Annotated in this window: 114 protein-coding genes, 2 tRNA genes and 3 pseudogenes (2 of these 119 cut by a window edge); 67 read left to right on the top strand and 52 right to left on the bottom strand. The window is 38.0% G+C overall.

All coding sequences use genetic code 11. From position 1 onward, the window contains the following. Together AC3CAU_RS01945 and AC3CAU_RS01940 are read right to left on the bottom strand one after the other, a co-directional pair. Nucleotides 1–328: the 5' end (the start) of an FMN-binding glutamate synthase family protein gene (locus AC3CAU_RS01945; RefSeq protein ID WP_131216167.1), read on the bottom strand. Its footprint begins 1,343 nt before the window's first position; the window shows 328 of its 1,671 coding nt (coding positions 1–328); its start codon is at nt 326–328; the stop codon falls past the left edge of the window. Nucleotides 329–886: 558 nt separating this feature from the next. Continuing rightward, a complete protein-coding gene (locus tag AC3CAU_RS01940) occupies nt 887–1,894 on the bottom strand; it encodes a helix-turn-helix transcriptional regulator (RefSeq protein WP_131216166.1) in 1,008 nt (335 codons plus the stop codon). 370 nt (nt 1,895–2,264) lie between these two features. On the opposite strand from AC3CAU_RS01940, the pseudogene AC3CAU_RS01935 reads away from it, so the two are divergent. From AC3CAU_RS01935 to AC3CAU_RS01920, 4 genes and pseudogenes are all read left to right on the top strand, one after another. Then, a pseudogene (locus AC3CAU_RS01935) lies at nt 2,265–3,698 on the top strand (circularly permuted type 2 ATP-grasp protein); the annotation flags it as partial. Between the two features lie 24 nt (nt 3,699–3,722). Next, a complete protein-coding gene (locus tag AC3CAU_RS01930; protein WP_447053211.1) occupies nt 3,723–4,325 on the top strand; it encodes an alpha-E domain-containing protein in 603 nt (200 codons plus the stop codon). Beyond that, nucleotides 4,322–5,101 (top strand): transglutaminase family protein, encoded by a 780-nt coding sequence (locus AC3CAU_RS01925; protein ID WP_447053210.1) that lies wholly within the window; start codon nt 4,322–4,324, stop codon nt 5,099–5,101. The genes AC3CAU_RS01930 and AC3CAU_RS01925 overlap by 4 nt, the downstream gene beginning before the upstream one ends. A 26-nt stretch (nt 5,102–5,127) precedes the next feature. Continuing rightward, nucleotides 5,128–5,868 (top strand): proteasome-type protease, encoded by a 741-nt coding sequence (locus tag AC3CAU_RS01920; RefSeq protein WP_447053209.1) that lies wholly within the window; start codon nt 5,128–5,130, stop codon nt 5,866–5,868. Nucleotides 5,869–5,921: 53 nt separating this feature from the next. Here AC3CAU_RS01920 and alr read toward each other — a convergent pair whose 3' ends face one another. The 13 genes from alr to ppsA all read right to left on the bottom strand — a co-directional run bounded on the left by alr (nt 5,922) and on the right by ppsA (nt 22,828). After that, the gene (gene alr, locus AC3CAU_RS01915) at nt 5,922–6,989 is read right to left on the bottom strand and encodes an alanine racemase (RefSeq protein WP_447053208.1); all 1,068 of its coding nucleotides are present in this window, start codon (nt 6,987–6,989) and stop codon (nt 5,922–5,924) included. 397 nt (nt 6,990–7,386) lie between these two features. Further along, nucleotides 7,387–8,832: a replicative DNA helicase gene (gene dnaB, locus AC3CAU_RS01910; RefSeq protein ID WP_131216160.1), complete on the bottom strand. Its 1,446-nt coding sequence runs from the start codon at nt 8,830–8,832 to the stop codon at nt 7,387–7,389. 251 nt (nt 8,833–9,083) lie between these two features. Then, nucleotides 9,084–9,530 (bottom strand): 50S ribosomal protein L9, encoded by a 447-nt coding sequence (gene rplI, locus AC3CAU_RS01905; protein ID WP_131216159.1) that lies wholly within the window; start codon nt 9,528–9,530, stop codon nt 9,084–9,086. 9 nt (nt 9,531–9,539) lie between these two features. Beyond that, a complete protein-coding gene (gene rpsR / locus AC3CAU_RS01900) occupies nt 9,540–9,767 on the bottom strand; it encodes a 30S ribosomal protein S18 (protein ID WP_004676982.1) in 228 nt (75 codons plus the stop codon). Between the two features lie 11 nt (nt 9,768–9,778). Further along, a complete protein-coding gene (gene rpsF / locus AC3CAU_RS01895; protein WP_053578020.1) occupies nt 9,779–10,165 on the bottom strand; it encodes a 30S ribosomal protein S6 in 387 nt (128 codons plus the stop codon). A gap of 274 nt (nt 10,166–10,439) precedes the next feature. After that, nucleotides 10,440–11,318: a heme o synthase gene (gene cyoE, locus AC3CAU_RS01890; RefSeq protein WP_131216158.1), complete on the bottom strand. Its 879-nt coding sequence runs from the start codon at nt 11,316–11,318 to the stop codon at nt 10,440–10,442. 10 nt (nt 11,319–11,328) lie between these two features. Beyond that, complete coding sequence (locus AC3CAU_RS01885; RefSeq protein ID WP_171459146.1) at nt 11,329–11,658, bottom strand: cytochrome o ubiquinol oxidase subunit IV; 330 nt, start codon at nt 11,656–11,658, stop codon at nt 11,329–11,331. Beyond that, nucleotides 11,655–12,275 carry a cytochrome o ubiquinol oxidase subunit III gene (gene cyoC / locus AC3CAU_RS01880; protein ID WP_424619651.1) on the bottom strand — a complete coding sequence of 207 codons (621 nt, stop codon included), beginning with the start codon at nt 12,273–12,275 and terminating at the stop codon, nt 11,655–11,657. Before cyoC ends, AC3CAU_RS01885 begins: the two co-directional genes overlap by 4 nt. A gap of 4 nt (nt 12,276–12,279) precedes the next feature. Next, entirely contained in the window at nt 12,280–14,268 is a 1,989-nt protein-coding gene (gene cyoB / locus AC3CAU_RS01875) for a cytochrome o ubiquinol oxidase subunit I (protein ID WP_131216155.1), read from the bottom strand. Between the two features lie 3 nt (nt 14,269–14,271). Further along, nucleotides 14,272–15,345 carry a ubiquinol oxidase subunit II gene (cyoA, locus tag AC3CAU_RS01870; RefSeq protein ID WP_131216154.1) on the bottom strand — a complete coding sequence of 358 codons (1,074 nt, stop codon included), beginning with the start codon at nt 15,343–15,345 and terminating at the stop codon, nt 14,272–14,274. A 317-nt stretch (nt 15,346–15,662) separates the two neighbouring features. Next, on the bottom strand, nt 15,663–16,433 hold the full coding sequence (locus AC3CAU_RS01865) for an RDD family protein (RefSeq protein WP_131216153.1): 771 nt from the start codon (nt 16,431–16,433) through the stop codon (nt 15,663–15,665). A gap of 2,635 nt (nt 16,434–19,068) precedes the next feature. Then, the gene (locus tag AC3CAU_RS01860; RefSeq protein ID WP_447054318.1) at nt 19,069–19,359 is read right to left on the bottom strand and encodes a transposase; all 291 of its coding nucleotides are present in this window, start codon (nt 19,357–19,359) and stop codon (nt 19,069–19,071) included. A gap of 1,090 nt (nt 19,360–20,449) precedes the next feature. Continuing rightward, nucleotides 20,450–22,828 (bottom strand): phosphoenolpyruvate synthase, encoded by a 2,379-nt coding sequence (ppsA, locus tag AC3CAU_RS01855; protein ID WP_447053207.1) that lies wholly within the window; start codon nt 22,826–22,828, stop codon nt 20,450–20,452. 154 nt (nt 22,829–22,982) lie between these two features. Between ppsA and ppsR the strand changes: the two genes are divergently transcribed. Further along, the gene (ppsR, locus tag AC3CAU_RS01850; RefSeq protein WP_131216149.1) at nt 22,983–23,819 is read left to right on the top strand and encodes a posphoenolpyruvate synthetase regulatory kinase/phosphorylase PpsR; all 837 of its coding nucleotides are present in this window, start codon (nt 22,983–22,985) and stop codon (nt 23,817–23,819) included. 67 nt (nt 23,820–23,886) lie between these two features. Then, the gene (locus tag AC3CAU_RS01845) at nt 23,887–24,657 is read left to right on the top strand and encodes a hypothetical protein (protein ID WP_447053206.1); all 771 of its coding nucleotides are present in this window, start codon (nt 23,887–23,889) and stop codon (nt 24,655–24,657) included. Nucleotides 24,658–24,707: 50 nt separating this feature from the next. Here the strand turns inward: AC3CAU_RS01845 and AC3CAU_RS01840 are convergent, their stop codons facing one another. The 6 genes from AC3CAU_RS01840 to AC3CAU_RS01815 all read right to left on the bottom strand — a co-directional run bounded on the left by AC3CAU_RS01840 (nt 24,708) and on the right by AC3CAU_RS01815 (nt 29,189). After that, on the bottom strand, nt 24,708–25,262 hold the full coding sequence (locus tag AC3CAU_RS01840) for an NAD(P)/FAD-dependent oxidoreductase (protein ID WP_447053205.1): 555 nt from the start codon (nt 25,260–25,262) through the stop codon (nt 24,708–24,710). Between the two features lie 364 nt (nt 25,263–25,626). Further along, complete coding sequence (yiaA, locus tag AC3CAU_RS01835) at nt 25,627–26,103, bottom strand: inner membrane protein YiaA (RefSeq protein ID WP_447053204.1); 477 nt, start codon at nt 26,101–26,103, stop codon at nt 25,627–25,629. Nucleotides 26,104–26,274: 171 nt separating this feature from the next. Beyond that, complete coding sequence (locus tag AC3CAU_RS01830) at nt 26,275–27,276, bottom strand: LLM class flavin-dependent oxidoreductase (RefSeq protein ID WP_447053203.1); 1,002 nt, start codon at nt 27,274–27,276, stop codon at nt 26,275–26,277. A gap of 160 nt (nt 27,277–27,436) precedes the next feature. Further along, nucleotides 27,437–27,937: a hypothetical protein gene (locus AC3CAU_RS01825; RefSeq protein WP_447053202.1), complete on the bottom strand. Its 501-nt coding sequence runs from the start codon at nt 27,935–27,937 to the stop codon at nt 27,437–27,439. 189 nt (nt 27,938–28,126) lie between these two features. Beyond that, nucleotides 28,127–28,564: a hypothetical protein gene (locus AC3CAU_RS01820; RefSeq protein WP_447053201.1), complete on the bottom strand. Its 438-nt coding sequence runs from the start codon at nt 28,562–28,564 to the stop codon at nt 28,127–28,129. A 193-nt stretch (nt 28,565–28,757) separates the two neighbouring features. Further along, on the bottom strand, nt 28,758–29,189 hold the full coding sequence (locus tag AC3CAU_RS01815) for a hypothetical protein (protein WP_131216142.1): 432 nt from the start codon (nt 29,187–29,189) through the stop codon (nt 28,758–28,760). A gap of 366 nt (nt 29,190–29,555) precedes the next feature. Here AC3CAU_RS01815 and prfA point away from each other — a divergent pair, with 366 nt between their 5' ends. Together prfA and prmC are read left to right on the top strand one after the other, a co-directional pair. Continuing rightward, the gene (gene prfA, locus AC3CAU_RS01810; protein WP_131216141.1) at nt 29,556–30,644 is read left to right on the top strand and encodes a peptide chain release factor 1; all 1,089 of its coding nucleotides are present in this window, start codon (nt 29,556–29,558) and stop codon (nt 30,642–30,644) included. Beyond that, nucleotides 30,645–31,463, top strand: coding sequence for a peptide chain release factor N(5)-glutamine methyltransferase (gene prmC / locus AC3CAU_RS01805; protein ID WP_447053200.1), 819 nt, complete (start codon nt 30,645–30,647; stop codon nt 31,461–31,463). A 54-nt stretch (nt 31,464–31,517) separates the two neighbouring features. Here prmC and AC3CAU_RS01800 read toward each other — a convergent pair whose 3' ends face one another. From AC3CAU_RS01800 to AC3CAU_RS01785, 4 genes and pseudogenes are all read right to left on the bottom strand, one after another. After that, nucleotides 31,518–32,348, bottom strand: a complete 831-nt coding sequence (locus AC3CAU_RS01800; protein WP_447053199.1) for an ABC transporter permease — start codon at nt 32,346–32,348, stop codon at nt 31,518–31,520. Nucleotides 32,349–32,350: 2 nt separating this feature from the next. Beyond that, nucleotides 32,351–33,319: pseudogene (locus AC3CAU_RS01795) on the bottom strand (aliphatic sulfonate ABC transporter substrate-binding protein). A 638-nt stretch (nt 33,320–33,957) separates the two neighbouring features. After that, nucleotides 33,958–34,311: a hypothetical protein gene (locus AC3CAU_RS01790; RefSeq protein WP_447053198.1), complete on the bottom strand. Its 354-nt coding sequence runs from the start codon at nt 34,309–34,311 to the stop codon at nt 33,958–33,960. Nucleotides 34,312–34,518: 207 nt separating this feature from the next. Continuing rightward, nucleotides 34,519–35,538, bottom strand: a complete 1,020-nt coding sequence (locus AC3CAU_RS01785) for an AraC family transcriptional regulator (RefSeq protein WP_447053197.1) — start codon at nt 35,536–35,538, stop codon at nt 34,519–34,521. 156 nt (nt 35,539–35,694) lie between these two features. Between AC3CAU_RS01785 and AC3CAU_RS01780 the strand changes: the two genes are divergently transcribed. The 7 genes from AC3CAU_RS01780 to AC3CAU_RS01750 all read left to right on the top strand — a co-directional run bounded on the left by AC3CAU_RS01780 (nt 35,695) and on the right by AC3CAU_RS01750 (nt 43,524). Next, the gene (locus AC3CAU_RS01780; protein ID WP_447053196.1) at nt 35,695–36,465 is read left to right on the top strand and encodes a 3-hydroxyacyl-CoA dehydrogenase; all 771 of its coding nucleotides are present in this window, start codon (nt 35,695–35,697) and stop codon (nt 36,463–36,465) included. A 415-nt stretch (nt 36,466–36,880) separates the two neighbouring features. Further along, nucleotides 36,881–38,017, top strand: coding sequence for an acyl-CoA dehydrogenase family protein (locus tag AC3CAU_RS01775; RefSeq protein WP_447053195.1), 1,137 nt, complete (start codon nt 36,881–36,883; stop codon nt 38,015–38,017). A 239-nt stretch (nt 38,018–38,256) separates the two neighbouring features. Beyond that, a complete protein-coding gene (locus tag AC3CAU_RS01770; protein ID WP_424621134.1) occupies nt 38,257–39,903 on the top strand; it encodes an AMP-binding protein in 1,647 nt (548 codons plus the stop codon). A gap of 622 nt (nt 39,904–40,525) precedes the next feature. Beyond that, nucleotides 40,526–41,254 carry a HesA/MoeB/ThiF family protein gene (locus AC3CAU_RS01765; protein WP_447054317.1) on the top strand — a complete coding sequence of 243 codons (729 nt, stop codon included), beginning with the start codon at nt 40,526–40,528 and terminating at the stop codon, nt 41,252–41,254. 58 nt (nt 41,255–41,312) lie between these two features. Further along, nucleotides 41,313–42,611: an ABC1 kinase family protein gene (locus AC3CAU_RS01760; protein WP_447053194.1), complete on the top strand. Its 1,299-nt coding sequence runs from the start codon at nt 41,313–41,315 to the stop codon at nt 42,609–42,611. A gap of 138 nt (nt 42,612–42,749) precedes the next feature. Next, nucleotides 42,750–43,130: a dihydroneopterin aldolase gene (gene folB / locus AC3CAU_RS01755; RefSeq protein WP_447053193.1), complete on the top strand. Its 381-nt coding sequence runs from the start codon at nt 42,750–42,752 to the stop codon at nt 43,128–43,130. Next, nucleotides 43,087–43,524: a 2-amino-4-hydroxy-6-hydroxymethyldihydropteridine diphosphokinase gene (locus tag AC3CAU_RS01750; protein WP_131216131.1), complete on the top strand. Its 438-nt coding sequence runs from the start codon at nt 43,087–43,089 to the stop codon at nt 43,522–43,524. Before folB ends, AC3CAU_RS01750 begins: the two co-directional genes overlap by 44 nt. A gap of 316 nt (nt 43,525–43,840) precedes the next feature. On the opposite strand, the gene AC3CAU_RS01745 is transcribed toward AC3CAU_RS01750, so the two are convergent. Further along, nucleotides 43,841–44,278 carry a DUF6392 family protein gene (locus tag AC3CAU_RS01745; RefSeq protein ID WP_131216130.1) on the bottom strand — a complete coding sequence of 146 codons (438 nt, stop codon included), beginning with the start codon at nt 44,276–44,278 and terminating at the stop codon, nt 43,841–43,843. A 753-nt stretch (nt 44,279–45,031) separates the two neighbouring features. On the opposite strand from AC3CAU_RS01745, the gene AC3CAU_RS01740 reads away from it, so the two are divergent. Continuing rightward, a complete protein-coding gene (locus tag AC3CAU_RS01740) occupies nt 45,032–45,685 on the top strand; it encodes a DedA family protein (RefSeq protein ID WP_447053192.1) in 654 nt (217 codons plus the stop codon). Nucleotides 45,686–45,771: 86 nt separating this feature from the next. On the opposite strand, the gene coq7 is transcribed toward AC3CAU_RS01740, so the two are convergent. Further along, nucleotides 45,772–46,407, bottom strand: coding sequence for a 2-polyprenyl-3-methyl-6-methoxy-1,4-benzoquinone monooxygenase (gene coq7, locus AC3CAU_RS01735; protein WP_171539219.1), 636 nt, complete (start codon nt 46,405–46,407; stop codon nt 45,772–45,774). Between the two features lie 4 nt (nt 46,408–46,411). After that, the gene (locus tag AC3CAU_RS01730; protein WP_447053191.1) at nt 46,412–47,734 is read right to left on the bottom strand and encodes an MFS transporter; all 1,323 of its coding nucleotides are present in this window, start codon (nt 47,732–47,734) and stop codon (nt 46,412–46,414) included. Nucleotides 47,735–47,912: 178 nt separating this feature from the next. Here AC3CAU_RS01730 and AC3CAU_RS01725 point away from each other — a divergent pair, with 178 nt between their 5' ends. From AC3CAU_RS01725 to AC3CAU_RS01715, 3 genes are all read left to right on the top strand, one after another. After that, nucleotides 47,913–50,639 (top strand): autotransporter assembly complex protein TamA, encoded by a 2,727-nt coding sequence (locus tag AC3CAU_RS01725; protein ID WP_447053190.1) that lies wholly within the window; start codon nt 47,913–47,915, stop codon nt 50,637–50,639. A 22-nt stretch (nt 50,640–50,661) separates the two neighbouring features. Continuing rightward, nucleotides 50,662–55,176 (top strand): translocation/assembly module TamB domain-containing protein, encoded by a 4,515-nt coding sequence (locus AC3CAU_RS01720; protein ID WP_447053189.1) that lies wholly within the window; start codon nt 50,662–50,664, stop codon nt 55,174–55,176. 152 nt (nt 55,177–55,328) lie between these two features. Further along, on the top strand, nt 55,329–56,537 hold the full coding sequence (locus AC3CAU_RS01715) for a tyrosine-type recombinase/integrase (RefSeq protein ID WP_447053188.1): 1,209 nt from the start codon (nt 55,329–55,331) through the stop codon (nt 56,535–56,537). Here the strand turns inward: AC3CAU_RS01715 and AC3CAU_RS01710 are convergent. The 7 genes from AC3CAU_RS01710 to AC3CAU_RS01680 all read right to left on the bottom strand — a co-directional run bounded on the left by AC3CAU_RS01710 (nt 56,534) and on the right by AC3CAU_RS01680 (nt 60,577). Next, nucleotides 56,534–56,800, bottom strand: coding sequence for a helix-turn-helix domain-containing protein (locus tag AC3CAU_RS01710; protein ID WP_447053187.1), 267 nt, complete (start codon nt 56,798–56,800; stop codon nt 56,534–56,536). The two genes, AC3CAU_RS01715 and AC3CAU_RS01710, sit on opposite strands and share 4 nt — an antisense overlap. After that, nucleotides 56,800–57,087 carry a hypothetical protein gene (locus AC3CAU_RS01705; protein WP_447053186.1) on the bottom strand — a complete coding sequence of 96 codons (288 nt, stop codon included), beginning with the start codon at nt 57,085–57,087 and terminating at the stop codon, nt 56,800–56,802. Before AC3CAU_RS01705 ends, AC3CAU_RS01710 begins: the two co-directional genes overlap by 1 nt. Next, entirely contained in the window at nt 57,084–57,323 is a 240-nt protein-coding gene (locus AC3CAU_RS01700; RefSeq protein WP_447053185.1) for a hypothetical protein, read from the bottom strand. The genes AC3CAU_RS01705 and AC3CAU_RS01700 overlap by 4 nt, the downstream gene beginning before the upstream one ends. 269 nt (nt 57,324–57,592) lie before the next feature. Continuing rightward, nucleotides 57,593–58,909 carry a hypothetical protein gene (locus tag AC3CAU_RS01695; RefSeq protein ID WP_447053184.1) on the bottom strand — a complete coding sequence of 439 codons (1,317 nt, stop codon included), beginning with the start codon at nt 58,907–58,909 and terminating at the stop codon, nt 57,593–57,595. Continuing rightward, a complete protein-coding gene (locus tag AC3CAU_RS01690; protein ID WP_447053183.1) occupies nt 58,906–59,979 on the bottom strand; it encodes an ATP-binding protein in 1,074 nt (357 codons plus the stop codon). Before AC3CAU_RS01690 ends, AC3CAU_RS01695 begins: the two co-directional genes overlap by 4 nt. Before the next feature lie 11 nt (nt 59,980–59,990). Then, nucleotides 59,991–60,299 carry a hypothetical protein gene (locus AC3CAU_RS01685; protein ID WP_447053182.1) on the bottom strand — a complete coding sequence of 103 codons (309 nt, stop codon included), beginning with the start codon at nt 60,297–60,299 and terminating at the stop codon, nt 59,991–59,993. After that, entirely contained in the window at nt 60,299–60,577 is a 279-nt protein-coding gene (locus AC3CAU_RS01680; protein WP_447053181.1) for a hypothetical protein, read from the bottom strand. The genes AC3CAU_RS01685 and AC3CAU_RS01680 overlap by 1 nt, the downstream gene beginning before the upstream one ends. Before the next feature lie 275 nt (nt 60,578–60,852). Between AC3CAU_RS01680 and AC3CAU_RS01675 the strand changes: the two genes are divergently transcribed. Then, on the top strand, nt 60,853–62,532 hold the full coding sequence (locus tag AC3CAU_RS01675) for an SNIPE associated domain-containing protein (protein WP_488368410.1): 1,680 nt from the start codon (nt 60,853–60,855) through the stop codon (nt 62,530–62,532). 259 nt (nt 62,533–62,791) lie between these two features. Here the strand turns inward: AC3CAU_RS01675 and AC3CAU_RS01670 are convergent, their stop codons facing one another. From AC3CAU_RS01670 to AC3CAU_RS01650, 5 genes are all read right to left on the bottom strand, one after another. Next, nucleotides 62,792–63,139, bottom strand: a complete 348-nt coding sequence (locus AC3CAU_RS01670) for a hypothetical protein (RefSeq protein WP_447053178.1) — start codon at nt 63,137–63,139, stop codon at nt 62,792–62,794. 533 nt (nt 63,140–63,672) lie between these two features. Then, complete coding sequence (locus AC3CAU_RS01665; RefSeq protein WP_447053177.1) at nt 63,673–64,035, bottom strand: hypothetical protein; 363 nt, start codon at nt 64,033–64,035, stop codon at nt 63,673–63,675. Between the two features lie 93 nt (nt 64,036–64,128). Beyond that, a complete protein-coding gene (locus AC3CAU_RS01660; protein WP_447053176.1) occupies nt 64,129–65,067 on the bottom strand; it encodes a hypothetical protein in 939 nt (312 codons plus the stop codon). Nucleotides 65,068–65,133: 66 nt separating this feature from the next. After that, on the bottom strand, nt 65,134–65,436 hold the full coding sequence (locus AC3CAU_RS01655) for a hypothetical protein (protein ID WP_447053175.1): 303 nt from the start codon (nt 65,434–65,436) through the stop codon (nt 65,134–65,136). Between the two features lie 32 nt (nt 65,437–65,468). Continuing rightward, on the bottom strand, nt 65,469–66,221 hold the full coding sequence (locus AC3CAU_RS01650; protein WP_447053174.1) for a S24 family peptidase: 753 nt from the start codon (nt 66,219–66,221) through the stop codon (nt 65,469–65,471). Nucleotides 66,222–66,321: 100 nt separating this feature from the next. Between AC3CAU_RS01650 and AC3CAU_RS01645 the strand changes: the two genes are divergently transcribed. From AC3CAU_RS01645 to AC3CAU_RS01605, 9 genes are read left to right on the top strand one after another with little or no spacing between them, the layout of a single operon-like run. Further along, a complete protein-coding gene (locus tag AC3CAU_RS01645) occupies nt 66,322–66,558 on the top strand; it encodes a YdaS family helix-turn-helix protein (protein WP_447053173.1) in 237 nt (78 codons plus the stop codon). 57 nt (nt 66,559–66,615) lie between these two features. Then, complete coding sequence (locus AC3CAU_RS01640) at nt 66,616–67,107, top strand: phage regulatory CII family protein (protein WP_447053172.1); 492 nt, start codon at nt 66,616–66,618, stop codon at nt 67,105–67,107. A 49-nt stretch (nt 67,108–67,156) separates the two neighbouring features. Continuing rightward, entirely contained in the window at nt 67,157–67,411 is a 255-nt protein-coding gene (locus AC3CAU_RS01635) for a hypothetical protein (RefSeq protein WP_447053171.1), read from the top strand. Next, a complete protein-coding gene (locus AC3CAU_RS01630) occupies nt 67,408–67,704 on the top strand; it encodes a hypothetical protein (RefSeq protein WP_447053170.1) in 297 nt (98 codons plus the stop codon). The genes AC3CAU_RS01635 and AC3CAU_RS01630 overlap by 4 nt, the downstream gene beginning before the upstream one ends. 2 nt (nt 67,705–67,706) lie before the next feature. Beyond that, nucleotides 67,707–68,648 carry a helix-turn-helix domain-containing protein gene (locus AC3CAU_RS01625; protein ID WP_447053169.1) on the top strand — a complete coding sequence of 314 codons (942 nt, stop codon included), beginning with the start codon at nt 67,707–67,709 and terminating at the stop codon, nt 68,646–68,648. Then, nucleotides 68,645–68,905: a hypothetical protein gene (locus AC3CAU_RS01620; protein WP_447053168.1), complete on the top strand. Its 261-nt coding sequence runs from the start codon at nt 68,645–68,647 to the stop codon at nt 68,903–68,905. The genes AC3CAU_RS01625 and AC3CAU_RS01620 overlap by 4 nt, the downstream gene beginning before the upstream one ends. Beyond that, a complete protein-coding gene (locus AC3CAU_RS01615) occupies nt 68,902–69,309 on the top strand; it encodes a DUF559 domain-containing protein (protein WP_447053167.1) in 408 nt (135 codons plus the stop codon). Before AC3CAU_RS01620 ends, AC3CAU_RS01615 begins: the two co-directional genes overlap by 4 nt. 2 nt (nt 69,310–69,311) lie before the next feature. Further along, nucleotides 69,312–69,815, top strand: coding sequence for a hypothetical protein (locus AC3CAU_RS01610; protein ID WP_447053166.1), 504 nt, complete (start codon nt 69,312–69,314; stop codon nt 69,813–69,815). Nucleotides 69,816–69,851: 36 nt separating this feature from the next. Then, a complete protein-coding gene (locus AC3CAU_RS01605; RefSeq protein ID WP_447053165.1) occupies nt 69,852–71,288 on the top strand; it encodes a hypothetical protein in 1,437 nt (478 codons plus the stop codon). A 67-nt stretch (nt 71,289–71,355) separates the two neighbouring features. Here AC3CAU_RS01605 and xseB read toward each other — a convergent pair whose 3' ends face one another. Next, nucleotides 71,356–71,550: an exodeoxyribonuclease VII small subunit gene (gene xseB / locus AC3CAU_RS01600; RefSeq protein WP_009586282.1), complete on the bottom strand. Its 195-nt coding sequence runs from the start codon at nt 71,548–71,550 to the stop codon at nt 71,356–71,358. Next, nucleotides 71,543–72,805: an exodeoxyribonuclease VII large subunit gene (gene xseA, locus AC3CAU_RS01595; RefSeq protein WP_447053164.1), complete on the bottom strand. Its 1,263-nt coding sequence runs from the start codon at nt 72,803–72,805 to the stop codon at nt 71,543–71,545. The genes xseB and xseA overlap by 8 nt, the downstream gene beginning before the upstream one ends. A 1,025-nt stretch (nt 72,806–73,830) precedes the next feature. On the opposite strand from xseA, the gene AC3CAU_RS01590 reads away from it, so the two are divergent. From AC3CAU_RS01590 to AC3CAU_RS01570, 5 genes are all read left to right on the top strand, one after another. Next, a complete protein-coding gene (locus AC3CAU_RS01590) occupies nt 73,831–74,106 on the top strand; it encodes a hypothetical protein (RefSeq protein WP_447053163.1) in 276 nt (91 codons plus the stop codon). A 146-nt stretch (nt 74,107–74,252) separates the two neighbouring features. Next, on the top strand, nt 74,253–74,537 hold the full coding sequence (locus AC3CAU_RS01585; protein WP_131217170.1) for a hypothetical protein: 285 nt from the start codon (nt 74,253–74,255) through the stop codon (nt 74,535–74,537). A 110-nt stretch (nt 74,538–74,647) separates the two neighbouring features. Further along, nucleotides 74,648–74,724 (top strand) — tRNA-Met (locus AC3CAU_RS01580). 232 nt (nt 74,725–74,956) lie between these two features. Beyond that, entirely contained in the window at nt 74,957–75,196 is a 240-nt protein-coding gene (locus tag AC3CAU_RS01575; protein ID WP_447053162.1) for a hypothetical protein, read from the top strand. Nucleotides 75,197–76,668: 1,472 nt separating this feature from the next. Next, a complete protein-coding gene (locus AC3CAU_RS01570) occupies nt 76,669–76,971 on the top strand; it encodes an I78 family peptidase inhibitor (RefSeq protein WP_131217168.1) in 303 nt (100 codons plus the stop codon). A gap of 120 nt (nt 76,972–77,091) precedes the next feature. On the opposite strand, the gene AC3CAU_RS01565 is transcribed toward AC3CAU_RS01570, so the two are convergent. Beyond that, nucleotides 77,092–77,274, bottom strand: a complete 183-nt coding sequence (locus tag AC3CAU_RS01565; protein WP_131217166.1) for a hypothetical protein — start codon at nt 77,272–77,274, stop codon at nt 77,092–77,094. Nucleotides 77,275–77,516: 242 nt separating this feature from the next. Between AC3CAU_RS01565 and AC3CAU_RS01560 the strand changes: the two genes are divergently transcribed. The 7 genes and pseudogenes from AC3CAU_RS01560 to AC3CAU_RS01530 all read left to right on the top strand — a co-directional run bounded on the left by AC3CAU_RS01560 (nt 77,517) and on the right by AC3CAU_RS01530 (nt 81,413). Continuing rightward, a complete protein-coding gene (locus AC3CAU_RS01560) occupies nt 77,517–77,954 on the top strand; it encodes a hypothetical protein (RefSeq protein WP_447053161.1) in 438 nt (145 codons plus the stop codon). After that, nucleotides 77,914–78,555: a putative metallopeptidase gene (locus AC3CAU_RS01555; RefSeq protein WP_447053160.1), complete on the top strand. Its 642-nt coding sequence runs from the start codon at nt 77,914–77,916 to the stop codon at nt 78,553–78,555. The genes AC3CAU_RS01560 and AC3CAU_RS01555 overlap by 41 nt, the downstream gene beginning before the upstream one ends. 59 nt (nt 78,556–78,614) lie before the next feature. Then, the gene (locus tag AC3CAU_RS01550) at nt 78,615–79,079 is read left to right on the top strand and encodes a DUF2280 domain-containing protein (protein ID WP_131217160.1); all 465 of its coding nucleotides are present in this window, start codon (nt 78,615–78,617) and stop codon (nt 79,077–79,079) included. Further along, nucleotides 79,069–79,431, top strand: a pseudogene (locus AC3CAU_RS01545) (phage terminase large subunit); the annotation flags it as partial. The gene AC3CAU_RS01550 and the pseudogene AC3CAU_RS01545, both read left to right, overlap by 11 nt. Nucleotides 79,432–79,478: 47 nt before the next feature. Continuing rightward, on the top strand, nt 79,479–79,652 hold the full coding sequence (locus tag AC3CAU_RS01540) for a hypothetical protein (protein ID WP_447053159.1): 174 nt from the start codon (nt 79,479–79,481) through the stop codon (nt 79,650–79,652). Further along, nucleotides 79,652–80,410: a phage tail tube protein gene (locus AC3CAU_RS01535; RefSeq protein WP_131217135.1), complete on the top strand. Its 759-nt coding sequence runs from the start codon at nt 79,652–79,654 to the stop codon at nt 80,408–80,410. The genes AC3CAU_RS01540 and AC3CAU_RS01535 overlap by 1 nt, the downstream gene beginning before the upstream one ends. 664 nt (nt 80,411–81,074) lie before the next feature. Then, nucleotides 81,075–81,413, top strand: a complete 339-nt coding sequence (locus AC3CAU_RS01530; RefSeq protein WP_447053158.1) for a hypothetical protein — start codon at nt 81,075–81,077, stop codon at nt 81,411–81,413. 43 nt (nt 81,414–81,456) lie between these two features. Here the strand turns inward: AC3CAU_RS01530 and AC3CAU_RS01525 are convergent, their stop codons facing one another. After that, entirely contained in the window at nt 81,457–81,618 is a 162-nt protein-coding gene (locus AC3CAU_RS01525; RefSeq protein ID WP_165494045.1) for a hypothetical protein, read from the bottom strand. 293 nt (nt 81,619–81,911) lie between these two features. On the opposite strand from AC3CAU_RS01525, the gene AC3CAU_RS01520 reads away from it, so the two are divergent. The 15 genes from AC3CAU_RS01520 (at nt 81,912) to AC3CAU_RS01450 (ending at nt 96,795) form a co-directional block, all read left to right on the top strand. Then, nucleotides 81,912–81,992: a YHYH domain-containing protein gene (locus AC3CAU_RS01520; protein ID WP_350417026.1), complete on the top strand. Its 81-nt coding sequence runs from the start codon at nt 81,912–81,914 to the stop codon at nt 81,990–81,992. A gap of 57 nt (nt 81,993–82,049) precedes the next feature. Continuing rightward, the gene (locus tag AC3CAU_RS01515) at nt 82,050–82,613 is read left to right on the top strand and encodes a hypothetical protein (protein WP_447053157.1); all 564 of its coding nucleotides are present in this window, start codon (nt 82,050–82,052) and stop codon (nt 82,611–82,613) included. A gap of 158 nt (nt 82,614–82,771) precedes the next feature. Further along, nucleotides 82,772–86,140: a tape measure protein gene (locus tag AC3CAU_RS01510; protein WP_447053156.1), complete on the top strand. Its 3,369-nt coding sequence runs from the start codon at nt 82,772–82,774 to the stop codon at nt 86,138–86,140. Beyond that, on the top strand, nt 86,137–86,556 hold the full coding sequence (locus tag AC3CAU_RS01505) for a hypothetical protein (protein ID WP_447053155.1): 420 nt from the start codon (nt 86,137–86,139) through the stop codon (nt 86,554–86,556). Before AC3CAU_RS01510 ends, AC3CAU_RS01505 begins: the two co-directional genes overlap by 4 nt. Beyond that, on the top strand, nt 86,546–88,513 hold the full coding sequence (locus AC3CAU_RS01500) for a hypothetical protein (protein ID WP_447053154.1): 1,968 nt from the start codon (nt 86,546–86,548) through the stop codon (nt 88,511–88,513). The genes AC3CAU_RS01505 and AC3CAU_RS01500 overlap by 11 nt, the downstream gene beginning before the upstream one ends. A 10-nt stretch (nt 88,514–88,523) precedes the next feature. Next, nucleotides 88,524–90,137: a hypothetical protein gene (locus tag AC3CAU_RS01495; RefSeq protein ID WP_447053153.1), complete on the top strand. Its 1,614-nt coding sequence runs from the start codon at nt 88,524–88,526 to the stop codon at nt 90,135–90,137. A gap of 53 nt (nt 90,138–90,190) precedes the next feature. After that, nucleotides 90,191–91,450, top strand: coding sequence for a hypothetical protein (locus AC3CAU_RS01490; protein ID WP_447053152.1), 1,260 nt, complete (start codon nt 90,191–90,193; stop codon nt 91,448–91,450). Then, entirely contained in the window at nt 91,450–91,740 is a 291-nt protein-coding gene (locus tag AC3CAU_RS01485) for a hypothetical protein (protein WP_447053151.1), read from the top strand. The genes AC3CAU_RS01490 and AC3CAU_RS01485 overlap by 1 nt, the downstream gene beginning before the upstream one ends. Next, the gene (locus tag AC3CAU_RS01480; protein WP_447053150.1) at nt 91,737–92,138 is read left to right on the top strand and encodes a hypothetical protein; all 402 of its coding nucleotides are present in this window, start codon (nt 91,737–91,739) and stop codon (nt 92,136–92,138) included. The genes AC3CAU_RS01485 and AC3CAU_RS01480 overlap by 4 nt, the downstream gene beginning before the upstream one ends. 11 nt (nt 92,139–92,149) lie before the next feature. After that, on the top strand, nt 92,150–92,989 hold the full coding sequence (locus AC3CAU_RS01475; protein WP_447053149.1) for a LamG-like jellyroll fold domain-containing protein: 840 nt from the start codon (nt 92,150–92,152) through the stop codon (nt 92,987–92,989). Nucleotides 92,990–92,997: 8 nt separating this feature from the next. Further along, complete coding sequence (locus AC3CAU_RS01470) at nt 92,998–94,980, top strand: hypothetical protein (protein WP_447053148.1); 1,983 nt, start codon at nt 92,998–93,000, stop codon at nt 94,978–94,980. Beyond that, nucleotides 94,973–95,206, top strand: a complete 234-nt coding sequence (locus AC3CAU_RS01465) for a hypothetical protein (RefSeq protein ID WP_447053147.1) — start codon at nt 94,973–94,975, stop codon at nt 95,204–95,206. The genes AC3CAU_RS01470 and AC3CAU_RS01465 overlap by 8 nt, the downstream gene beginning before the upstream one ends. A 59-nt stretch (nt 95,207–95,265) precedes the next feature. Beyond that, nucleotides 95,266–95,838, top strand: coding sequence for a coiled-coil domain-containing protein (locus AC3CAU_RS01460; protein WP_447053146.1), 573 nt, complete (start codon nt 95,266–95,268; stop codon nt 95,836–95,838). After that, nucleotides 95,822–96,079 carry a DUF7940 domain-containing protein gene (locus AC3CAU_RS01455; protein WP_447053145.1) on the top strand — a complete coding sequence of 86 codons (258 nt, stop codon included), beginning with the start codon at nt 95,822–95,824 and terminating at the stop codon, nt 96,077–96,079. Before AC3CAU_RS01460 ends, AC3CAU_RS01455 begins: the two co-directional genes overlap by 17 nt. Further along, a complete protein-coding gene (locus tag AC3CAU_RS01450) occupies nt 96,076–96,795 on the top strand; it encodes an N-acetylmuramidase family protein (RefSeq protein ID WP_447053144.1) in 720 nt (239 codons plus the stop codon). The genes AC3CAU_RS01455 and AC3CAU_RS01450 overlap by 4 nt, the downstream gene beginning before the upstream one ends. 43 nt (nt 96,796–96,838) lie before the next feature. On the opposite strand, the gene AC3CAU_RS01445 is transcribed toward AC3CAU_RS01450, so the two are convergent. The 4 genes from AC3CAU_RS01445 to AC3CAU_RS01430 form a co-directional block, all read right to left on the bottom strand. Continuing rightward, the gene (locus tag AC3CAU_RS01445) at nt 96,839–97,540 is read right to left on the bottom strand and encodes a hypothetical protein (RefSeq protein ID WP_250697821.1); all 702 of its coding nucleotides are present in this window, start codon (nt 97,538–97,540) and stop codon (nt 96,839–96,841) included. 335 nt (nt 97,541–97,875) lie between these two features. Continuing rightward, complete coding sequence (locus AC3CAU_RS01440) at nt 97,876–99,174, bottom strand: Y-family DNA polymerase (protein ID WP_447053143.1); 1,299 nt, start codon at nt 99,172–99,174, stop codon at nt 97,876–97,878. Continuing rightward, entirely contained in the window at nt 99,171–99,728 is a 558-nt protein-coding gene (locus AC3CAU_RS01435) for a LexA family protein (protein ID WP_447053142.1), read from the bottom strand. The genes AC3CAU_RS01440 and AC3CAU_RS01435 overlap by 4 nt, the downstream gene beginning before the upstream one ends. Before the next feature lie 965 nt (nt 99,729–100,693). Next, nucleotides 100,694–100,903 (bottom strand): cold-shock protein, encoded by a 210-nt coding sequence (locus AC3CAU_RS01430; RefSeq protein WP_053577989.1) that lies wholly within the window; start codon nt 100,901–100,903, stop codon nt 100,694–100,696. A gap of 567 nt (nt 100,904–101,470) precedes the next feature. On the opposite strand from AC3CAU_RS01430, the gene AC3CAU_RS01425 reads away from it, so the two are divergent. The 9 genes from AC3CAU_RS01425 (at nt 101,471) to AC3CAU_RS01385 (ending at nt 110,760) form a co-directional block, all read left to right on the top strand. Beyond that, nucleotides 101,471–101,547: transfer RNA gene (locus AC3CAU_RS01425), tRNA-Met, on the top strand. 156 nt (nt 101,548–101,703) lie between these two features. Continuing rightward, entirely contained in the window at nt 101,704–102,063 is a 360-nt protein-coding gene (locus AC3CAU_RS01420) for a hypothetical protein (protein WP_131216123.1), read from the top strand. Nucleotides 102,064–102,219: 156 nt separating this feature from the next. After that, nucleotides 102,220–102,489 (top strand): hypothetical protein, encoded by a 270-nt coding sequence (locus AC3CAU_RS01415; protein WP_447053141.1) that lies wholly within the window; start codon nt 102,220–102,222, stop codon nt 102,487–102,489. 296 nt (nt 102,490–102,785) lie between these two features. Beyond that, the gene (locus AC3CAU_RS01410) at nt 102,786–105,425 is read left to right on the top strand and encodes a bifunctional aconitate hydratase 2/2-methylisocitrate dehydratase (protein ID WP_447053140.1); all 2,640 of its coding nucleotides are present in this window, start codon (nt 102,786–102,788) and stop codon (nt 105,423–105,425) included. A gap of 147 nt (nt 105,426–105,572) precedes the next feature. Continuing rightward, nucleotides 105,573–106,883 carry a hypothetical protein gene (locus tag AC3CAU_RS01405; protein ID WP_447053139.1) on the top strand — a complete coding sequence of 437 codons (1,311 nt, stop codon included), beginning with the start codon at nt 105,573–105,575 and terminating at the stop codon, nt 106,881–106,883. A gap of 34 nt (nt 106,884–106,917) precedes the next feature. Then, nucleotides 106,918–107,139 (top strand): hypothetical protein, encoded by a 222-nt coding sequence (locus AC3CAU_RS01400; protein ID WP_447053138.1) that lies wholly within the window; start codon nt 106,918–106,920, stop codon nt 107,137–107,139. A 1,305-nt stretch (nt 107,140–108,444) separates the two neighbouring features. Next, nucleotides 108,445–108,681, top strand: coding sequence for a hypothetical protein (locus AC3CAU_RS01395; protein ID WP_447053137.1), 237 nt, complete (start codon nt 108,445–108,447; stop codon nt 108,679–108,681). A gap of 1,173 nt (nt 108,682–109,854) precedes the next feature. Then, nucleotides 109,855–110,082 (top strand): hypothetical protein, encoded by a 228-nt coding sequence (locus AC3CAU_RS01390; protein ID WP_447053136.1) that lies wholly within the window; start codon nt 109,855–109,857, stop codon nt 110,080–110,082. A 381-nt stretch (nt 110,083–110,463) separates the two neighbouring features. Beyond that, nucleotides 110,464–110,760, top strand: coding sequence for a hypothetical protein (locus AC3CAU_RS01385; protein WP_447053135.1), 297 nt, complete (start codon nt 110,464–110,466; stop codon nt 110,758–110,760). 988 nt (nt 110,761–111,748) lie between these two features. Here AC3CAU_RS01385 and AC3CAU_RS01380 read toward each other — a convergent pair. Then, nucleotides 111,749–112,579 (bottom strand): GGDEF domain-containing protein, encoded by an 831-nt coding sequence (locus AC3CAU_RS01380; RefSeq protein WP_447053134.1) that lies wholly within the window; start codon nt 112,577–112,579, stop codon nt 111,749–111,751. 90 nt (nt 112,580–112,669) lie between these two features. Next, entirely contained in the window at nt 112,670–112,939 is a 270-nt protein-coding gene (locus AC3CAU_RS01375) for a hypothetical protein (RefSeq protein ID WP_447053133.1), read from the bottom strand. 340 nt (nt 112,940–113,279) lie between these two features. Between AC3CAU_RS01375 and AC3CAU_RS01370 the strand changes: the two genes are divergently transcribed. Beyond that, nucleotides 113,280–113,435, top strand: a complete 156-nt coding sequence (locus tag AC3CAU_RS01370; RefSeq protein ID WP_447053132.1) for a hypothetical protein — start codon at nt 113,280–113,282, stop codon at nt 113,433–113,435. A gap of 308 nt (nt 113,436–113,743) precedes the next feature. Here AC3CAU_RS01370 and AC3CAU_RS01365 read toward each other — a convergent pair whose 3' ends face one another. Then, a complete protein-coding gene (locus AC3CAU_RS01365) occupies nt 113,744–114,604 on the bottom strand; it encodes an alpha/beta hydrolase family protein (protein WP_131218472.1) in 861 nt (286 codons plus the stop codon). Nucleotides 114,605–114,720: 116 nt separating this feature from the next. Here AC3CAU_RS01365 and AC3CAU_RS01360 point away from each other — a divergent pair, with 116 nt between their 5' ends. Then, a complete protein-coding gene (locus AC3CAU_RS01360; protein WP_131218470.1) occupies nt 114,721–115,185 on the top strand; it encodes a hypothetical protein in 465 nt (154 codons plus the stop codon). A 77-nt stretch (nt 115,186–115,262) separates the two neighbouring features. Here the strand turns inward: AC3CAU_RS01360 and AC3CAU_RS01355 are convergent, their stop codons facing one another. Continuing rightward, nucleotides 115,263–115,343: the 3' portion of a hypothetical protein gene (locus AC3CAU_RS01355; protein WP_131218468.1), read on the bottom strand. It continues 162 nt past the right edge of the window; 81 of the gene's 243 nt are visible here — the last part of the coding sequence; its start codon lies beyond the right edge, outside the window — the gene reads right to left on this strand; it ends in the stop codon at nt 115,263–115,265.

The raw sequence follows: 115,343 nt of genomic DNA, 5'->3' as shown, positions 1-115,343 counted from the left end.
CCTGATCGGCTTCAATAAAATACTGGCGAATTTCGGGACGGAAATCTTCAAAAATAAAACGGAAATGCCCCATGATCGGATAGTTTTTTAGGATTGAATGCTTGTTTTGCAGGACATCATATAAGCCGACCAAACTGAGTATGCCTGAAATCAGCCATAAGGAATTCAGCAAGGTGTCCGAAATAAAGTAATAAATATAATGTGGAGCGTAAACGATCCGGAACCAGCTAATGGTGAGAGCAATGAAAATAAAAGTGAACCAGACTGAGTACCGTGAGAAAAAAGTATTTAAAAGCTTATGTCTAACAATCTGAACGGGACCTGGCATTCTAGTTTTTCCAAATTATTATGAATCAATTGAATTTGCCTATTTTGCGGACATGCTGCAAGTTCTGATTTGTAAAACTCAAATTATTGCTAGTTATAGCGAACAGTATATCGAAGTAATCATTATTGATTGTTTTACTAAATCAGTATTGAAATTCAAATCAGACACTTATTATGAACAATTAAGTTAAGTGATGTTTGAGTGTATTGGATAGGAATTGAGCGTAATTAAAATCCAGAATAAATGCTTAATAAAAAATCTGCTTAAAGCTTCTGATCTTATGATTTCTCAATACTTATATTATGCAGTACATTGATTTTACGTTAGCAACAGAGGTAATTCATATGACGATGAAATCAATCCGATATAATAGTGGAGATCTAGCGTGCTAAAGCTCAATGTTCTTCACTCCAGCAATCAAATCAACAGCCATCAAGCTTTGTGGTGGGGTGAGAAAATAAAGCCTGATGTTCTGGAAACCCACAATACGATAATAAAAAATAGATCCAAATAGAAAAATTCTCCAGTCCCAATTATTGGGACTTTTTTTATTTTTAGTTATTTTATCTCATCAGTGATTTGACGAACTGCATTTGAAACCTCAATTGGCTCGATTTGCTGAATCTTATTGCCAAAACCTCTTAGCCACCAGACCAGTTGAGAGGTAAAAGGTACGCTTGCAGTAATTTGAGCTAAACCATGGTCCAGTTTTCGGATGGTCTGATCTTTACTGAGCTGACTTTCATCAAAATAATGTGCATCTTCTTCAGTCATGATCAGTTTCAAGGCAATATTTTCAGTCGGCTTGTTATAGTCGACTCTAAAGCCTAGAGCGCCAGAATCAATATAAGCATCAATATCAAAGTTAACCGGATGCATTGCACGTGAATTTAAAACAATGGCTGATTTAAAACGGTGCAGGGCAAAAGTCTGAATATCAGTTTTATCATGCCGGGTACAGATTAAATAAATAATCGCACCTTTTTGAACCAAAGCTAAGGGATTCAAAGTATAGGTTTTTTCTTCACTTAAGTGGCTACGTCCCTGATAAACACATTCCAGTTGTTTGTCTTGCAGCAACCCTTCATAAATTGCTTGTTGCGCCATTTTATCGACTACAGGTGGAATTAAGGGTTGAGTGGCGGGAACAATACGAACCCGGTTAATCCATTGTCGCACATTATTTTGGGTGGACAAGCTACGGCGTGCCAAGTCAAACCAAGGATTCATTTCTTCAATCAGACTAGGAGGTAACAAGTGTTTTAAATGTTCTTCTACCATCATAAAGGTCACCGCCTGAGAACTGGTCATATGCGGTAAGCTTTGAATGGGTGCATCTGAACGCCAACGCCAGCCTTGAGGGACAGTTTTGCTGCTTTCAATAGGAAAGCGCAGCGAGATCTGATTTAAGTCACGCTGAATAGTACGCAAGCTGATATCAATACCTTCACGTTGCAGAATTTCTTGTAATTCTCGGGTACCCATCCACTTTCCAGTAGAAAGACGAGATAAAATTTGCCATTGTCGGTATAGGCTGTTGGACGTTTCTTTTTCTTGTGAAGACATAACTAACATTAAAAATCGAGTAGATTGTTTATAGCTGCATTAAATCAGGAAAACAATAAAAAAACTGAATATTTTTCTCAAATTTTTCTATCTCTCTCTATCAATAATTTGAAACATGTTAAGTCTAAAAATGCCATTGATTGTAGATAATTTTAGTGGGTAAATAGAAAAGACGATAAAAGGATTTTTTATTGGCATATATTTTGCTTCGCACTATTTAAGAATAGATAACAATTATGAGGGTAATATGTTTAAAGAAAATGATCGAATACCTCCAGTTTCTACGATTGAACATTTCCCCAATACTTTAGGCACAGATACCCCTATGCCAATTGCAATAAAAGTTAACAACCACTCTAAAATTAATGGGTTATTTCAACAGTTTAAATCACATTTTTTTAATGAATTAGTAGATGACCAAACCATATCAGAAGAAACGCGCAACAAGATTGAACAGTGGTTATCACAACATACGATTGATGAATTAAAGGCATTAAATCAGGCAGCGAAAGATCACTTTTTGTATGAGGGGATTACTTTTACAGTCTATGGTGAGTCGGAAGGGATTGAGCGCACCATTCCGTATGATCTCATTCCACGAGTGATTGAGAAAAAGCATTGGAATAAAGTCGCGCTGGGCTGTGCACAACGAGTACGCGCGCTCAATTTGTTTTTACACGATATTTACCATCAGCAAGATATTTTAAAAGCCGATATTGTGCCTGAACTGCAAGTGCTGACGCATGAAGCCTATCAGCCACACATGTATGCGCATGAATTAAAAGGTAAAATTTATAGTCAAATTAGCGGAATTGATATTGTCCGTGACCGTCATGGCGAATTTTATGTACTGGAAGATAACCTAAGGACGCCCTCAGGTGTGTCTTATATGCTGGAAAGCCGCAAACTTAGTCAGAAACTGATGCCTGATTTATGCCAGCAAAACAACATTCTAGGCATTGAACAATACCCGCAATTACTTAAAGAAATCTTGGCTGAAAATGCCTGTGTCGATAAGCCCTTTATTGTCGTATTAACGCCGGGACGCTATAACAGCGCATATTATGAGCATTCTTTTCTGGCCAGGGAAATGGATGTGCCTTTAGTGACATCACGTGATCTTTTTGTAGAAAACGATAAGGTTTATGTGAAAACTATCCGTGGAAGACAGCAAGTTGATGTAATTTATCGTCGAGTGGATGATGCCTATTTAGATCCATTATGTTTTATGCCTGATAGTAGTTTAGGAGTGGCGGGCTTAATGTCAGCCTATTTATGTCACAATGTTGTGATTGCAAATGCACCCGGTACTGGGGTGGCGGATGATAAATCAATCTATCCTTATGTTGATAAAATGATTCATTTTTACCTGGGTGAACAAGCAATTTTAAAAAATGTCCCGACTTTCCAGTGTCGTGAAACACAAGACCTGGATTATGTACTCACTAATTTGGAGCAGTTGGTGGTGAAAGAAGCCCAAGGGTCGGGTGGATATGGCATGTTGATTGGTCCCCAAGCATCAAAAGTTGAAATTAAATCTTTTAGAGAAAAAATTATTGCTGCGCCGAACTTGTATATTGCGCAGCCAACTCTGGATTTATCGGTTTGTCCCACCCTGACCGATTTTGGAGTAGCTGAACGTCATATCGATTTGCGTCCTTTTGTTCTCAGTTCACCTTATCGGACAGAGATTGTTCCCGGTGGTTTGACACGTGTCGCTATGCAGGCAGGATCTTTAGTAGTGAATTCTTCACAAGGTGGTGGAGTTAAAGACACATGGGTCGTCGATAATCTTCATTCTTAAACATCTAACCATGGGAAAGAAGTCATGATTTTATTAAATAGTAATGCTCAACATATTTTTTGGTTAGGTCGCTACTTAACGCGTATTCAATATTTGTGTAGTCAATTTCCATTTCATAATAACCAAGGCGCATTGCAATATGCACATGCATTTTGCTTGCCGGCGTTTGATGCAGACTCACTAAATTCATTATTGCTCGAAACAGAACAACCTGCATCTTTTGCTCAGCAATTTCAACATGCCAAAGATAATGTACAAGATTTACGAGGGATATTTTCTGCAAAAGCTTATGCAGAACTCAACCAGCTAATCAAAAATGCGATTGAAAATGCGGCTTATATTTGTGATGTGGCTGGAGAATGTCAGGATATTTTAGAAGCTGAATCTGAAGAGATCTTCCTGTTTTTTACTTTGGGGCAGAATATAGAACAGTTAGATCGACAACTTCGGCTTAAGCAGGATCGCAGCAAAACTTTGGAGAATATTGATAAAACGGTAGAGCTGTTAAATCAGATTGGTTGGAAAGGAGTGGACAGGGCATGGCAGCAGCTTAAGTTAAATCCAGACAGTATGAATTTTTACCACTTCAGTGACCATATCCAAAACCTATTTGAGGTGGATGTATGAAGCTGATGATTAATCACCAAACCCATTATCAATATACTGAGTTAGCGTGTAACAGCATTCAATATATCAAGATGACTCCGACCACGAATTTGCATCAGCAAGTGCATGCCTGGAATGTGAGTATACCCGGCGAGAAACAAGTTAAAACAGATGCTTTTAATAATATCTGGATTACCAGTTCACAGCGCCAACCTTATAGCCAGATGACTATTATGGCGCAAGGTATTGTAGAGATGGATCCAAATACCCAATTTGGAATTGAAAGCTCAATTAATCCCAAATTGTTTTTACAGCCTACGCCTAGCACCTTATGCAATACAGAAATGAAAAATTTTGCAAAATATTATGTTCCTCAGCTAAATCGAGCAAATTTAATTATTTTATCTGAAGCCATACTCAATTATATTCCTTATGTACCTGATCAGACCTCTGTGCAAACCTCTGCTATTGAAGCCTTTCAATATCGACAGGGCGTGTGTCAAGACCATAGCCATGTGTTTATTGCGATGTGTAAATATTTAGGCTTGCCTGCACGCTATGTCTCAGGTTATCTATTTGTACCAAATACTTCTCACCTCGCAAGTCATGCTTGGGCAGAAGTATTTTTTGAAAATTCGTGGTATTGTTTTGATATCAGCAACCAGTTATTTACACCTAATTCACATATTTATGTGGCAATCGGTCGAGATTATTGGGATGTTGCGCCAGTAAGAGGCATAAGAGAGCGCGGTGGTACTGAGTCGATGAACTCTATAGTTCAAGTGCTCGCTTGCTGAAATTTTAAAAGTCATAAGGAGCTCTCATGACTTATTGTTGTGCGCTACGTTTAAAAGAGGGTTTGGTCTTTGTTAGCGATACTCGTACTAATGCGGGCGTAGACCATATCTCTGTATTTCGTAAACTCTATACCTTTGGTGTGGAGGGTGAGCGATTTATCACCATACAAACTTCTGGAAATTTAGCGACAACTCAAGCTGTTATTGGGCATTTGAATAATCACTTGGAACTTGGCCAAGAACCCAACTTATATAGTGTCAATACTATGTTTGAAATGGCGGAGCTGGTGGGTCAAATATTAAGAAAAGTCATTGCAGATGTTACGCAAGAGACGCATGCTCACGAACAGAGTAATTATTATTGTAGTCTGCTGTTAGGTGGCCAAATTAAAGGTGCAGCAATGGAGCTTTATAATATTTATCCGCAAGGTAATTTTATTTGCGCGACAGAAGATACACCTTATTTTCAAATTGGGGAAAGTAAATACGGCAAACCGATACTAGATCGGGCCTTAAGTTATGAAATGCCCTTAGACGAGGCGGTACGCTGTAGTTTGATTTCATTTGATTCTACTTTACGTTCCAACGTTTCAGTGGGAATGCCGTTAGACACAATCGTTTATCATAAAGATTCCTTACACGTTCCTAATGGCAAACGCATTTATGAAGAAGATCCATATTTTAGGCAGCTGAGTAAACAGTGGTCAGACACTTTACGCCGTGGCTTACAGAAACTGCCTATTCCTACAGATGATTATCTAGATTAAACAGAGCTAAAAAACCCAAGTACAAACTTGGGTTTTTTATACGGCATAAAAGTTTACTTTCTTATTGGACGGGCACTTAGACGACACAAAAGTTCATAACCAATCGTACCATTGGCTTCAGCCACATCATCGACTAAGCGGTTTTTACCCCATAGTTCAACTTCGGTACCAATTTTTGCGTTTAAGCCTGTGATATCAATGGCGATCATATCCATGGCAACACGACCAATCACACATGTGTGTTGACCATTTATCGCAACATAGTTTTGTTTAACGAAAGCACGCGGATAGCCATCACCATAACCAATTGAAACGATGGCTAAATCCATTTCTTTTTCAGCCTTAAAGGTTGAGCCATAGCCTACAGATTCACCTGCCTGAATATGGTTTAAAGCAATGATTTCAGCAGTAAAGGTCATTACCGGTTTCAGATCTAAATCCTGTGCTGATCTATCTGCAAATGGAGATGCACCATAAAGCATAATCCCGGGACGTACAAAATCAAAATTCAGTTCAGGCCATTTATAAATGGCTGCTGAGTTACAGCAAGAAGCCATTACTGGCGCGCAAGCTTCTTTAACCTGAAGAAATTGATTTTTTTGTTGTTCATTTAACGGGTGATTTTCTGCATCAGCATTGGCAAAGTGCATCGCTAAAACACAAGTAAAACCTTCCGCTTTAAGAGCATTAATGACTTCAATAATCTCTGGTGCTTTAAAACCTAGACGGTTCATACCACTATTGAGTTTGACCCAAACTTTTAAGTTTTTGCCAATATAAACATTTTTATATGTTCGCAACCAGTCGAGTTGTTGTTGCTGATGCACGACGCATTCAATGTTATTTTCAACCACAACCCGCATTTCATCTTCAGAGAAAATACCCTCGATGATGGTAATTGGTTGTTGATAGCCGAGTTCACGAATTTCAAGTGCTTCTTCGAGGCAGGCGACACCAAAGGCATCCGTTCCACTTAAGGCTGCTAAACAGTCTTTGACTCCATGTCCGTAAGCATTGGCTTTAACCATACTTACAATTTGAGCAGTTGGTGCAAGTTGTTTAACACGGTTTAAATTATATTGCAGCGCTTCTCTGTCAATATAAACTGTTGCTTGGCGCACCCTGGTTACTCCTTGGGGTTACAATGAAACATTACAGCAATTTTAGAACAATCACTTATAAGCTGCGATCAATATTGTGGATATGCTTGTGATCTCACTCAAAAGGGAGGGAGGAACTTAAGCAGAATAGAGTGCCATATTGTATTCCTATGGCTGAAAATAAACACTAATTTAAAATATATTTCAATTAAATTTTAGATAGCATGACTTGATTCTATTATTAAAATATCAACAGTAGCTGATCATACTTTTTTTATCTCTTTTTATATTCAAAGTTGATTAAGTTGTAGAAAGATATGCGAAGCTAAAATCAGCTTTCACTTAAAAGAATTGAAGTGCAGACGTGGACAAAAATAAGCAGCTAAAAAAACGAGGTCATTACCTCGTTTTTTATTACTTATTCTTCATCATTATATTGAGCATAAAACTCTGGTGAAAGGTTACTAAATCGGGTGTATTGGCCTTCAAAAGCCAGACGCACCGTACCAATAGGGCCGTTACGCTGTTTACCAATAATAATTTCGGCAGTGCCGGCTTCTTTGGATTCTTTGTTATAAACCTCATCACGGTAAATAAACATGATTAAATCGGCATCCTGCTCGATCGCACCGGATTCACGAAGGTCAGACATTACTGGACGTTTGTTTGGTCGGTTTTCCAGTGAGCGGTTAAGCTGTGAAAGGGCAATCACCGGACACATCATTTCTTTTGCCAAAGCTTTTAAGCTTCGTGAAATTTCCGAAATTTCACCGACACGGTTGTCGCCCATACCGGGTACTTTCATTAACTGCAAGTAATCGACCATGATACAGCCAATTTTACCGCCATGCATTTTGGCAATACGACGCGCGCGCGCGCGTAATTCTGTTGGGGGAAGGGCTGATGAATCATCAATATACAGATTTTTTTCTTGAAGCTGTAAAATCGTACCGGTCACTTTAGACCATTCATCACCATCCAGTTTGCCTGAGCGTAAATGGCCTTGGTGAACTTTACCGTAAGCCGAGATTAAACGCATCGCAATTGAGTCTGCCGGCATCTCCATGGAGAACACAAGAGCAGGTAGATCGCAGTTAAATAGTACACTTTCCACCAAGTTCATGGCAAAGGTGGTTTTACCCATAGATGGACGCGCAGCGACAATAATCAAGTCACCCGATTGCATACCCGAGGTTTTGTTATCCAGCTCCATAAAGCCTGAAGTTAAACCGGTAATACTGCCTTCCATTTGAGACAATTCATTTAACTTGTCAAAAACATCGGCAACTACAGCGTTGATTGGTTTTGGACCTTGAGCTTTGGCATTATTATTATGTTGTTCAGCAATGGAAAAAATATTGGTTTCGGCAAGATCTAAAATTTCACTGACACTACGACCTTTGGTATCATAAGCATTCTGTAAAATTTCAGAGCTGACTTTAATCATGCTGCGTAAAGTTGAAAATTCTTTAATTTTATTGGCATAGGTTTCCAGGTTATAAAAACTAGAAGGCGAGTCTGCCATGAGTTGCATTAAATATTCTTCACCACCAACAGCATCCAATAAATTCTGTTTGATGAGCCAATCGTTGACTAAGACTGCGTCGTAAGGTGAGTTTTCTTGGGTTAATTTTTCAATGGCGCGAAAAATATACTTATGCCGTGTCGCATAAAAATCATTTTCACTGAGTACATCACCCACTTGTTCGAAAGACTCAGCCACGGTCATGAGTGCTGCGAGTACAGCTTGCTCGATCGCCAAGTTATGGGGGGGAGTGCGAAACTCTTTTAATTGGCCTGACTCATTCCCTTTATTATCTACTTTAGATGAGTTAAGCATAGCATTGGCATTCGCCTGTGACATATAAAACCCTGATTTTAAATGCGATAAAGAAGTAGTTTGAAAATTGAGACGAATAGTGAATTTTCAACGATTTTCGTCTAGACAGATGATACCTGTTCTTAAAAAAAATGCGAATCGAAAATTTCATTGAGCTAAAAATAGTAAAAATAATGTGTGTTTACTATTTTCGGTAAATCTGGATAAGCTATTTTGCCTATTTTTACAGATAAAAAAAAGAGCATACAAAAGCATGCTCTTTTTCTTGCAGAAAATTACTCAGATACGATAGTAACGAGAACTTCAGCAGTAACATCATGATGCAATTGAATTGCGATGTTGAATTCACCAGTGTTGCGAAGCGCACCATTTGGTAAACGAACTTCTGCACGGTCAACTTCAAGACCAGCATTAGTCAACGCGTCAGCGATGTCACGAGTACCGATTGAACCGAATAGTTTACCTTCATCACCAGCTTTAGCAGTGATTACGATGTTAACTTCGTTCAATTGATCAGCACGTGCTTGAGCAGCAGCTAAAACATCAGCTTCAGCTTTCTCAAGTTCTGCACGACGAGCTTCAAAAGCAGCAGTATTTGACTCAGTCGCTGCTACTGCTTGACCTTGAGGGATAAGGTAGTTGCGGCCGTAACCAGCTTTAACTGAAACTTTATCGCCTAATTTACCAAGGTTTTTAATGCGTTGTAATAAAATAATATCCACAGCTCAACCTCACTTATGATTGTCAGTGTAAGGGATCAAAGCCAAGTAACGAGCTTGTTTAATAGCAAGCGCTAATTGACGTTGGTAACGAGCTTTAGTACCTGTAATACGGCTAGGAACAATCTTGCCGTTTTCAGTGATGTACTGTTTTAAAGTATCGATATCTTTGTAGTCGATGTACGCAACTTTCTCAGCTGTAAAGCGGCAGAACTTGCGACGACGGTAAAAACGTGCCATTAATGTTCTCCTTATGCTTCAGCAGAGTCTTGAGATTGTTGTGCTTCTTCACGTTGTGCTTTACGCGCACGTTTTTCTTCAGCACTTTTAGCAAGCAATGATTCTTCAGTGATTGCGTTTTCACGACGAATAATAACATTACGAAGGATTGCATCGTTATAACGGAACAATTCTTCTAATTCATTAAGCGTAGTTTGACCACATTCAACATTCATTAAAATGTAGTGAGCTTTATGAATTTTGTTAATTGGGTAAGCCAATTGACGACGGCCCCAATCTTCTAAACGGTGAATTTGACCTTCAGCTTCTTTGATGTGAGTTAGGTAACGTTCTACCATACCCACAACTTGATCGCTTTGGTCTGGATGTACCAAAAGTACGATTTCGTAGTGACGCATTGTCAGCTCCTTACGGTTTGTGCAGCCCCTAACTTTTGAAAAGCTAGAAGCAAGGAGTCACAACCAAAGTTGTGTCGCAAAAAATTGCGAAGCGTGAATTTTAGTGGTTTTAGGGATAAATTACAAGGAAATCTTTTATGATGATTGAATTTGTATACAAGCTTGACAGCAGGAAGGTTTAAATAAATAAAAATGGAAGGGGGTCTTGATTAAGTGTTTTTTAAAGTAATAAAAATTAAGGAATAAAAAAAGATAGAGTAGAACTCTATCTTTTCTAGAAAAACACGATTTTTGTTGGTGGTGCTTGGGAGGTAAAACTAAAACAGATACTAATAATCGTAATTAAAATGACTGAAAATAGGAAAAAGCGTTTTGCCCATAATTGATCATTTTCAGCTTTAAAGCCCAGTACACCAATATAAAACCAATAAATACATAGCCCGTTTAAAATAACGAGATATAACCAGTTTGCATAACCATATACAAATAAGGCATTCATGGCGATGGTAAATAAAACAACATAAATCAATGATTCAATTTTAGTACGTAAAACAGAACGTGCTACAGGGAGAATCGGGATACCTGCATTTTTGTAGTCATCAAAACGATATACTGCAATTGCCCATGAATGAGGCATTTGCCAAAGTGCATAACCAATAAAAATAAGCAGTGCAGCTAAGTCAAATTCATTGCTAACAGCGGTATATCCGATCACTGGTGGGCTTGCACCAGAAATACTTCCAATAACGGTTTGGTGAATTGTTGTGCGTTTTGTCCAGAGGCTATAAAACACCACATAGACCACAAAACCAATCACTGCAAATAAAAAAGCGTACGCATTTACCCAGAACCATAAAATGCTAAAACCAATCACACCCAGTACCAAGGAATACACCAAGGCTCCAGGAACAGAAACCGATTTTTTAACCATCGCACGGTTTTGTGTGCGCTGCATTTTTTGGTCGATGTCTTGGTCAATAACGTTATTGACCACACAACCAGAGGCAACAACCAAAGTTGTACCCAAGAGGGTAATAAGCAATAAAAGGAAATCTACAGAACCTTGAGCGGCTAGAAAATAGCCGCCCAAAGTGGTAACAAAGTTACCGAAGAGAATTCCTGGTTTAGTCAGGAATAAATACTTTTTCAGCATGACAATCAGTTTAGATCATCATGTTGTAGTGAAGGTAGTTCATAATCCATACAGAGCCAACCAATAAAATTGCCACTGTAAGAATTGTATAGATGAATGCAATTACATTCCAGCGCTGCTCTGAAGAAGAGTTCATGTGCAGGAAGTAAACTAACTGTACAAGAATCTGAGCAACAGCTGTGATGGCAATCGTTGCAATAATGAGGCCACGTCCAAAACCGCCTGCCATAACCATACCAAAAGGAATGATCGTAAGCAAAACTGAAAGGATAAAGCCAATTGTATATTGCTTTGTATTGCCGTGCGCTGCGCCAGCAGAGTTATGGTCATGACTCATTATAGAACTCCCATCAAGTAAACTACGCTGAATACACAGATCCAAACGATGTCAAGGAAGTGCCAGAACAAGCTTAGGCAAGCAAGACGACGAGTGTTTGGAAGGGTCAAACCATTTTTCTTGATTTGATACATCAACACAAGCATCCATACCAAACCAGAAGTTACGTGAATACCGTGCGTACCAACTAAGGTAAAGAATGCCGATAAGAACGCACTTGTGGTCGGACCATGGCCTGCGTGTACAAGGTGATTGAACTCATAAAGTTCCATACCAATGAAGGCAGCACCAAATACCCAAGTAATTGCTAACCAAGTTAGAACTTGGCCAACATTTTTCTTGTATGAAGCAAGTACGGCAAAACCGAAGGTCACAGAAGAGATCAAGAGGGCGAAAGTTTCAGTTAAAACGAAACCTAAAGAATCACCAAAAAGCTCTTTAGCACTTGGGGTACCAAGAGGAATGTGACTGCTTAATACAGCGAACGCGATGAAGAGTGTCCCGAATAGGATCAAGTCACTCATCAAGTAAGTCCAGAAACCAAAGACTGTGATGTCAGTATCATCGTGATGATGATGCTCATCGTGTCCATGGTTGTCGTGATGAAGTACTTCAGCCATTGTCTTAGTCCTTCTTCAAGTGTTTTTCAAGAATCGCATAACGTTCGTTTTCAATGCGTTCTACTTCAGCAGCAGGCACATAGTAATCCACTTTCTTAGTGAATGAACTTACGATAAACGAAACGATAGCACCAATGAATCCAACGGCTACTAACCACCAGATATGCCAGATTAAAGCAAAGCCCATTACAGTAATCAGCATTGCAATAATGAAACCAGCCGCACGGTTGGTTGGCATATGAATGTCTTCATACTGGGTTGGTTTAGCATATGCGATGCCATTTTCTTTGTCAGTCCAGAAAGTATCAATACCATTGATCTTAGGAAGATGAGCAAAGTTATAGAACGGAGCTGGTGAAGATGTTGCCCATTCTAAAGTACGGCCATCCCAGATGTCACCAGTGTGATCGATATTGTTGTTGCGTTGTAAGAAGCCAACAATGATTTGCATTAGGAAACATGCAATACCAATAGCAACTAGAACGGCACCAAACAGTGCAATCGACACATACGGATCCCATTCTGGGTTGTCATATGTATTCAAGCGACGAGTCATACCCATGAAACCAAGGATATAAAGTGGCATGAATGCAAAGTAGAAACCGAAGAACCAGAACCAGAACGCTGCTTTGCCCCAAGTTTCATTGAGTTTCCAGCCAAACATTTTTGGCCAGTAGAAAATGATACCTGCGAACATTGCAAATACTACACCACCAATAATTACGTTATGGAAGTGAGCAATCAAGAATAACGAGTTATGTACCAGGAAGTCCGCTGGTGGAACTGCCATTAATACACCTGTTAAACCACCGATACCAAAAGTCACAAGGAAGCCAAGTGTCCAAAGCATTGGGGTTGTAAAGGTAATGCGACCCTTATACATGGTGAATAACCACGAGAAGATTTTCACACCAGTAGGGATGGCAATAATCATGGTCATGATACCGAAGAACGCGTTAACGTTGGCACCAGCACCCATGGTAAAGAAGTGGTGAACCCATACAACGAAAGACAATACTGTGATTGCTACAGTTGCATACACCATTGATTTGTAACCGAACAATGCTTTGCGCGAGAAAGTCGCAACAACTTCTGAGTAAATACCAAATGCTGGTAATACCAAGATATACACTTCTGGGTGACCCCAAGTCCAAATCAAGTTTACATACAGCATTGGGCTACCACCCAAGTCATTTGTAAAGAAGTGGAAACCGAAGTAACGGTCAAGTGAAAGCATTGCAATAGTTGCAGTTAACACAGGGAAAGCTGCAATGATCAATACTGCTGTACATAAAGATGTCCAGGTAAAGATCGGCATATCCATCAGTGTCATGCCAGGTGCACGCATTTTAATGATGGTAACAAAGAAGTTAACACCTGTTAAAAGCGTACCCAAGCCTGAAATTTGAAGTGCCCAGATATAGTAGTCAACACCTACGCCCGGAGAATATTCAATGCCTGATAGTGGAGGATAAGCCATCCAACCTGTTGCAGCGAATTCACCCAGCGCAAGAGAAGCCATCATTAGACCTGCAGCACCGGCAAATAGCCAGAAGCTTAGAGAGTTCAATAATGGGAAGGCAACGTCACGAGCACCGATCTGTAAAGGTACAGAGATGTTCATTAAGCCGACTACTAGACCCATCGCTACGAAGAAGATCATGATTACGCCATGGGCAGTAAAGATCTGGTCATAATGTTCAGGGTGTAAATAACCTTCACCACCACCTCGAGCGAGGAACTGTTGAAGACGCATCATGATCGCATCTGCAAAACCACGAACTAACATGATTACAGATACGAAGATATACATGATACCAATTTTTTTATGGTCTACAGAGGTGAACCATTCAGTCCACAAGTAGTTCCATTTTTTAAAGTAGGTGATACCTGCAACGACTGCAAGGCCACCTAGGATCATCATCGCAACAGTCACCAATACAATTGGATCGTGTGGAATTGAATCCGGACCTAACTTACCTAATAAGCTCATGTCTTATTCCTCTACAGAAGCAGCTGTCGCATGTTCAACATTGGCATGAGCATCAGAAGCAGCAGCTTCATGACCAGCAGTTGCCGAATGGTCAGCACCGTGGTAGTTACTCATGTATTTGTTAATCACTGATTCGAACAATTTAGGCTCTACTGAAGAATAATAAGTCACTGGATGTGGCTTAGTTGGATAAGGCTTCAATGCTTCAGCAGCAGCCTTCTCTTCAGGAGTTTGGGCATTCACAACCATTGCTTCAATTTGGTGCTTAGAACGGTTACCGTCACGTAGAGCTGCAAATTCAGTATGGTCTAAAACAGTTTTTTGAACTGCATTAGGATTTACTGAAGTACCGTTGCCTGCTTTAACAGCAGCAACCCATTCAGCAAACTGAGCATCTGTTACAGAATGAGCACGGAAGTGCATTTGTGAGAAGCCATAACCTGAATAGTTAGAAGAGAAACCGCGGTAGCCTTCAGCTGGGCTGGTTTCATCTGCTAAGAAGTTCAAGTGAGTCTGCATACCCGCCATTGCATAAATCTGACCAGACAATGCAGGGATAAAGAACGAGTTCATTGTGAAGTTCGAAGTTAAACGAAGACTAACCGGAGTTTTCTCTGGGAAGCGAATTTCGTTAACAGTCGCAATGTTTTGTTCTGGGTAAATGAAGATCCATTTGAACTGTTCAGCAATAACTTGGACAGTTAAAGGTGCTTTATCAGATTCGACCGGACGGTATGGGTCATACTTGTGGGAACCCCACCAAGTTAACCACGCTAAAATACCAATAATAATGACAGGTATACCCCATACTACAATTTCAATTGCAGTTGAGTGTGCCCATGTAGGTTTATAGTCTGCATCTTTATTCGATGCGCGATATTTCCATCCAAACCACAATGCCATAACTGCTGATGGAATAACCACCAAAAGCATTAAATAGATCGCAGTCATCATCAAGTCAGATTGACCTTGAGCAACTGGACCTTTTGAGTTTAGAAGTACCATATCACCGCCACACCCAGTCAAGAGTGCAGCCATCGCAGATAAAGACAATACAGCTAAAATTGTTTGTCTCATTTTACAACCTCGGTGAAGAGTCCCATTCCCTAATTTAATATGGGATAGCGATTAAAGTGTCGCATGATTGGAAATATTTTTATTTTCACTTAGAAATTCTAAGTATAAAAAATCCTTCCCAATTATGAGACACCGCTACGTTGTGAGGCATTATGCCTCATATTGTTGAACTAAGCTATATCTAAGGAAGCTTTAAATGACTGTTATAAAAACTGATTTTTTTACTCGGAATTAAACTTTTACTATAATAATTTTATTTTAATATCAATATTCTGGGGGGAACAGGGATATAAAATAATCCCTGTTTGAGTGCATAATTATTGTTTAACCACTTTGGTTTTGGCTAATTTATCATGCAAGGTTTGACGTTTTTCACTCATGGCAAAGACATGATCAATGATCGTGATAAACGGCATAAACAACAGATTTAAAATAATAAAAATGAAACTTCGTAAAGTGAATGCACGCATTAAGCTTACTTTCTCACCACTTTCTACATCTACAATTTTGATTTTGGTCAGTTTTTTACCAATGCTTTGTCCGGATTTCGCCAGCATAAACGCCTGGATTCCAAGCATAATAATGATGTATATCCCCATTGCTTGCCAAGCTTCTGCAGGAATAAGAGTAAATAGTTGTTGTTGTAATTGAACTGCTTGAGTTGAGGTGTCGGCAGATTGCATCTTCTGCTGAATTTCAGACAGCTGATTAATCTGTTCTGGTTTCAGAAAAAAAGAGGGAATGGCAGCTGCGGGTAACCAGAGCAATAAGTCGATAATTTTTGCTAAGATCCGAGTGCTAATAGAAGCAAGCTCAGTATTTGGAGCAGTTTTTTTTTCGACCTGTATTTTATTGAAGCCGGAATTCTGAACAGGGGTTTGCTCAGGAAAAGGTGCAGACCCAATATAACCTTCAGGTTGATATACAAGTTTACCTTGGGTTAATTCACCTAAAGCTTTCCATTCGGTCATGCCTTGGTGCCAAGCCAAATCTGTAAGCAGAACTTGCTGACTAGCGAGCATTTGATTCAACTGCTCTAAGGTGTATGGACCAGCTTGTTGATTATTACGAGCCAAGTAAATTTGCATAAATATTAAATCTCAAAACGTAAATTAGGTTTGTATAGCAAACCCTTAAATTATAGATGAAAAAAGGACTTAAATAGGAGCAATTATTTTTGCGTCTCATTTATGTCATATTTTAAACACCTTTAAAATACACATTTTTAGGCAAGATTTTAAATTTATAAATAATAAATTTAAACGGATTTTCAAACTAAGTACAACAATACTTATGGCAACCTTCTAGAAACGTAATGCATGCATTACTGCCACTATCTGCATAAAACCACAAAAACCGCAGTCAAAATTTTTTGATACTGTACGTGATGCGAAAGCATGGGCTAAAGAAACTGAAGTTGCTCTAATAGATGAAAATCATAAAATCTTTGACCATTGCATCTTAAAAGATGCTTTAGAGGAGTATCGTGACACAGTTTCAGGCAAAAAACGAGGCGCTGAGCGTGAGATTAGTCGTATTAACTCTATTCTAAAACACATGAAGTGCGATATAGCTTTAGCTAAAGCGAATAATAGATTTTTATCAGTTTCATGGTGTGAGGGATGTTTAGAGAATATTTCATCCTCAACAGCAAGATATCATTTTATTTTTGCTAGCAGGTTTTTTTAACTCGTGGCTAGAATCAAAATTGTGGCCCGGGGGGAATTCAGGGACGGATGTGCAGATTCTTAAAAAACCTCTACATCGTGAAAGAATTCTTCAACAACAAATGGATACCTGATTGCTATATTTTTCTAATGAATTAAAAACTATTTTTGATTGCCAATTAAAACTGAAATACGCCAATCGAAAATTGACTATTTAGATTGGAAAAGAATCCATTTAAACAAACAATAATATTTACCATTCCACACCCAATGGGATTGCTGCATTTCTTTAACAGTTTTTAGTAAGTATTTGTATTGAATATTTTTTAACTCAAGCTTCTAAAGAGATGTGGCATTGATCTGCGTATGCGGCTGAAAATTTGAGTAAGATTTAGTAGCTCATCAATCTGCTGATTAAATACATATGCAATTGCCTGTGAGATTTCTTGATGAATTAAGTCACGCCAGTCATTTTCCTGCACGGTTACAGTTTCGACTACTCTCATCAGAATTCATCCCAACCCAAATTGCATAAAGTTAATCCAATGCCTATTTTCACGTCTACCACTAATGTGGTGAAACACTAATTTTTGATTGGTTGGTTTCAAAATTTCTGAAACTTTAAGTCGCGCTTTATCCTATTTAAAAATCAATATCCTCCTAAGCGTTAAAACTCCACAAACACTTTTCGAATATCTTCACTCCAGTCTTCATTTAGTTTTCATTAGTTCAGTAAGCCCGCTTTGCTTACCCGCTTTAATCCAAGGGGGGAGATAAAAAACAATAAAATTAACGTTCATGAGACATCTTCTAATCTTTGCTTTACTGATTTAGGCAGACTAAACACAGCGATAAAGGTCTTACCAAATCCACCTTCTTCAATAAAACTATCGATAGTGTTCAAATTTATGTTTTCTGATAGATCTGGCTTGTTTTTAAAATCTTCTTGGCAAAATTCGCAAATGATCAATTATTCAAAGTGAACATAATTTAAGCCTAGCTTTTACTACACGTCATATTTCTCGCCCATAACTTTGCTTTCATTTCGATTTAACGACGACTACAGCCCGTACTATGTAAAATCCTCATCCCTGAAGTACCCCTACTTAATGAAACGTCATTACTTTAGATACGCCAAAATTATACAGAATAATTCAGTATGAGTCATATATGAGCAATCAAGATAAGGACAAAGTTGTGGTCTTAGTGTGGTTACTCAACTGATGGCTTTAATCCTCCTATTTTTCAAGTTAATTTCTTATACATGATTCGGGATAATTAAGAAGCTTACCCAATGTGAAACTGTATAAAAATGTATTAAAAAGCACTTTTGATTATTCAAATCAATATTGAATATGAAAATTTTATATTGTATATTTTACCAAAAGTTACAATCTTGATATGTTTATATGTACGATTTTATTAAAAGTTTTAATACTACAGGTAGTTATTTAGTAGCTGCTGTGTTTTTATTATTCGTAATATTGACTTACTTTTACGTGATAAACCCTGCGTAATAAGGTTAAATCCCAAAAAAGCTTGCCCCATGGCGAGTTTTTTATGGCTACAAGAAAAGAAAAGTAAAAAATAAATGTAATTTTTGATAAAAATCTATGGTTTAGTCAGCTGAACCATTGAAAACTAATTAGCAAAATATAAATTTTTTTGGATAAATAAAAGTTTGAGTTAATGGCATGCAAGATAGAAAATTGGCAGTACTTATAAGCATGTTTTTTATATGCTGTTTGGGCCTAGTACTATCAGTATATATTCAATCGAAAAGCCAAAAGAGGGAAGAGATGCAGAGAATTATTGCTGAAGTAGAACAGGAGCTAGTCAAGATGGATCGTAATTATATAAAATACTAAATGAAATATATTAATCTAAAAAGACTAGACCTCTTTTATAGATTATTTTTTTGCTCAGTTCCAAGTCCTAGATTCCAGCGATTAAATTAAATCTTAAACCGAGTTTTTTTACTTCGACTTCGATAATATTTCGCAAGAATTTTGAATGTTTTAGACTGCTAAAAGCATGCTGAATATCTATTCCTATTCTACTGATTTCCTTGCTGATAGTATTTTAGTACAGCATTTAATTTACAACTTCTCTTGGTTTTAACTGGCAACAGATGTTTTGAATACACCTTATAAATCCCTTGATAGACTTTATCTGCAAAGATAAAAACCCTGCAAGGAATCTGCTGTAAATTACGTTTAAATCGCTTGAAATTATTTACTGTACCACGGTTAGCACATAAGCTCAGTATTTGCTGAGTCTTGTAGTAAATTATGGCCTGTACTTTAAAGGTATGGGGCTTTTTCTTACCGCTGTAGTTTTTTTCTATTTTTTAGGCCGTTGCATGGGAGTTTTTGTAGCATTGTTGATCACAACATTCCCGTCTATCCCTTTACCGTCAAACAAACTCTTGGGCAAATTAAACAAATTGGACTGAATCAAACAGTCTTCTACAAGATGTAAAATTCTTGAGGCTATTGGTTCTGAAATACCATAACTTGTCGCAATATGGAATAAACTTTGGTATTTCCCCTAATAGTTCAGATAAAGCAGAACTTGATCTTCCAAGCCTAACTAGGCGGTGTGCTTTTGGCAGGGACATGCATTTTTAGTTACTCAACCACTAGATAAGTTAAGCATGAGATGCCGGTGTGTCGCTTGAACTGTGTTTCAGAAAGTTAGTTTGATTCGATATATGCCATAGACAGAATGCATGAATAGGGTAAATCTTTTACTATAGATAATAGTCAAAAAGATACTTTTTTTTAAATTTATGAAAGAGGGTTATTGTAATTTACTCTTTTAGTTAAAAAAATTTTTGTATAAAATATGGTTTATGATTCTATCATTTTAGTTTTTGAGTTCTAGTTTTAACTTCTCATACTTGGTAGGTATTTTTGCGGATGAAATAAAAGAGAATCTAATTTTCTTTTTTTTCAGGTGTATATTCAGCCTTCACGCGATGTAAATCGGTTCCATAGTTGATAATGAGGAAATTAAGGTTTGTCGTGATTTTTTGAAAGAGATAAAGTAATAGTCAATCAAAAAAAATACAATTCATTAAATAATCGTATTTTTTTGTTTTCACCATATTGAAATAATTTGATTATATATTTAGTAAAAACAAACAATAACTGCAAAAAAATCTAAAATTCAGCGTAAATTAAGCCTGTTTAATTTGGGAGAATTAAACAGGTTTTTTGTTGAAAGGTATGTATATTTTCCTTCTGCTTCGAACATGTTGCCACACATAAATCCCATCTACAAAATGGCTCACTATTTTTTTATCGTATCTTCAATGTACAACTAGAGATTGATTTTTATGCTTATTTTTAGATGAACTGCAATATTTTATTTTAAGTTTTTATAATTAATAAAATAAAAAAGACCCAGATTTGGGTCTTTTTTAACAGAGTTTATTAAGCTTTTTGAGCCTTTTCTTCAGCAAGGAAGAACCAGGTGTCTAAAACCGAGTCTGGGTTTAGCGATACTGATTCAATACCTTGTTCCATTAACCATTGTGCAAGATCAGGGTGGTCAGAAGGACCTTGACCACAAATACCCACGTATTTACCTGCTTTACGGCATGCATGAATCGCCATAGAAAGTAGCGCTTTAACTGCTGGATCACGTTCATCAAACAGGTGTGAAACAATACCAGAGTCACGGTCAAGCCCAAGTGTTAACTGAGTCAAGTCGTTAGAACCAATAGAGAAGCCATCGAAGTGTTCAAGGAATTGTTCAGCCAACAATGCATTGGTCGGTAATTCGCACATCATGATCACTTTAAGACCATTTTCACCACGTTTAAGACCATTCAGAGCCAATAACTCGATCACACGTTTCGCTTCAGCAACTGTACGTACGAAAGGAATCATGATTTGAATGTTGGTTAAGCCCATTTCATCACGTGCTTTCTTCAATGCACGGCATTCAAGCTCAAAGCAGTCACGGAAGTTGTCAGAAACGTAACGGCTAGCGCCACGGAAACCAAGCATTGGGTTTTCTTCTTCCGGCTCGTATAACTTACCACCGATCAAGTTCGCATATTCGTTTGACTTGAAGTCAGACATACGAACAATCACTGGTTTGTCAGCGAAAGCAGCAGCAAGTGTTGAAATACCTTCAACCAATTTTTCTACATAGAATTCGATTGGAGAAGAGTAGCCTGCTGTACGTGCCATAACAGCTGCACGAGTTTCGCGTGGAAGACTGTCAATGTTTAATAACGCTTTAGGATGCACACCAATCATGCGGTTGATGATGAATTCTAAACGTGCAAGACCAATACCCTCGTTTGGAATGGTTGCAAAATCGAATGCGCGGTCAGGATTACCCACGTTCATCATGATTTTGAACGGAAGTTTAGGCATTGATTCAATCGAGTTGCGTTGAATTTCGAAATCTAAAGAACCTTCATAGATGAAGCCTGTATCACCTTCTGCGCAAGATACAGTTACTTCCTGACCATCAGTAAGCACTTCAGTTGCATTGCCACAACCTACGATAGCAGGAACACCAAGTTCACGAGCGATAATTGCTGCGTGACAAGTACGACCCCCACGATTGGTAACAATCGCTGCAGCCCGTTTCATTACTGGTTCCCAGTCCGGATCAGTCATGTCAGATACAAGAACGTCACCTGGTTGTACTTTGTCCATTTCTTTAATTGAAGAAACGATACGTACGCGACCCGAACCGATACGTTGGCCAATTGAACGGCCTTCACAAATCACAGTACCTTTTTGTTTAAGCAGGTAGCGTTCCATTGTGCCGACATTTTCACGGCTTTTTACTGTTTCAGGACGTGCTTGAACGATGTAGATTTGACCGTCGTCGCCATCTTTCGCCCATTCAATGTCCATTGGTGAACCGTAATGGTTTTCAATGATCAATGCTTGTTTGGCAAGTTCTTGCAGTTCGTGATCGTTTAGCGCGAATTGTTGACGATCTTGTTTTTCAACATCTACAATAACCACCGATTTACCAGCAGAAGCTTCTTCGCCATAAATCATTTTTTGGTGTTTAGAACCAAGATTACGACGCAAGATAGAATGTTTACCTGCATTTAATAATGGTTTAGACAGGTAAAACTCGTCAGGGTTTACAGCGCCCTGAACAACCATTTCACCCAAACCATAAGATGCAGTAATGAAGACAACATCACGGAAACCAGATTCTGTATCCAGTGTAAACATTACACCGGCAGCACCTGTTTCAGAACGTACCATGCGTTGAATACCTGCAGACAAGGCAACAACTTCGTGTTTAAAGTTTTGATGTACGCGGTATGCAATTGCACGGTCATTATATAAAGATGCAAAAACTTCTTTGATCGCGATCAATACATTATCAATACCGCGAATGTTCAAGAAAGTTTCTTGCTGGCCGGCAAAAGAAGCATCTGGTAAGTCTTCTGCAGTTGCAGATGAACGAACGGCAACCGCGATATCAGGGTTGCCGTTAGACAATTCAGCGAAAGCGTTGCGAACTTCTTTTTCAAGTTCTGCTGTAAGCGGAGTATCGACAATCCATTGGCGAATTTTGGCGCCAGTTACTGCAAGAGCATTTACGTCATCAACATTTAAAGTTGATAGCTCTGCCTGAATTTTAGCGTTTAGGCCACTTTGCTCGAGAAATTCACGATACGCAGCCGCTGTAGTTGCGAAACCACCTGGTACTGACACACCAGCATTAGATAAGTGGCTGATCATTTCACCTAAAGATGAGTTTTTCCCACCTACAAGTTCAACGTCGTGTTTCCCTAATTTTTCTAGACCAATTACGCGCGCTTCCAAAGTTGTTACTCCACTTTTGCAGTATTAATCACTATCTTGGCATGAGATTATAACAAATCGCGAAGCTTTTTGATTTAACTCGGCGACAGTCATGTAAGATCGGTTTACTATAAAGATTTTACAGTACTTAGACAAATATTTAAGGAGAATTTTAATGTCAGAAGGTAAACAAATTAAGCGCAGTGTATTTTTTATTTCCGATGGTACTGCAATTACGGCTGAAACCCTTGGACACTCACTGTTAGCACAGTTTCCTCATGTTAATTTTGACATTCATATTATTCCTTATATTAGCTCTGAAGAAGCGGCAATGAATGTGGTTGCAGAGATTAACCAACGTGCTGATCGTGATGGGCAGCAACCTTTGGTGTTTGATACTCTTGTAGACCCATATGTACGTGACATTATTAATACGGCAAATGCTGTAAATCTTGATGTATTTGAAGGACTTATTGGAAAGTTGTCTGAGGTTTTGGGTACTCCTCCTACAACTTTAGTCGGACAAACCCATGCGGTGACCGATTCAGAGTCATATAAATCTCGTATTGATGCGGTTCATTTTGCCTTGGATAACGATGATGGTGCACGTACACGCCATTATGACAAAGCTGATTTAATCTTGATTGGCGTGTCACGTTCAGGCAAAACCCCAACCTCAATTTATTTGTCATTACAGTTTGGCATTCGTGTAGCAAACTATCCGTTAACTGAAGAAGATCTGGATGACAACCGTTTGCCTGCGGTATTGCGTCCGCATAAAAGTAAACTGTTTGGTTTAATGATTGATGCGGAGCGTCTTGTAGCGATTCGTACTGAACGTAAAGCAAACAGCCGTTATGCAAGTTTCAGTCAATGCCAGATGGAGCTTCGTGCGGTTGAAGGGATTTATATTTCTGAAGGCATTAAATACTTGAATGTTTCGGAAATGTCGATTGAAGAAATTTCAACCCGTGTTTTACAAATGACAGGTCTTAAACGTCGTATTGGTTAAAGTAAAAGTAGAGTTAAATTAATATTTAACTCTACTTTATATAATCGAAAAATAAGAGGATTGTTATATGTATAAAATATTAAATTTAAAAATAATCGCTCTTTTTTTCGCTATGTTGAATCTGGTAAATAGCTCGACTTTTGCAGAATCGGTTGCTCAATTTGAAAGTAATGTCATCAATAAATATTATAAAACCAGTCTGACTGACCGCTATGAAAATGATGGCACTAATCAAGAAGTTGCATTAAAAATAGCCAGCTTTATTGAGAAAAATCCGCAAAGTTTTCTATACCCATTTAAACAATTACTCGATAAAAACCTACTTTCATTAAATTACAGTCCTGATCGAAAGCTCAAGTTTTATACGCTTAATGTTTCTGCAGGTGGCTCAATGCGGGAATTTGAGTCTTATGTGCAGTTCAAGCAGGGCGAAAAAGTCATTACACACGCACTCCATGATGGGGGATTTATTAAAGCGATTCGTCAAACTCAATTGAATAATGTGCCAACTTATCTTATTTCTAGAGTTTATATAGGCAGTGGTTGTGTTGGGCAATATAGTATTCAAGCGAATCAAATTAAAAATGCACATTATAAAAGCGTGCGTGTTTTTAAGACTAAAATCAAAGCGCTGGATCAGATTAATGTCAGCTATGACTGTAATTATTATCCAAAAAATATAGAGCCCTTTGATATGGATCGGTACTATATTCGTGTGTCTCAGGATACTAAAAATATTGATATTCTTATGATTAAGCCATCGGGTGAATTGACGCGAAATTATTTGCGTTATCAAAAAACTAAAAACGGTTATCAATATATCGGTAGGGTAAAATAAATTGGTCGATTAAAAAAGAGGCATATTAGCCTCTTTTTTGTGTTTGAAACTTAATAGGTTGTGATAATCATATCCACCAGATGTTCAATGCCTTCCATACTTTGTATGGCTTGCTCTGTAATTTTAACCACCGGCCAGGTAATTAGGTTACAGTTTTTACGCTGTAATGCTACATAGTAAGTATCTGACTTAAAGAACACTTTGTTTTCACTTGCCGAGTTGGGCATTAATTGACGTTTTAACCAGTTGTTTTTCACTTGTGATTCAAGATAGCGAATAGCCAGTAATGATTTAACCCGGTTATTAAAAAGACGGCGATTTTTAATAATTAAAGGATGCGAAAGCAGTTTATGAATGCCTTTTTCTGTATGGGGCAAAATAAAATGCGGTGCAATTTGAAAGATTTTAACCAATTTTGCATGATTACAGATTTGATCTAAATGCGTCACTGTCATTTGATTTGCACCGACAATAGCAACATTTAAATTGGAAAAATCAAAGTGTTTAAGATCTTCTGATGAAATGATTTTTCCCTTAAACTTTTGAAAAAAATCGGGTGAATTTTGAAAGAAGCCATCCAATGGATTCTTTTTCTTGTTAACCATTTATATATCCTTTCTTATTTTTACTTTGTTGCGGTCGGTCCTGCAATTCATTGGTATATCCAAGTTGGAACTTTTGGTAAAGTTTTTTCTGAAATCTGGTCAGTCATCGCAACTGTATTGCTGATAAGAATATGAATTAATTTTTGCCAACGATTTAAGTGGTTATGTGCCTAAAATTAGATAATTTAATATCAATCCCTGCGATGCTCGCATTTAATTTGTCTCATACTCCTAGAGTACTCATCTTGTCCTAACAATTCTCTTCTGCTTGATCTGCATAATGTTTTAATTGTTATTTCATAAAAAAATAAAAACCTGCAAATAAAGGGCAGGTCTTAATTTTATTCATGGTAGGTAAGAGGGCTTAATTTTTTTCTTCATCATGTTCTATATGCTGAAATTCTGTATTGGTATAATTAGGAATACTTGGCGGTTGGGTATGTGTCCTGAGATAGTCTAGATCGCGAATATTCTTTTGAACCGCAACGGCCCCAAATAAACTCAGTAAAAATGCCATGATATAAAACCCCTTTTCACTTAATGCAAGTGAGGCATTCCATAGACCAATAGCCAGTAATGCAATACAGATAATGATGGAAGCCCAGCAAAGTCCAAAATAAATAGCAGTCACTTGAATGCCTTCGAGTTTGTCACGGACAATTTTTTGCAAAGAGATTGCAGCAAATAAGCCATATAAGATCAGGATTAAATAATAGCCTTTTTCATTTAATAACATGGGCGCGTTAAATAAGCCGATGATATATGCTGCTGCACCCGCGATCAGAGCCACCCAACTTGCAGCAATAAATGCAGAAGTAGGTTTGTTAATATACTGATTCATTCTATTTTCCATTTTTGTATTCAATTGTTTTTATATAGCTATTATGCCTAAGCCAAACAATATCGCAAATATTATTGGGTCGGTAAGAGATAAATAAAATGATGAGTTGACTAGGGATTTGACATAAAAAATAGCACCTATATAGGTGCTATTTAAGAGGGTTGAAAAGTATCAAGAATTTTTGATATCCATTAGTAATTCAAAATTCTGAATGCGTTTATCTGTATCGTAAATATCACAGGTAAAAATGAACTCATCAACATTATATTTTTCTAGAAGTTCTTCTAAACCTGCTTTGACGGTTTCTGGTGAACCTATTTGTCCCATTGCGTAAAAATTATCGACTGACATTTTTTCCGCAGGTGACCAAATTCCTTCCATCGTTTCAACAGGCGCTTTCAGTTTTAAACTTTGCCCACGCATTAAGCCCAGTACACGTTGATACGCGCTAGTTGCCAGATATTCAGCCTCTTCATCGGTTTGAGCGACCACAGTTGGAACACCCATGGAAACATAAGGCTGAGCTAAATATTCAGATGGCTCAAAATTTTCTCTATACAATTTGATTGCTTGATCGAGCATACGTGGCGCGAAATGTGAAGCAAAGGAATAGGGAAGTCCTAATTTAGCGGCCAGTTGCGCACTAAATAAACTTGAACCTAAAAGCCAAACCGGAACATGAGTGTTTTGACCGGGTGTTGCAACAATACGTTGATGCGGTACGGGTTCTCTAAAGTATTGCAGAATTTCCAGTACATCTTGTGGAAACTGATCTTCTGTTTCCTGGCGACCGCGACGTAAAGCACGCATCGTGACCTGATCTGTACCGGGTGCTCGACCAAGACCCAATTCAACACGATTTGGATAAAGGGTGGCTAAAGTACCAAATTGTTCAGCAACGATCAGTGGGGCATGATTGGGCAGCATGATGCCACCAGAACCGACTTTTAAGCTATGTGTATTGGCTAAGATATAACCGAGTAAAACAGCAGTCGCTGAACTGGCAATGCCGTCCATATTATGATGTTCTGCCAACCATAGACGTTTATAACCTAATTGTTCAGCCTTTTGTGCCACTTCCAAAGCATGATGCAGTGAAAATTGAATGCTTTTATCATCACGGACGGGTGCAAGTTCAAGTATCGAAAATTGGATATCTTTTAATGAGCGCATTGGTTTTCTCAAATATGGAAGCTAAGAAAAGCATACGATGACTGATAGAGTTTGTATATCGTTTTTTTTCGATATATTGCTATTCTTAGTATGAATTAAGTAATTGCAGCACTTAAATAAAAAAAAGCACCCGAAGGTGCTTTAAATTGAATCTTTAGAATTAACGACGTTTTTTCCAGCCTACATGACGGCCATTGTCGTGGCGGTCGTTATAACGGTAACTATTGTTACGACGGTCATAACGGTCATTATAGCGACGCTCATCACGATCATAGCGATCATCATAACGGCGATCTTCACTTACTTTTTTACCCAGTAATGCACCACCAGCCGAACCTAAACCAGCACCAATATAACCACCGTTGGTTCCACCCATGTTTTTACCTACGGTATAACCACCTGCACCACCCAAAGCACCGCCAATCATGGCACCAGTACGGTCACGTTTGTTTGCAGCAACACCAGCACCTGCACCGCCACCGATAGCGGAACCAATCATTGCACCAGTGCTACCACCCATCTGTTTACCGACTGCGGCACCTACGACACCACCTAAGGCAGAGGTTAATGCTGTATTCGTTGCATTACCTGCATTGGCTGTAGTCATCGTTAAAGCAGATGAAGCCACTACAGCAGCAAGAATGATTGAATTAAATTTCATGGCAAACTCCTTTTTGAAGCTTTTGTTATCTCTTGAGTTAAATGTAATAAAAGATGTAGAAATGAAAATGGATGAGTTGTTCATCATTTGTATTTTTTTTCTGCTAGATTTATCCATAATTAGTCATTGATTCTCATCATTAAAAAGTAAAAAAGCACCCTAAGGTGCTTTAAACTTTAAATCTGATGCTTAACGGCGATTGTAGCGACGGTTGTTATAGCTGTTGTAACGGCGGTCTGTACGATCATCATAGCGACGGTCTTCACTTACCTTTTTACCCAGTACTGAACCACCAGCAGCGCCTAAGGCCGAACCGATATACCCACCAGTTGAACCCCCCATGCTTTTGCCGACAGTGTAACCACCCACACCACCTAAACCACCACCAATGGCAGCACCGGTACGGTCACGTTTATTTGCTGAAACAGCAGCGCCACCCGCACCACCAATTGCAGAACCAATTATTGCACCAGTATTGCCACCCATTTGTTTACCCACAGCAGTACCTACAACACTACCCAGCGCAGAGGTTAAAGCAACATTGGTAGTATTGCCTGCATAAGTTGCTGTAGTTGCAATAGCAGAAGTTGCAATGACTGTAGCAAATAAAATTGAATTAAATTTCATGGTGAACTCCAGTTGGAATCTTTTGTTATGTCTTGAGTTAAATGTAATAAAAAATGTGGAAAAGAAGATGGATGAGCTGTTAAGGGTTTGTAGTTTTTTTCTGCCAAATTTATCCATAATTAACAAGTTATAAAGATGCAGCAAAAAAAAGCACCCGAAGGTGCTTTTTACTGTTCAGCCGAACGATGATAAATTAACGATGACTGCGACGGTATTTTTTAGAATGTTTTTTGTAAGAACGTTGGTCGGCACGACGATCTTCTGATACTTTTTTACCCAGAACTGAGCCACCGGCTGCGCCCAATGCAGAGCCCACATAACCGCCAGTCGTACCACCCATATTTTTACCTACCGCATAACCGCCTACGCCGCCTAGACCACCACCGATGGCAGCACCGGTACGATTACGTCGATCAGCAGAAACAGCAGCACCACCCGCACCGCCCAGAGCAGAACCGATCATTGCGCCAGTATTACCACCCATTTGCTTACCAAGAGCAGTACCCGCGACACTACCTAAAGCAGAAGTTGCAGCAATACGAGTTGAATTGTCGGCATGGGCATTGACTGCCATCATTGATGATGCAGCTAATGTTGCGCTTAATAATAATGCATTCAGTTTCATAGTGAACTCCATGTCCAAAAAGCGGACGTTCTAATTAAGTTATTTCGATGGGGCAAATGTAACAAAAATCTTTTAGATAAATATGGAGACGAGCAATCAGAGTTGTGGCGTTTAGTGTTTACTTTGTAAAGTTATATTAATAATGTGGAGGAATCTTCCTGAAATATGTATTTATGACTGAAATGTGAATAAAATTAAAAGTAATTTCAATCCTATTTTCAGAAAATCCTTGTGGATAAGCTAGCTTACCTCAACAATATCTATGTCATTTAAACCTTAGAATCGTTACACTAGGCACAATTTTTTTGAGCTGATCTATGTCACATAAGGCATGGAGATAGCCTTTGTATTGAGATATTTTGCAAAATGAAAGAATCGTTACGTTTACGATTAGATCAACTTTCTGACCGTCATGAAGAATTAAACGCATTGCTTGCGGATATAGAAGTCATTTCTGACAACAAACGCTTTCGTCAACTTTCGCGTGAACATAATGACTTAACGGAAATTACCGAAGTTTGGAAAAAGTACACTCAAGCTGAAAAAGACATTGAGACTGCTGAAGCCATGTTGTCCGATCCTGACTTTAAGGAAATGGCGCAGGAAGAAATTCAGGAAAACAAGGCGCTGATTTCCTCCCTCGAAGCAGACTTAAATATCCTGATGATTCCGAAAGATCCGAATGATGCCAACTCGGCCTATTTAGAGATTCGTGCCGGAACCGGGGGGGATGAAGCTGCGATTTTCTCGGGTGACTTATATCGCATGTATAGCAAGTATGCCGAAGCTCAAGGCTGGAAATTAGAAATCCTATCCGAGAATGAAGGCGAGCATGGCGGTTATAAAGAAGTCATTTGCCTGATTAATGGTGAAGGCGTGTATGGTCGCCTGAAATTTGAAAGTGGCGCGCACCGTGTGCAGCGTGTACCTGCAACCGAATCTCAGGGCCGCGTACATACCTCTGCATGTACGGTAGCGATTCTTCCAGAAGTGGACGTTGATACTTCGGTTGAAATCAATTCATCTGAACTGCGAATTGATACTTACCGTGCATCGGGCGCGGGTGGTCAGCACATTAACAAAACTGACTCTGCGGTGCGTATTACCCATATTCCAACCGGTACAGTGGTTGAGTGTCAGGACGAACGTTCACAGCATAAAAACAAAGCCAAAGCCATGGCTTTACTGGTTTCGCGCTTAGAAAATGCCAAACGTGCTGCTGCCGATGCAGCTACTTCTGAAATGCGCCGTGATTTGGTCGGTTCAGGTGACCGCTCAGAGCGTATCCGGACCTATAACTATCCGCAGGGCCGGATGACCGATCACCGCATTAACTTAACTTTATATAAGTTAGATGCGGTGATGGAAGGTGATTTAACAGAATTGCTCGACAGTTTACATCGTGAATATCAGGCAGATCAGCTGGCAATGCTTGCACAACAGAATGGTGGTTAATTGAATATTGCACAGGCTTTGGCCTTACGTGGTGAAGCAGAAAGTTATGAGCGCCAAGAAAATGCTTGGCTACTCGAACACATCACCAAAATTGATTCTTTTGATTTGGTGATGAAGAAAGATCAGCAACTGACTGCTGAGCAAGAGCAAGCGTATATTGATGGTTTGAACCGCATCGAAGATGGCGAACCGTTGGCCTATGTGACTGGTTCACAGCCATTTTGGACGCTAGATTTAAAAGTGACCAAAGATACTTTGGTGCCACGTCCTGATACAGAAGTGCTGGTTGAAACGGTTTTACATTTAGACCTACCTGAAGATGCACGTATCGTAGATATGGGTACAGGTACAGGTGCAATTGCTTTATCTCTTGCCAGTGAACGTCCTGAATGGCAAGTAACTGCAACGGATATTTATGCACCAACTTTAGAAGTTGCGAAATTTAATGCGGATAAACACGATTTGAATCATGTGAAATTTTCATGTGGCAGTTGGTTTAAAGCGCTAGAAAAAAACCAGTTCTTTGATGTGATTGTTTCGAATCCGCCATATATTGACCCTCAGGATAAACACATTAAAGGTCTGGCGGCAGAGCCTCGACGCGCTCTGGTTGCGGGCAATAATGGGCTGGCCGATATTGAATTTATTATTCAAAACGGTAAAAAGTGGTTAACTGCCAATGGCTGGATTGCACTTGAGCATGGTTATGACCAAGCCGGTGTGGTGTACCAACTGTTTAAAAAATATGGTTATAAAGACACTCAAACCATTAAAGATTACGGCGGTAATAATCGGGTAACGATTGGTTGTTCCAAATAACTGAAAAAGTAGTAATAGATTCTAAGATTTAAAAATAAAGCGCTGAAAACCGCTTTATTTTTTGACCACATCGCGCCAACGTAACAGCCAGTTTTCAGCCAGCTTCATTAAACTATCAGTTATTTTTCCTAAAACCGCCAATAATATAATCGCAATAATGACAATGTCAGGTCGAGATGTTTCTCGTCCATCACTGAGTAAATAGCCGATGCCTTGAGTTGCAGCAATCAGTTCGGCGGCAATCATAAACATCCAAGCCAAACTTAAACTGTTGCGCAACCCGGTTAAAATGCCAGGGGAAGCGGCAGGTAAAATAATTTCTTTGATTTGCTGCAAATATTTCAGGCGATAGACTTGCGCCACTTCAATCAGTTTACGGTCTACACCCTGAATTGCGGCAACGGTATTGGTATAGGTCGGGAAAAAAGCACCTATTGCAATTAAGGTGATTTTAGACGTCTCATCAATGCCTAGCCATAAAAGTAAAAGTGGAATCCAAGCCAGACTGGGAATCGATTTAAGCGCTGAAAAAGAAGGTTGCAAAAAATCTTCGGCTTGCTTGTTTAGGCCGACCAGAATGGCAAAGATGAGTGCAAGACTACTACCGATAAAGAATCCTAAAAATACCCGCCAAGTACTGGTCCAGATATGAAGCCATAAATCCCCTGTAGACAGTTCTAGGAAAGAATCCCACAAACTACTAGGTGCTGGGAGCAAGTAAGGCTGGATAAAACCATTTTTGACTAAAATTTCACCCAAAATCAGTGCAAAAACAGGAATGAACAGTCCTTTAAGCTTGTTCATGACTTTAAGCAAACGAGGAGCTGTAGCGCTATCTAATTCAGGTTTAATCGCTGCCTTATGAGCTGTTGTAAGCAAACTCATTGTTACTTCACAACTTTCTGTGCATATCTTGCATCAAACAGTTGATCAATCACCTGATTGACATTGGTACCTGAACGAACCAAATTTTCTTCAGTCAAAATTGTTCCCGATTTCTTTAGTGCATTGATATGTTTTGCAGTGGGAATGTTCTGCTCAAAATTAGTTCGGCTAAGTTGAAGTTTAGTCACGGCAATAGGCAGCTTAGATTCACGCGCCAGCAATTCTGCAAGTTTATCCGGATTGGCTTTGGCCCACTTACGTGCCTGTTCATAAGCTTTAATGACAGCTTCAATGGCTTCCGGATTTTGTTTGGCAAACTGTTCTTTGGTACTCAATACGCTGTAACTATTGAACCCGACATTTCTATAAAGCAGTTTTGCACCAGACTATATTTGTGCAGCTGCCATTAAGGGATCTAAACCTGCCCAGGCATCAACTTGTCCACGCTCAAGCGCCGTTTTGCCATCCGGATCTTGTAAGTGTACTAGTTGAACCTCTTTTTTATTTAAACCGGCAGTTTCAAGTGCCTGTAAGGTGAACAGGAAAGGATCGGTACCTTTGGTTGCTGCAGTTTTTTTACCTTTTAAATCTTTAAGACTTTTAATCGGCGAGTTTTTTGCAACCACTAACGCCGTCCATTCCGGCTGACTTTGAATATATACGGTTTTAATCGGGCTCCCATTGGCACGGCTAAGGGCTGCTGCTAAACCCGTGGTCGATGAAAAATCTAGGCTATCAATATTTAAGTATTCGAGTGAACGGTTACTGCCTTGGCTAAAGACCCATTTAATTTCAGTCTTAGGCAGCGCTTTTTCTAAAAGTTTTTGTTCTTTAACCAACAGGCTAGTAGGAGCGTAGTAAGCATAATCCAGTATAAGGGTGTCGGGCAAAGCCGCGAGACTAGACTGACTCCCAAAACTGAGTGTAACTAGGGTAAATAATATTTTAGTTTTAAGACTGAAAGTGTGCATATAAACCCCATAAAATTGTAGAACTCGGTATAAGGGGAATACTGCCAGTCATAAATAGTAAAAGAGAACAGTAATTTTTATAAAATTATCTTAATTTCTCATATGTTGAATTAAATATTTTAACTGATTGAATTTTCTTAGATAAAAAATTATTTTTTAAAATTTCTGCTTTATATCAAAAAGATACATTGCAATGAATAAAATTTAAATAGGGTTTATTTTAAAGGCTGGAAATACAATGTAATTACCTTGTAATTATATGTAATATACTTTCAATTAAAGGGGGAATGCCGACAATAGCTCCTTTCTAACTGCAAGATTTAAATAGAAGAGCTATTTCAATCAAAGGTTATTTGAACGCAGGTTGGTATATTTCGATATCTTTTATCTTTATATTTAGGATAATCATTGGAACGCTATTGATTGATTGATTGATTGATTGATTGATTGATTGATGCCTTAATGGGTGCTCAAAATACCGTAATTGACCTATTAGAGATTCAGTAAAAAATAGAATTGGTGGCTAACGCCATGTTTTAAGTGAATGAATAAAAATATCGTATATAGGTGTATTAAAGAGCTCAAATTGAGCCAAAAAAAGCGACTTTATTAAGTCGCTTTTTTAATTTACTTTTGATTTATACTGGGAAGTCTTGTAAACAATCAGATATGTCTAATTGATTCAGTGCATCAGTTTCCAGTGCCAAGCAAAGTGCCACAATTTTTGCAGTATCTGCAAGATATCGATCATCTTTTAAAGCGACACCCGTTTGTAAAGCTTGAATACGTTCAGCGCTAATATCCAGTGCCTGTGCTGATTCAATTGCATCTTCACGATTGAAAAAGCTGAGCACAGCCTTCTGAAGTTCTGACTCAGAGGCATTTAAAATACCTTGATTCAAAAGCTTATCAAATTGAAAAGTGGGGGTGTTGAGAGAGTGAGTAAAATTTTGTACCAAGTTTTGTTCTAGTACATCAATCATCTTAAGCATGTCAGAACCTTTAATTTAAGGTGATTTCACGGGGAGGAGTACAGCAGGTCAAGCATAAAATTATGCTTTTAAATTGAATGAAAAATAACCTATTTTGGAACAAAATGCAACCATCTTTCGATGAGCAGCATATTGCTTTTTTAAACTCATGAAATTTTTAATACTATGAATTAATCATTTTTATACTTTGTAAATATAAGCCACTTATTACTCTTTATGTTGACGATAAGTACCGGGACTGACACCCGTCCATTTCTTGAAAGCACGATGAAATGCACTCGGATCATGAAAGTTTAATTCATCGCTAATATCTTGCAGAGATTTATCTGTTTTGGTTAAAAATTCAATAGCAGTATCACGCCGTATATCATTTTTGAGTTGTTGATAACTGATACCTTCACTTTTTAGGCGCCGTTGAATGGTGGCATCCGACATATTTAAACGTTGTGCAATTTCATTCAGCTCCAGCCATTCAGATGGCGGAACATTCATCAAGTGTTTACGGATCTGCGAACTAATGGCATTCGGATTTTTAAAGCGCACCAATAAATTCTGTGGCGTTTGCTGAATAAACCGATACCATGATTGTGTATCTTGTTTGATCGGGATATTTAAATAATTGGCATCGAACTGTATATAATTTTCGTTGCTATTGTATTGGATATCTTTACAAAAACGGACTTTATAGTCTTGATCATCCAACGGAGCATTACATTTAAGTTGAATCTGCTTGAGTAGAATTCTTTGTCCGCTTAACCAACACATCAAACCATGAATCAGCATTAAATAGGTAGCATAACTGAACATTCTTTTGGTCTGCTTTTGCTCGTAAATCACAATATAAGCATAGTTTTCCTGAACGAAAAGCTGACTCATAAAATCATCCAGAACCAGATTTAAAAATTGTAAAATCTGTCGTAATGCTATTTCTAGTGTTTCGGCATGTATAACGGATTTTGATAAAAGCTTAAAACTTCCGCGACGCATAGGGTGACTGTCCATACCAAAAAATTCGTCATTCATGACATCGGCAAGTTCAGTCCAAAGCTGGGCGTAGTGTGACACTGAAACACGGGCTTTGTTGGACTGCATTAACTCAACCGGAATACCGGATTTGACCAAGATGTTTTGGGTATTCAATCCCTGATGCTTTGCCGACAGCAGTGCTTCATGTACCAGACTGATCGAGATCGTACCTTTACTGTAATTTAAGTCTTGTTCCTTCATGTACAGATATCCGTATTCCGTATTTTTGCTGCCTTAACTTGGACTGTCCAAATCCATCAGAGAGGATGCAATATTTGGAAATTGTACTCTAGCTTAACTGCATTTACTCTGCATCTTAAGTCGAGTGTTTATTCAAAGAATTAACAGGAATAGAAAATGAAAATTCAAGGAAAAGTATTTGTAGTGACAGGCGGCGCATCTGGTTTAGGTGCGGCTACAGCCACTTATTTGGTCGGTCAAGGCGCAAAAGTGCTCATGGTTGATATGAATCAAGAGCTTGGTCAAGAAATGCAGCAGCGATTAGGCGAAAACTCAGTATTTATAAAACTGGATGTGACCGATGAACATGCGGTAAAAACATTCTTTGAAAATATTGAACAACAATATGGGCAGTTGAATGGTTTGGTGAATTGTGCGGGTATTGCGCCTTCCGCCAAAGTGCTTGGACGCGATGGCATCCATGATTTGGCCATGTTCCAAAAAGTTTTAAATATTAATGTCAGCGGGACGTTCAACATGATTCGTTTTGCTGCAAATCTGATTGCAAAATATGAATTGAAAGCCGGTGAAGAAGAACGTGGTGTCATTGTAAACACCGCATCAGTTGCCGCATTTGATGGTCAAATTGGGCAATCTGCTTATGCAGCATCGAAAGGTGCCGTGGCTGCCATGACCTTGCCTTTGGCACGTGAATTAGCTCGTGAAGCCATTCGTGTGATGACCATTGCGCCTGGGATTATGGAAACGCCAATGCTTAAAGCCATGCCACAAAATGTTCAGGATGCTTTGGGGCAAATGGTACCGTTTCCACCACGTTTAGCCAAACCGGAAGAGTTTGCACATCTGGTCGGTCATATTTTCGAAAATGCTTATTTAAATGGTGAAGTGATTCGTTTGGATGGTGCAATTCGTATGCAGCCTAAGTAGTTTTTTGGGTATTTTCATTACGGCGTCTTACCTCTATAAATTATTTTGAAGTAGCTCATTCTGTTACTTTTGTTTCGGCAAAATGAGGGCCTCAAAATATATTTTGAGTCTACAAGAAAACCAGAGTTATCTAAAACCTGGTCGAAGCATTGCTATTGAGCTTCCACTCAGGTTAGAGATGACGTTTTCGAGTTTTATATGTTTTGAAGAAATTTTTGGTGGAGTTTAAAAGCGTTACGTAGCCATTCATTTTTCTTTTGAAGGATCAAAAGAAACAAGAATCTTTTGTGAAACTCAAGATACCTCCTTGTATCTTGAGTTTCACAAGCGACCTCATGTCGCCGTCATGTATTCCAAATGAAGTAACTTTTAAAAAGTTTGAAATGAATGAAATAGATATAGAAAAGGAAGCTCAATGATTTTAAATGATGAACAAAAAATGGTTCAGGACATGTTGCGCAATTATTCGCAAAACAAGCTCAAGCCAACTGCTGCTGAACGCGATAAAACTGCCAACTTCCCTGCACAAGAATTAAAAGAACTGGGTGAACTTGGCGCTTTAGGTATGACTGTGTCAGAACAATGGGGTGGTGCCGGTCTGGATTATGTATCGCTTGTGGTGGCTTTAGAGGAAATTGCTGCAGGTGATGGCGCAATTTCTACTATTGTGAGCGTTCAAAACTCACTGCCTTGCGGTATAACTCAGCGCTACGGCACAGAAGATCAGAAACAAAAATACTTAACCAAACTTGCGACAGGTGAATGGCTCGGCTGTTTCTGCCTAACTGAACCACAAGCCGGTTCGGATGCAGGTGCACTGGAATGCAAGGCAGAACGTGACGGCGATGATTGGGTATTAAATGGCACTAAACAGTTTATTACTACAGGTAAGTATGCGCAGGTTGCCATTGTCTTTGCCGTGACTGATAAATCTGCAGGGAAAAAAGGCATTTCGTGTTTCATCATACCGACGGATAATGAAGGGTATCTTGTTTCTCGTCTTGAAGAAAAAATGGGACAACACTGTTCAGATACTGCAACGATCATCTTTGAAAATTGCCGGATTCCTGCCGAAAATTTATTGGGCAAGGAAGGTGAAGGTTACAAAATTGCTTTATCCAATCTGGAATCAGGGCGAATTGGTATTGCTGCACAATCAGTCGGCATGGCGCGTGCTGCACTTGATGCTGCGGTGGAATATGCCAATGAACGTAAAGCATTTGGTGTAGAGATTGTTCAGCATCAAGCCGTGGCATTTCGTTTAGCCGATATGGCCACTCAGATTGAAGCCGCACGTCAACTGATTTTCCATGCTGCAACTTTAAAAGATGCAGGTTTGCCGTGTTTAAAAGAAGCCTCAATGGCAAAACTGTTTGCATCAACTATGGCGGAACGCGTCTGTTCTGATGCCATTCAAATCCACGGTGGTTATGGTTATGTGTCTGATTTTCCAGTAGAGCGTATTTACCGTGACGTACGGGTCAGCCAGATTTATGAAGGTGCATCGGATATTCAGCGTTTAGTCATTGCCCGTGAAGTGACTAAAATCTAAATCGCGATCGAATGGTGATTGAATTTTAGACTTTGGTCAGTGTTCAAATCCTGCACATTTTTTGATGGATGAGGAAATTGCAGGAGGTGAGAAATCATGTTTATCTAGTTTAAGAGTGAAGCTAAAAAATTGAAAATGCTGAATGATTTTTGGCATTTTTAGGATGACAACAATAAGCAAAATGGATCAGAACAAAGCAGGAGCTTTGTTTATAAAAGAATGGATGAGAGGTTGTGGTCATGAAGACATTAGAACAGGCATATCAAGAGTTTAATTTTGATGATTTTCTTGCAGAGCAATTGGTAGGTACAGCTGAATCAGTCAATGCCTATATTGAATGTTGCGGGCGTTATCTTGGTTTAAATAAAACAGCCTTAATCTGGGAAGGCAAAAATGGCGAGTCTGCCGAATGGACATTTGAACAGCTGGCAGAAGCTTCTGGAAAATTGGCAAATTATTTTGTATCAGTAGGCTTAAAAGCAGGAGATTGTATTGCAGGTTTATTGCCGCGTACGCCGGAATTACTGATTACGATTCTAGCGACATGGCGCATGGGTGCAATTTATCAGCCATTGTTTACTGCGTTTGAGTCGAAAGCCATTGAACACAGAATCAATACCGTTAAAACAAAATTGATTGTGACCAATGATGAACAGCGTAAAAAACTGCATGGTGTTGCCATAAAGCATATTTTAACAGCACATCCATTAAATACATTAAGTCATCAAGATGCAGATTTTTGGAGCGAACTGACCAAGCAATCTTCAGTTTTTGCACCAGTAATGCAAAGCTTTGAAAATGATTTCCTGATGATGTTTACCTCGGGTACGACTGGATTGGCCAAATCTGTTCCTGTTCCTTTAAAAGCTGTTCTAGCATTTAAAGGGTATATGACTTATGCAGTGGATTTGCGTGAAGAAGATTCTTTCTGGAATCTGGCAGATCCGGGTTGGGCATATGGTTTGTATTATGGCATTGCCGGACCTTTAAGTCTTGGGCATAGCATTATTATGGATGAGCGTGCATTTAGCGTAGATAACGCCGTGCAGATCATTCAAAAATATAAAGTCAGTAATTTGACCGGATCGCCAACTGCATTTCGGATGTTCTTTGGATTTAAGGAAAAATTTGATCCATCAATTAAACAGCATTTACGTGTGGTGAGTAGTGCAGGTGAGCCTTTAACACCTGAAGTGATTCACTGGTTTAACCATGATTTAAACGTAAATATTTATGATCAATATGGACAGACTGAACTGGGGATGGTGGTTGCCAATCATCATGCTTTGGAACATGAAAAGAAAGTGGGTTCAGCGGGTTTTGCCAACCCAGGGCATCGTTTTGTAGTATTAAATCAAAACAATGAAGAAGTTGAAAAAGGTGGAATCGGCACATTGGCTATCGACTTTTCTCAGTCACCTTTAACCTGGTTTAAAGGTTATGGAGGAAATGACCTTAAATCTTTTGTGGGGAAATATTATTTAACCGGTGATACGGTGAAGTTAAATGAATTTGGTGGGGTAGATTTTATTGGACGTGCTGACGATGTCATTACAACGTCAGGCTATCGCGTAGGTCCTTTCGATGTTGAAAGCACCTTGCTTGAATGTGAAGAGGTTTTGGAGTCGGCAGTGATTGGCAAGCCAGATCTAGAACGTACAGAAGTAGTCAAAGCTTTTGTGGTTCTTAAACCACAATTTTCAGCTTCAGATGAGTTGAGTCATAAACTTCAGGCATATGTACGTTCACGCTTATCTAAACATGCATATCCTAAAGAAATTGAATTTGTGGATGTTTTACCTAAAACCTCGAGTGGAAAAATTCAACGCAATTTACTTAAGCAACAGGAAGTTGCCAAAATGCAGGGCATTCAAAAAGCAGTCTAGCCATACTTTCCTTATTTTGACCTAGATTCGAGAGTTTGTAGAAATAAAAAACCGTCATTAAGGGCGGTTTTTTATTGTGGGAATACGTAAATTGAATATCACTATTTAGACACTCCGCCACCTAGAAATGTCAGGTTTAATATTTAGTGATTTGATGTTTGCCTAGTAATTGCTTAAAGTTTTTGAATAGCATTATTAACTGTAAAGGCTCAAGTTCGTCTCTCGACGGGAAAAAAGGTCAGTAGCTTAGTCTTTCCCAATGCCCATAAGTACATAGTGAATTTAGGAAAACTATTACTTACTGCTGCGGTTATAAGGCACTCACAGCTAACCCTGTATTTAATAAATACTTATGGCATCGTCATGTTTTAGATCAATACCCAGTGAGCATAGTAGGAATAAAAAATATGTCAAATTTCAAATATTTATTTGATTTTTATTCGGTCAATTTATAGGCTACTTCAAATAAATGATTAAAATTAAGACAAAAAATAGCTAAGAAAAAATAGATTTGCTGAATACTCCTGCTGATTTGTCTATACTCAGCGAAACAAGAAAAGGCTGATAAGGATGATGTCTAGTGACCCGGTATGATACTGATTTGGAACTCAGCGACCAAGAAATGCATCTTTATAGCCGTCAAATTCTTCTTGATGGCTGGGATATTGAAGCACAGGAAAAACTCAAACTCGCCAATGTCTTAATTGTCGGTTGTGGCGGAATTGGTTGTACAACCGCAGAACTTCTGGCGCGTGCGGGTGTGGGGCAAATTACCTTAATTGATGCCGACACCATTGAAATGAGTAATCTGCAACGTCAAATAGCCTATGTAGAAGAAAATATTGGATTTTATAAATCCGAAATACTGGCTAAACGCTTAAAGCAGATTAATCCGCATATCCGTGTTGAATCAAAAACTGTAAAACTGGATGAAGGTAATGCAGCACAACTCATTTCAAATCAAGATCTGGTCTTAGATGGCTGTGACAATTTCACCACACGTTACCTGGTCAACCAAATCTGTAAGCAATTCAATACACCTTTAATCAGTGCTTCCGCTATTGGTTTTCAGGGACAATTGTTTATGGTGGAAGGCGACTCTGCCTGTTATGAATGTCTATTTCCCAAAGAACAGCATGTCAATGAAAACCTACGCTGTGCAGACTCTGGGGTATTAGCCACTACACCAAATGTGATGGCGAGTTTGCAGGCGCATCACGCATTGCTGTATTTAGGTTTGGGGAAAATGCCGCTTAAGCAAAAACTGATGCTTTGGGATGGGTTAAGCATGAAACAACGCTTGCTCGCTTTCGAAAAAGATACAGATTGTCCAGTCTGTCAGGCAAGATAGCCCTGCAAACGAATATTTTTTTGCTACACTCACTACAATTTAATTCTAAGCTGACATTATGAAAAACAATATCTGGTTAGATGGACTACGTTCCGTTGCCCGTGTGGGTGAAACGGCTGTTATTGCAGCAAAAGCAGGCATTAAATACGCCACAGAAAAACCAAGTAACGCAAAACTGATGCGTGAAACTTTTGAATCATTGGGTTCAACCTATATTAAACTTGGACAGTTTATTGCCAGTACACCTTCACTGTTTCCACGTGAATATGTTGAAGAATTTCAAGGCTGTCTAGATCAAACGCCGTCTTTGCCATTTAGTTATGTGCAAGGGGTTTTGGCCTCTGAATTTGCAGGTAGAAATTTAGATGAAATCTTTGCCTCGATTGATGAAAAGCCTTTAGCCTCAGCATCCATTGCACAAGTTCACGCAGCTAGACTTGTGACAGGCGAAGATGTAGTGATTAAAGTGCAAAAGCCAGGTGTAGAAACCATCCTCTACACTGACTTAAATGTATTGCACTGGGCTACCAAAATTTTAGAAAAAGCGGTTCCTAAAGTAAAATTTGCATCACTTGCCGATATTGTCGATGAAATTAAAACCCGTATGGTGCGTGAAGTCGACTTTATTGAAGAAGCACAAAATCTTGATGATTTCGTTAACTATTTGAATGTGACTCAAAATTCAAAAGCTACAGCACCGAAAGTTTATCACCAATATTCAACTCGTCGTGTACTCACCATGCAGCGTTTTTATGGTGTGCCTTTGACTGATTTTGATGTGGTCAAAAGAGTCTCTAAAGATCCGTCTCAGGTTTTAATTACAGCCATGAATACCTGGTTTGGTAGCTTGATGATGTGTAACAGTTTCCATGCAGATTTACATGCAGGCAATCTGATGCTGCTTGAAGATGGTCGTGTCGGTTTTATCGATTTTGGTATTGTCGGTCAGCTTAATCCTGAAGTATGGACTGCATCTATTGCATTTATGGATGCGTTGCAAAAAACTGATTACCACCTGATGTCAGAAAACATGCTAAAAATGGGTATGACCGACAAGAAAATTGATACACAAGTTTTAGCGGATGATCTGGAGCGGTTATTTAGTGGGGCATTAATGGCTGATCCTCAACAAATATTAAGTTCAAATCCCGCAGATTTAAACGATATTATGATGGATATGGTTGGAGTCGGTGAGCGTCACGGTATTCGCTTCCCGCGTGACTTTGCCTTGCTGTTTAAACAAATGCTGTATTTTGATCGCTTTATGCGCATTCTCGCGCCATATACCGATATTTATGCAGACCAAAGACTGCAAATGGTGCAAACTCTTGATCCAAACGTGCTATTAAAACATTAAATTTGAACAGGAATAAATCTCCTTAAATTCGCTTTTTTAAAGGGAGGACTTTAAAATATCCTCCCTTTTTTAAACGGATGAGAAACATTGTTTTGCAAGGAGAGATTCAAAATCAAAGTCAGTAAAGGGTAAAAAAACATGGATGCAATTATCATTGAAGGTTTAAAGGTCGAGACAGTGGTGGGATGTTTCAATTGGGAACGTCAAATCATTCAGCCTTTAATGCTGGATATGACCATCCAGACCAGTTTGGAACAGGCCTCTCATTCCGATGAACTGGAACATACACTGAATTATGCGGAAATTTGCGAAATTTCTGCTTCGGTTATTCAAAAAGCACAGCCCAAATTGATTGAACATGCAGCAAAGCTTGTTCTAAATGCGCTTTTTACTACCTTTCCTGAGGTTGAATCGATTATGATTACAATCCGTAAGCCTGCCATTATCGCGCAAGCAAATTCTGTAGGAATTCGTCTTGAACGCCACCGAAACGATATTCGCCTTAGCTCTGGCGAGTAACTGTCATCCTGAACACCATTTTAAGCAGGCATTTGCCCAGATTGCTAAAATGGGACAGGTTCAATTCTCTGAGATTTATTTAATTCCATGTCGCGATAGTGTGGGTGCAGATTACTGGAATGCGGCGTGTTTGCTCGAAAGTAAAATGAGTGTTGAAGAAATGACCTCCATCCTTAAAAAAATGGAAGATGAAGCAGGTCGAGTACGTCCATCTCATCAAATTTCTTTAGATGTAGATCTGATTGCATGGGGAGAGGACTTATCTCATATGCAATTTAATCCAAAGAAATTACCCCTAGCAACGGATGTCAAAATTCCAATGCTGGATGTCTGGCAGAGTACTGATTTTGAAAATGAAACACATAAGTTTCCAATTGTGAATTGGATAGATTAACTCTCATTCAGTTCATCCGGAGATGAATTATATTTTAAAATAGCCTAAGCTATCTATAATTTTAATCTAGAAGTATTATTCGACTTAGCTCTAACAACAGAAAAATATGGAAATAGGTGAGCGTGGGGAAAGTTTGACTGATTAAAATTGTAACAATAGTCAAGTCTTAGGCAGGAAACGCTATATATTATTTAAAAAACCTAATCTCTGAAGATTAGGTTTTTTAATCTTAGTTAAACAAATGATTTTAAAACAATAAGAAAAGAATTTCGTATAAGGTGTATTATGTTAATTTTAGGAAATCTTAAGCTGAATCCTATTTTTGAAACTTCCCCATCGTAATTTGTTTTAACTTTGATGACTCATCAAATTCAAAATGTAAGTAGTTATCAAATATTTTGTACTTAAGCCAACAATCGTTTTCTTTTTCTGGATTCCCAAATAGATCAATTACAGATTGCTTCGTACTTTTATGATTAATACCTATGATTAAATCTTCTAAAAATGGATATGGATAATATTCTGCATTTTCTCTGATATATAAGAAAACGGTATCTAGTATCTGATTTTCATTAAATCTGAACGTAACGCCTCTTTTGAAAAACTCCCAATAAGATAGCTTTTCTCCACAAAAATTAGTCTCTGATGTATCAAATTCACTAGCAATAATAGTAACTGCTTTCAGAATATTAGCATTTGGTATACTAGTTCCAAGACAAGATAAAAAGACTTCTACATCACCCAAAAAATTCACTTATTACATACCTAAATCTAGTTTCTCTTTATCCTTGGTTTTTATCATATTTGACATAAAATTTCTGATTTAAAGTCATAATTATCAAACAAAACCATATCCATTTAACATAATGGCGCTTATATGAAGTATACTTGTATATTAATTTAAATATCAATGGCTTAAAATTTTAATCATGATCAAAAAACAGATGGAAAATTGATTTTGAAATAAGTCAGATTTTTTATGAACAGGTTTGATCTACTCTGCCAATAAAATTGAATATTTTCTAACCAAAATGAAACTTTTTTCAATGTCCCCGATCTTCCCAAGACAAAAAATATCCTCAATTTCTGCGGATTAAAAGGGGATAGTTCTTATTCGATTTTGTACGCATTTGCTCACATTAATCTCGGCTCTTTGCGTCTATACGATCGGAATGAAATTTCCTATGATGGAGACATAGAGAACAGGATGTTCCAGACAATAAAAAGAATGAAAAACATAAGGAATGTGCGGTACGGCAGGAGTTATACCAAAGCAGCAAATACGAAAAAGCCCAACAGGATGTTGGGCTTTTTTTATAATTGATCACTTATTATAAAATGTAGCTTGTAGACTCTCTCAATGATCTTCTAGATGATAAACGTAATAGCTAATACTGTAGATTATTGATAATTTTAAACAACACTTGTCTGAAATAATTTTTATATATTCAGTGACTTGATTTCCAAGTAGGCAGAAAAATTATTTTGTTTTACAGATGAAATATATATGCTTAAAAAAGCTACTAAGTTTGTCTTGGCAATCAACAGTGATGTAGCGAACATAGTAAAACTGTTATCAGATGTAAAAATGATGAACTGGACCGATCTTATCCAACATTATGGTTATTTTGCTATTTTTATTGGTAGCTTTTTTGAAGGTGAAACTGTTCTTATGCTGGGAGCCTATGCCGTACATCAGCATATCTTTAATTTCTGGTGGTTAATTATCGTGGCTATGTTGGGTGGTTTTTTGGGAGATCAACTCTATTACCAGATCGGCAAACACTATGGCATCGAATTTATTAAAAAGAGACCAAAATTGGCGCAAAAGTTTGAGCAATCAAGTCGGTTTATTGAAGATTATCCTGTATTAACTATTTTTATGATGCGGTTTGCTTGGGGGTTGCGTACAATTTTACCCATTTCGATTGGGATCAAAAGCTATCCTTTGTTGAAATACATGCTGGTTAATATTGCTGCGTGTTTTATGTGGGCATTTGTAATTGTAAGTGTCGGCTTGCAAGTGAGTCATTGGTTACATGTGTTCTGGCAGAAAAACTTACCCTATCATCACGATTTTTATATTGTCGCCAGTGTTATTGCGTGTATTTTGATAGTACGTGGTGTTTACAGCATTTTCACTTATTACCTCAAAAAATAATTTAAAGTAATTCTTGCTCACGTTATTAAAAAATAATATAAAAAACCCGCAATAATGCGGGCGTTAAAAAATCATTCAAAAATTAATTAAATATAATAACTGGTTTTTGTCATTAACTTTGAAATGCCAGTCATGGCAATACGTACCGGTGCAGGTAAATCCACACCACCAGCATTCAATGCTGTATCTCTATGATGCAACTCATCTTCATTCATTTGTACCAGAATTTTACGCGAACGCTCATCTTGCTCTGGCAACTGTTTAATATGGTCTTCTAAATGCAGACTGACTTGACGTTCTGTTTCTGCCACGAAACCTAGGCTGTACTTATCACCGGCAATTCCGGCAATGGCACCCATACCAAATGACAAACTGTACCAGACTGGATTGAGCAAACTGGTATGGCTATCTAGTTCTTTTAAACGGTCTTCACACCAAGCCAAATGATCTTGTTCTTCAATCGCGGCTTGTTCCATTTCACGGCGTACATTGGGTAGTTTTGCAGTCAGTGCCTGACCCTGATAAAGCGCTTGTGCACAGACTTCACCGCTATGGTTCACCCGCATTAAACCAGCAACATGGCGTGCTTCACTGACACCAAGTTTGGTTTCAACAGTACTGCCCGGATTTTTACGATGTGCAGAGGTCGTTCCGGGAACCAAGCTGCGAAGCGCCTGGTCAAACGAATGAATAAATTTGTCGATACCGGTATATTGACGCATAAAATTAATCCTTTAAAGCTTCTTTTTGCTGTGCTGCAAGCATAGGCTTAAGCCTGAACAGGAGCCATGTAGTGAAAATTGCACTTAGAATAGCAGTAATACTGAAAAGTATTTTAATATCAATCTTGAATATACTTAAGATGATAATTGAAAATATAGCAGAGGATACCATGAATACCGCATTTAAAATGTTGTTTGCCGCTACTACACGTGCACGATGTGAACGTGGAGAAAAGGCTTGCATCATGGCATATAAAGGTACGATATAAAAACCGCCACTAATCCCGAGTAATGTCACAGCCAGCATGACATGGTAATAGCTCCAGCCTTGGGTAAATACATCCTTTAACCCTAGTATTTTACCGCTATGTTCAGGCACAAATGCTAAACTTGCTGCCAAATAAAAAGCGAAAACCGTCAGACCAATAGCTCCCACCGGCACCATCTTTAAATTGACTTCTGTACCACCAATTTTACGGCACAACAAAGAACCAACCCCAATTCCGACAGAGAAGAATGTTAAAAGCAGACTGACTACATTTTCAGAGGCATGCAGGTTTTGTTGGGTTAACTGGGGAATCTGGGTCAGATAGGTTGCCCCATAAAACCAGTACCAAGAATTACCTAATAAAATCATAAAGATAATTGGCAAGCTTTTGGCATATTTTAAAGTCTGAAAACTGGTTCTAAAAAAGTTCCAGTCAATTTTAATATCGGGGGAAGTGACATTTTGCTTTAACACAAAACGACTTGAGATATAGCCTAGAACAGCAATAATCACCACAGTCAGGCTAATCCAGAACAGATTGCCATCTGATGCAGAAATCACGGCACCGCCTAAAATCATACCAATTAAAATGGCAATAGATGTGCCAGACTGGAACAAGGCATTTCCCGACATCAATTCATTGGGTTTTAAAATTTCAGGCAAAATGGCATATTTGATTGGACCAAAGAAGGTCGAATGCACACCCATTAAAAATAAAGCAGTTAATAATAGCCATAAATGCCCCAGTAAAAAGCCAGCAGAACCAATCAGCATAATCACAATTTCGAGTATCTTAATCCCTCGTACCAGTTGTGAACGTTCATATTTATCCGCAATCTGTCCGGCTGTGGCAGAGAAAATAAAATAGGGTAAAATAAACAGTAAGGCTGCGAGATTGTTCAGTGTGCTGACACTGGCGCTTTGCTGATTGATCAAACCATAGGTAATGACCAGTAACAGGGATTGTTTATAGACATTGTCATTCAGTGCACCGAAAAATTGAGTGACAAACATTGGTAAAAATCGACGTGTACCTAAAAGGTGTTCATTTTTTTCCATGGTTTATGGGCTTCATTAAGTTTTATTAAGAAATGTGAGCATTTGGTAAAATACTATAAAAAATCATGTATTATATTTTTAACCTATACTTTTGTGAAAATTCCAATAGATTTGAGCTTGTTAGAAAGCCGATTCTGGTGATTTCCGTTACAAATATTATATTAGTTTAGAGTTCTTTATGCTTTCAAAACTGAATTTTAAAAAGTCGACTCTTACACTAAGTGTCAGCTCTTTCATAAAGTGGGATGACCAACATAAACAATTTTGTTTTAGTCTCTTTTTAATATTACTTGCCCAACAAAGTTTTGCACAGGTAACAGAACCTAATTCAACGGTCACTCAACCAGAATTTCAACAACAACTCAAGAGTGAAGCTGTTAAGCAAGGGATGGATAGCCCTGAAGAAATAGAAAAAATTGAAAACTTTCAACAGAACCCAACTGTTCCAGATAGTTTGCAAATGCTGCAACAGCAAGAACAAGCCGGGCAAGCTTTGGAAGAATTCAAGCCGATTGAATTTGATGATTTAGAAGAGTTGCCGATCGCGCCTGTTAGCCAAGCAATGGCAGACGAAATTTTTCGTGAGGCTGAAAACGCAAAAAATCAAGCACAGCAATATCGTGCTGGACAAGTTAATGAAGTGGTGGTTTCCGACGCGACTCAACAGGAACTGGTAGAAATTAATCACGCACCGGTGAATGTCGATCAATTGATGTCGAGCATTCAAGACGATAGCAAAATTGTGGTTGAAGCCAATGAAGCGGGAAGAACTTTACCTGAGTTAGCGGTTGCAGACGAAGTCAAAGAACCGAATTTATTTAAGCGTTGGCTCTATAAGATACGACCATCCAGTCAATTGAATACTGTAAAAGTTGCACGGATTAGTGCGGATGTAGTATTTGCCTCAGTAGAAAATCCGAGCGAGGTTTCAAGTAAGGCTTATAGTCAAGCCTTGGAAAATTTAGAAGATAATCTTAAAGGTAAGCTTTCAAGTTTTACCCAAGAATCCTTTAGTGATTTTCCCTCAGCACTGCCACAATTAAGAACCATGTCAAATCAGGCAGCTCAGGCAGTGGGTTTTTATAATGCCAAGTTTAAATTTGAGAAACTGAGCGAGAATCGGGTTCGGGTAAGTGTTACTCCCAATTCACCTGTGCTGATTAAAGAACAAAATGTAGAGTTTAGCGGAGCAGGTGAGCAGCAAGCGCAGTTCCAGGTTATCCGTGTATTACCTGATCAAGATGTCGGTGATATTTTCAATCACGGTTTATATGAACAAACCAAAACACGTATTAACGATGCCGCGAACAATAATGGTTATTTTGATAGTTACTGGCGTTTGCATGATGTAAAAGTGGCCCAACCACAAAATACGGCAGATATTAATTTACGTTATGAAACGGGCGACCGTTATAAATTAGGACCTGTTGAGTTTCGGATGAGTGATCCATCGAAACCTTTCCCAATCGACATGGATGTATTGCAAAGTATGGTGTCATGGGAAGATGGCGCTGATTATACCTTTTGGCGGGTCAACGGCTTAGCTAATAACTTAACCAACTCGCGTTATTTTAACTACACCTTGGTCGATGCAGTGAAACCAGATCCGATTGAAAAACAGCTGGAGCTTCCACCTGATATTCAAGCTTTGGTTGATCAGCAAAAAATATCTGAAAACGCCGCCCTGGTTCAGGATAAAAAACAGGCCGTTTCTGCAAAAGAAGTTACACAATCTGTAGTCGATGAAACGCAATTTGCCGGTAAGGTCGATACCGAAACTGATCAAAATTTGCGTCAACTTCAGGTTCAACAAGAAACAAAAGAAACCGAAGAAGAACGTTTAAAAGTCCAAGCACGGGAAGAAAAGAAAATCCCGGTGATTGTCACTTTAAATGCCGACCGTCTAAACAGTGCAGAAGTCGGGGCTGGTTATGGTAGCGATACTGGTGCGCGTGTGCGCGGTCAATACCGCCGTGCCATTGTAAACCGCCGTGGCCATTCGTTTGATGCCAACTTGGAATTATCCAAAATCCGTCAGTCGATTGACGGCCGTTATAATATTCCTTATCACCATCCATTAAATGACTATATTAGTATGGTAGGCGGTTATGAGCGTGAAGAACGCGAAGATGTTGCCCAAGGCAATGGATTGATGATCGAATCTGCAGTTGCGGGTGTGGATCGAATTATTAAAAGACCACGCGGAAGTTGGCAACATACTTTTGGTTTACGTTATCGTTTAGATCGTATTACACAAGATGGTGTGGTAGATGCTGGAGAAATTCCGGATGCATTTTTAGCAAATGCGAATGAGCAGCAACAATCATTATTATTTGGCTATGAGGTTGCTCGTACCACCAGCGATAAGCGCGTCAATCCAGGCAAAGGCTTTAGACAAACCTATAAAGTTGAACTGGGCAGTGAAAGTGTATTATCCGATGCTGATATGGCGATTGTGAATGCGGGTTGGCGCTTTATCTATTCATTAGGTGAAAACGATAACCATCAGTTTGTGGGACGTGGTGACGTCGGTTATATCTTTGCACAAGATTTTACCAAAGTTCCTTATAACCTGCGTTATTTTACAGGCGGTGACCAAACTATTCGCGGTTTTGATTATAAAAGTTTATCGCCAGAAGAAAATGGATTTAAACTGGGTGGCCAAGCTTTAGCGGTAGGTTCTTTAGAGTATAACTATCAATTTAAAGAAGGCTGGCGTGCAGCTGTATTTAGTGATGTGGGGAATGCATACGACAAAGATTTTAATACGCCAACTGCATATAGTGTCGGTTTAGGGGTTCGTTGGGCATCGCCAATTGGTCCAATTCGGGTAGATGTGGCTTCAGGTATTTCTGATGACGATCATCCGATCCGGATTCATTTCTTCATTGGTTCACAATTATAATTTTTAAGTTTTAGAGAGCATTATGGCTGAAGTAGAACAGCAACCAGAGACAGAAACACCACGGCCAAAAAAACGTCGTATTTTGAGGAGTGTGTTAGTCACACTCCTTATAGTGCTGGTTCTACTTATTGCTTCCTTTGCTGTGATGTTTACTACCGATAAAGGCAGTAAATTCTTATTGGACCGGGTTTTACAGAGCCAAAAAATTATTGATTATGAATATGAAAGCGGTAATCTTTTACACGGCATTATTCTAAAAAATATCCTAGTTACCTTAAAACCTGTAGATGTTAAAATTGATCGTACCGATGTGACGTTGGGCTGGCGTGCCATCTTAAACAAAGAAATTCATCTAAATCGTGCTGATGTACGTAATCTGCAAATTATCAGCAAGAATCCGGCAAGTGATGAAGCCTTTAAATTTAGTGTAATCCGTTTGCCCTTTGTTTTACGCTTAGATACCGCTGATATTGATCATTTAATGATTAAAACCTCAACGAGCAGCGTTAAATTTAATGATATTCATTTAAATAAGGCACTTTGGTCAGGTACAGAACTCAAGTTTGAAGATTCCCGCATGGATATGGGGTATCTGTCAGTAAAAAATGCGACTGGAGATATGAAATTTGAAGGTAAATATCCTTTACATGCTGTCGCTGATGTAAATATACCGTCCCTGAATAAAAGCCTGAATATTCATGATATTAAAGTCGTTGCCAGAGGCACCTTAGATACCATTCAAGCGGGTGTAGCAACCAATACACCGGATTTATTAACCGGTTGGGTCGTAGTCCATCCGGTACGTAAACATGTGCCGATGTTTGGGGAATTGCAGTTTAAGCAATATCACTGGCCATTGATGACTGAGCAGAAGCTGTTTACTAAAGATGGTGTAGCGAAATTTAATGGTGATATCGAGCGTTTAAATATCGATGTTGCGACGGACTTAAGTGGCAAAAATATTCCACAAGGTCAATATAACGGTAGCATGCATACCGACTTAGTCCATCAACTTGATATTAGTAATTTAAATGGCCAGCTCATGAATGGCGCCGTAAATGTCGCAGGTGTGGTGAGCTGGAAAGACCAAGTCACTTGGGATATGAAGGGTCGTCTGGACAAAATTAATCCAAAAGACAAACTGATTCCTCTGGTGATTCAAGATTTTTTACCGCCAAGTCTGGATGCTAAAATCGCTTCTAAAGGCACTTTAGATAAAGGTATGCATTTGAGCGCATTGGTTGATTTTGATCGTTATGAAACATGGAACCTAAAGCTCGATCAAGATGAGCAAAAAGGTAAAAAGCCAAATCCTATGCTACTTAATGTTGCCTGGAAAAATATTGACCGTGCCGTACCCTATGTAGGTTGGTTGAGCAGTAAATCAGGCGATGTTCAACTGGCATTGGTAGAAGGCAAACAGGATATTCATGTTGCAACTGCTGTGACTAAACATGACAAGGGCATGTTGCCTGAAGGTTTATATAAGGCACAGCTCAATCTTAAAAATAATAATCTGAATGTACCAAGCTTTAGCTACGTGGCAGGTAAAGGGAGCTTGAACGGAAGTGCAAAAGTTGAGTTGCCGACTGAAAAACGTCAATTAAAATGGAATGCCATTGTTAACGCCAAAGATTTTAATCCGCAAACCGTGGTTGATGCTGCACCGGTTAACTTATTAAATGGCCAAGTTAAGGCTGATGGTTTTGCTAAACCCAATCAGCAGATTATTCATTTAAATGCAATTAACTTGACCGGTCGTCTGGCACAGCAAAATAACAATGAAACCGTTCGTTTAACTGGACGTAGCACTGCAGCCATTTTATTCAATGATCAAAAATCAGGTGGCGCATTTAAAAGTTTTGCTGTGAATTATGATGGTGCGCTGAATGCAAGTCATATTCAGGCAAGTGAAGGCTTACTCAAGTTTAAAGTTTCAGGTACACCTGAATTGATTAAAATTGCTGAATTACAGCATTCAGGGATTGCAGGTAAAATTTTTGCCAGCGGTTTAGTCAATCTTAAAAATGGCATTGGCTGGAATGTAAATGCGTCTCTGGTTCGATTTAAACCGCATTATTTTGTTTCCTCTGTACGTGGTGAGCTATCTGGTAATGTGAAAACTGAAGGAGTTTGGTCCGATACCCTAAAACGCATTAATATCGAAAAATTAAATTTGGCCGGTATCATTAATAATAAACCTGTTCGTGGAACAGGGAATTTGGCAATGGTGATTGATTCGAATCAAAAAGGCTTCTTGCCCAAACAGTTTGAAGCCAATAATTTGTATCTGTCCTATGCAAAAAACCAGATACAAGCGACTGGTAATGCACAAAACTTAAGATTAAAAATTAATGCACCTGCTTTGTATGAAATTTATAGTGGGCTTCGTGGCCGTGCTTATGGCTATTTAAATGTGCAATCTCAACCACGTTTACGAGCCACTGCAAATCTGGCAGTAGATGATTTTGGTTTTAATAATTTATTCAGTGTTAAAAAATTACGTGTACAGGGTGAATTGCCAACCTCCGAACTTACTCCAACGCTCATGACGGCAAAAATGGAAAGTTTACGTAATGGTTCGCGTGAGATTCAAAAAGGTGAAATTTCACTGGCAGGCACTCGTAAAGCCCACATCTTGAAAGTTCAGGCAGAAAACCGAATTTCCAAATTTTATGTGCAATTGGCGGGTGGTTTTAATGCACAGAATGATTGGCTGGGGCAGATTCAGAAAGGTGATTTTGACTCTTTGCGTGCTCGATTAGTACAACGTCAAAATGCCTCGGTCATTTACAGTTCAGCGAAATCAGAGTTGTTCGTCGGTGCGCATTGCTGGTCCAGTCAGCAGAGTCAGTTATGTTTCGATCAACCGATTCGTGTCAGTAAAACCAAGGGTAATGTGTCCTTTGTTACCCAGAATGTCGATTTAAATGATTTTGCTGCATTTATGCCTGAAGGTTTGGCAATTACCGGTAAGGTGAATGGCTATGCAAAAGCAGCATGGGCACAAGGTGCCAAACCGAAAATAGATGCAAGACTGGTAACACGCAATGGTGTGATTGGGTTGGCAGCTGAAGACCCACAAGATATTGGTTCAACATTAAGTTATAACGAAATTGGCTTAATTGCGAAAAGTGTATCTGAAGGTCTACAGGTTCGTTTAGATGTTAAAACTCCGGAAATTGGTACCGGTTATGCCAATGTGATTATTGATCCTTATAAAGCTGATAAACCAATGCGCGGTGAAGTGGCTTTCGATCAGGTACAACTCAAAGTCTTTAAACCCTTTATTCAAGATATTAGGTCACTCGCTGGAACCTTATCTTTTGCAGGGAAAATCGCAGGAACACTCACTCAACCTTTATTTAATGGTGAAATGCGCCTGAAAGATGGTGCTATCAGTATGATTTCATTGCCGGTGAATTTAAACAATATTCAGGTGTATTCATCTATTCGACAAGATCATGCCAGTATTAACGGCGCATTTAATAGTGGTCAAGGTGTAGGGGCATTAACGGGTAATATAGACTGGAAAAATGATCCGCGTATTCAATTGCATTTAAAAGGTGAAAATCTGCTGATTCGCCAAGCACCGTTAATTACGGCAGTAGTCACTCCAGATTTAACTTTAGATGTTTTGCCATTCAAGAAAAAGTTAAGCTTAAATGGCAAGGTTGAAGTGCCACGTGCCTTAATTTCAATGCCTGAAGCTTCGGCTCCAGTAGTCAATGTTTCATCAGATGTACGTGTTGTTCATGAAGGACAAGATCAGCTCGCGATATTAAGAGCGGCTCGACCATGGGATATTCGTGCTGACGTGATAGTGAATTTAGGCAATCAAGTGATTTTCCAAGGTTTTGATAGCCGTATTCCACTACTCGGACGTTTATACTTATCACAACGCGGACTTGAAACAGCAATGCGTGCCAATGGTGCAATTGGTGTTAGTCAAAAGGTAAAAATTGAAGCCTATGGGCAAAGTCTGGATTTGAATCGTGCGATTGCCCGTTTTAATGGACCTTTATATAACCCAACCTTAGATGTTGATGCCAATAAAAGTGTACAAGGAAGTATTGTAGGAGTGCGGGTTACGGGAACAGCTACTAGCCCAAATATTCAGGTCTATAACGATGCGGGTTTATCTGAACAAGAAGCTTTAAATGCCATTATTACTGGTCGTATTAATGAGGGTACCAGCGGTATTAGTCAGTCAGAAGGCTTTAAGTCAGATGTAAACAATACTATTGCTGCCGCAGGAATTAGTATGGGCTTGGGGGGTACACGTGCCTTAACCAATCAAATTGGTCGTACTTTTGGCTTGAGTGGTTTAGCACTTGATGCCCAAGGAACGGGTGATGATACTCAAGTCAGTGTGACGGGTTATATTACGCCAGATTTGTTTATTCGTTATGGTGTAGGTGTATTTACACCCGTGAATAAGTTGACTTTACGTTATCAAATGAACAAGCGATTGTATTTAGAAGCGAGCCAATCCTTAGAACGAGCAATAGACGTATTCTATAATTGGAGATTCTGATAATTTAAAAAGATGAATTTTAGTAAGATATTGTTATATATAATATTTTATTGATTTTTATCTACATTTTAAATCGGTGTGTAGACTATATGTAGACTGTTGAGTAATTTCAGGCTTAAAATGCAAGTGTCAAATTTGAATTAAAGCCTGAAATGAAACTCAACAAATCCAATGTTGATGCTATTGCATTGACAGAAAAAGGACAAGCCATCTATCGTGATTCAGATTTAATCGGTTTCGCTGTCCGAGCCACCACAAAAAGCAAATCGTATATTATAGAGCGTCGGCATGAAGGTAAACTTTTCCGTGTGACGCTTGGTAAGACAAACGAAATCACGCCAGCTGAAGCAAGAAAAAAAGCTCAAGCTATTTTGTCTGATATCTCCAATGGCATTTATGAGAAAAAGAAAGATACGCTTAATGGGGTAATGACATTGGGGCAAGCATTCCAACTTTATCTTAGTCAGCGCAAACTTAAACCTCTCTCAATAACCACCTATAACCATTCTATCGATTCTTTTCTAGCTGACTGGAAAGAGAAGCCTATTTTCGATATCACAAAGAAAGATGTGTTTGAGCGCTTCATTAAATTAACCGAATACAGTCCAACTCAAGCAAATTTAACTTTAAAAATGTTTGGCTCAATTTGGAAGTTTGCACAGGTTCATTGCTCATCTGATGAAGATCCAATCCTTAAACATAACCCTGTTGATGTCATACCTGCAAAACGCGGATGGAATAAAGTTAAATCTAGAACTCGCCATCTTGATGAGTCGAATATTCACACTTATTACAATGCTGTACTAAATTACTTTACTGAGCGCTCGCTTTATGAGGATGCTTCGAAAAATGCTACACGTGATCTTGTGCTATTTATTATGTATACAGGTTGCCGTCGCAATGAAGCACAAACATTAAAATGGGAAAATGTGGACATAGAAAAAGGCTTGTTTGTATTTAAGGATCCAAAGAACGGTGATGACCACTTACTACCTATGGGTGACCACTTATTTGAGATTATTAAACAGCGGTATGAATTGAGAGCGAATGATTACGTATTCCCAGGCTCTGCTTTAGCTGCCTCATCAGCAAAACATGTATCCGGTGCTCAAGGCTTGCTAAAAACAATAGGTGAGCAGACCGGTATTCAGATTTCACTTCACGATTTACGAAGAACCTTTGCAACGATCTGCAATAACTTGGACTATGGTCCATACACAATCAAGCGCTTACTTAATCATAAATCAGGTGCTAAAAATGATGTAACAGGTGGGTATGTTCAGGTCTCTATAAAAAAATTACGGCTTGCAATGAATGATATTGAAGCCGTGTATCAGGGTAGACTCAACTGCTTCGACTAAGAAGCAAGTTGAGCTGTATTCATGACGGTTTGTTGGGTTTGGTATGCAAGTACATCTGATTTTTTATAAGTAACAGAGCGACCGACTTTGGCGTAAGGCATACCGCCACCCACACAACGCAAACGCTGCAAAGTATGAATTGAGCAAGAGAGATAAATAGCAACATCTTCTTGTGGAAATAACTGCTGCTCAGGTGCATTCAAGAATCGATTTAAACGCTCATCTTTTTCTTGCTGCGTCATTTGTTCAATTTTCTTCTTCATCACAATCCCTCCAATTTCTTTTCCGCTTCAAGACAACTTTCGACATCTGCGATGGCTTGTTTTAGTTCATCACAAGGCCCAAACCGCTCACCAAGGTACGACTCATTATCATCAATGACTGCAATACCTTTAGCCATTTTTAGCCCACCGAAGCGACCAACCAACTCATGACTTTCAACAAGGCGTTTTAACTGAACCCAAAAACCTGTATTTAACCAACCATTCTGTATACATGCTGATTTACAGTGTTTATATCCGTGCTTGTTAAAATATTCTCTGGCGTTCATGGTACCTCCCGCAAACTTTGCTTTACCACTTCCGATAATTCTTCAAAACTACCCCCATCCCAATAGATATCTGTATCTTCGCCATTAGCATCCATTGAACCTTTGTGACCACAGCTGCAACACTTAACTTCATCACCATCATGAAATAAGCCTACAGATGCAGTTGAAAATACAATTGCTTCATCATGGCCACAGTTAAAGCAGTTTGAAGCCCATTTAATTTTTACTTTAGTCATGGTTATCACCGTGAACCTTCAAGTATTCAAATTTTGCTACTGCCCAATTGGTTGCATCGTATGGGCTCAAACCTTGTTCTTTGCACCAGTTCGTGCACCAGAGAAACTGAGCATGATCAAATTCCATCATCCTCTCCATGTTGCTTCTTTAAACTTTGCATCAGTGATTAGATCTTCAATTTCACCAATGCCTACATTGCTAAATATGTGTGTCATCTTGGTCCCGAACACTGTGAGTGTTCGGGTGATCGTGGAGTATTTAAAGTTCATTAAGGTTCTCCAATCGCTGCAGTGAATGGATCCAACTCAAGACGACGCTTCTCAACCAATTCCATTAATCGCGGTTGAATCTCTTCATCACATGCCGAGACATCAATCTCTAAGCTATCCAGTTCAGTGAGGTCTTCAGCTTTTTGAATACGGACTGCGAGTGAGGATTGAGTCTTAGGAGGATTAAGTTCTACTAGGCGTTTATTGATAGCCACAATTAAAGGTTTACGTTGTTCAGTGGTCCATGACTTTGTAAACTTGATTTGATCATTTGCCTCTGCAGGTGAAATTGATTTAGCCACTCGATCAAGTAAGTCATTAAGTAATTCTTGATGAATAACATCTTCATCCACTAGAACCGCTTTTTCTGTAGAGTCATTATCATGTTGTATAAGTTTTTCAGCTTCTATCTGTAGTCGTCTAAGCTCATCAATTTCTAAACCATCAGATTGTGGTTGAGCTTTAGGTGTATATTGTTCAGGATCTAGAGCAAGGCATTTTTCTTCAACAAGTTTGCATAGGTATTGATGGTCTTCACGTTCAAGATGACCATTGGCCAAGAATGTTGGACGTAGAGCTAAAACTGAATTTACTAACGTACATGCATTAATTTGAGCTGTGAACTTCTCAACCAATTTCACTGCATCGGTTTCAACCTCCTCAGTCAAACTATCTTCTACTGCAGTAACTGGACCTTGCTCAGTAATCTGAATATTCGACTGGCTTTCAAATGTCTTTTTTTCTACAGAAACTGAGGTGGCTTCGGTGGTTGTTTCAACAGGCTGAATCATTTCTGGTTCAGTCTGTTTTTCAATATTTGGTGTATTGGTACCAGGACCAGCTGGCATGCTGGTCTGGTCCACATCATTCTTAGTTTTAGTTAAACGTTTCTTTTTGGTTTTGATATGGCTTTCTATCGTCAAAGGGTAAGCAATGGTTCGACCAAAAAGCTTACCAATTGCTTGTAGCTGCAATTCAGCATTCTCCTGATCCGCCTGTGCGAAACCATTACGTACACATTCATAATACTTTCGGCACAGTGTGGTGTATTTAGTGTGCGCAACATGATCAGGGTAAACCAAGAAGATTTCTTGATCTTCCTTAACATCATCAAGTGTTAAAGGCTTAGCAAACGTGATACCTGCTAATTCCATAGTCTCGATCTTGATGCAGAACTCATAACCGGGTTTGGCAAAAATAGTGGCAGGGAACTGATCGATATCATCAAATTCGATAAATTCACCAATAGCGCGGCACAGAATATTTCGGCCAGCCATCATTGCTTCAAAAGCTTCGGTACTATTTAAAATATTCATGCTGACCATCCTTCCATGTCCATCTTTGCCTGACAGGCATTTAAAATTTGTTGTTCGTATTTACCTCCTTTGAAATACTCAGCAGGATATTTAAGATCATTTGCACCTTGTGCATTTTGAATAGCAGCCAATGCCTTTTGATAATCAGCTTCAAGTAAGGCTTCATGTTCCTGCTGCATCTGCTTTTCAGACTCTTGGTTCGACTTAACTTTTTGCTCAATGATTCTTTTGATACTGTTGCAAGTTTCTTCAAAAACTTGCTGACGCACGTCTTGGAGACTATTTAATTTCCGCTTAGTGCAATATTTCTCAATATCAATCCCAGCTTCAATCATGAGCGCTTCAAGCTCTAGAATTTGATTACCGTTAATCGTTGCATCGGCGGATCCTGAAGACAGCCACTGGTTGAGCTTTATGCCTGTTTGTTCGGTAATTCTTTCGGGTTGAATAAATAAGCCAGTACGGTCTTTTGTGGCAATGGCGTAATTATCCCCATGAGTAATGTCGAGAACAGTCGTAAATTCATATTCAATCCCATCACGTTGTTCAGCCTTAAGACCTAGTTTTTCGACTTTCTTTTTACCGCCGTCATTGGTCTGAACCGTTTCCATTTTGCTACGCATGGTAACGATGATATTGATGCTTGAATGAAGCATGGCATCAATGAATTTACGGTGTTCTGGAGTTACTTCACTCCATGCACCCCAAGTATTACCTTTGAATTTACCTTTGCCCAAAGCATCTACCATTTCTAGACAGCCTCCAACACCTGACCATTCATGAGTGATGCTGTCTAAAATTACAGTGGTATAGCCAGCTTTCTCAGCAGCTTCGATTGCTGATATAAATTTCTTAGGTGAGTAAGGAGGTTGAATATTTGCAGTGTCGAATTGCATTACATCTGCATATAACTCAGCACTACTATTTTCTGTATCCACTACAGCTACTTTGCCCCCAATACCTTTAGCAATAAGTAGGGCACCCATGGTTTTACCTGAACCAGTAGGACCAGCAAGGGCAAGGCGTAGTTTTGCGTTTTTGCGTTCAGCTTTTTTAAAAAATACAGTCATGATAATTCCCCTTAAGCCCCAACCCAGCCCATACGTTTTTTGTACGCACGACGTTCATGTAATGGAATATGCGAACTTTGCAAACCAATTGCGAAAGCTTTACGACGTTGAAAAGCACGTTCACGTTCAAAGTTTTGACGGATCCAAGGCTTAGCCACTTGTTCTTCTAAAGTTACTTTTTGAAGTTCATCGGTTTTACGATTTTCAGCAAAGATGTCTTTACCTTGTTCAACGTAAACAGTGTGGCCAAGGCGCATAGACATACGGTTTTGTTCATAACCACCAAGGTATTCAGCGAATTTTTGAGTAGAAGTCGTCATTAGCGATTCCCTCCATTAGAAGCCTGCAACTGATGCTTAACCGCATTTTGTTCTTGACGATCCACATCATCTGAACAACTGCGAACCATGAAAGGCACTGAGCCAATAGTTCCTAGAATCACCACAACTGCTAAGGTGTCCTGCATCCAGGCTTTCGCTTTAGCACGTTTATTTGATTTAGCAATCTGCACACTTGATGGTGGTTGCTGACGAAGAATCCCTGTTGATGGGATGTGGCCAAACTCAGGGGTTTGACTGTGGGATGGTATTTGGGTCATAATTACCTCGCTAGTTAGCAAAAGCACATTTGATTCTCAGGTCGGTGTGCTTTTTGTTTGTCTGTGAGATAAATATGAACTATTGGTTCAATTAAGTCAAGAACCAATAGTTCTTTTATTTTTAAATTTGAATTATTGGTTCTTGTTTTTATTTGTGGTGTGAATGGGATGAGGTATTAAAGATCAGATATTAAGAGCTTAGATATTTATTTTAATATTTGATTTTATTTAAAAAATGATAAAAAATTGATTATTTTTTGAATAGTTGTTTCCGTATGGTTTTTTTCTTAATTTTAGTTTCAATTGGGTTAGGGGGAATGGTTTACTATTTCTTCATAAAAAATAAAGAATTACAAATCAAAGAAGGTGAATTAATTGAAAAAAATAAAAAATTATCAATTGCTATTACTAAAAATGAAGCACAGTCCAGTAGTGATTATAGACAGATAACAGGACTTTTAAACCAGAAAGAGAATTTAGAAAAACGCTTGGGGGAATTAGAAAAGTACCAAGAAATTGTAGATATTAAAAAATATATTGAAATCGAAAAGGAAAATTCAGAGGCAAAAATAACTAAGTCCAAAAATGATTGGGAATTAGAAAAGGAAGCCAAGTTACGTTCCTATGAAACATATAAGAGAACAATTGTTGCTGAGTCTGAATTAGTTAAATCTGAGATAGAATCAAAGATTAAATCTGTGGAAGCCTTCTTACAAGATCATTCTGAAAAGGCAAAAACTGAAGTTGAAAATCAAGCGCAAAAACTCCTTGGAGAGTACTACGATTTAGCACAACGGAAACTCGAATTAAGCAAGATTAATAAGGCGCTTGAGAATAAAATTCAGGGTTATAGTGATGAATATTTACTACCTAACCAAGCAATACTAGAAGATTTAATAGATGGTTATGAGTATCTTGATGCTGCTCAAAGATTAAAAACGATTAAGTTTGAGATCAAGACAGCTATTAAGCAAGGCGTTGTTGCTGAATGTGATTATGTTGAGGAGGTAAGAAAAGCAACAGCTATTGCTTTTATAACTAACGCATTTAATAGTAAGGCTGACGTTCATGTATCAAGATTAAGGCATGATAATGTTGGTAAGTTAACAGAAGCATTAAAAGAAGATTATTTGCTTCTTAATAATTACGGCGTGGCTTTTAGAAATGCCAGAATCAATCCCTCTTATTTAGCACTAAGAATTGAAGAACTTAAGTGGGCTGCATTGGTTTTAGAGTTTAAAGAAAGAGAGCGTGAAGAACAAAGAGAGATTCGTGAACAAATTCGCGAAGAAGAAAAGGCAAGAAAGGAGTATGAGCGAGCCATAAAAGAGGCAAGTAAAGAAGAAGACTTTTTGAAAAAAGCATATGAAAAAGCTAGAAAAGAATTTGAGCAAGCTTCAGATGATCAAAAATCAAAATATGATCAAAAAATGAATGACTTAATGTTAAAGCTAAAAGAGGCTGAAGATAAGAATCAGCGAGCTATATCTATGGCACAACAGACACGAGCTGGTCATGTATATGTAATTTCAAATATAGGATCATTTGGCGAGGATGTACTAAAGCTTGGCATGACAAGACGCTTAGAACCATTGGATCGTGTTCGTGAATTAGGTGATGCCTCTGTACCCTTTACATTTGATGTTCATGCGATGATTTATAGTGATGATGCGCCTGCGTTAGAGAAAAAACTTCACCATCACTTTAATCATGAACGGGTAAATAAAGTTAATTATCGGAAAGAGTTTTTCAAGACACCATTAGCAGGTGTTAAAAAATATTTAGAGGATCAAGGGATACAGGCAAAATTCACCCTAAAAGCTGAAGCATTACAATATAGAGAATCTTTACAGATTGAGCTGTTACCAGAGGAAGAGCAACACAAAATTGAGGATGCAATTGAAGAAATGGAGGCCGGGAAGGTAGAGTACGTTTTCGATGGGGATGAAGAGTAATTGTATTAACAATCAACATCACAAAACCCATCCAAAGGATGGGTTTTGATTTAGGGATTCTTTACTACTTGTTGGCGAATACTACGGTTGCAACTATAGCTGTGACATTAACCATCAGAAGAGATAAGAGTGTGATCATAATTCAAAATGTGTGGGACTTAAGGTTGAATTATAATCGGGAAGGTGTATTTTATATACACTTATAATATTTTTTATACAAAAGAAAACCCGCACTAGGCAGGCTTTTAATTCAGTTTTCTTAGCATTGAATATTGTCTTTTTTCTTGTAGTAATCCAATGCTATATCTAAATCTTTTATCAATTTACCTTCCGTGTATTCACCTGGTGAAAGCTTCATTAAAGCTGGCATGTAATTATTTTTGTATTCAGTAGGGTAGTCTTTACATAGAATTTGGATACGAACATCTTGTGCTGTATTTGGATCGTCGAGTTGGTCTAGAAACTGATGGAGTTTATCATTTGAATTTTCAAATTGAGCTGTAATAGTTTGATTGGTTGATGGCTCAAGTAATGCTTGTTCACGCTGTTTGACGCAGCCAGTAAGAAAGATGAAAAACAGTGTAGCTAGAAGATTTTTTGTTTTCATGATGGGTTTTTCTAGTTCTTGATGAATGAATTATAGTGATAAAACTATTTAAGAAATAGATTGTTTAAGTGGGGAATTGAATTTTGTCAGCGTTTCTAATTATAGTGGGTTTTATTGTGGCATTTACAGGGATGATATTTGGTCCACACATATTTCAAAACAATGTAGCAAATACTCACGATGCAAAAGCTGTTGGCTTCTTATGTATGCTACCTGGTGTATTATTATTTTGTTTAGGGTTTTATTTAAGTTAAAGAAAACCCATCACAGGGATGGGTTGGAGTGCAGTTTTAAGATTCCTTTTATTTCTTATTCAAAAATAAAATTAGTAAAACTATGGCTGTGATATTCACTATTAGTAAAAAAAGATGAAATGTCATGGCTTTGAGAGATAAATAAAAACTTGTTAACTATAATATAAAAAGTGTATTACAAATATACCTTTATGTTTAATAAAAAATAAAACCCGTATAGAGCGGGCTAATTTAGTTTGTTTTAATTCTTAAAGTATAGTTTAGGTGGATCTATATAGATTAATCTTGGCATTTGATTTTGAAATGTATTTTGTAATATTCCAAAATAGAATCTAAATCATTCAATAATTCAGACTTCATATTTTCCCTAGGGGAAAGTCGCAATAAGGCAGGCATATAATTTTTTATATACTCATCTGGATACTTCTTACATAGAATTTGAGTACGCACATGTGCAGATGTATTTGGATCATAAAGCTCATCTACAAATCTAATAATTTTTTTATTTGATTGTGTAAGTTGAACTTGTGCTATTACTGAATCCGCATTCGTAGATTCAAAATTATCAACAATTTTATGCTGGTCCTCACATCCGGCGAGAATAGTGAGAAATAGAACAAATATAATGGCTTTGATTTTCATATTTGTCTTCTAATAATTGATAGCTTATTGAGTATAAACAAAAATTTATAAAAGAAAACCCACCGCTTGGGGTGGGCTGGTAAAATATCAGAGCTAGCTTGTTGCTAAAATTAAAACCTCATAAGGTTCGTATTTTCTTTTCGTTTTGTTGAATCTTTCTCTAACTAATATATCAGCTTTTATTTTTACTGTTCCATGCAAAGCATTAGGCTGAACATCATCACCAAGAATAAATTTAACTCTTTTACTAAATAAACTCGGTATATTGCCTGCCCAGCCAGTTTCCGATCTATCCTTGTCACTAGCAAAAATAAGTATATCTATATTTGAGTAAGGCTCTTCTCGTTCATCTGGAATTGGTGGCTGATATGATTCTGGTACATTATTAATGAATTCAGGTTGTACTGTTAAGTTCTGTAATCCATTAACTTCAATCTCACTGTTAGGCGTTAATCTAGCTGGAGCTAAGGCGTTAACGGTTTCTTGTGCTAATTTTTTGGAGTCTTTCAGAGAGTTTTGATATTCTTTAATTTGCTCTGGGGAAATATTAACATCGCCTGCTGCATTAATAATGACGCTATTATATGCCTCAATAGCTGGCTGTTGAGGAGCAGAAGGGAAAAGGTTGGAGTGTAAGGCTTGAGCACCTACCACGAGTGCAGCACCAACTCCTATAGCCACAACGGTCCTCACTCTCTCATTATTCCTTACGGTAGATTCGTAAATATCTTCGGCTTTTTGTCGATTTTCTTCACCAATGACATATTTTACCAAAAAATCAACAATAAAGCTTCCTTCACCCACCTCCTTTACAAACACTTCCGTGCTCTCAATATTTATATTATCCATAGCCATTGAAACTAACAGTCGTGTCCTCTCTAAGAGTGACTCAAAACTCTTCAGGCTCTTAATGGCTATATCAACTGGAACGGGCTCATTAATTGTGAATCTAGCCCTATACGATGCAAAAAACATAGCAGAGCCATTCTCATTAATCACTAATTTATCTAATTCCGTATTATCTACTTGCATTTTACCCCCTCCCGATCTGTTCTAAAGGACTGCATCGGGTTCGCAGTTTTATTATTTTTTAAAAATTTATATATCTGAATACTTTTCTAAAAATTCATCTATCCATCCCTGGGCCACTTCAAGGTTGGTTATGTCAGTTAGCTTTAGATTGGTCTCTTCTGCTTCGTTAAAGCCTTCAATAATCGCTTCAAAGATATTTGCCTCACTAATGACCTCACGTGCCATCTCCGCAGCGTCATAACTTTGCTTGGCTTTTTTAAGCGAGGCTATTTGTTTATCAATTGCTGTGCCAATTTTTTCTAATGCTAATTTAAATTCTTGACGATTAATCGTTAGCGCAGTTTTGGATTTATTAAGTGTTGCGATCATTATGTTTTCCTTCTTCGAGGGTTTTATCGTATTTATGGTTTAACCAGAGCCAACTCCAAGCGACCGACAAAATTAATTTCATTGAGTTGGTCGTTGGTAATAAATTCATCGGGGTATCGGATTTTATCAGGGTTATCACTTGCTAGTTTTACAGTCTTGCCACCTACAGAGCTAACGAAAATTCGCTTCATTCTTAATTCATGGTTGTGAGTAAAAACATATACATTGCCATTTTTTATAGCATTAGGATCTTTATCTGACACATCGATGAATAATGGACTATCTGGCGCAACTGTAGGCCACATGCTGTATTCATCTGAATAAATAATTCTTAAATTTTCAGATTTTGTTTGAATTCCCATAACTTTAAGAATGTAGGGGTCTATATCTAAGTACTCACTCACATCCTCAAGGAAGTTTTCAATACCATCTCCGCATGATGCACGGATATCTTTATAAATGGGAATCCTAACATTGGATTTCTTTTTCTCACCATCTCTAAACTTGACAGGTGAAATTCTAATAGAACTATTTTCTTTTGCTGCTGATTCAGATCCATTCAGTAACCACTCTGTAGAAACCCCTAAAAAAGATGCCAATAAGGGTAATTTCGAGGTTTCCGGCATAGCTTCACCCTTCAACCATTTTCCAGCCCCCTTATCTGATATATCAAATTCTCTACTAAGTATGCGAGCACGCCCACGCACAGGGTAGCCATTTAATTCCATAGCCTCGTTAATGCGACTTGCAAATTCTTCTTTAATTTTATCTGTTGAGGCATTCATTTAAAAAAACCTAGTGAACCAATGGTTCAATAATAATAAGTATTGAAAGAACTATCAGTTCTTGTTAAAGTTGAACCATAAGTTCAGTATGGTTTGAATTATGGATACTATCAAAAGCGCAATTTCACGTGCTGGCGGTGTAAAGACCGTTGCAAATTCAGTAAATATCACAGAGCGAGCCGTCTACAAGTGGATCGCCAGAAATTCCCTTCCTTATACTGAATATAAGGGTGAGACTAATTACGCTGAAAAAATATCAGATATGACAAACGGGCAATTATCAAAAGATCAAATTTTGAAAATTGGTCTAAATAAACAAAAAACCTTAACCGCTTAAACCAATTATCAACAACTTAGCGTTTTAGATAAACGTGAACTTAATCAAAGGATTCACATGGATATATCGAAAGAGACCAAAACAGCTTTGCACAAGATGGTGCATCAATCCGACGGTATTACCCCGAAAGAAATTGCTGATGTTGTTGGCGTGTCTCACAACACGATTTTGAATTATGCCAATCCAAATATGGAAAACCATTTGCCGAGTCTAAAAGCATTTGAAGCAATGCTGACTTACACCCAAAATCCAGCGTCTTTGAAGGTATGGGCGCATAAATTAGGCTTTGTGTTGGTTCCAGTAGATCAAGCAGAAGGTAGACATCATGAACTCGGTGTTCTTGAATCGCTGCTAGGTATGAATGTAGGGAATGGCGCAGCAAATAAGCAGGTTTTATCTGCTTTGGAAGATGGTGTGGTGACACCTTCGGAAATGGATGAAACAGATCGCATCCTGGAAGAAATTGAACACAAAATTCAGTCTTTGCGTAAAGCCATGAAAGGTGAATGTGCGAAGTATTTATCAGCTCTACAAATAGAAAAAGCCTGACTTCAGAGATCAGGCTTTTCCAATTCAAAACACTTGCGGAGTTTTAAATATGCAAATGAATTTAGCACAAGATTTAAACAATGACAAATTCGACCTGATTGCCGGAGATGTCGTTGTTTTTATACATGGAAATATGCCAGATCACTTGATGACAGTTTCGACTGTAGAGCATTTGGGTGTGTTTTTAGATGAAGACCAAAAGTTTGCTATGAGTCATTTAGTTCGTACTGCATCGTTAAGCGAACTTAAAGCCAAACACCGTCTAGATTTACCCGTTGCTTTGTTCGTTTCGGGGGAATCATGAATAGCCAATTCCAGAAACAACCAGATTTCAAGCAACAGCAGGGCATTCAATCATTTTATGAACCTGCTCTACAGATTCTTGATGAAATTCAGGAACAAAAGAAATTAAGCCTTCTCAAAAAGGGCTATGACGAAAACAACGCTGCCGTTACCAAAATTGAGTTTTCACAGTTAATGGCAAGAAGATTTCGTATCACGATTTACCTGGCTGATCAGATTGTATCAAGCCTTGTGAAATCGAATTCAGTTGAATCATTTGGTGGGTATGTGAAGCCCAAAATAGTTGGGGTTTAGCTATGAGTTTAGACGCTTCAAATTGGGCATGGAAAGCAGATGTTAAAAATGCATCTCAACGTGTTGTGCTTTTATCACTTGCTGATCGTGCTGGTGAAAATCACCGTTGCTATCCAAGTGTTCGACGTTTAGTAGAAGACACCAAACTTAACCGTAAAACAATCATCAAAGTATTAGATGAACTAGAGTTACTTAAGCTGGTGAAAGATACAGGCGAGTTTCGTGGAAATGGGGTAAAAGTTTATCAATTGCTGGGCGTGAACGGTCGTGAACATGATCAAAACACTGGCACAACCAGTCCCAAAAATGGAACTAGTACCAAAAGTGGGACAGGTTCCTTTAGCGGTACTAGTTCCAAAAGTGGTACTAGTCCCAAAAACGGGACCGCGACCAGTACCGAAAACGGGACAGGTACCAGTACCAATATTGGGACACTGAATCTCCCAATGGAATCTCCCAATGAATCTAAAAATAAAAAATCGTGGTTTTGCTTTAAAAAACTTCGAGAAGAAATTTATCTGGCCGATGACAGCATCGATTTTGAAACCATCATGAATTCGAAATGGGCTGAACGAGAAAAACGCGCATTCGAAATTTACAACGCTGAAAAACCAATGAGTGATGCTTTGATGATTTATCACTTCGCTGACTGGTTGATTAACGCATACAGAACCAAGTATTCGAATAATCAAAATCCAGTTTCTGGAAAACCTGCAGGTACTGGGACCAAATCTCAACAGCTTTCTGAAAAACAGATTCACACGTTTGCTCAGAAACTCTCACAGCATCCTGAGTTCTCAAGCAAGTTCTCTGAACCCGGAGAGTCGTACGACAAACTTGCAGCTCGTATCGCCGTGAAACTTGAAGATCCAGCTCAAGCGAAGAAATGGGAATCGTATTTAAAACAGGTTGGCTTCAATGGAACGTTAGGAGCTGCAGCATGACTCATGCAGATCGAACCTACATGAATATCATGATCTTCAAAACCATGACATCAACCAAGGGGCGAATTTCTGTTAAACAAATTCATGAGGCTATTGAGCCAAATATGGGAATCTCGATTCGTAGCTTACAACGCTATTTGAATGGACTAGCAAGTTGGGGACTGGTGATCAAGGATGGAGAAACACCACAGGGATTTATTCTCACTGAACATGCAAAGCAACTTTTTAAAGAACTGGCCAATGGATGTGATGCATGAGCAGCATTTCACTGACTGAATACAAAAAGCTGTATGGCAAACAGAGTAAGACCACAGATAAATCAAAACGTCAGCCCCGTGGTGCGAAAGTTGAGAGTATTGGTGAGTCATTGCTAGCCACACAGCTTAAAGCGTTCAAAATCGAATTTGAGAGAGAATTTAAGTTTCACCAAAAACGCAAATGGAAAGCTGATTTTCATCTGGTAGGCAAAAGAATATTGGTTGAGGTTGAAGGTGGGATCTGGAGTGGTGGGAGACATACAAGGGGTAAAGGCTACATTGGGGATATGGAAAAATATAACGCTGCAGTAATGATGGGTTATCAGGTAATACGGTTTAGTACAGAACAAGTGAAGTCAGGTTTAGCAGTTCAGCAAATTGAGAAGATGGTAGGGGATTTATAACGATGAGTACTGCAGTAGCAAAGCAACACATTTTACAGTCGGTAGATTGGTCGCGTTTTGATTTAGAGGGGTGGTTACAACAGTTCGGGGCGTGGTTATATACCAGTACTAGTTCTAGCGGTCGTACTCTGAATCCTATTGCGGTAGCTATGGATAATGCAGTGAAGACGAAAAAATCTAAAAAGATCAATACTGATCAGCAGCTGCAGATTATTGCGGATTATCTTACCGGGGACTATATACCGCCAAAACCACGTAAAACGAAAATGACTTGTGAAATTGATGACAATGAAGCTCGAGCAGTTCAACGTTTAGTTTTGGATCTGCAGGGACAATCAGAAGTACTGGACGATTGGATGGATGCGATCATTAGCCGTTACTTTTACAGCTGCTCATGGTCTGAAATGGTGACAGATGAACGTAGCCAGTTAGATGCCAGAATGGATGTGAAGTGTGGGTTGGCTGCGTTGCATAGTCGGTATGGGTTTATTGTTTATTTTAAATGAATTATCATCCATTTTCAAAAAATGGAGTTAAGTGTTGTGGAAAAATATTTAGAAGATTTATTTATTAAAAAAAAGTTTGAATTATCTGATTTAGAGTACTTAATTAATAATATTAAATCAGATAAACATTTTTTTGTTTTAAATGATTTTGGTGATGAATATTTTAGAAAATTATTACAATACATAAAATTTGCAATACTTAATATTACTTCAATAAATTTGTATAAGAATTTTTTTAATCAAAAGCTTCAATTTTCACTAAAAAATTTTAATGAGGATCAATTTTTTCAAAGCTTGGCTGAAATAGTTGTGATTGGGGGAATCTATGAGCTAATTAATGCCTCACCTAACGATTTTTCAAATTTTGAATATGAAAAAAAATTTGGATTAACAAAGGATGTCGATACTTCTGTTTTTTGGGATGAAGAAAAATGCAATGTAAATATTGAAGTGAAATGTCCGAGTTATAATGAGGATATTGATTATAGTAAGAAGATTTTGTGGGGTAGACTTAAAAATACAAATTTTGATAAAGAATTGCATGTTGCTAGAAGAGATGGAAAGGCAAAATCCTATTTGATGAATGCACATGAGAAGTTTAATGGGAGTTCAAGCAAGGATGTAAATATATTAGTAGTATGTGTTTCAGATTTTTTTGATCAAACAGAGTGGGTTTCTTATTATATTCAAAATGAAAGTGAAGATTACACAGGCGGTATAATTATAGATCCAAAAGCCTATGATTTAAAAATTAATGATTACGAAAATGTGGACTTTATCATAATTTCAGATGTTTATATTAGAATAAAAAACAATACTAGTGAAAATTTCCTTAATCTAAATCAATGTCACAATGCTCTATTTCCTAATGATAAATCTTTGAGAAATAGATATTTTTTAGATAGTATAAGTAATTCTGAAAAAATAAAAATCAAAAAAATATCTACAGATGAAGAATTACTCTTTTATAAGAGAAAATATCCAGAATTTTTTAAATATTATAAGGTTTCTAATTTTTTTAATAGTTATTCTCTTGAGTCTTTAAAATTTTATGAAGAAAATGAGCAAATTTTTAAAGAAAAAAATTGGGTTTACTATGCCTTCTTAATTCGAAGAGACCTTAGTTTAGTTTACCCTTATATAAAAATTAAAATTTCTAATATTGACGCTATTTGTTGTGGAAATGAATATTCTGAGGTGATTGAAGAAAATAAAAATGAAATTTGTTTTTATCTTAAAGAAAAATTTATTGATGTTGATTGGGATATTAATTTAAAAGATTTATTAAAATTTTTAGATACATTTAATGATGATTTTATTAACTCCTTATCATCTGAGAAAAATATTCATAAAGTTTTATATAACGATAGTTATAGTGAGTTTTATACTTTTTTGAGTTTGGGGATTAATCTATATATTTTTAAGTTAAAGCATGAAAAAAACACACCAGTTAAACTGGTATTCACTACTTAATTTTATGATAATAAATTTTCGATTAATACTATTTATATTAATTTTTCTTTTTTTGTACATGGTTAATTTATTCCTTAAAAGTCTCATTCAAAGCCTGTTGCACAGCATCTACACGTGATTTACAGGCTTTGTAGGCAGACATAGACTCTTCAACGATTTTCATTAAATTATCAATATCAGGCTCTTCCTGCGACTCAAGCAATTCAGCATTCTTCTTAAGAACTTCATAGCCTTCTTTAAACGTTAATTCTTTTTTAGTCATTACTTAATACCTGTGTCACGTTGGCTTCAATGGTACCATCCTGTAATTCTACCTGGATACTATCACCTGAAATCTGTTGGATAGAACGGATAGCTTTGCCTTGGCTGCGGACGATACCGTAACCCTTGGCCATCACATTTCGTGGATTCTGTAATAGGGTTTCACGCATCAATGATTCAACCTGATTTGATGCTAATTTGATTTGCTGTTGTGCTAAGTACTGCAGGGTACCTTTCATTAAATCTAGGCTTTTATTGGCTTCATTGATCTGGCCATGCGCAAGTGTCTTAATCACTCGAATATATTGGTCATTTTGGCTTTGATACGCCGTGATCTGGTGCTGAGATAAGAGCTTGATCGTTTGTAGAGAATCCAAAACCTCTTGAGTGCGCTCAACTATTAGATTACGAATCCCTCCAATGACTTTACTGGGAGTATCAAAAGAACGGTGAGCCACTTCATCTAGAATGGTTCTGTCTTTTTCATGGCCAATACCTACCCAGATCGGAACTGAACGTTTGCAGAGTAGGGCAGCTAAATCATAGTCATTCAAATAAGCCAGATCATTTACGGCACCGCCGCCACGAATAATCACGATTAGATCTGGTGCTGCATCAAAATCTTTAACCCACTGACGTAAACCATCCCCCAGTGAACTAATGATTGAAACTGCAGCGGTATTTCCTTGAAAGGTCGCGGTGTGATAAACGAAATGGCAAACACCGGCTTTATCTAAAGCATCTGCATCTTTTTTAAAGTCCCCTAGACCTGCAGCATTTTCCGGAGCAATGACCAGGACATTTTGAATGTCGAAAGGAGTGGGGAGGAGCTTATTTTTATTGACCAAGCCTTCAGAAGTTAAACGCTCTAATATCTGTTGATAACGCCGTGCAATGTCACCTAAGGTATAACTCGAATCGATATCTTCAATATTGACTGAGAAACCGTATTGAGGACTGAAAGTAGCTTTAACTTTAATAAGAACGTTTAGATCTCGAGATAATTCGATACCACTTTCACGCTCAAATTTTAAAACCATTTTTGCTGCAGAGAACTTCCAGATCGTTGCTTTACAACTGGCAATTACTTTATCAGTATCTTCTTCTTTTTCAGCTAGCTCTAAATAATAGTGGCCGCCTTTGATACTTAAGTTACGGATTTCAGCTTTCACCCAGACAGGTTCATCAAAAGTTACACGTATAACTTCTTGGACCGTATTTAGGTATTCACTTAAAGAAAGCTGAAAGTCAGGCATGGAAGACAGGATTTCTAAAATTATTAATGAAAATAGTATATAACCATGGAATTAAAGGCAATGTAGAGATATTGACCTTGCGCAAGGGATATGGCATATTTCAGCTATAGTGATCGAAGTGTACGTTAAAGCACTAGATTAATTTAGAAGCTCATCATTGGATGGGCTTTTTTGGGTTTCTGGGATGCTAAAATATATTAAAAATAATCTGCCTATCCTTACTCTGCTTATAATTGTGTTAGGCGGTTTTGGGTATCCTTTTTATTCGGGCGAATGGATTACCCCTCCACGATTGGCGGAATTTGATGCTAAATGTTATGACATCAATGTGCCTGATGAGGTTGAGTATAAACAGTCTGAATTATTTTGTTCGTGCATGCACATGAGTAAGCTTGAGAATAATAAAGAAAAGTCTAAGTATTGCGCTAACCTGATTAAGAAGTGATATTTATTTATAATAAAAGCTCGCCAAATGGTGGGCTTTTTTGTTTATTGCTCTTCGCAATTAGAATTAACGATTAACTACATTTCTTGAATACTACAGGGGCGTAGGGTCATTTATTTTTAATAGTCTGATGTCGCTAATAGGCAATGAAATGATTCAGGAGATATTCTGCTTTATATATGATGAACCTTTAAAAGAGTATGAGTCGTCTGAATACCATATAGTCAATAAGTTAAAATTTCTTACCATAGCTCTTCGATTATTTGCTGAGATCAAGGGTGAAGATGCCTGTATCGAAATTAGGACCTTGGCTGTAATATTCAACTTTCGATTAGATTCCCGAACTTTTTGGGTCTGTGAAATGCCAGAAATAGAAGAAAAATTATTATTTATTGAGTATTTATCTACTGAAATAAATAGATATTAAAGCTCATCGAAAGGTGGGCTTTTTTAATCTCTATTTTCAAATTTAAAACGATATTTAGTGGTTACATAAAATGTAAGAAAATATTAGGTATTTTTCCAGCATTAACTCACAATAGGTTTTCCTTATAAAATTTACAGTTCTAGAGAAAAAAGAATGCCCATAAATAACTATTTACCCGCTCTAGAACAAGTTTATGAATTTTTAAAAGAAAGACCTGATTTCATAAGTCAGAGTAAATTTGAGAAATCTGTAGAGTATTTTAAAACTCTACATGAAGGGGATCCTCAGGAATTTAAATTCGAAGCACCGCATAATCTGTATGGCAAATTTGGTCATAATCGAACGTTAAGCTTAAGACTTGCACCAGATTTTGACAATAAATCTAATTTCATTAAATGGGTATATTCACAACTTAATGATCAATTTTAAGATAGCTATGTAAAGCTCAGTAAAAAGGTAAGTTTTTATGGCGGCTTTCTTTATTTTTAGTGGTTTGAATTGAATGCTACCACCAGATAATTGAATTAGTATGACTTATTGTTGGTATAGTGATCCGTTACTAGGACACTTCTAATATGAATGATACTTATAGATATTTATATACGCATATAAGTATATTTGGATCTTTACCAACGCATAAAGTGTTTGTGAGCAATACCAGCAATAAGTCGAAATTAATTTTTGCTGATAATACTTTTATTTATGGTTTAGTTTCTGATTGGACTCTAAGAAATTCAGATTTTGGTAGTGATAAGGTTACCTGGATAGAAGAGCCTAAATCTTATTTGGAAAATGAAAAAAAGAAGTTAGCTTTATATAAGTCTACTCATCCTCTATTTATAACAGAGTCAGCAATTTGATAGATTTAATTAAATTTTATAACTAATTAGGATTTTTTTTAGATTTAAATATTGATTTTAAATAAAGATTGTATTAACACTTAATAGTACGTATAAAGGCACCTCGTTGATGCGGGATGGAGCAGTCTGGTAGCTCGTCGGGCTCATAACCCGAAGGTCGTTGGTTCAAATCCAGCTCCCGCTACCAACGAAAAAGATTTAAAGTTTATACCCTAATTTGCTTCATGCTTATTAGGGTTTTTTATACCTATAATTTTTAGAGAGCTAGGTTTTGATAGTGAGAGCTTGGTGATTGATCAAAAGTTCTATATTGGGTAGTGCGGTTGGTTATTAATAAGTGACTAAATCGGGCGGCTTTTTTGACATTATTTGTTCATAAAAATAAGCGATAATGACTTTTTTTTTGAGCTTTAACTGAAATGGCAATTCTAACTGTCAAGAAATTAGATGATACTCTTAGTGAATTAGCAGTTAACGGCAAAAAACCTGAAAAGATTTTGTTAGGTTATAAAGCATATGGCGAACTAATGGATAATCGTGTATTTTTTGAGGAAGTAGCAGGTTCAGCAATGGATCCAAACAAACGAAAATACAAGAATATCAAAATTAAAGTGACTCAAGACGAATACCAGTTTGAAGTGAAGTGTTCAAAAGAATAGATTTAAATATCAAGAAAAGCTCGGTCACTGATCGGGCTTTTAATGTTTGGTAAAATTATAAATTTTTATGCTATTGATACTTTCTCTATACTGAATTATAACTAAAACCAATAACAACGTAACAATTGGTCAGCACATGGAAGGGAACAGAACTATTGTTTTAATTGGTATATTTTTAATATGCCTATGCTTTCTATGCAGTTACGTTTATTTAGATTTAAAGGCAAAAAAATCAGAAAGAATAAAACAATTGATACAGGAAGCCGAATTTTCTTTATCCAATGTTAATAAAGATAACTAAGTGAGGCTGGGTAGTGATAGAAATCTCTGTCATTAGGTTGTCTATTACAACTTTATAACTATGGCTTATAGGCTTATATCACAAAAAAAATTATTATTGTGATGGGTTTAAAACATTTTACCTAAAACCTGTATTTTGAGACACTTCATGATTCAAAGTTAACAGAGTAAAAAAACTGATATTCTTATAATTTAGGTTGAAAAAAATAAGAATCAGGTAATAGAAATGTCTAAGACTTTCATCTTAAAAGAAGTAAAAGCCAAAAGTCGTTGTGGTATGAAAATAGTGGTAGAGCAGGTATTTTAAAAGGTTTTTCATGAGCATAAAAGAAAACCTGTATGTGTACCTTTACCTAAAATAGTGATTAATGAAAAGGTGATTGGTTTAGACGAAGAAAATATTTTTGTACATCCTGGAACAGGAAAGGAATTCAAAGTAACTAGGGAAGAAATTAGATTTAAATCTAAATTGCCATACCTTCAAAAGAAAAATAACTAAAAGTAGACAAGTGAAAACAGTTTCTACGCATTCTTTATACTTTTTTATTGAAATTGAGGTGCTATATTTTTATTACTCCAAGAAGTTAAAGCAGTAAAAATAACTAAATGGTAAAGCAAATACTGGCCCGCCTAATTCCCCCGATTAAGCGGGCTTTTTATTGTGATTAATTACGTTACATTTTACCAACGGTTAAAAAATATTCTCGACATATAATTCTTTCAGAATCTATCGCTGTAGTTTCTATTCTAATCAGCCTCCTTTCTTAAGGAGGTATTTTTTTTGCTGGGAGAAAAATCAGTGCTCTACTTTTTAATGTGCTTATTCAGTTTTCACGGTGCAACTGAGATTGAATACACGACTGATCGTGAAGAAATCAAAGTAGGTCGGGATTGTTTGAAAGAAGTTAAGTGATTATTTGTTAGGCAAAAAAATAGATCTATTAAACAAATAATTACATTCTTATAGGTAAATCCTTTGCTAGGATGTTTACACAAAACAAAAAGATAGATTGTTGTATATAGCGTGGACCGCCTGTTTAGCTTGGGAGAGTTAAGCAGGTTTTTTTTAAATCTCAATATTTTAAGAAGTGTATTAACATTGTTGATATGACTAGGCTCCTCTAAACTTACCTAGGTATGATCTTGCTTTTATATGTTAAAGATAGAAGCTTATGAAAATTTTTTATAATGTATCACTTATTATTGCAGCAGTGACTTTGACTGCTTGTGCAGGTACTCCCGATACAGAAGTTGTTCACAAGCCTGAGATGATGAAAAAATGCGTGCCTGAAAGTGCAGCAAAATTAGCACGTACGACATTGTCGAGTGAAGCTGATATCAAATCAAAAACAAATTCTGAGGTTGTTAGACTGGTTGCACCGGGTCAACCTATAACTAAGGATTATCATCCAGGACGAGTCACTGTAATTGCTGATCCACAAACTCAAACAATTCTTAAGGCATTTTGTGGTTAAAAACTGAAAAGCAATAACGTACAGAACCTCCTTCGGGAGGTTTTTTAATACGAATAGGAAATACAAAAAGCCTATCAACTAGATAGGCTTTTCTTACTAATCAAAATATTGAGCTATGATTTATTTTTTATCAGTATTTTCTTTTTGATCATGCTGCTCTTTAGTGGGAGCTGTTTCATTTTGATTAGGCTTGTCTTGAGCGGGCTTTTGCGCTTGGTCATTTGATGTAGGTTTGTTTTGGGTTGCGTTATTTGAAAATTGATTAAAAGAAGCTTTTTGAGCGGTATTTGTATTAACTAACATAATTTTCTCAATTTTGGTTGTCGAAGATTCGACCTGGTAAGAGTGACATAGTGGAAGCACTTACAGTGAGATGATTTAGAGAGGCAAGTGTAGATATATGTAGGATTTAAATGTTTATATCTTATTTATATTTCAAAGGTTTTTATAATAAACTCGTCGCCAGATTGATCTATATCACTATTTAAATAGTCAAGGTATTTAATTTATATCTTCTCGATACCTTGCTGATACAAGGAGTGTATATGGACGAAAAAGAATATTTCTGGAAAACCAAGAAACGCCCACATAAATCTAAACCATGCACCAAACCTTTACCGAAGGCTAAAGAAAAATACTTAGAAGCAGAAGAAACACTATTCCAAGAGTTAGAAGAACATGCCATTGGTTATGAACGTAAGTTTCAATTTGAATCAACCAAAAATTGGCGTTTCGATTTTTATGTTGTGAGGCTGAGGCTTCTGATTGAAATCGTTGGTAGTCCATGGTCAGTTGGTCGTGGTGGGAAAAAGATAGCAAACTCATTTAACAAGTATGATCTTGCCGAAGAGATGGGTTACACATTTGTGCGTTTTGAGCCTCATCAAATTGAATCTGGTTATGCAATTAATTGGATTCAGAATCAGTTAGAGAGATTAGAAGATGGAACAGATCAGACCATTTCCCCCAACGGATCTAATTGACCGAGCAGAAGAACAAGAAGCTATTTTGCTTGCACCCGCCGTGGATCTAAAAGAATGGGTAGTAAAAAACTGGCTAACCATTGGTGGTGAACTTCATAACCCAGATCATGATCACATTGCAGAGCTGCTACATGATGACGAGACCTTTTTAGCATTCGCATGGGCATCATCTGCATGTGTGGCTAAAAAGCGTATGGTACTGGGTCAATGTGAAAAAGTTATGTTCAACCAAGGTGGTTGGAAGAAAGCACGCCAGGAACAACAGATGCGGGACTGGTTTGGATTTGTACCTCAATACTTAATTACTGTAGATGCTGCTTTCTGTGAACAAACTTCAGATCTTGAATTTTGTCGTTTGATTGAACATGAGCTATATCACATTGGTGTTGAACGCGATGCAGATGGCGAAATCATTTATAGCGATATGACTGGACTACCTAAGCATTACCTGGCTGGCCACGATGTTGAAGTGTTCTTTGGGGAAACAAAACGATGGGGTGCGGATGAGTCTGTCAAACGACTTTTGGAAATTGCCAAGAATGCGCCATTCGTATCAGAAACTAATATTGCTGCTTGTTGTGGGAACTGTGTGATTGGATAGAGTCTTAGGGCTCTTTTTTTTGGCCATCTTGTACGACGTAGAACGACAAAGAGGTGTTTATGGCAGCACTAAAAGAGCCTGTAAAAATGTTTATAGTTCAGTCTCTTGCTTGCTTTGAAACCCCTCAACAAGTAGCAGACTCGGTAGAAGAAATATACAAGATCAAGATTGATCGTAAGCAATGCCATAGCTATGACCCAACAAAATATGCAGGTCGTAATCTCAGTAAAAAACTAAAGGACTTATTTGAGCGAACACGCAAAGACTTCCGTGAAAATGTTGAGGATATTGCGATTGCGAATAAGGCTTTCCGGTTGATGGAACTTCAAAAGATGTATGAAGATTCTGGAAAAAATAAACGGACAAAACAAAATCTGCTGAAACAGGCATTCCAAGAAACTGATGGTCGTGTGACTAAGCAAGAAATTACCGGTAAAGACGGTAAACCTATTGAAACAGTAAGTTCAAACGTGCCGACTGAAAGCTACCTGAAGGCAAGGGAGCGGGTTTTAGATGAGTATTGATCCAGCACGTGAATTGGCAATACAACTTGAGGCTCAGGAAGATCTGTATTTCTTTTCGCGCTATATGTTTAAAGAACGTCGTAAGTATAAATGGCTGCATAACTGGCACCATCGAGTAATTTGTGATGAATTAATGAAGGTGTTTCAAGGTGAAACCAAGCGTCTAATCATTAACGTTCCACCGCGATACTCTAAAACAGAACTGGCTGTAATTAATTTTATGGCTTGGTGCTTTGGCAAGGTGCCTGACAGTGAATTTATTCATGTTAGTTACTCAGCTACGCTTGCAGCAAATAATGCTTTCCAGACACGTAACCTAGTACAAGAAGAGGCTTATAAGCGCGTATTGCCTACATCACCATTATCTTTGAATCACAAAAATTCATTTAGGAGCCAGTTATGGCGAAACAATACACGGCAACTCGGCCTGTCGGTCGCTTCAAAAAAGGCGATGTAGTCGGTGGGCTAAGTGATGCCCAAATTAAGAAATTACTGACTGATGGCACAATTCAGGAAGCACGTGAAATAAAAATTGCTGCTCCAGCCAAGAAAACCACAGGGGATGAAAAGTAATGGCTAAAAAGAACTATATCTCTCTGCAAGGTAAGTTTTACTTATCTGAGATTGTGAATGGCATCGCCGGTGCTATGCGTCAACTTGGTAACGTACCTGAGTTTGAATTGGAAATTGGTGCTGATGTTATTGAGCATAAAGAATCAATGACTGGTAAGCGTACCACTGACTTCACCATGATCAATGCGACCTCAGTTAATTTCTCGGGGCAACTCGAAGAAGTTAATCCAGAAAACATGGAATATATTCTCTCTGGTATGACACATGCCGTACCAACAAAAACAGAAGCTGATGTGTCTCTGGGTACTGTGGTTGCAGGTGAAGAAATCAAGCTGGATGGTTATAACTTAAAAACGGTTTCATTCAAGGATTCAACCAGTGGTACGCCTAAAACGGTTAGCGTTGAAGATTACACATTGGATGCTAAATTCGGTACTGTTATTTTTAATGATGTGGCTGATCTCACCATGCCGATTCTTGCGAGTTATACGACTGGTGCAGTAACACATACCACACTAGCATCCGACTTTGAAAAAGAGTATGAGCTCTTCTTTAAAGGGATTAATACTGCGAACGGTGAGCATGTGGCTGTAACACTATGGCGTACTAAAAAATCACCAGAAACGACGTTCCCATTGATTCATGAAGAATTAGGACAATATGAAATTTCAGGTCAGGCTTTATCGGATGTGACGAAAGAAGCAGATCCAGCCCTGGGTCTGTATGGTCATGTAGTGACAATTCCGGCAGCGGTCTAACCCAAATAGGCACAAAGAACCCTATAGGCGCATGAGCGTCTTTTTTTGTGCCTGTTTCGCCTGAATAAATTTTTTATTGATGAGAGTCGGAAACGGTTGGAGAGTCGGGTGAGAACACCCTCTTAGGGTAATTTTTTAATCTAAAAAATTATTTAAAACTAATAAGTTGTTTGCTTTTGTAACAGCAGTTAGGTATCTTGTGAACCTATACATATGATAGTGAATAAATGCGAATATATAACTCTACAACAATTGCTCTAACATTTTTAATTTTTGGGATGATAATTATTTCCCACCTACAAAGAACTATTACAACTATTCCGATTTAATCTGACATATATTTGTATAAGTTATGACCACCGAAAGGTGGTTTTTTTAATGCTTGAAATTTGTCATAATTTTTTACTTATTCCATTTATTTAGTATTGATAACAATTCTTATGATGATGTATAAAATTAGAACAATAAAAAGCAGGAGGGAATCATAATGAATACAGTAGAAATGCTCGTAACATCGTCTTCAACTCTTGCTCTGATGTTGGTTATTCACCAATTTGGGCAAATGTTTAATTAGTGTAAACATAACTCTACAAAACCATTCTTCGGAGTGGTTTTTTTATGTGAAAAATAAAGGTAAGGTGGGTCATCAAGAAAAGGAAGGACTATGAAGAAGGAAATTTTACTGTTACTTGCAATGGGTATGGCGAGTTGCAGCAAAGTTGATGCAGATAATCAAATATCCGATCTTGGAGTGGTAGAAGAAAAGCAACAAGAGGATTCTAGAGAATTTCTTAGAAAATCATTACCAGGCCCAGATTTAGTAATATTTCGAAATCAAGTAGGGGCGTGTGGGGAAGTTAATTACATAAAAAAGCGCGATACCTACACTGGCTTTAAGCGTTTCATTATGGTAGATCAGAATATAGTTCTTATAGAAGGTTTTACCGATCCGGAAAACTTTGAGTTTGCATGGAAGAACACGTGCAAGCGAAGATGGAGTTAGTTTATTTAGCTCTAAAAAAAGCCCTCTATTTGAGGGCTCAAATTTATTCATTCGGTGCTTTAGATTGATTATCTTGTTGGTAATCCAATGCAGCCTGTTGTGCCTCTGCAGCGGCAGTGGCTTCGGGTGGGATTTCTTCTGCAATAGCTACTGTACCAGTGAAGCCAAATATGGTCAGTAATAGAATTTTTGAATACTTTTTCATCTGAATTTCCTCTACGTTTCTAAAACTTAAATCCAGTGTAAAGTGATAAATTAATTTAGTGCGTATGAGCAATGTCTGTAAATGTAAGATAATTAAGAATTAGAGCGGCATCTTATAAGATTTATGTAAGAACACTTATCTAATGATTTTTTTAGTTAATTTGGTTAAAGATTGGTTATTTAAAAAGTTTGATAAATAACCTATTTCAGCTATAAATGAATCTCATACATTAATATGTAGGGGGTATTTTGGACAAGATTATAGCTTTAGTACTTTTGACTTTAGTTACAACTATGGCTTATTCACACAGTGGCAGAACAGCAAGCGACGGGTGTCACAATGAAAGAAGCACTGGCGAAAGACATTGTCATTAAATAAAAGCACCTTCGGGTGCTTTTTTAATACCTGAAATTTATACCTGAGATATAACCATGAATGATTTTTTTCTAGCAACGAATCGAAGTATCAAGCTTCAAGACATCGAAGTTCGTCAGATCCAAATGAAAGACTTTGATATCTGGGCTACACATGCAGAACCGCTTAAAAACTTCATCAAAGACCAAAATTATTCAGATATGATTTTGACAGAGCTATTCAAAGTTCATGGCGTTCAGGTCATTTCAACAATTGCATGTGTTACTGAACTGGATAATAAATTACTGGTCGAACTTGCTGTTGATGAGCAGGGTTTTAAAGAATTGCTCAAAGCTGTGCTTCTGGTCAACCAGGCTTATTTTAAATACGAAAAGCCAAAGCGTGGAGCCAAGAAGCAAACCGCTGAATCCACCTGGTTCGATTCATTCCAGTACTTAATCAGTGCTGGCCATCGTCCTGATGACATTATGAATATGACGTATGGTGCATTTGATCAATATTTAAAATCAGCGCAAAAAGACCATAAGAATAAACTGCAGTATTTATCGAGTGTGATTCGATCAGCACATCATGCCAATGCCAAAGAGTTTAAAAAGTTCTTTGAGGAATTGAAGGAATAAGATGAATGTAACTCTTATCAAATGATTAGATATTCTCTTTGAAAATAGTATTTTAACCTTGATACAAGAGTAAAAAGATAAGCATCCTAGGATGCTTTTTAAAACTAAACTCAACCACCTTTCGGTGGTTTTTTTATGCCTGAAATTTAGAGGTCAGCATGTCTGGTAAAAATCTAACATTTAAATTAATTCTGGATGGTGACAGTAAAGGCCTCGTTGCGGCAGCAAAACAATCAGAATCGACTGTCAAAGCAGTATTTAATGCTATTAAGTCTGAATCAGATAAGTTAAAACAGGCTACTGAATCAGTTTCTAAAGAAATTGGCAACATTGTTCCAAAGGGCACAAGTGAACTAGCAGACAAACTTACTCAGTCATTGAGTGCTGCTACTGGAATTATTAAAAATGCCGGCGACAATGCTAAATCTACTGCAGGTAACTTTACAGATTTTGGCAATAAGGCTGAAAAAGCCTTAAGCCAACTTAACACTGATTTAACTCACGCTAAGCAAAAACTTCAGGAATTTGCATCAACAAATGCATCACCAGCGGATATCGAGAAAGCTAAAGTACAAGTTGATCAATTAGAAAAAGAAGTTCAACAAGCTGATCAAGCATTTAATAATTTTCATGCAGAAGTAGGCAAAGCCAATACAAAGTTAAATGAAACTGATAGTGCTGCACAAACAGCTCAAAAAGGAATTAATGGTGCAAAGTTTGCAGTTAATGCCTTAGTTGGTGCTATGGCTGCACTTGGTATTGGTCTAGGTATCCGAGAACTAGCCCAAGTGGCTGACTCATATACAAACCTTTCCGCCCGCATCAACATCGCTACAAGGGATGGTGGTGACTTCATATCTGCTATGTCGGGTGTGCATCAGGTAGCACTTGCAACAAACTCAAGTCTTGAAGCTACTGGCAGTCTATTTACACGACTCAATACAGTCGGTAAAGAAATGGGGATGACACAGCAAAACACGCTTGATTTAACAAAAACAATTAATCAAGCGATTCAGACCAGTGGTGGGTCGGCTGAAGCCAGTGAAGCAGCTGTACAGCAATTTATTCAAGCCATGCAGGGCGGTGTTCTGCGTGGCGAAGAGTTTAACTCTATTATGGAGAATGGTTACGGAGTAGCCGAAGCACTTGCAAAAGGTCTTGGTGTAACGACTGGTGAACTCCGCAAGATGGCTGAAAATGGCGAATTGGGTGCAGAGCGCGTCTATAAAGCCTTATTAAGTCAAAAGGATGCTGTTCAACAAACCTTCGATAAATTTCCTACCACTATTGGCAATGCCTTAACCAAAATATCAACCCAATGGCAAATTTTAATTGGCAAAATGGATCAGTCAAATGGAGCGTCAGCAACTGCTGCGAATTGGCTGGTAACTATTGCGGACAATATGGACGTAGTGGAAACACTGTTAGAAGATATTGGAGATGGTTTTATATGGGTAGGTGATCAGCTTAAGAGGATTGATCCCGCAACGATTGAAGCTTTAAAGACGGCATTAGTAAGTGCTTATGATGCTATTAAATCAATGGCAAGTGCATTAGGTAATGGTCTTGAGGTTGCGGGAGATCAGATTAATACAGTACTTGGGGCTATTTTCAACTTTAATAGCGGAGTGGATACAGCAGCTGATAAAACCAATGGTTTAACCAAGCTATTACAAGCCTTAAATGTTGCATTTGGATTTATTAGCGATGGCTTCTCAGGTATTGCGATTGTTGCAAATCTTCTAACAGGCGTGTTCTATGATGTCTCCGCTGCATGGTACAAATTAAAATCCAACTTCACTTGGGGTGATACTAAAAAAGAAGCCATTGCTGATATGGAGGCGATGGCTGTGAAAGCTCAAGAGTATTATGATAGAGCCTCAAATGGTGCAATGGATTTTAAATCTAAAGGTATTGCAGCTATCCAGGAGATTGGTAAAACTGAAGAGCAAAAAAATACTGAATCAGTTGCATCGTCCAAAATCAAATTAGACCAATTACTTGCTCACCAACAAACAGAAGTAAATGGAAAGAAAGTTACTGAAGCCGAAAAGTTAAGTGCTGTTCAGGCCTATGCTGAAGCTGCTATTGCTGCCAATAACGGTGTCATGGATGGCACAATGCAAGCTGATTTGATGACGAAAGGTTATATCGTCACTCTGGATCAGTCTGGCAAAGTGAGTGTCCAGGCATGGAATCAAAACAAAGAAGGCGCTGAATCCACAGCTAATGCTACCGATAAAGCTCGAAAAGCTGCTACTGCATTAGGGCTGGATTTGGATGTTTCTTTAAATAGAGTTTCAGAGAAATTTAAAGCAGGTGAAGCCAATGTTAATAGTTTTGTAGCTGGTTTAGAAGGCCTGGGAGTTACGGGTAAACAGGCCGGTGATGTTACTTATGAAGCATGGTTAAAATGGCTAGAAGCAGCTAAAAGCCAAGCTGAAATTGATGCTGCCAAAGCTAAGCTTCAGGAGTTTGGTGACCAAGGCCAGATTTCTACATCTCAAGTTGAGCAAGGTTTAATTGCAATTAAATTGCAAGCTCAAAAACTTCCTGATGATATTGATCCTGTTACTGAAGCTTTTAAGCGTCTTGGAATTGAAACTAAAGCAAATTTAAAACTTGCAGCTCAACAAGCTTTAATGGACTACATCACAATTCGTGACAGTGGCAAAGCTACTGCTGAAGGGGTTGAGAATGCTTATCGGAAAGCAGCACAAGCAGCCGCAGCTTCGGGTGATGCTGGTGTGGTGGCATCGACAAATGCAGCCAATGCAGGTCGTAATCTGGAAGTTCAAATTGACAGCACAGGTAAAGCTGTTGTTAAAACTATGGATGAATGGTCTAAATCCAATGACCGTGTAAGAAACTCGGCTGAAAGAATCGGCGATGGATATCGTCATGCAGGGAGTATTGCACGTGAAGAAGCCAAATCATCGACAGAGGCATGGAGTGATGCGGTTGCAGCTGCTTCCAAACAGTTTGACGCTGAAATGAAACGGCAGAGCAAATCACTCAGCAATGGTATCTATAACTATAACTCTTACAGTAAAGCTGATGTTTTATCACAGCTTAAAAGTAAGGGTTATAGCGATAAAGAGGCTGAGAAACTTGCTGGCACTATTTGGTCTGAGGCGATGGCAGCAGATCGCGCTGCTAAAGAGGACGGTTTGGGTAAAGATGGCAACCTGGGAATAAAAGCACTAATTAATCAAGAGTTCGATGCAGCTGCTGCTAAAGGCTTAACCACTCAATGGGGAACCAACAAGATTAACGACCTTCTTCGCCAGATGACGGCCAGCAATCTTGTATCAACAGGGCCTTCAACCAAGCCGGTTGATGTGAACAGTCTTGCGCCAAATGTGAGTGCGCCTGTTCCAAGCACTCCAACGGTCAATGCCTCAAAATCAGTCAACTACAACATTAGTTTTGGTGGTCAGACACTTTCATTATCAGGCTCAGCAGAACAGGAATCCATGATGAATCAATTGATCAACCAACTTAAAACACAGGCGAAATCAACATGAAACTCATTCGCTTAGCAACATCAGAAACCGTCCCATTGGAGGACGGTTTTTTATGGCCTGATGAATTCTCGTGGAAAGCCATTGAGCAGAATCAAGGCTATACCATGGATGGCACCTTGATTATTCAGGAAGGTAAAAAGAAGTCTGGACGACCTATCACTCTACAACCGGCAGACACCAGTATGGGGTGGATCAAGCTTCGACAATTACGGACTGTTTTGGAGTGGTCCAAGCTACAGGATGAGAATTTTAAACTGCAGTTTGAGCAGCCGCATGACAACCGGCAATTTACAGTCAAATTCAACCATCAGGATGGCGCTTTAGAGGCTGATCCGGTGAAAGGAATTCCAGCGGTATCACTGGATGATTATTACAACGTGACCTTGCGCTTTACGGAGTTAAACGATGGCGATTGAAACCAAAGATTTAGTGATCTACAAGTCTGAACGCTTGACGGATAACTCGGATGGCGGGGGTAAATATTCCGGTGTCGTGGTTCAGGATGGCATCAGCAACAACCTGTTTAATGATGTGTCGGAAATGGACGGAACCATGGGCGATGTATCCATGCGCAAAATCTTTCCTGCAGTGACCACCAATGATACTGATCTACTCATGGGTGCAACGGTCTTTATCTCTGAACTGCCTAAAGATCCAAACGTGTCAGCACTGCTTTTCAGTACCAAGAACTGGACCGATGAACGTCAGTCTGCCCAGAACCGGTTAGAGAACTATCTGGCTAAAGGCGGGCAGATTGCCGGTACACCACTCGATACCCATTGGCAAGGTATGTCATCACTGCAAGTGGCTATGTTTCCACAAGAAACTGAGTCCTCAGTAGGTGACACCATTGTTTTGGTGAGTGATGAGGGCAAGGTTTTAGAGCATGAACAGTATGTTCGTATCACCAAGGTTGAAACACGTACTGCCATTATGGTTATTGACGGCAAAAATGTTGAGTATAAGATTGCCACCTATTCCTTAAATGATGCCTTGGGAGTTGATTTTGTAGGACTTTCAGCGCGTCAGTGGTACAACGGTGAGAAATCCAAGACCATCATCCGCGATACCATTGTTGCTGATACCGGCCTGTACTATTCATCTACCGCGTTGGCTTCTGATGCGGGTGTGGGTGAGTTTACCGTCAATGCCAAAAGTATCTTTGCCCAACTGATCCCATCCGCTCAGACCGAAACCCCGATCATTGATGTCAATGCTGCCGGTGAAAGTGTGGTGCTGGTTTCTGGTAATAACGGAACCATTACCGTTAATTATCCGAATATGGTGATTGGGGTGAGTCAAAATCTTTACATCGGTTCTGCAGTGATTCCCTCAAGTGTAGCTTTTACATTACAAGGACAGCAAATTACCGACCAAGGTGGATTGCTCAAGAATACTCAAGGCACTCAGGTCGGAACCATTGATTATCAGCGTGGACTAATTCAGTGGACTGCAGCGGCTCCGACCGGAACTATGAGCTTAAATATCACATTTAAGCCGGCAGCTGCACCGAACCAGTATTATCAAAGTGATGCCATCCCCGTCACTCAGAATAACCAAGGGACCAACTGGACCGGCGTTTTAGTTCCGATTCCTGCGCCAGGTAGCCTTTCTATTTCATATATGTCGCAAGGCAAGTTCTATGAACTTAAAGATGATGGCTCAGGTCAGTTAAAGGCTTCCAGTCCATCCTTTGGTTCAGGCATGATCAATTATGAAACTGGATCATGGTTACTCACTACGGGCGCTTTACCTGATGTGGATACACCGATTCTACTGAACTGGGGTACACCGATTGTCACTTTCGTGCGCTCTAATTTAAGTGTTGAAAAAGCTGCGTTTGATTTTGATCTAGGGCAAACCGGTATTGCACCTGGGGTGACTGTGAACTGGCTGCTGGAAGGTGAAGCAAAAACAGCAATTAGTAATGCACAAGGTAAATTTACCGGGGATGCCACAGGTGAAATTAACTATGCAACTGGTGTGGGTAAAATCATTCCGGATAAGTTGCCGCAAAAAAATACCCAGTTCACGGTGATTTATAACTTTGGCGCTCAGCTTGGTCAAACCAAGTCGGCAATATCTCCAGATAGCAATCAAAAGCTAAGCTTTACCATCGGTACTGGTGCAGCCATTCAGCCCAATAGTGTTGAGCTGGCTATTCCTGTAAATCATTCAGTAAAAGATGCAGCAGGAACAGTAATTTTGACCGACGTACCAATTAATAGCAGCACAGGAAATCTGATTACCAATACTGGCGATATTCAGGGAGTGATTGATTACACCAGCGGGGCCGTTAAGGTTACGCCAGTCTTAATCAAAAAAGAATTTATTCAAATTTATATACCAACAACCGTATATGGAACGGCTTAAGTGAGGTTGTATGTCTTTTTATTTACCGCAGACTTCTAAAATTGAAGGCGAGGAACTTACGTTAAAAGCGTACCAATCCACTGATATTTCGGTGAAGTTCCGCGATACCTCTGGCTTAAATTCTAGCTCTAAAATCGTGACCAGTGATAAGCTGCGTCTGGATTTGTCTTCTGGCTTTGATGAACAGATCCTGACAGGTTCAGCACGCTTTAAAGTCGGTGTTGATACCTTTCTGGATCGCACTGGTTTGCTATATCGAAACGTAAATCCTGCAAATAACAGCGGGATTCAGTCTGGTGTGATCCAGTATGGTACCGGGATTGTTGAAATTGATTCCTGGACACCGAATGCAGATAACACCATTGCACTAGAGTCTTTGACTACAACCACTGACTTATTACCGGTCAATAAAATCAGTTTCAGAACTCCAATCATGCCGATCCGGCCACAATCTTTAACCGTGGTCGTGGGAGCGCTTGAATATGGTCAGCTTACACTGACAGCTGATGAAAATGGCGTGATTGAAACCAGCCGGGCACACGGTCAGGTCAACTGGGAAAATGGTTTTGTCACGATTTACTTCTACACCAAAACCAAAATCACTGAAGCCAACCGATCAGGGATTGAGGCAAACGACTGGTATGATCCGCTGCTGGAATACCAGGAAGGAATAGACACTTATATCAATATTCCGGTCTGGGTAGATGCTTCATCGGTACGCTATAACGCAGTGGCTTACACCTATATTCCGCTAGATTCGGAAATCTTAGGTCTGTCTGCTACTCGATTGCCGATTGATGGCCGGGTGCCGATCTTTCGGGTTGGTGGTATCGGGATTGTCAGCTCAAGCAAAGCACAAGAGTTACCTAGCGCAATTGCGGGAACTACATACGATCTAAATGATCAGCGCATTTCATGGGCAGAACTTGAAGATGCTAGTGGTACCAAAGCACCCTTTGACTTGTACACGGTTGATTATGACTATGGTCGCGTGACGCTGGGCGGTGATTTTGTACTGGGTAATCTGGTTGCACCTCTAACAATGAAATATCGCTATCAGGATATGGGGCTGATCCGCGACGTACAGATCAATGGTCAGCTGACATTCACAAAGCCTCTGACCCATAACTATGATGCAGTCGATACCATTGTTGGATCTGCTTTAGTCATTGGTGATATGCAAGCTCGATATACGCGGAAGTTTGTGCAAGGGTCTTGGAGCAATGCCTGGGCAGATGAGCCTAGCTCAAGCATTTTAGCGAATTACAACGACTCACTTTATCCACTGCAGGTAACGAATAAAGGTGCGATTCAAGAGCGCTGGGCATTGATCTTTACCGATGCACAGTCGTTTCGATGTACTGGTGAATACTCTGGCCAGATCGGTACCGGCACGACCAATGCAGACTATGCACCAATTAACCCGGTTACTGGTGTGCCTTATTTCATAATCAAAAAGGAAGGCTGGGGTAGTAGTTGGGCAAATGGTAACGTCTTGCGTTTCAACACGGTGGCTGCAAACTTCCCGGTTTGGGTAATTCGTACCGTGAAGCAATCCGAGCCATCTGTGCTTTCAGACCAATTCCAGATCATGCTGCGCGGTGATATTGATCGTGTTGTGTAAAAGTTAAATCAAATATGACCGCTTTATGCGGTCTTTTTTATGGATCAAATAAAATGGCGACAGACGTTGATGTGCAATATTTTAGCCACTTGAATGGCTTAACACTGAGCAATAATTGGGGGGATTTAATCCGGTTATTGGACAAGGTACTGGTAACCGGTATTGATTTTACCCAAATCACAGCAGCATCGATTGATGCTCAGGGTAATGTGTATATCACACTTTATTCAGCACACAATGCTATGCTATTTCAGATTGTTGAGCTCTCTGGTTTTACTCCCGCATCATTCAATCAGAAGTACCGAATCAAAGGTATACCAAGCACAACTGAGCTGATTTTAAGACCACATACTGCGATTACCGAGACTGCAATTGCAGTCATTGGTGCCGGCAAACTTGCATCACTAGGCTATGAAATTATTTTCCAAGATGTAGACGACGTAAAACGCGTGTATCGTGCGAAAAATCCACGTGTTGAACATCCGTATATTCGGGTAGATGAGACGATTTCAGATGGTGTGAATAGCTATAGCTCAGCATATGCCAAATATGCCATGGTGGGTCTGCTTGAGCACATGGACCATATTGATGATTACAATAAATCCGATGTTTTGCAAACACCATTTGATCCAGCTGATCCCACTAAAAATTGGAGAATCACCGGCACTGGGCAAAATGTAGTGCGTGGATGGAGTTGTTGGTATTGGAACGTCGGTACACTTTATAACGACAATGCAAGCAATTCACTGATAGCACCAAACGTGAATGCACCATGGTCAATCTGTGGTGATCAGGATGCGTTCTATTTTGCGCCATCTGCTCATAACCAAGTACAAAAACAGCTTTGGGGGTGTGGTATTTATAATGATCCACAGCAGTTAAATGCACCATGGTTTTTATTTGCAGCATTATCAACCCAAAAAGCAAATGAAAATTTTCAGTTTGGTTATACATTAGGTGGATCAGTTCTAATGCTTGGGCAAGGTGGTCATCAGTTCATTACTACATCAACAGACATTAATACCTTAAACCACAAAACTGCCACACCAATTTTGCCAGATTATAGCAGCGGCATGACAACGATTTATGAAGGCAGTGAAATTCCAGCATTAGAGATCCCTTTTTTCGATTCAGATAAGAAGCTTAGAGGGTCTTTAAAGCATGTGTTTTATATGGGTAAGAAGATTAACAGCACACATGCAACGCCTGAAATTTCTACCAATAATGAACTTTTCTTAAAAGAAAACTTAAGACAGTCAGCTAATAATCAAACAAGCTCCGCGGGTGTTTATTTCTATTTAGGGGTGATGTGATGTTTACAAGAAAAGCCAAGTCATCATCAGATCGTTTGCAGGAGGTAACCACAGGTCTTGTAGTGGTATCTATTTTCGGTTCTGTAAAGGCCTTAAAAATTCCTTATAAAGATGCTCTAGTTATTCTTTATAACAAACAAAACTTGAAGCCAATTGCTGTAAAACGACCAAATATTGATGGTAGCTATAGTTTTTTGGGGCTAAATACAAATTTAAAGACATTCTTAGTGGCTTTTGATAAGAAACAAAAATATAACGCAGTCATACAAGATAATGTGAGGCCAAAATGACAATTACGGTTTGTAAACCCGCACAATTACTTGCACTGCAAGCACATGCAACGTATTTAGATAGCGGTGCAGGATCAGCGTATTTTGTGTATTACATGGGCGCAAAACCTGCATCACTTAATATTGCTGTCGATCCGCTGAATGCTTTATGTGTGCTGCCATTGCCTGAGCCTTGTTTTAAGCAAGTTTTAACGAATGGCATTGAACTGCATCCGACTGATACTGCAACCGCAACTAAGGCTGGGATAGTCACATGGGCGCGTTTATACAATGGCAATGATGAAGCCTATGCCGACTTTACCATTGGAATATCAGGCACGCACATTGTGTTAAATAACGATGATATTGCACTGGGTTCAAGTCAAAAGCTTGACAGTATTATCTTTAATCCACTTTAAGAGAGCTACGCATGGCTGCAAACATTCTCGAATTTGCACAGTTCGGTCACTTCGATTCTTTTGATGTGATTCGATCAAATACATCAATGGCTTCAACACCTGACAGTACTTTGCCTACACCAATCGCCACAGGTTTAACCACAATGCACTATGCAGATGCTGCAGTGGTTGAGAACGCGGAGTATTACTATAAGGTGCGTGTGTGGCGTGGTGGCGAATTTTTTGTGAGCGATGAGACTGTTGTGTACTCAACGTATGATCCATATGCCGATAAAGTCAAAGCATTATTGCGCTTTGATGGGAATCTTGATGACGAAACTGGGTTGGTGTGGGAAAAACCTAGTGCGATATTTGATGTAGGTTATTTTAACCAAGCAGCACAGCTTAGCAGTCGTATGATCGCCCCTAACACCGTGGGGGCTAAGGCTTTTACTGTGGAGTTTTTATATAAAGCCGTTACGCATAGTTCGGCATACCCTTGTGTATTTAGTTTTGGTATGGCATGGGGTGTTGGTTATATTGGCTTGTATGTGCGACGTAACGACACAGGCAATGTGTTGTCATGCTATACATATAACAAACCTACAATAGTTACATCCATCGACGTGCTTGATGGAGAGTTTCATCATATTGCTCTGGCTTACGACGGTATTTTGTTGCGCCTTTTTGTAGATGGTGTTTTTGCAGGAAGTTCAAATATTTCAGGTTTTTCTGTGCAATCTACAATATTGTTGTCTGATATAGGGCAAAACAGCATAACTTGCTGGTTGGATGAATTCAGATTAACAGAGGGTGAGGCTCGCTATACGAGTAATTTTACACCGCCAGTCCACCCTCACCCTGCAGTTTGAGTTAGATTATGTCAGACTATAAACCGTTTCGTTTAAAAGCACAGTACAAACCCCCACCATCGGTAAGTGCGCTTGAGAAACCGTTTCAACTTAAAGCTCACTACGATCCTGGTTTTATTTCAAGTGTATTAAAAGCTGATATTGGTACGGGCATCCAAGCTACAATTTATGGTTCAAATACCTTTGTTGTGATTAATCGTGGTGTGTTGCATGCTTCTATTCATAACGAACTTCAAGCGACAATTTACGGTACTAACAGTGAATATGTCGAGAATGTAGGGCGGTTGATTGCAACGATTGATCTAAGCATTAGTGCTACGTGTTTCGGCTTAAACGATATTAACCATATTGTCGGGGTGTCTTATGGTTTTGATATGCGCTACCAGAAAGCGATTGCAGCCTTAAGTACTACGGAAATTCCGTGGGCCAAGCCAGTATTAAGAGTCTCGAATGAGGCTCTTTTTTATGATCAAGGCCTAGTAATTTCGAATCAGGCAAATATTCAGAATGAGCTGGCGAGGTCATTAACCCGGGCGGTCAGATCCTTGCATGAGCAGGCAACCGGCTTAAGTTCTGATGCTTATATTGTTTGGGAAGAAGGCGAGAAATGCTTTATTCATCAGCGTTACCTGCATGAAGAAACGATCAAGCTGCGCCATAACCGGGAAACGGTCTGGCAGGAGATGATCCGCAAGCGTAAGACTTTTACCTGTTCACATGAAGTGGCTCAAGTCTTTGAGCACTGTTTTTCATTTGAGTGGGATAAAAGCCTAGAGATCGTGACAAAGTCATATTTACCTTGGGATCAAGCCAAAGCGATTCACTACCGCAAACATCCCATTCTACCTTGGCCAAAGCCTGAATTACCCAAATACGAAGGCAGTACAGATCTTAACTTTATCTGTCTCTGTCATGAGAATGATTCACACAATGTTGTTTTAAATTTTGGTGCAGATGACTGTATTCCAGCACTGCCGAAACGAAACTGGTGGTATATCGTGAATACATTAACAGCCGAGCGATTAGATACCGGCGAGAAAATTAAAGTGATTGATGGTACATATAGTACCAGTCGGTCACAGTGGTGCTGGACTTATTCCATTACCGTAGCTCACACCGAAAAGGAAAAGTTACAGCCGATTAACAGTCAGCCGGTGATTCTCAAGATCATGATTAATGGATTTGAGCACCACATTCTGCTTGAAGATCCAGAAGAGACCCGACGCTTTGCTAATGTCCTATATACCTACCCAGGGCGAAGTCGGACTGCTTTAAACTCGGATAAATACGCGCCTTCACGCTCATTTATCCAGGACAATGAGCGAACCTCTGTTCAGTTGGTTCAGGCTGAACTGGATCGAGCAAATAGCGGTACCAGTTTAGACTGGAAACTGATTGATGAACTGGGCTGGATCGTAGAAAAAGAGAGTCTGAGCTATGCAGAACTTGCACCAATCGACGCAATAAAGCAGGTGGTGGATGCCGGTGGTGGCTTTATCTATAGCCAGAAAGCAGGCAATACACTGACCATTTTACCGCGCTATCAGAAAGGCTATTGGGATGCGATGACAGTTTCTGACTATGACATTCTATTGTCTGAAAGCATGGTTATGCAGCAGAACATCAAACAGAATGATGAATACATTGCTGATTACAATGCTATTACCGTGGTCAACAGCCGCAATGGTGAAAGCCTGAAAGTACAGCAACGTGGAACTTCAGGTGATGTGCCACTTGAATCAGCTACTGGTTCATTGTTTAACTTGGTGTCTGGTGCCAGTTACGGAAAAAATGAATTGGTGAAAGCGAATATTCAGGAGTTGCATACCTTTTCGGATATTCCGGTAAGCTTCGATATTGGCGAGATGCTACCCGGCAAAAGCATTGCATTTAATGGCCAGTGGTGGGGTGTCATTGATGGTGTCAGTGGCAGTTTTTCACATGAAAAAGTAACTGAAACAATTACAGTGGAGCGTATCAGTCGTGACTAATCCTCTATTTGAATTACGAAAGCTTTTAAACCCAACCCATGCGGAATACATCGGCACCATCACATCAGTGAAGCATCCAGAATACCGGGTGCAGATTGAGGGTGGATCAGGTCCGGTGCTATGTACATCAGGCACAACCTATAATTTAGGTGCCCGAGTCTTTATTGCCAACCAAGTGATTTTGCGACCTGCACCGAGTGGGTCGCATTCAGAAATAGAAGTCTAAACTCAATCAAACAACAGCACCTTAGGGTGCTTTTTTATTGCCAAAATTTAGGGGGCGGCATGTCAAATGACTACACAACTGATCCACCGATAGCGACAGCAGGGCAGTTGATCGCTATTTCAGACAAGATTAACGATCTCGGCAAAAACTTGGAAAAATTGGCTGAGATGCCTCAAAAGCTTGACCGCATGAATATGCAGCTTGAGCAATTAAATAAAGAGCATCAGCAGACGCGAAATGACCTAACGCAGACTCGCGACAATTTACAGGATGAACTTGATCGAGCAAAGTCAAATTTTAAAAGCGACTTGAAGCAAATCCGCCAGGACACTGAAGTAAAGCATAAAGAGGTTGATCTTCAAATCCGAATACTCAGTGAAAGCAAAACAAAGATTGATAACACCACAAATATTGTGCGCTGGGGTGGGATTGCTTTACTTGGTGCACTGGGATTCGCATGGAATACCCAGACGGGTAAAACCGATGCTATGACTACTCGATCCATGGAAAACACTCAAAAAATCCAGGTTCTTGAAAAGCAGTCTGACCAACTCTTAAGAACGGTTGAAGAAATCCGCAACAAACTTTATGAACGCAATTACAGAGAGAGCGCTAATGAAATTAGTAGATAATGCCCGACAGTGGTATAAATTCTGGTCCATTCGATTAAGCGCTTTAGGCGCTTTTTTATTGTCTGCGTGGTTTGCATATGGTAGTGAAATTACTGCATGGTGGATGATTCACGCCGCTGATTATTTCTCTTTCTTGTCACCGCAAACAATCAAGTGGGTGGGCTTAATCCTTGTGATTACAGGGCAATTGGCTCGACTGGTGAAACAACCTCAATTGGTTAAAGATGGTGGTAATCCATGAAACAAATTTTTGATTTCTTGCGCAAGATTAGCGGAGGAAAGCTTACCCAGAAACAGGTTGAAGCTGCCGATAAGTTAATTGCAACCGCCTACGATGATGTTGCTGTAATGCTTGGCATTGCTATTGATGTAATGAGTAAAAAAATCACCAATGATCAAATTGTTGATCAAGCAAAATTACTCGGTATTGAAGTTGCGGCCTTAAAAGCAGTAATGGAAGTGGAGTGCAAAGGATCAGGATTCAATACTGATGGCTCGCCGGTTATTCTTTTTGAGCGCCATAAATTCTATGAGGGTCTTCAAGCAATCAACTGGATAACTAAATCCAAAGAATGGTCCAGGTTATATCCAGATCTTTGCAATTCTTCACCAGGTGCTTATGGTAAATTTTCAGAGCAACACAACAAACTAGACCGAGCATCAAAGCTTAATCGCGATGTGGCGCTTGAATCGTGTTCGTGGGGATTGGGTCAAGTGATGGGTTATCACTGGAAGGCACTTGGTTATGCATCACTACAGTCATTCATTGATGCCATGTACAAGGATGAAGCCTCGCAGCTTGACGCAATGTGCCGATACATCAAAGTAAATAATCTTATCAGCGCTTTAAAGAACAAAGACTGGAAAGCGTTTGCTAGAGGTTATAACGGCAGAAATTATGCAATCAATAAATATGATGTGAAGTTAGCTGATGCATATAAGAAAGCCCTCAAGTGAGGGCTTTTTCGTATAAGCACCATTATGTTAAATGAAACTAAAATCAGTTACTTTCTTGAGATGGTGGAGCAGAGTTCCATGTACCTAATAAGCGCCAAATTGCACTATCTATTTCTTGCCATCTATCCCAATTATTCAAGTTCATTTCCCATTGAATCCAGATACCGCCATATTTATTAGGTTGATAACTATCACCTCTAATTGGAATAATCTTGTTTTCCAGTGCAACTGAACTTTCTAAAGTTTGTATACTTAATAAAACACCACTGACGCCAGGCTCTTTAGATTTTCCATAACAATTAAAGGAATAGTCTGCTTCTAATCTCTGATAACAAGTCAGACCATATTTTTCAAATTTTGAATTTTTTTCAAAAAATTCTTTTCTTTGTAAAAATGTCTTATGAGTATCTAAATTTTCAGCTCGCATATCCATGGTAAGACCTTCAATCCTTACTCTCACTTGGTCATCATGATCAGGCAAATATCCATCCGTTGCTTGAAAATCTAAATTGCTTAACTTTAAATCAAATTGTAATTGTCGATTCGAATCAGGCATCGGCAAACTGTTCGCTTCTCCTTGCATAATTGTTGGAAATTTTTCAGGAACATAGTTTATGGCAAATTGACCTAAATAATGTTCTCGTGCAGGTTTATAAAACTCATAATCGAATTGATCTGGTATATGCTCGCGACGTGGCCCTAGTTTAGCTTTAACAATAAGTTCTAGATTTTGTTTCCATGTCACTATTTCCCCCTCTTGAGGAATATCCTTTGATGTACACCCAATAAGTAACAGTGCATACAAGGAAAGAATCCAATATCCTTTTATTAGCATTATTTGACTCTTATAAATATTAAGATTCCAAAAAATTAGAATAGTTAAATTTTCCTAAAATTAACATAATACACCTTATACGAAATAGTCGAATTATTTTAGATAAATCATTTACCTAGCTGTTTCATAAAAGCCTGATCAGTTTTGATTGGGTTTTTATGTGAAATGTGGAGTTCCACGCATAATATTTGATCAAATTGAAGTGATTTTCTTAAATTAAATTTAACATTTAGGTCGATAGGCAATCAGTCGTTTATCGTCAATAACCCATCCCAACTAAAATAATTCTGCGTCAAATTTTGTCTCGACATTGCCCATGCTCTGCCATGCATTTTACATGGGCCAATAGCTAATTTCTTATCACCAAATTTAATTTTTACTTTTTCCAAGGCTTCTTGCAGCTTTTCATTTTTTTCTATTTGTGTGCTGTCAGAAAGCAAATCATAAATGTGCGTCGACTTCGGCTCGATTGCAGTCAATATCACTCCGCATTTTTTAAACTCAATACCCTCTAAAAACAATTCATTCATACACTTCATCACAGCTCTGTTCATTACTGCAGCGGAGTCAGTAGGCTCTGGAAATCCAATACTGACCGATTTGTTGTAGAAAGGTCTGCTCTTATCAAACGGATTGGACTGAGCAAAAGCAATCACACATCCACATAATGAATTATCTTCTCTTAAGCGTTTAACTGCATTTTGAAGATAGTCACTCATTGCTTCAGAGAGTGATTCTATATCTGTCACCCGAGAGCCAAATGAGCGTGATGAAATGATCTGTTTTTTGGTTGGTGGTGCTTGTTCAAGATCAATACATGATGTGCCTTGCAACTCCATAACTGTTCGCTGCATGACTACAGAAAATATTTTACCCAACTGGTGTGGATCAGCCTGCACCAAATCCAACACAGTATTGATCCCAAGAGTATTAAGCTTTTTGCTATGTTTACGACCAACGCCCCAAACTTCAGAAACATCAATCAGGCTTAAAAAATAAGCTCTATGCTTTGAATCCATGGTCACTAAATTGCACACACTATTAAATCGTTTTCCTTTCTTGGCCATATGATTAGCTAGTTTTGCTTCCGTCTTGGACCGGCCAATCCCTACGCAAACAGGCAATCCAACCCATTGTAAAATACGTTGCCGCATACCTTGAGCATATTCGGTCAAATCATAGTTTTCAGCGTATGCAGTGACTCTTAAAAAACACTCATCAATTGAATAAATCTCCTGTTCACCTGGTGCAACGTAGTCAGCCAAAATTGAATGAAAGCGATGTGACATTTCTGCATATAAAGCATAATTGCTGGAAAGCACCTGAACATTATATTTCTCAACAATATCGCGGATCTGGAAGAGGGGAACACCCATTTTGATGCCAAGGTCTTTTGCTTCTTGTGAGCGTGCTACAGCGCAACCATCATTATTCGAGAGCACGATTACTGGCACATCTTTAAGCTTAGGGTTGAATAGACGCTCGCAGCTTACATAGCAATTATTTACATCGATGAGAGCATATATTTCTTCTTGTGATCTCATCTAAACTTTTTGATAACGTTAGTTACCACTCCCCAAATTTCAAACTCTTGCCCATCCACTGGATGTATATCTGGATATCCTTCGTTTTCAGCTTTAAGCCAGCATCCCTTTGCATCGATGATAAGTCTTTTTAAGGTAAATTCATTATCAACACATGCAACCACGATATCCCTATGTTGAGCTTCAATACTTCGATCCACAATCAGAGCGTCATTGATATCAATACCGGCATTGAGCATTGAAAGGGAGTTGGCGCGTACGATAAAAGTAGCATTGGCATTGTTAATTAAGAACTCATTCAGATCTAATTTTTTATCAATGTAATCTTGAGCTGGCGAAGGGAAACCCGCTTGCACACGCTCAGTAGCCAGTGGTATTTCTATTTTAGTGACTGGATCGAACTGACGGATATCAGTAATTTCATTTTCTTTTTTAAGGGATTTTAAGTATTCTTTGATATCTAGAATTTTAGATTCAGGCACTCGAATTACTTTGGTCTCTTCAGACTTCTTTCGACCAGCCCCGGTACGAAAACCCCCATGACTATTGTTCATAACTTTACTAGCCCTTGATTTATGTAACATAAATCAAGATTGTAAAGACTCTATAAAAATCAAACAATTAAAATAAATCGTTTAAAATCAAAGACACGACGTAAAGTGACGCAAGATTATGATAATTCTGATAAACGGCTAATTGAGTAGATTGACTTTTTGAGGGGCCTCAAGTGAGGGCTAATTTTTCAAAGGGAATAATATTATTAAAAAATGTAGACTATGTGTAGACTGATGAAGTTTATTTGTAGACTGGCAGTGCAGTTGAGTGCGAAGTGTTGCAAGTATTCATTATAAATAAAAACAGTGACTTATCACCATTTACAGCCAAATAAAATTAATATGAAGTAATATTCTTAGAATTGGAGATTCTAAGTTTTTAAAAAATATAGTTTTTTAATTACTTTTATTTGTTGTTAATAGATTTGAAAAGTTGTTTATCTATACGGCTGAGCAGCTTTTCATTTATCTAAGTATTAAGTATTAAGTATTAAGAATTATAAAAATATTTCATTATCTAATTTTTTAGATTCTAGAAAAATAAGAGTAGTAGCTAGAATCATTAAAATTCTGCGTATAAAAATTGTCACCTAAATAGATCTCTGCTGCGACACTGACCAACCCAGTTAATAAAAACATATGAGTAAAATTAAACAGCATATACGTTCGCTACTAATCCATATTTAATAACATTGAGGTAGTTGACGAGGGGTATAAAAGGTAAATTAAACATATACCCTAGTTGATGATTAAATATACTGTTTTTGTAAATTAAATACTAGCGTAGGATTTAAATATAAAAATTGGAATAAGGGGAGTTAAAAATTCAAAAGGAGACATTTGATAATAAAGTTCTTATTTATTATAGAAAAAATATTTTTATAAAGCTCAGATGTGAAAAAGCGAGAGTGGACTCTCGCTTTTTACTCTTAAACTATCTTACTAAAGTAAGAATAATTTTAGAATTATAGTGCTACGATGTTTACAGCATTCGGGCCTTTTTGACCTTGAGTGATGCTGAATTCAACTTGTTGGCCTTCAGCCAAAGTTTTGAAACCAGAGTTAGCGATTTCGCTGAAATGAGCAAAAACGTCAGGACCGTTTTCTTGTTGAATAAAACCGAAACCTTTAGTTTCGTTGAACCACTTAACAGTACCTTTAACAGTATTAGACATAATACAATCCTATAAAACTTTAATATTTTTGGTTTATTTAAAAACCCGGTGTTAACTTGAAAATAAGAATGGAACTTTAAATCTGAAAAACGAAGGATTATGACTAAAACTGCGAAATACAAAAAGATTTACCAGAACAAAACTATTTTTCTAGTTAAGATAAAGAATACAGGTGTATTTAAGAATATGCAAGTAAATCTTTATCTATTGATGATTTTTATGGCTGGTATGTGTAAGCAAATAATTATATTCAGTAAATCAATAATTTATATTTTGATTCTGCTTGGTTTTTTTGAGTTGAAAGAATGCTTAGATTCTATTTCATAGTTTTAAACTGCTTTTTATTTGAAAATATGACGTAACTTATTTTTGATTGGTTATTTGATGCATTCAAAAATACTGAGTGACTGACTTTAACCAGCTTTGATTATATTTTTATTATTCACCCAGTGATTTTGAATTCAGAATTTAGTTAGGATTATGAATGCTCAAAAACGTTATTTTTCCATTGAAATTGAATAAAGTTTGCTTTGTTATGATTTAGGGCGTATAAAGCTAACTCGTTGATGCGGGATGGAGCAGTCTGGTAGCTCGTCGGGCTCATAACCCGAAGGTCGTTGGTTCAAATCCAGCTCCCGCTACCAACGAAAGAATACACAGTTTATAGCCTAATCTACACAGATTAGGCTTTTTTTATGCTTTTCGTTTAAGTTTAAAGCTTGGTTTTTCCTTGTATAAAGGATGAGTTATTTCATATTTTCCTTAACTTTGATTATGATGGTGGGAATAGGAGAAGGTTCATGAATAAGTTATTCACTTTAGTAGTATTGGTTGCTTTGGTAGGTTGTGCTGAAAAAAAACCGCTAACCGCCGAAGAGCAGTGGATGGGTTATTGTAAAAGTGTGGGAAATGCTGCAAACACGATTATGTATGACCGTCAGAATGCTATTGATAAAGCAGCGGCGTTAGAACATGCCAATAAAATTGAAGATGAAACGACAAAAACGTTCATCTTGGATATTGTTGAACAAGTCTATGCATTTCCATTAGCTGAGATTACTGCAGATCCCGAAGCAAGTCGTAATCAGTTCAAGCAAAAAATTACAGAAAAATGTATCGCGACTCCGCACGATAAAATGCCAGACTACAAACCGTTCTAAAGAACGGTTTTTTTATATTTATCGTTATCTTAAGGCCTTAAAATAGCCTAAGTATAGCCGGTATAAATTGTGACATTTGAGTAAATCATAAATATAGAAAAGCTTATACAAATAGTGAATAATAAAAATAACTACAAAAAAACTAAGGAGCGCTATATGGATGTCGTGGGTTATTTACATAATGCAGACTTGCTCTTAGAAGATGAACAGGGTCTTATCGTGATGGGTGGTAGTCACTACGTACTCAGTTTGGGCGATAAAGTCTATCTTCGACACATAATTGATCAAGAAACGAAGCTTTATCAGGTTCATATTTCATTTGCCAGCGCAGAGCATGCTATGCTGCATGAAGATGAAATTCAGGTTAAATTTGAAGGTTGTCGCGATGATTTACGTAAATACATGAATGCAACGACAGTCCACTAAGGTTGAATATTTTTCTTTTTAAGAAGAGGGCAACATTAGGTTGCCTTTTTTATGTATGAGTTTCAGTCAAAAGTTAATTATCATCCTGATTAAAGGTGTACATTGGGGTGGGCTTGATCATTGAGTGATCAATATGGGCATCATTTAGATACTAAATAATGGACATCATAAAGAAACACTCTAGTTGCATTAACTTTTAACTGGAATTTTAGTAAAATTTGGCAGTCCATATTATTTGTGAAGCTTTATAGAAGCTGGAATTCACAGGTAATTTTTTAAAAAAGAGGAATAACACCGTGCTAGAAGCTTACCGCCAACACGTTGAAGAACGTGCCGCACTCGGAGTCCCACCGAAGCCACTTGATGATGCTCAAACAGCTGACTTGGTAGAACTGTTAAAAAATCCACCAGCTGGTGAAGAAGCATTTTTAGTTGATTTGCTAGAAAACCGTGTTCCTGCAGGTGTTGACCAAGCTGCTTATGTTAAAGCTGCTTTCTTGGCTGCTTTAGCAAAAGGTGAAGCGACTTCTCCACTTATTTCTAAAGAACGTGCGGTTTACTTACTAGGTACTATGCTTGGTGGTTATAACGTTGCACCTTTAGTTGCATTACTTGACGATGCTGAGCTTGCTGAATTAGCTGCTGAAGCATTGAAAAAAACGCTTCTTGTATTTGATGCGTTCCATGACGTTGCTGATAAAGCAAAAGCGGGTAACGCAAACGCTCAAGCTGTTATGCAGTCTTGGGCTGATGCTGAATGGTTTACGACTCGTCCAGACGTTCCATCTGAAATTAAATTGACAGTTTTCAAAGTAACTGGCGAAACAAATACAGATGACTTGTCTCCAGCTCAAGATGCTTGGAGCCGTCCAGACATCCCATTACATGCAAATGCGATGTTGAAAAACGAACGTGACGGGATCAACCCAGAAGTTCCTGGTGAAGTGGGTCCACTTAACCAAATCAAAGAACTTATCGCGAAAGGCAACCAAGTTGCTTACGTAGGTGACGTTGTTGGTACGGGTTCATCTCGTAAATCTGCAACTAACTCTGTACTTTGGTTCTTTGGTGATGATATCCCGCACATCCCGAACAAAAAAGACGGTGGTTACTGCCTAGGTTCTAAAATCGCTCCAATTTTCTTCAACACGATGGAAGATGCTGGTGCGTTGCCGATCGAGATCGACGTTGCAAACATGAACATGGGCGATGAAATCGTTCTTAAAATTGATCATGCTGCTGCGAAAGTTACTGCGTCTAAAGACGGTGCGGTAATTGCTGAAGCTGAACTTAAAACACCTGTACTTCTAGACGAAGCTCGTGCTGGTGGTCGTATTAACCTGATCGTTGGTCGTGGTTTGACGACTAAGGCTCGTGAAGCTTTAGGTCTTCCAGTATCTACCTTGTTCCGTGTTCCGGTTCAACCTGCTGCAACTGGCAAAGGTTTCACTCAAGCACAGAAAATGGTTGGTCGCGCTTGTGGTCTTCCTGAAGGTCAAGGTGTACTTCCAGGTACTTACTGTGAACCTAAGATGACCACTGTTGGTTCGCAAGATACAACTGGTCCAATGACTCGTGACGAATTGAAAGACTTGGCTTGCCTAGGCTTCTCTGCTGACCTTGTTATGCAATCCTTCTGTCATACAGCTGCGTATCCAAAACCAGTTGACGTTCAAATGCAACACTCGCTTCCTGATTTCATCATGAACCGTGGTGGTGTGTCTTTACGCCCAGGTGACGGTATTATTCACTCTTGGTTAAACCGTATGCTTCTTCCGGATACCGTTGGTACTGGTGGTGACTCGCATACTCGTTTCCCAATCGGTATTTCTTTCCCGGCGGGTTCTGGTCTGGTAGCGTTCGCTGCAGCAACTGGTGTTATGCCACTTGATATGCCTGAATCTGTACTTGTGAAGTTCAAAGGTAAAATGCAGCCTGGTATCACGCTACGTGACCTAGTACATGCAATTCCTTACTACGCAATCCAAGCGGGTGACTTAACTGTAGAGAAGAAAGGTAAGAAAAACATCTTCTCTGGTCGTATCCTTGAGATCGACTTAACAGAAATGGAAACTGACTTAACTGTTGAGCAAGCGTTCGAACTTTCTGACGCTTCTGCTGAACGTTCAGCTGCTGGTTGTTCGATCACGCTTTCTGAAGAGAAAGTTGCTGAATACCTTCGTTCAAACATTACTATGTTGAAATGGATGATTTCTGAAGGTTATGGCGATGCGCGTACCATGGCTCGTCGTGTTGAGAATATGGAAAAATGGTTGGCTAACCCAAGCCTTCTTAAAGCTGACGCTGACGCTGAATACACGAAAGTGTACGAAATCGATCTAGCTGACATTAAAGAACCTGTTCTTTGCTGCCCGAACGATCCAGATGATGCGAAACTTCTTTCTGACGTTCAAGGCGTAAAAATTGACGAAGTATTCGTTGGTTCATGTATGACGAACATCGGTCACTTCCGCGCAACTGGTAAGTTACTTGAGAAAGTTCCTGGTGGTGTATTGTCAACTCGTTTGTGGATTGCTCCGCCTACGCGTATGGACGAACATCAGTTGATGGAAGAAGGTTACTACAACATTTATGGTAAAGCTGGCGCGCGTACTGAAATGCCAGGTTGTTCATTATGTATGGGTAACCAGGCGCGTGTGGCGCCGAACACGACTTGTGTATCGACTTCTACTCGTAACTTCCCGAACCGTTTAGGTCAAGGCGCGAACGTTTACTTAGCGTCTGCTGAACTTGCTTCTGTTGCTGCTGTATTGGGTAAATTACCTTCTCCAGAAGAATACCAACAGTACGCGGCTCAAATTGACAGCATGTCAGCTGATATCTATCAATACTTAAGCTTCGACAAGATGAGTGAATATACTAACGCTGCTAAAGACGTTGATACGAAGAAAATTGCTGCTGCTCAGTTGACTTAATTCATTGTTAATTAAGCAATAAGCGGTATAAGATAGGGGCTGATTAATCAGCCCTTATTTTTTGGAGATTTATAAATGTCAATTAGCATTTGAGAAAATATTGATCATTTAAACTTCAATAAATATGAATGTATTAAGAATGGTTTTTTGAGAAATAATAAAGGTGAAATGTCTTTTTTTCGAGATAAAGAATCTCGGTTGTTGTCAAAGGCTGTAGGTGAAGTAGCAGTAAAAGATTTTAATTTTGAGGATAGAGAAGGCCAAATTCCAAGGGAGGAATTTCAGCTTGAATTTAAACATAAACATTATTCTGTTGATCAAAGGATTTTAATGCTGGCTATTCCTGAAAGTAGGAAAATAAATCAAATAAATGGAAAAAATAGCTACATTGATATTTATGTGGTAGAAGAGTTTGAGTTTATTGATAAGCATTGTTCGATAGAGGCTGAGTATTTAATAGAGTTTTTAGATGGTTTGAAGATTGATCATATTTTTCCACATTCAATGAGGATGAATGAAACCCATGAAAAAAAATATGAATTATATGGTACGAATTTTGAGATTATAGAGAAGATAATTAATCACAATAATTTCAATAAAAATAGTATCAGAATTAAATTCGAAGATGAGGACGTATATATAATTAAATTAGGTGTTGGAGATAGAGGCTTAATTTTATACAGAAAAAATTTAGAATTATTTAAAAGAGATAAAATTAGAAAAATAATATCCTTTATTTTAGGCTGTCCACTAGTCTTTTATGGGTATACTTTTGTAAATAAATATATGACTCCTTCATTTAGTTATTCAAGAACTATTCATGATAATGAGAGAGGACAATTGACTATCAATGTTCAAGTACCTACACCACTTAGTTTAAGTGCTTTAAATGTTATAGATTGTGAGATTTTTAAAAATTTGGTGCTAGAACTATATGTTAAGTATGATGAATACGATTTAGGTAATATATTCTTTACATATTGGGTAGCAGTAAATTCTAACTCTATTACTGCTGCCGTGCACTATGGGGCACTGATTGAAAAGTTACAAGCTACATATATGAAAATTCATGATGTTAGTTATAGTAAAATTTTAGATAAAGCAAGTTTTAAAAAAATGCGGGAGCGATTACAGCAACAGTTGGATAGATTTGAGCTAACCTGTGAGCAAAAGAAAATTTTTTTAAATAAAATAGGGAATATGAATACTTATTCTCAAAAAGATAAGATGGATTTTTTTTGTAATGACATTTCATTATCTCTATCGAATATTGAAAAATTAGCTTGGCAACAGCGAAATGATGCGGCTCACGGTAATGACATAAGTGATATTAATCAAGCTTGGAAAAATACAATAATATTAAGAGAGTTAGTTAATAAGTTTTTGTTGAAGTTACTTACATCTAATAAATATTATTTGTCATATTTAGATGGTAAACCAGCAATTAAAGCTTTATAAAGCATCGCTAATGATTTAAAAAGTTGATGTAACAATGGCTAAACAATCCCGATTCCTCTGTATTGGCGGTTTCTTAAATGGAACCCAAGTCAAAGACCAAGGCGACAGCTTTGTCTGTGTTGAAAAGTCTAAAAATGTGACTTACCATAAACGTGAAATTTTCCATCCAGATTCTTGGGGTCATGACTACTATGTGTGTGAAACCACGACAGATAAACAGGCACGAAACTGGGTGTATGACATCCAATCCAACTAATCTTTCATTCAGTAAATAATTTTAAACACATGCCCAGATCTTAAAAATGATTTGGGCCCCGTAACCTAAGCGATGTTAATGTTGTACGTATACATAAAATTTATCATAGTGTGTCTTACATTTTTCTAGCTGAACCTTTATCCATATTCCTTTAAAGCTGGATTAAAATGAAGCGAATATGGGTATAAATCTATGAATTTAAATAACTCCTTTAGTATAGGTAATTGCGGTTATTTTCTTATATATCGGGCGTCATTTAATCAGTAAAATTAACTTCTTTAAAACTATAATCTGCCTAAACCTCTGTAATCGGCGGTTTAGTTTTAGTCTTAATAACCTTTGTTTTATATATTTTAATATTAATGCGACTTTTAGGTATGAATTCAATCTATTCTCAGATTCATATTTTTTACATCAGTCGGCTTAGGTGCAGATCTCTCCAGACTAAAAGAAGAAGGTAAAGAGCACTTTAATTCAAATTGGTTTGATATTAATTTGATTTGCTTCAGCGCTAAGTACTACATAATCCCTTTCCCAACTTCAGGCTTTTATTTGCTTCATGGATTTGGCCATGAGTAAGCATTTTAATCACTCGAATATATTGAGTCATTATAGCTTTGATATACCATGATCTGGTTGAGATAAGAGCTATAACCTGTATAAGCAATTCTGTACTTCCTAAATGCGTTCAATGATCAAATTACAAATCCCACTAATCAATTTACTTGGGGGGTCAAAAGAATGGTTGGCCAATTTATTTAAAATGGTTTGGTCTTTTTCGGTGCCAATACCGACCAAGATTGGAATTGAACGTTTGTATAGTAGGGGGGTAGGTCATAGTCATTTGTCGCACTTCCACCATGAATAATCACAATTAGATTATTAGGTGCTGGGTTAAATTGTTTAGCCCATTGCCTTCATTTGCTAAATCTTCAGCAATACTCACTACACTGTATTTCCCTAAAACGTGGCTGTGTGATACATGAAATAACAGGTACTGGCTTTATCTACAGCATTTGCATTTTTTAAAGTCATCTAAACCTAATTATTTTCGGGCACAATCACCAATAAATTTTGAATATCCAATGGGGTAAGGGTATCTTATTTTTATTGATCCAACCTTATTTGGTCAAACATTCTAATTTGCTTAGAGCGCTGTGGAACTTCACTTAGGTGGTAACTCAAATCGATATCCTCCTCCATTAATTGAAAAACCATACTGCGGGTAAAAGCTGGGCTTTTTTGACATTGATTGTTCATATAAATAAAGGATAATAGATCATTTATTTATATGAACTCTTCTTTATGCCCATAATTGATATTAATAAGTTAAATACTATTTTTAGTGAAATAATAGCAAACAATAAAAAACCTGAAAAAATATTAATAGGATATAAGGTTTATGCTGAATTGATGAAGGATCGCAGATTCTTTGAAAAGGTAGTAGGCTCGGCAATGGATCCAAATAAGCGTACATATAACAATATTAAAATTAAAGTTACTCAAGATGACTGTCAGCTTGAAGTAAAGTGTTCAGTTTAACAAGTTTAGATAGTAACAAAAGCCCGGTCAAATAATCAGGCTATTGTTGGAACCTATTGCAAATGACTTTCAAAATAATCCTAGTAGAATAGTATGCATTCTCTAGTAATAGCAATTCCTAGTTTCAGCCTGTGCCTTCCCCAAGACTCAGGCCTTTTTTTGCTTAAAATTAAGGAGAAACATATGCTTCAATTACTAATGTGTTTATTTGGTTTTGATGGTGCAACAGAAATTGATTACACGGTTGATGATAAAGAGATTAAAGTGTACCAAGATTAGTCGAAAAAAGTTAAGTAATAAACATTTAAGAAAATATAAGATTAATTTGAATACTCATAATATTTTTTATTTTCATAATGTTGAAACAATTTAATTCTATATTTAATGAAAATAAAGACGTAACTACAAAAAATCTAAAGTTTCAGCGTAAATTAAGCCTATTTAATTTGGGAGAGTTAGATAGGTTTTTTTATTAAAATATATTTATATTATCCTCCTTGTCGAACGTATTACGACACATAAACCCCGTCATTAATTTGTCGGGGTTTTTCTTTTCTTGTAGTGATCTGCCTTCATGGTGAAACTGAAATTGATTACACGATTGATAGTAAAGAAATCAAAGTGTGTCGAGCTTTTTGAAAGAATTTAAATAAGTCTTATAAAATTATATTTATACAAAACAAAAAATATTTAGGATTAATCAAGAAAAGGATTTTTGTTAATTTTTTTCATTTCTAATAAAAATAAGAACGCTGCCATGATAAATAATACTGCAACTGTGAAAAAAAACATGTCTTTTAAATATATTGCCACCGCAATGTTTAAAGTACTTATAGCTAAGAAAAAAATAAAAATCACATAATAAATCTTATATCTCATAGTTTTTGTCACAATTAAGTATTAATAGTGTTAACAATATATCAAGTTTATTTAATTTTAATTAAGCAAAAACTTACATTTTTAGATTAATTAAATAATCGCCAAATATACCATAGCCCATAACTCCCCATTCAGATCACTAATTTGGCAGGGGCTTTCTTTTCCTTATTAGGAGTTCTGTGAGAAACACAGTACAAGCTAAAAAATGAATTTAAATTCTTATTGTGATTTATTTAACAATATGTACATCTGGCTATGATTTACTATTTTTATCATTGAAGAATAGAGGTGTGTATGTATTACAAACATAGACTTGAAGAAATTGCCGCCTTAAATAATGAAGGTGATGAAGTGGTTGTAACAAGGATTTATGAGCCCAAATCTGGAAGGGACTTCAATTCAACTATTAGTGGAGATATATATCGACCCTCTAATCAAATTATTGTTGATGGGCAAGTTATAAGACTATCTTTAGATAATTGTTTTATTCACCCCAAGAATAAAAAAATATATTCAATTTGATTAAAGTTATTGTTAAAACCACCTTCGGGTGGTTTTTTTAATAGGTTTAATTTAGGAATATTCACCACTATAAAAGCCTTGGCTGATCAGAAGCTTGTCAAAACCAAACCAAGGATCAAGCCATTAGCTCAAGCAAAAAAAATCTTAGAAGTTGAAGAGGATTTTGAACAGGTACTTGAGTATATTTACAATCAAATATGAAAAGAAATTTTAATCCACTAAATGTTGGTACTTTGATTTTCATCTAAATATTTTTTAAAGTGATCAGTATTGTTCAAGATCCTGTTTACGCTACATATTCTATACAACTAAGGGAATATTAAATCATTGGAATAGGTAAAGAAGCAAGCTATAAAGTTCATTCGATTTAATGAGATAGTTATGATTAGAATGGATTGCTTTGCAATTGAGGTAGAGATACCTGCTAATAAGTGCCCTAAAGTAAGAGGCCGAAAAAGATTAATAAAAGAAGGAAAAGCCAAACTTCTGTTATCAAATAATACTTCAATGAGAAGAGCCCGGGAGGGTTTTACAAGATATGGATTATCGAGTGGCAGGAATGCAATAATTTTGACATGTTCTGAGTTTAAGAACCGAGAAAATCAAATTGCAAGCTTTCTAAATAAAAAATTTGAGGATGATTGGAAGCTTAAACTGATACCTATCAAGATTAATTAATCTATTTACTCACCGTTGTGGTTTTTTTATAGCTATCTCTTACCCCCGAAAGGTAGTTTTTTATGGAGCATGAGAATTGATAGATCTAAATAAAGAGAGATTTAAGAGATTTTCAAATTGAAGACTTATTGCAGCGCGGCACGATTAATGAAGTAAAGCCATCACAGAAAACTACAGTAAAAACTAAAAGTAGAAAAAGAGGTACAAGCAGGATGTTTAATAAATACGATTTAATTTCACTTCAAGGTAGCTACTTTAGAAAAAATGTTTAATAATCAGGTTTTTGCACTGATTAGTAACATCTCAGCGTTTTAATTACAAATCCCTATAAGTAAACTGAGTCGGATACTAAAGATGCGGTAATGTATATGAAGATTGGTCGAGTAATCAACGGCATATTGGAGCAAGTAACTAAAGAAAATCTTACAATAGTGCTAAGTAGTAAAACACTGAAAATTACAGAATCGACCATTGGTGCAGTTAAAGTAAGTGAAAATGATTAATTTTGACCTTCGTAATTTATCTGATATTAAATTTAAAGGACCAAGAGATGTAGCAATTACCGTAGAAATGCATTTTGGATTCGGTATTTGGTGTGGTTGTTTTTAACGAAGTCACTACTGATGTCAAATGGGGAGTCAAATCTGGAACTATTACTCGTACAGTTATTGCTACAAATCCAGGAGAAGATTATAGCTTTCTTTATACTTGATATATAGTAGTTACTATTCGGGGATATTGGCGGAGAGGGTATGAAGGAGACAGAACTTAAGCATATGAAACCTAATACTATCTTCAGTATAGGGGTTTTTTTAAATCACGAGAATATATTTCCTTTTTTATAAATATAATTTTAAATATATCAGCATTTTTCCTAACACATTCAATACTAACTTATTCTAAAAATTTTATAATATTTCCAATTGTTTGCAGCGAAAAATAAATCCTTTTTATCTCTAGCAGATATTAAGTAGTAGAATTTAGTATTTCAAACAGTAGAGTCGATAGATAAAGCCACACGATTACGACCATTTTTTTTAGCTATATACATGGCAGTATCTGCTGCATCAACTAATGGCTCCCACTTTGAATCTATTTTAGGAATACTGGAATGTACCCCTACGCTAATCGTTACTTTTAATTCACTATTGTTAGATAAAATCAATGATGTTTCATTTACTGCTTTTCGTATACGGTTTGCGACAATTTCAGCACTTGCCAACGGGGTATTAGGTAAAATAAATACAAACTCTTCTCCCCCATAGCGCGCAGCTATATCAGTGGAGCGACAATTTAATTTTAATATTTTAGCTATATGTTGAATAACTTGATCACCTTGTAAATGACCATATGCATCATTAATTTTTTTAAAATGATCAATATCAATTACCATTACACTTAATATAGAACCTTGCTGTGCAGATTTTTGCACAATTTTTTCTAACTCTCGAACCAACGTAGCTCGGTTGGGTAGCTGAGTTAAATGATCAAGACGTACTTTTCCTTGTTCCAATGCAACGTCCCGATCCCTAAGCATGACCACAAATCCAGAAGACAAGGCCATCATTTTGAAAAAAAGCATTAAGCAAACAGTCCATATTGCAAGAATATCCCAAGTTGAGGCTTCTGGAGGTAGCTCTAGGTTATTGGTGGTTTGAGTAAAAATTAATGAAGAGGTAGTTATTAGTTGAATAATCACTGCACAAATTATTAATACCCATCCGCTACCTTGTATTTTAGAACGCATATGCAATAAAAGAATAAGGATATAGAGATTCTGTAGAATAGTAATTCCACTTTGTAAGATGTTAAATTGCATGAGAGATGCGGGAAGATAAACAATAACTAAAAATGTAGAAATTCCCAGCGGTAAAATTAGAATAGTTAGATCTCTTTTCCATTCTGTATTTTAGTTGAAACGGTACAAGCCTATTGTAAATGTTGCTATAGCCGCATTAATGAGAAGAGTTGATATAACGTGAAATTGAGCCAGTTCTAAAAGAATTTGCAATGTATACGCCGTATAGGAAAGGCCATATAGAAGTATGCTTGCTATTGCCCAAGCTAAGCCTTGCTGCCAGTATTTTTTACCTAAAGCCCACATTACCCAGGCTACTGTAAATGCAAACATTGCAGTCATACTAAAAGCGGTTAAAAAATCAGGTGTAAAAGATTTCACTTTATACTTCTTATAGTACTGTTTATTAAGTGTTCTATTATTCTTAAATATCAAGTATTTTATAAAACTTTAACATCTATTAATTGTTAAATTATTTTAATAAGTAAAATAGGATTGAAGAAAAATTTTGTCTGAATAAAGTTTTCTTCAGGCTTGGGTTTTGTAATCCTAACATATTATTTTAAAATAATTATTTAGTTAAATTTGAATTATTTTTGATAAATTTTTGACAGCTTGATGAAAACACTTATCTGATGAATATTAGTATTATTTTTCTTTAAAATTTCTTAATTTTAAGTTAAAAAACATCATTCTGTTATAAATAAATAGGGAAAAAAACATGAATAATATTCATATCGGAGATATTGTTTATTTAAAATTTGTCCAGGCTTCTGTAATGGTTGAAGAAATTCGGGTCAATGAGGGTGTATTTGTAGAGTTTAATAACAAAAAGGAACTCATTCGAAAAACCTTTTTTTATCGAAAACTTAGTTAAAAAATTTGATTCGAAGAGGGGGGGCTTAAATATTAATACCTATTTGCTCACTAAAAAAAGTATTGAAATTAAATAATATCACACGGTATCTCGATTGAGTCTCTAGAGAAGAAAATCTTCCTGAAGATGACTTCTTCTTTACCTGAATATTTCCCCTATTAATTATAAACTATTGTTTTTTTAGATATTAAAAAGCCCCATGGTTAGGGGCTAGTCGTATACAGGTCAAGCCCATATACTGTAAGAGGCTCATCTCAAACTGAGTGTATTAGAACACAGCAGCCTTTAAATAACCATCTAAATCTGATTTAAACTGTCAATTGTTGTGCGATTACTGGCCATAAATTCTGATGTGATTTTTTAAACATCAGCATATGACCAATTGCTTTATGCTCATAACTTTTAGGCTTGAGTTCGATCATCTGGGTATCTGCATTCGGGTACAAGCGTAGTAAATCTTTTACGTTTGCTTTCGTTGCAATTTCATCATCTGAGGACCAGATCGAGATAATCGGGCACTTAATTTCAGCGTGATAATCTTCAAATACGGTTTTACCCATCGCATTCATGACATAACCCGGTTTGCTACAAAATTGCGCCCATTGTTTAGCCACATCTTTAGGTAAGTTTTCACCCATGCCAATGGCTTGAGTGGGTCCATAGCCTTTGGTAAGGCGCGCTAATGGGAAAATAACATTGAACATAATGGGGGCAAGTAGTTTGGTTTTACCTTTTAGACCTTTTACATGTCCAGTAGAGCCTGAAACCGCAATGACTTTGGCAACTTTTTGATAATTTGGCACAATGCCTAAAAGCTGACCACCTGCACTATGGCCCAATAAAATGACCTGTTCTGATTGTGTCTTGCATAATAAGGTATCTATAGCGGCAGGAATATCAAGCTGTCCCCAATTAACAATACTCGCCTCAGACTTGTTTAAAGGGCCGTGTAAGGATCGACCAATACCACGGAAATCAAAACTTAAAACATCATAACCTTGCGTAGCCAACCATTCTGCAAAAGCCTGGTAGAAATGTTGGGTGATACCCGTTGCAGGGCAAATTAAAACGGGATAATTATTTTGACTTGGATTTTGTTTTGGGTAAAAACGTCCACTGAGAGAATATCCATCTTTACAGCTGATTTCTAATGTTTCAAAAAGACTCATAGTAGAACATTCTTTAAATTTATCTTGTTACTACTGTACCCAAGTTCTAAAAAGAAACTTGCGCAAATGATGACTTTGAAGTCAGAATAGCACTCTAAAAATATGGATATAAATCAATGGATATTGGAAGTTTAGAGCAATCTGTTTCGCTTGCCATTATATTTAGCGGTATTTTTCTTTGGGTGGGCATGCTGACTGGGATATGGAAATATTATCAGATCAGTCATTCTGAACAGGCACGTGCCCATTATTATGTTGATATTGCCCATAGAAGCAGTTTGCTTTATGCACCCGCCAGTTTAATTATTGCGGTATTGGCATTTTTTTCAGTCTGGGCAGAGGAATTGAACTTAATCTTTGTGTTGATCAATCTATTCTTTTTTAGTTTTTCAATTTTAAGTTATGTGCTCCATGGTTGGTTAAAAGATACCACCAATCAGTTTAAACAGCCGCATCAGATGGGTCGTTGGCATTTACCAAAATGGATGCTCAGCAGTGCGATGATTTTTTTAGTGATTGGAGAATTGGGAGCGACAGCAGGATTGTTGCTTGGTGCAATAATAGGTTTGAATAGATTGTAATCAAGGAGGTTTAAATAGATAATCTTTATAAGTTTTTTAGATTTTTCTTTTTAAGATGGGTGATAGTCACCCATCTTTTATTCTGTAGAATTGCTGTGTTTCTGTTGACGATACTTTTGATCGATCACAGCCCAAATATAAAAGGCAACTGAAACAAT

The organism is Acinetobacter sp. GG23, assembly GCF_057766365.1.
This window is presented reverse-complemented; position numbering and strand designations above follow the sequence as displayed.

What these genes read in the sequence shown, in the direction of transcription:
- AC3CAU_RS01670 (WP_447053178.1), bottom strand. Translation starts at nt 63,139, where the DNA reads ATGAAAACAAAAAATCTTCTAGCTACACTGTTTTTCATCTTTCTTACT.
- AC3CAU_RS01390 (WP_447053136.1), top strand. Translation starts at nt 109,855, where the DNA reads ATGTATTACAAACATAGACTTGAAGAAATTGCCGCCTTAAATAATGAA.
- AC3CAU_RS01500 (WP_447053154.1), top strand. Translation starts at nt 86,546, where the DNA reads ATGGCGATTGAAACCAAAGATTTAGTGATCTACAAGTCTGAACGCTTG.
- AC3CAU_RS01590 (WP_447053163.1), top strand. Translation starts at nt 73,831, where the DNA reads ATGCCCATAAATAACTATTTACCCGCTCTAGAACAAGTTTATGAATTT.
- AC3CAU_RS01385 (WP_447053135.1), top strand. Translation starts at nt 110,464, where the DNA reads ATGATTAGAATGGATTGCTTTGCAATTGAGGTAGAGATACCTGCTAAT.
- cyoB (WP_131216155.1), bottom strand. Translation starts at nt 14,268, where the DNA reads ATGAGCTTATTAGGTAAGTTAGGTCCGGATTCAATTCCACACGATCCA.
- AC3CAU_RS01540 (WP_447053159.1), top strand. Translation starts at nt 79,479, where the DNA reads ATGGCGAAACAATACACGGCAACTCGGCCTGTCGGTCGCTTCAAAAAA.
- AC3CAU_RS01790 (WP_447053198.1), bottom strand. Translation starts at nt 34,311, where the DNA reads ATGCTTAAGATGATTGATGTACTAGAACAAAACTTGGTACAAAATTTT.
- AC3CAU_RS01730 (WP_447053191.1), bottom strand. Translation starts at nt 47,734, where the DNA reads ATGGAAAAAAATGAACACCTTTTAGGTACACGTCGATTTTTACCAATG.
- AC3CAU_RS01585 (WP_131217170.1), top strand. Translation starts at nt 74,253, where the DNA reads ATGAATGATACTTATAGATATTTATATACGCATATAAGTATATTTGGA.
- AC3CAU_RS01615 (WP_447053167.1), top strand. Translation starts at nt 68,902, where the DNA reads ATGAGCAGCATTTCACTGACTGAATACAAAAAGCTGTATGGCAAACAG.
- AC3CAU_RS01370 (WP_447053132.1), top strand. Translation starts at nt 113,280, where the DNA reads ATGAATAATATTCATATCGGAGATATTGTTTATTTAAAATTTGTCCAG.
- AC3CAU_RS01625 (WP_447053169.1), top strand. Translation starts at nt 67,707, where the DNA reads ATGAGTTTAGACGCTTCAAATTGGGCATGGAAAGCAGATGTTAAAAAT.
- AC3CAU_RS01780 (WP_447053196.1), top strand. Translation starts at nt 35,695, where the DNA reads ATGAAAATTCAAGGAAAAGTATTTGTAGTGACAGGCGGCGCATCTGGT.
- AC3CAU_RS01430 (WP_053577989.1), bottom strand. Translation starts at nt 100,903, where the DNA reads ATGTCTAATACTGTTAAAGGTACTGTTAAGTGGTTCAACGAAACTAAA.
- AC3CAU_RS01650 (WP_447053174.1), bottom strand. Translation starts at nt 66,221, where the DNA reads ATGAATGCCTCAACAGATAAAATTAAAGAAGAATTTGCAAGTCGCATT.
- cyoE (WP_131216158.1), bottom strand. Translation starts at nt 11,318, where the DNA reads ATGCTGAAAAAGTATTTATTCCTGACTAAACCAGGAATTCTCTTCGGT.
- AC3CAU_RS01460 (WP_447053146.1), top strand. Translation starts at nt 95,266, where the DNA reads ATGTCAAATGACTACACAACTGATCCACCGATAGCGACAGCAGGGCAG.
- AC3CAU_RS01865 (WP_131216153.1), bottom strand. Translation starts at nt 16,433, where the DNA reads ATGCAAATTTACTTGGCTCGTAATAATCAACAAGCTGGTCCATACACC.
- AC3CAU_RS01515 (WP_447053157.1), top strand. Translation starts at nt 82,050, where the DNA reads ATGAATGATTTTTTTCTAGCAACGAATCGAAGTATCAAGCTTCAAGAC.
- AC3CAU_RS01770 (WP_424621134.1), top strand. Translation starts at nt 38,257, where the DNA reads ATGAAGACATTAGAACAGGCATATCAAGAGTTTAATTTTGATGATTTT.
- AC3CAU_RS01710 (WP_447053187.1), bottom strand. Translation starts at nt 56,800, where the DNA reads ATGAAGAAGAAAATTGAACAAATGACGCAGCAAGAAAAAGATGAGCGT.
- AC3CAU_RS01920 (WP_447053209.1), top strand. Translation starts at nt 5,128, where the DNA reads ATGACTTATTGTTGTGCGCTACGTTTAAAAGAGGGTTTGGTCTTTGTT.
- AC3CAU_RS01510 (WP_447053156.1), top strand. Translation starts at nt 82,772, where the DNA reads ATGTCTGGTAAAAATCTAACATTTAAATTAATTCTGGATGGTGACAGT.
- AC3CAU_RS01360 (WP_131218470.1), top strand. Translation starts at nt 114,721, where the DNA reads ATGGATATTGGAAGTTTAGAGCAATCTGTTTCGCTTGCCATTATATTT.
- AC3CAU_RS01395 (WP_447053137.1), top strand. Translation starts at nt 108,445, where the DNA reads ATGCCCATAATTGATATTAATAAGTTAAATACTATTTTTAGTGAAATA.
- coq7 (WP_171539219.1), bottom strand. Translation starts at nt 46,407, where the DNA reads ATGCGTCAATATACCGGTATCGACAAATTTATTCATTCGTTTGACCAG.
- AC3CAU_RS01525 (WP_165494045.1), bottom strand. Translation starts at nt 81,618, where the DNA reads ATGAAAAAGTATTCAAAAATTCTATTACTGACCATATTTGGCTTCACT.
- AC3CAU_RS01785 (WP_447053197.1), bottom strand. Translation starts at nt 35,538, where the DNA reads ATGAAGGAACAAGACTTAAATTACAGTAAAGGTACGATCTCGATCAGT.
- AC3CAU_RS01820 (WP_447053201.1), bottom strand. Translation starts at nt 28,564, where the DNA reads ATGAAATTTAATTCAATTTTATTTGCTACAGTCATTGCAACTTCTGCT.
- AC3CAU_RS01825 (WP_447053202.1), bottom strand. Translation starts at nt 27,937, where the DNA reads ATGAAATTTAATTCAATCATTCTTGCTGCTGTAGTGGCTTCATCTGCT.
- AC3CAU_RS01485 (WP_447053151.1), top strand. Translation starts at nt 91,450, where the DNA reads ATGTTTACAAGAAAAGCCAAGTCATCATCAGATCGTTTGCAGGAGGTA.
- AC3CAU_RS01925 (WP_447053210.1), top strand. Translation starts at nt 4,322, where the DNA reads ATGAAGCTGATGATTAATCACCAAACCCATTATCAATATACTGAGTTA.
- AC3CAU_RS01660 (WP_447053176.1), bottom strand. Translation starts at nt 65,067, where the DNA reads ATGCAAGTAGATAATACGGAATTAGATAAATTAGTGATTAATGAGAAT.
- AC3CAU_RS01365 (WP_131218472.1), bottom strand. Translation starts at nt 114,604, where the DNA reads ATGAGTCTTTTTGAAACATTAGAAATCAGCTGTAAAGATGGATATTCT.
- AC3CAU_RS01815 (WP_131216142.1), bottom strand. Translation starts at nt 29,189, where the DNA reads ATGAAACTGAATGCATTATTATTAAGCGCAACATTAGCTGCATCATCA.
- xseA (WP_447053164.1), bottom strand. Translation starts at nt 72,805, where the DNA reads ATGCCTGACTTTCAGCTTTCTTTAAGTGAATACCTAAATACGGTCCAA.
- AC3CAU_RS01715 (WP_447053188.1), top strand. Translation starts at nt 55,329, where the DNA reads ATGAAACTCAACAAATCCAATGTTGATGCTATTGCATTGACAGAAAAA.
- AC3CAU_RS01840 (WP_447053205.1), bottom strand. Translation starts at nt 25,262, where the DNA reads ATGGTTAACAAGAAAAAGAATCCATTGGATGGCTTCTTTCAAAATTCA.
- AC3CAU_RS01470 (WP_447053148.1), top strand. Translation starts at nt 92,998, where the DNA reads ATGTCAGACTATAAACCGTTTCGTTTAAAAGCACAGTACAAACCCCCA.
- prfA (WP_131216141.1), top strand. Translation starts at nt 29,556, where the DNA reads ATGAAAGAATCGTTACGTTTACGATTAGATCAACTTTCTGACCGTCAT.
- AC3CAU_RS01760 (WP_447053194.1), top strand. Translation starts at nt 41,313, where the DNA reads ATGAAAAACAATATCTGGTTAGATGGACTACGTTCCGTTGCCCGTGTG.
- cyoA (WP_131216154.1), bottom strand. Translation starts at nt 15,345, where the DNA reads ATGAGACAAACAATTTTAGCTGTATTGTCTTTATCTGCGATGGCTGCA.
- AC3CAU_RS01675 (WP_488368410.1), top strand. Translation starts at nt 60,853, where the DNA reads ATGGTTTTTTTCTTAATTTTAGTTTCAATTGGGTTAGGGGGAATGGTT.
- AC3CAU_RS01550 (WP_131217160.1), top strand. Translation starts at nt 78,615, where the DNA reads ATGGCAGCACTAAAAGAGCCTGTAAAAATGTTTATAGTTCAGTCTCTT.
- AC3CAU_RS01740 (WP_447053192.1), top strand. Translation starts at nt 45,032, where the DNA reads ATGCTTAAAAAAGCTACTAAGTTTGTCTTGGCAATCAACAGTGATGTA.
- AC3CAU_RS01635 (WP_447053171.1), top strand. Translation starts at nt 67,157, where the DNA reads ATGCAAATGAATTTAGCACAAGATTTAAACAATGACAAATTCGACCTG.
- AC3CAU_RS01680 (WP_447053181.1), bottom strand. Translation starts at nt 60,577, where the DNA reads ATGACCCAAATACCATCCCACAGTCAAACCCCTGAGTTTGGCCACATC.
- AC3CAU_RS01475 (WP_447053149.1), top strand. Translation starts at nt 92,150, where the DNA reads ATGGCTGCAAACATTCTCGAATTTGCACAGTTCGGTCACTTCGATTCT.
- AC3CAU_RS01645 (WP_447053173.1), top strand. Translation starts at nt 66,322, where the DNA reads ATGGATACTATCAAAAGCGCAATTTCACGTGCTGGCGGTGTAAAGACC.
- AC3CAU_RS01530 (WP_447053158.1), top strand. Translation starts at nt 81,075, where the DNA reads ATGAAGAAGGAAATTTTACTGTTACTTGCAATGGGTATGGCGAGTTGC.
- AC3CAU_RS01690 (WP_447053183.1), bottom strand. Translation starts at nt 59,979, where the DNA reads ATGACTGTATTTTTTAAAAAAGCTGAACGCAAAAACGCAAAACTACGC.
- AC3CAU_RS01575 (WP_447053162.1), top strand. Translation starts at nt 74,957, where the DNA reads ATGGCAATTCTAACTGTCAAGAAATTAGATGATACTCTTAGTGAATTA.
- AC3CAU_RS01695 (WP_447053184.1), bottom strand. Translation starts at nt 58,909, where the DNA reads ATGAATATTTTAAATAGTACCGAAGCTTTTGAAGCAATGATGGCTGGC.
- AC3CAU_RS01565 (WP_131217166.1), bottom strand. Translation starts at nt 77,274, where the DNA reads ATGTTAGTTAATACAAATACCGCTCAAAAAGCTTCTTTTAATCAATTT.
- AC3CAU_RS01520 (WP_350417026.1), top strand. Translation starts at nt 81,912, where the DNA reads ATGGCTTATTCACACAGTGGCAGAACAGCAAGCGACGGGTGTCACAAT.
- AC3CAU_RS01480 (WP_447053150.1), top strand. Translation starts at nt 91,737, where the DNA reads ATGACAATTACGGTTTGTAAACCCGCACAATTACTTGCACTGCAAGCA.
- AC3CAU_RS01415 (WP_447053141.1), top strand. Translation starts at nt 102,220, where the DNA reads ATGGATGTCGTGGGTTATTTACATAATGCAGACTTGCTCTTAGAAGAT.
- AC3CAU_RS01655 (WP_447053175.1), bottom strand. Translation starts at nt 65,436, where the DNA reads ATGATCGCAACACTTAATAAATCCAAAACTGCGCTAACGATTAATCGT.
- AC3CAU_RS01535 (WP_131217135.1), top strand. Translation starts at nt 79,652, where the DNA reads ATGGCTAAAAAGAACTATATCTCTCTGCAAGGTAAGTTTTACTTATCT.
- AC3CAU_RS01940 (WP_131216166.1), bottom strand. Translation starts at nt 1,894, where the DNA reads ATGTCTTCACAAGAAAAAGAAACGTCCAACAGCCTATACCGACAATGG.
- AC3CAU_RS01570 (WP_131217168.1), top strand. Translation starts at nt 76,669, where the DNA reads ATGAAAATTTTTTATAATGTATCACTTATTATTGCAGCAGTGACTTTG.
- AC3CAU_RS01435 (WP_447053142.1), bottom strand. Translation starts at nt 99,728, where the DNA reads ATGAACAATAGTCATGGGGGTTTTCGTACCGGGGCTGGTCGAAAGAAG.
- AC3CAU_RS01400 (WP_447053138.1), top strand. Translation starts at nt 106,918, where the DNA reads ATGGCTAAACAATCCCGATTCCTCTGTATTGGCGGTTTCTTAAATGGA.
- AC3CAU_RS01685 (WP_447053182.1), bottom strand. Translation starts at nt 60,299, where the DNA reads ATGACGACTTCTACTCAAAAATTCGCTGAATACCTTGGTGGTTATGAA.
- AC3CAU_RS01630 (WP_447053170.1), top strand. Translation starts at nt 67,408, where the DNA reads ATGAATAGCCAATTCCAGAAACAACCAGATTTCAAGCAACAGCAGGGC.
- AC3CAU_RS01620 (WP_447053168.1), top strand. Translation starts at nt 68,645, where the DNA reads ATGACTCATGCAGATCGAACCTACATGAATATCATGATCTTCAAAACC.
- AC3CAU_RS01450 (WP_447053144.1), top strand. Translation starts at nt 96,076, where the DNA reads ATGAAACAAATTTTTGATTTCTTGCGCAAGATTAGCGGAGGAAAGCTT.
- AC3CAU_RS01640 (WP_447053172.1), top strand. Translation starts at nt 66,616, where the DNA reads ATGGATATATCGAAAGAGACCAAAACAGCTTTGCACAAGATGGTGCAT.
- AC3CAU_RS01930 (WP_447053211.1), top strand. Translation starts at nt 3,723, where the DNA reads ATGATTTTATTAAATAGTAATGCTCAACATATTTTTTGGTTAGGTCGC.
- folB (WP_447053193.1), top strand. Translation starts at nt 42,750, where the DNA reads ATGGATGCAATTATCATTGAAGGTTTAAAGGTCGAGACAGTGGTGGGA.
- dnaB (WP_131216160.1), bottom strand. Translation starts at nt 8,832, where the DNA reads ATGTCACAGGCGAATGCCAATGCTATGCTTAACTCATCTAAAGTAGAT.
- AC3CAU_RS01455 (WP_447053145.1), top strand. Translation starts at nt 95,822, where the DNA reads ATGAAATTAGTAGATAATGCCCGACAGTGGTATAAATTCTGGTCCATT.
- cyoC (WP_424619651.1), bottom strand. Translation starts at nt 12,275, where the DNA reads ATGGCTGAAGTACTTCATCACGACAACCATGGACACGATGAGCATCAT.
- AC3CAU_RS01800 (WP_447053199.1), bottom strand. Translation starts at nt 32,348, where the DNA reads ATGAGTTTGCTTACAACAGCTCATAAGGCAGCGATTAAACCTGAATTA.
- AC3CAU_RS01720 (WP_447053189.1), top strand. Translation starts at nt 50,662, where the DNA reads ATGGCTGAAGTAGAACAGCAACCAGAGACAGAAACACCACGGCCAAAA.
- AC3CAU_RS01555 (WP_447053160.1), top strand. Translation starts at nt 77,914, where the DNA reads ATGGAACAGATCAGACCATTTCCCCCAACGGATCTAATTGACCGAGCA.
- AC3CAU_RS01560 (WP_447053161.1), top strand. Translation starts at nt 77,517, where the DNA reads ATGGACGAAAAAGAATATTTCTGGAAAACCAAGAAACGCCCACATAAA.
- rpsF (WP_053578020.1), bottom strand. Translation starts at nt 10,165, where the DNA reads ATGCGTCACTACGAAATCGTACTTTTGGTACATCCAGACCAAAGCGAT.
- AC3CAU_RS01440 (WP_447053143.1), bottom strand. Translation starts at nt 99,174, where the DNA reads ATGAGATCACAAGAAGAAATATATGCTCTCATCGATGTAAATAATTGC.
- AC3CAU_RS01380 (WP_447053134.1), bottom strand. Translation starts at nt 112,579, where the DNA reads ATGCAATTTAACATCTTACAAAGTGGAATTACTATTCTACAGAATCTC.
- ppsR (WP_131216149.1), top strand. Translation starts at nt 22,983, where the DNA reads ATGTCAGAAGGTAAACAAATTAAGCGCAGTGTATTTTTTATTTCCGAT.
- AC3CAU_RS01420 (WP_131216123.1), top strand. Translation starts at nt 101,704, where the DNA reads ATGAATAAGTTATTCACTTTAGTAGTATTGGTTGCTTTGGTAGGTTGT.
- AC3CAU_RS01610 (WP_447053166.1), top strand. Translation starts at nt 69,312, where the DNA reads ATGAGTACTGCAGTAGCAAAGCAACACATTTTACAGTCGGTAGATTGG.
- yiaA (WP_447053204.1), bottom strand. Translation starts at nt 26,103, where the DNA reads ATGAATCAGTATATTAACAAACCTACTTCTGCATTTATTGCTGCAAGT.
- AC3CAU_RS01725 (WP_447053190.1), top strand. Translation starts at nt 47,913, where the DNA reads ATGCTTTCAAAACTGAATTTTAAAAAGTCGACTCTTACACTAAGTGTC.
- xseB (WP_009586282.1), bottom strand. Translation starts at nt 71,550, where the DNA reads ATGACTAAAAAAGAATTAACGTTTAAAGAAGGCTATGAAGTTCTTAAG.
- AC3CAU_RS01705 (WP_447053186.1), bottom strand. Translation starts at nt 57,087, where the DNA reads ATGAACGCCAGAGAATATTTTAACAAGCACGGATATAAACACTGTAAA.
- AC3CAU_RS01700 (WP_447053185.1), bottom strand. Translation starts at nt 57,323, where the DNA reads ATGACTAAAGTAAAAATTAAATGGGCTTCAAACTGCTTTAACTGTGGC.
- AC3CAU_RS01830 (WP_447053203.1), bottom strand. Translation starts at nt 27,276, where the DNA reads ATGCGCTCATTAAAAGATATCCAATTTTCGATACTTGAACTTGCACCC.
- AC3CAU_RS01505 (WP_447053155.1), top strand. Translation starts at nt 86,137, where the DNA reads ATGAAACTCATTCGCTTAGCAACATCAGAAACCGTCCCATTGGAGGAC.
- AC3CAU_RS01665 (WP_447053177.1), bottom strand. Translation starts at nt 64,035, where the DNA reads ATGAAAATCAAAGCCATTATATTTGTTCTATTTCTCACTATTCTCGCC.
- rpsR (WP_004676982.1), bottom strand. Translation starts at nt 9,767, where the DNA reads ATGGCACGTTTTTACCGTCGTCGCAAGTTCTGCCGCTTTACAGCTGAG.
- AC3CAU_RS01845 (WP_447053206.1), top strand. Translation starts at nt 23,887, where the DNA reads ATGTATAAAATATTAAATTTAAAAATAATCGCTCTTTTTTTCGCTATG.
- AC3CAU_RS01495 (WP_447053153.1), top strand. Translation starts at nt 88,524, where the DNA reads ATGTCTTTTTATTTACCGCAGACTTCTAAAATTGAAGGCGAGGAACTT.
- AC3CAU_RS01765 (WP_447054317.1), top strand. Translation starts at nt 40,526, where the DNA reads ATGCATCTTTATAGCCGTCAAATTCTTCTTGATGGCTGGGATATTGAA.
- AC3CAU_RS01775 (WP_447053195.1), top strand. Translation starts at nt 36,881, where the DNA reads ATGATTTTAAATGATGAACAAAAAATGGTTCAGGACATGTTGCGCAAT.
- AC3CAU_RS01490 (WP_447053152.1), top strand. Translation starts at nt 90,191, where the DNA reads ATGGCGACAGACGTTGATGTGCAATATTTTAGCCACTTGAATGGCTTA.